Raw genomic sequence first — 110,698 nt, 5'->3', positions numbered from 1 at the left:
CGGCGGCAAGCTCGTCGGAATAGCCGTGCCGGCGCATCTCCGGCATGGCGATGTTCGACATCACCGAGGCCGCGGCGACGCTCGCACCCGACATCGCGCCGAAAACCCCGCAGGAGAACACGGTGGCGATAGCAAGCCCACCGCGGATGAGCGACAACCAGTTGCTCGCCGCCGTGTAAAGGTCGCGCGCCAGCCCGCTCGAAGCTGAGAAATAGGCCATCAGGATGAACATCGGGATCGTCGTGAGGGCATAGTCCGCCACCGTATCGAACGGCGCCAGGGCGACGATGCCCAGCATCTTGGCGAGATCGCCGGTCACCACATAAATGCCCAGCATGCCCGACGCGGCAAGCGCGACCGCGATCGGCACGCCGAGCAGCAGAAGCGCGACCAGGGCGACAAGGGGGAAGCGCGGTAAGCATCGGCTAACGTTGACGATGCGGCGGGCCGGTCAGGACGCGGCGGACTGGTCAGGATTGCCAGCACAAGAACAAGGAAGCCGAGCGGCGCCACCAAGTACGCCGGGCTGACCGGAACTGGAAGCGCACTCAGTGTCGTTGGGTCGGAGAGCGAGCGGTATGCCTGCTGCACGGTCGCCGCCGCGAATACCAGGCAGCACAGTATGGCAATGACGTATGCGAGGTGCTCAGCAATCGATCGCAGCGACAGCGAAAGCCGATCCACCAGAAAGGTCACCCGGACGAAGGCTCCGCCTCGAAATGCGGAGGGCAGGCCGAGAAAGATTGCCGCGGTCATCAAGTATTTCTCGGTGAGCTCGTAGGCGATCAGGATCGGGCTGTTCAAAAAATAGCGACAGGCGGCGTCGGCGCTGGTCAGCAGCATCATGATTGCGGTCGCGGTGACGGCGACGTAAGCGAGCACGAGCTCGCAACGCCGCTGCCACGTCTCGATTCGTCCAAAAACGGTCATGTCGTGGGAAGGTGGCATCGTGTCGGACATCGGCTTCTTGAAGGATGAATTTTCGTCGAGGCGTCGTCTCGCTCTGGGAACCGGCGACCGTCAGTCGTTCAACATCTCGACGGTGGCTTCGAGAATCTGTCGAGCCTCCCCGTGGCCCTTGGCTTCCATTTTTTTGACCCACGCGTCCCAGAGCGGCTGAGCGGCGATCTTGTTCCAACGCGCCACCTCCTCCGTCGGCATCGCGTAGCGGATCATCTCACGGTTTTCCGCCTCGGCCCTGTCGAGGGCTGCCTGTTCGGCCGCGTCGAAGAAGTTCCTGCCCCACAATTTCGAACCTTCGAGACCGCTGACGCTCATGATGGCGTCGCGGATATCAGTGGGCAGGCTCTCCCATTTCTGTTTGTTGGCGCACAGCGAGCCGTACACGGCAGAAAGCGGCGCGATCGTGTAGTATTTAGCGACCTCGTAAAGCCGGAAGGCATTCACCGCCTCCCAGGGGGCTCCCATGCCGTCGACCACGCCCTTGTCGAGGGCCTGGTAGACATCCGGCATCGGTACCAGTGTCGGCACGGCGCGCCCAGCGCCTTCATCTGCTCGGTCGGCGGTCCGCCGGTCACGCGTATCTTGAGACCCTCCAGGTCATCCAGCGTCTTCACCTGTTTGCTGGTGGTGAGGAGGAAATAAGGATGGCTCGTCCACAGCGCCAGCGACTGGATCTCGGCATATTCCTTCCGCATGGCGGGGAACTTTTCGTAGAGTTTCCACAACGCTTCGCTGCCTTTTTCGGCGGACGTGATCGGCAGGCCAGGCAGGGTGATCACGTCCGACAGCGGGGTGATGTCCGGCCAGTAGCCATGGAAGCACCAGCCGATGTCGACGATGCCGGCGCGCACCGCGTTCACATTTCCGTCCCTTTCACCAGGGTCTGCCCGGGATAGTGCTCGATCTTCACGCGGCCTTTGGTTGCTTCCTCGATCTTCCTGATCCAGGGCTGCATCGCGTGGACGGAGCCCCAGGAGGTCGGCGGATTCTGGTCGGCCACCGTCAGTGTCACCTCCTGCGCGGGTGCCGCCACGGTCAGGGCAAGTACAGTGGCCACGATCCCGATCACCGAGAGAATGTTTCTGACGACGTTACATGACTGGTGATAACTCATCCTTCGCGCTCCGCTGCTCTCATGTCGAGAACGGCATTGTCTCGGAGAATTTCGCTACAGAATGATTTCAGCGAAACGGAATTTGGTTACGTCTGTAACAACGGGGAGCGTCGTTGTTGATCGCCCGCGGCGCGTTATGGCACTTTGCTGTGGAAGGAGGTGGGCGGCTTGGCGCCGATGCTGGCCCAACGTGAGCGTCAATAGCAACCAGCGGCAATAGCAATTGGGAAAATCCCATGGCCAAGGCAGAGGAACTCCGGACCTACATCATCAAGGGTGGCGAGGAGGGGCGGTCGCGGCTCGCCCTCATTTCGCGCGTGCTGGCGCCGGCAACCCGGGCGCTTCTCGACCGCTTCGAACCGCTGAACGGAATCTTGGCGCTGGACGCCGGTTGCGGCGGCGGTGACGTCAGTTTCGAACTGGCGGCTCGGGTCGGTTCAAACGGCCGCGTCGTCGGATTCGATCTCGACGAAGAGAAGCTGGCGGCGGCCCGCGAAGAGGCGTGCAGTCGCGGCCTCGCCAATGTCGCGTTTCACCAGGCCAGCGTGCTCGATCCGTGGCCGGTCTCGGGCGCCGCATTGGTCTATATCCGGTTCGTACTCACGCATCTCTCGAGGCCGGAGGACGTGCTGGCGAGAGCGAGGGCGGCACTGGCGCCCGGCGGCGTCTTGATCGTCGAGGACATCGACTATGCCGGCCAGTTCTGCGATCCGCCTTGTCCGGCCGTCGACCGCTATCGCGAGCTCTTTGTCGCGACGCTCAAGGCGCGCGGCGGCGACCCGTTCATCGGGCGCAGGCTGGTCCGCCTTCTGGAGAGCGCGGGCTTTGCCAGTGTCGACTCCTGTCTCGTCCAACCCTTCGGGCGAAGCCGCGACGTCAAGCAGACCACGTCGCTCACCATGGCGGCGATTGCCGAGGCGATCGCGACATCGGGCATCGCCTCCGCCGAAGAGGTCGACCATGTGACGCGCGAGATCAAAGCCTTTGCCGACCGGCCGGACACGACCATATCCCTGCCGCGCATCTTTCAGGCGTGGGGCGAATGAGTAGCTGAGAGATGCATTGCCTTCCGGCAACGGCCTTGCCGTATGACGGCTTTGCGTCAAACCACGCAGTTAGTGCGCGGCATTCCGCGCCCAAACCACCCGCAGGTCCGCACAGTGTTTCAGCTTGCATAAACAGTCTTGGGAAGAACTGCAGGGAAACACAAAATTGCGCAATAAAAATAGTAGCTTATTGGATAAAGCTGGTGCGGTCGAGAAGACTCGAACTTCCACGGGTTGCCCCACAGCGACCTCAACGCTGCGCGTCTACCAATTCCGCCACGACCGCACGTGGTAGGAGCCGAAACGAACCGGCTCGCGGCGTGTAGCAAATCGTTTCCGGCGAAACAAGGGCGCGTCGCGCAATAATTGCCCGGCATTCAGCATAACCCTCCAAAGGGGTTGGAACGCGCCCGGAACTGGACGTTTCAACTGATTGCCGCCATATGTGGGGCGACACGAGACACACCATGACAGAACGCAGCCAGATCGCCACGTCGTTCCTGCCCCTGCCCGGTTCGGCGCCGGTCGAATGGCGGATCGAACCCGGCCTCACCGCCTATCCAGATGCGCTTGCCGTGATGGAGGCGCGTGCCGAAGCGATCCGAAGCGGCGCCGCCGGCGAGATGGTCTGGCTGGTCGAGCACCCGCCGCTCTACACCGCCGGCACCAGCGCCCGCATCGAGGATCTGATCGAGCCGGACCGTTTCCCGGTGTTCGCGGCCGGGCGCGGCGGCGAATACACCTATCATGGGCCAGGCCAGCGGGTCGCTTATGTGATGCTCGACCTGAAGCGGCGGCGCGAGGACGTCCGCGCCTTCGTCGCCGCACTTGAACAATGGATCATCGGCACGCTCGCCGCCTTCAACGTGCGTGGTGAACGGCGCGAGGATCGCGTCGGCGTCTGGGTAGTACGGCCGGATCGCCCGCCCCTGGCCGACGGATCGCTCGCCGAGGACAAGATCGCCGCCATCGGCATCAGGCTGAGGCGCTGGGTGAGCTTTCACGGTATCGCCATCAATGTCGAGCCGGATCTCGCCCACTTCAGCGGCATCGTGCCGTGCGGCGTACAGGATCACGGCATCACCAGTCTCGTCGATCTCGGTCTTCCCATAACGATGGCCGATCTCGACCTCGCGCTAAAATCCGCCTTCGAGGATGTCTTCGGACCCGCGGCACCTTTGCTTGTCGAGTTGGCCCGCAAGATCGGCTGACAAAGCGGCGCTGAACCACCGAGCTCCGACGCCGCCCTCACCCCGTGAAGAACGGGGCGCGCTGCCTCACATCGCTCCAATCCAGATCGCCATGGAAATGAGAAACGTGCTCATGCACACCAGTGACACGACATCCTGAACAAGACCGATCATAACTCTCTCCTGTTTTCAGTATGTTCGTATTTTGTTCTAATTTTGTTCGAATGTCAACGACCGCAATCAGAGCGTGTCGCGAAATTCGGGCGCTCAGTTCGGCAGGGTTAAGGAAAGGTTGAGAGGCGGATCTCCGCCGCTTCCGCGCTGGCTGCGTGCGGGAAAACGCGGCCGCTGGTGATCAGCCCGTTAGGTGTGTCGAGATTCAGGTCAGGCCGCGCCGAGCATGGTGGCTTCCGAGAACCGGAGCGGAGCGTACTTAAGTACGTGAGCACCGGAAGCGCAGGAAACCGACGTTCGCAGGCCGGCATCACCTGAACCTCGACACACCCTAAAGCGGAACAACCTTGCCGTCGGCCAGCGTGACTCGACGGTCCATGCGCGAGGCAAGCTCGTGATTGTGGGTGGCGATCAGCGCCGCCAGCCCCGATTGCCGGACCAGCGCTCCCAATGCCTCGAACACATAGGAGGCGGTGACCGGGTCGAGGTTGCCGGTCGGCTCGTCGGCAAGCAGCACCAGCGGCGCATTGGCGACGGCGCGCGCGATGGCGACGCGCTGCTGCTCGCCGCCGGACAGTTCGGACGGCCGGTGTTGCGCCCGCTTGCCGATCTGCATGTAGTCGAGCAGTTGCGCCGAACGCTCGGCAGCCTCCTTGCGCGTCAGCCCTTTTATCAGCTGCGGCATCATGATGTTTTCCAGCGCCGTGAACTCCGGCAGCAGGTGATGGAACTGATAGACGAAGCCGACATCGTTGCGGCGGATCGCCGTGCGCTCGTCGTCGGAAAGCCGCCCGCAGGCGCGGCCTGCCAGAATCACGTCGCCGGCGTCGGGCCGCTCCAGCAATCCGGCGGTGTGCAACAGCGTCGATTTGCCGGTACCCGAAGGCGCCACCAGCGCCACGATCTCGCCGCGCTTCAGCGAAAAATCGGCGCCGTTGAGGATGGTCAGCTTGCGCGGGCCCTGGACATAGTGCCGCTCGACGCTCTTCAGCTCGATAATGGCCTCGGCCATCATTCGTACCTCAGCGCTTCGACCGGATCGAGCCTGGCCGCGCGCCATGCCGGAAACAGCGTCGCCAGGAACGACAGCACCAGAGCCATCAGGATCACCGAGATCGTCTCGCTGGCATCCATGCGGGCAGGCAGTTGGCTCAGGAAATAGAGCTCGGGATTGAACAGCCTCTCGCCGGCCAGCCAGGAGAAGAACTGGCGGATTCGCTCGACGTTCAGGCAGATTACAACGCCCAGCAGCACCCCTGCGATGGTGCCCACCACGCCGATCGCCGCGCCCGTCATCAGGAAGATGCGCAGGATCGCACCGCGCGTGGCGCCCATGGTGCGCAGGATGGCGATGTCGTGGCCCTTGTCCTTCACCAGCATGATCAGGCCCGAGATGATGTTGAGCGCCGCCACCAGCACGATCAGCGTCAGGATCATGAACATGACATTGCGCTCCACTTGCAGCGCATCGAAGAAAGTCCTGTTGCGTTCTCGCCAGTCGACCATGGTGATCGGCCGCTGCGACGCCTCCTCGACCTTCGGCTTCAGCGCATCGACATTGTCGGGATTGTCGACATAAATCTCGATCGCCTGAGCCCGGCCATCCATGTTGAAATAGAGCTGCGCTTCCGAAAACGGCATGTAGACGATGGAGCTGTCATATTCTGACATGCCGACCTCGAAGATCGCCGTGACCGGATAGCCTTTCATGCGCGGTGTCGTGCCGAGCGGCGTCACATCGCCGTCGGGCGCGATAAGCGTGATGGTGTCGCCGAGCACAAGACCGAGATTGTCGGCCATGCGGCTGCCGATGGCGACGCCCTCGCCTGTGTCGAAGCCGGCGATCGAGCCCTGCTTGATATTGCTGGCGACGATTGAAATCTTGCCCAGATCTTCACCGCGTATGCCGCGCACCAGCGCCCCTGATCCGCCGCCGATATTGCCTTGCGCCAGGACCTGCCCGTCGATCAGCGGAATGGCGTATTGGACGCCGGGCACGCCGTTGATGCGGCCGGCAACCTGCGCATAGTCCTCCAGCGGCATGTCGAGCGGCTGCACGATCAGATGGCCGTTGACGCCGAGGATGCGCGTCAGGAGCTCGGCGCGAAACCCGTTCATGACAGCCATCACGACGATCAGCGTGGCGACGCCCAGCATGATGCCGAGGAAGGAGATCGATGCGATGACGGAGATCACCGTCTCCTTGCGGCGCGAGCGCAGATAGCGCCATGCAACCATGCGTTCAAAAACGGAAAAAGCTCCGGCGGCCGGGGGTTTTGCTGCGGCTTCGCTCATCCGGCAAAACCGAAGCGTTTCTTCATGTCCACGATCGGCAGCGTCTCACGCTCGCCGGTCCTGCGATTCTTGATCTCGACCTCGCCGGCCGCCACGCCGCGCGGCCCGACGATGACCTGCCACGGCAGACCGATCAGGTCGGCGGTGGCGAACTTGCCGCCTGGCCGCTGGTCGGTATCGTCGTAGAGCACGTCCTTGCCGACGGCGACAAACGCCGCATGGAGTTCGTCGCAGACGCGGTCGCAGTCGGCGTCGCCGGCCTTCATGTTGATCAGGCCGATGTCGAAAGGCGCCACCGCCTCCGGCCAGATGATGCCGTTGTCGTCATGGCTGGCCTCGATGATCGCCGCGACCAGCCGCGTCGGACCGATGCCGTAGGACCCCCCGGAGGCAAAATGATCCTTGCCGTCGGGCCCGGTCACCTTGGCACCCATCGGCTTCGAATATTTGTCGCCGAAATGGAAGATGTGGCCGACCTCGATGCCGCGCGCCGAGACCCGGTCGCTTGTCGCAACCTTCTCCCACGCCGCCTCGTCGTGCATCTCGTCGGTCGCGGCATAGGGCGTCGTCCATGTCTTGACGATATCGCCGATCGCGGCATCGTTGGAGAAGTCCGTGTCTGCCCCCGGCACATCAAGCGCGAGATAGTCGCGATGGCAATAGACCTGGCTCTCGCCGGTGTCGGCCAGGATGATGAATTCGTGGCTGAGGTCGCCGCCGATCGGCCCGGTGTCGGCACGCATAGGGATTGCCTGCAGCCCCATGCGCGTGAACGTCCTGAGATAGGACACGAACATCCTGTTATAGGCCGCCTTGGCGCCTTCGAAATCGAGATCGAAGGAATAGGCGTCCTTCATCAGGAACTCGCGCGAACGCATGACGCCGAAGCGCGGCCGCACCTCGTCGCGGAATTTCCACTGGATGTGATAGAGATTGAGCGGCAGATCCTTATAGGACTTCACATAGGCGCGGAAAATCTCGGTGACCATCTCCTCGTTGGTCGGTCCATAGAGCATGTCCCGGTCTTGCCGGTCCTTGATGCGCAGCATCTCCTTGCCGTAGTCGTCATAGCGGCCGCTTTCGCGCCACAGCTCGGCGGACTGGATGGTCGGCATCAGGATCTCGAGCGCGCCGGCGCGGTCCTGCTCCTCGCGAACGATGCGGCAGACCTTGTCCAGCACCCTTTTGCCGAGCGGCAGCCAGGAAAAACTGCCTTGCCCCTGCTGGCGGATCATGCCGGCGCGCAGCATCAGCCGGTGCGAGACGATTTCGGCCTCGCGCGGATTTTCTTTGAGGATAGGCAGGAAATAGCGCGACAAACGCATGGACTGGTCCGTGAGAGAGAGGATTGCCGCACCGGAATCGGCGCAGCGCAGGCTTGCTTGCCCCGGCTTCATAGCCATTTCATGACGGAATGGAAACCCGCCCCTCGGGACGCCGCAAAGGGTCCGCAGTGCCTCATCCGCCTTGCTGGTCGTTTCGCAAGCAACGCCTGCCATACTATTGTGCACTGCAGCACGAGATTGCTTATTTCCGGGCAAAATTCTGCGTGACATTTTCACCTGCCTTGGTCTAATGTGCCCCGATAACCGAGAGGGCGGAAAGAAATCTGCCCTCCTACGCGGTCAAAGTCTTGGGAGGATGCGATCTAGGCGCGGTTACTCGCTGCCGCCGGACACCGGAAACAGATCGGACGCGTTTAAATTGCAAGGCCTTGTGCCTTGCATTTTTTTTGTGCAATCATCTGGTTAGCACGACAAATTGCTAAACCACTTTACCTCGCGTCAGCACAGCGGGTTCGGAACCTGCATCGGCTTCCAGCCCGGATTGGTGCTCGCATGCAAGATGTGGCCAGCCGTGCCCGGCGGTCTAATTTTCGGGTCTCTGGCTGAAATCCGGCACGATGTGCGGGATGTCGTCGATGCCGAGGCCGAGCCCCCTCGTAATGCCATAGAAGATGCCAAGAAGAACCATCGTGACGATCGTCGTCCGCAGCACGGCGCGCAGCATATGGGGTCCGCGCGGCGCGCTGGGTACCGTGCCCAGCGTCACGTCCTCATCCTCGTCCTGCGTCCTCAGACTGAACGGCAGGATGGCGAACAGCACTACCCACCATGTGATGAAGAACAGGGCGAGGAACGAAACCCAGCTCATGCTTGCTCCAGTTCGACCAGCGTGCCGAAGAAATCCTTGGGATGCAGGAACAGCACCGGCTTGCCATGCGCGCCGATCTTCGGGTCGGCGTCGCCAAGGACGCGGGCGCCGCTGGCCTTGAGGTGATCACGCGCGGCAAGAATGTCGTCGACCTCGTAGCAGACATGATGCATGCCGCCCGAGGGGTTCTTCTCGAGGAATGCCGCGATCGGCGAATCCTCGCCGAGCGGCTCCAGCAATTCGATCTTGGTGTTGCCGACATCGACGAACACCACCGTCACGCCATGCTCCGGCAGCGCCTGCGGCGCGCTCACCCGAGCGCCGAGCGTATCGCGATAGGCCGCCGTCGCCGCGGCCAGATCCGGCACGGCAAGCGCGACATGGTTCAGGCGTCCGAGCATAGGTTTTCCTCAGGGCAGTAAGGCAATAGGGCAGTATGGGAGTAGGGAAAAACTACTTTCTCCCCCTACTGCCGTACTGCCGTACTGCCCTACTCCCCTATTCCCTTACCTTGTGACGAACACCGTCACCAGCGGCTTCTTGCCCCAGGCTTCATTGGCGGCGCCGCGGACGGCGCGGCGCACTGCCTCCTGCACGAGGTCGAGATCTCTTCGGCGCTGACGGGGGATGGAGTCCACGGCGCCGATTGCCGCATCGATCATCAGGTCTTCCAGGCTCTCGCCGCGGGCATCGGCCTCGGCGACGCCGATGGCGACCAGATCGGGATCGCCGGCGAGCTCATACCTGTCGTCGAGCACGACATTGACCGCGACATGGCCGGCAAAGGACAGCTTGCGCCGGTCGCGAATGCCCATCGCCTGGTCGGTGCCGATCAGCCTGCCGTCCTTGTAGATGCGGCCGAACGGCACCTGGTCGATGATCGTCGCCGTACCGGGATAGAGCCGCAGCATGTCGCCGTCGCGGACCTGCGCCACCTGGCCGATGCCGGACACCGACATCAGCGACCCCTGCGCCACCAGATGCGCCGCCTCGCCATGCACCGGCACGCCGATCTGCGGGCGCACCCATTGATACATCTTGCGCAATTCGCTGCGACGCGGATGTCCGGAGACATGCACCAGCGCATCGCCGTCCTCGATGATCTTGATGCCGAGATCGATCAGCCGGTTCTTGATCTCGAGAATCCCCTTCTCGTTGCCGGGGATGGTGCGCGAGGAAAACACCACCGTGTCCCCTGCCGTCAGCGACACCGATTTCATCTCGTCGCGCGACAGTTTTGCCAAGGCCGCAAGCGGCTCGCCCTGGCTGCCGGTGCAGATGATGACGAGGTTTTCGCGCGGGATGAAGCCAAAGTCCTCCTCGGCGATGAATTCGGGCAGCCCGTCCATATAGCCGAGCTCGCCGGCAACATCGATGACGCGCTTCAGCGAGCGGCCGAGCACCAGGCACTGGCGGCCGGCATCGCGTGCCGCCTTGGCAATGGAGACGATACGCCCGACATTGGAGGAAAAAGTGGTGACCGCGACCCGGCCCTTGGCGCTCTGGATGACGCCCTTGAGGCCCTCGCCCACCGCCACTTCCGATGGCGACTCCCCTTCCCGCAGCGCATTTGTGGAATCGCAGATCAGCGCCAGCACGCCGTTGTCGCCATAGGCGCGGAAGCGGGCCTCGTCGGTCATCGGCCCGATCGTCGGCGCCGGATCGATCTTCCAGTCGCCGGTATGGATGACGGTGCCGGCCGGCGAGGTGATCGCCAGCGACATCGGTTCGGGGATCGAATGCGCGACCGGGATGGCCTCGATCTCGAACGGGCCGATGCTGAATTTTTCGCCGGCGCGGTAGATCGTCACCGGGATTTTCGGTGCACCTTGCACGCCCTGCCGCTTGGCTTCCAGCAATCCAGCGCCGAACGGCGTCATCCAGACCGGCGCCTTGAGCTTCGGCCATGTGTCGAGCAGCGCGCCGTAATGGTCCTCATGCGCGTGCGTGATGACGATGCCGCGCAGATTGGCGATGTTCTCCTCGATGAAGCGCGTGTCTGGCAGCACTAGGTCGACGCCGGGCAGGCTGGCATCGGGAAAGGTGACACCGACATCGACGACGATCCATTCGCGCGCATTGGCCGGGCCGTAGCCATAGAGGGCGAAGTTCATGCCGATCTCGCCGACGCCGCCGAGCGGCACGAAGACGAGTTCGGCGTTTTCCGCTGTCGCCATGATCTTTCCTTTCCTGGCCGGTCAAGCCAAGCCCTTCCAAACGGGGCCGGTCAAACCTGACCCGTCAAAACTGGGCCGACGCGACTGCACCGAAATGCACATCGCCGGCGGCGATCGTCAGAACCGAACCCTCATCGTCGCGGATCACGAAACGGCAGTCCTCGTCAATGGTCTCGAACGTGCCGCGCACCACATTACCGTCAATTCTGACAGCAACCTGCCCGCCAAGCCCTGCCGCGCGCGCCAGCCAGCGCCGCCTGACGGCGGAAAGCCCGCGCCCATCATTCCACAGCCGCGCATTCTCGCTCCAGGCATCCGACAGCGCCAGAAACAACGTCTCGGCATCGCAAGCAGCGCCCAGCGCGCTGAGCGACGTCGCCGGATAAGGCAAATCTTTGGGATAAGCCACAACATTGACACCGATGCCCACAGCCACCGCGAAGCGATCGCCTTCGAGTATCGCCGATTCCAGAAGGATGCCGGCAAGCTTGGCGCCGGAGGCGAGCACATCGTTTGGCCATTTCAGCTCGAAACGGTTTCTTCCATCGCTGCCGCCGTCGAGGCCGATTGCGATCCGGCCCTTCGGCACGACGGCGTCGAGCGCATCGGCCAGCGCCAGGCCGGCGACGAAGCCGAGCGTCGCGGCCAAACGAAGTTCGGCATTGGTGACCACCAGCAGCGTCGCCGCCAGATTGCCCTCGGGCGTCGCCCAGACCCGGCCTCGCCGGCCACGCCCGCTTTCCTGTTTTTTTGAAACGACCCAGAGCTTGCCCGGATCCCCCGCCCGCGCATGGTCCAGCGCCAGCGCATTGGTGGAGCCGACCGTGTCATGTGCCTCGAGCCGGAATCCTTCCGAGGCCGCTGTTGGAGCCAGCCGAAATGCCATCCCGTCAGAAAAATGTCTTGGCAGCGGCTTCGGCATAGGTGCCGATCGGCCCGCCGATCAGCACGTAGAACAGCACGAAGGCGCCGCAGACGCCGAGCACGACGCGAAGCTCGGTCGCCATAGGCACGAAGCCGCCGACCGGTTCGTCGAACCACATGATCTTGATGATGCGCAGATAATAATAGGCGCCCACCACCGAGGCCAGCACGCCGATGATCGCCAGCGCGTAGAGGTTGGCGTTAATGGCGGCGAGGAACACGTACCACTTCCCCCAGAAGCCGGCCAGCGGCGGGATGCCGGCCAGCGAGAACATCAGGATGGTGAGGATCGTCGCCATGATCGGATTGGTCGACGACAGGCCGGCGAGATCGCTGATCTGCTCGACATTGCCTTCCTTGCGCCGCATGGCGAGGATGAAGGCGAAGGTGCCGAGCGTCATCACCAGATAGATCAGCATGTAGATAGCGACGCCGCGCACGCCGGCCTGGCTGTTGGCGGCGAGGCCGACCAGCGCGTAGCCCATATGGCCGATGGAGGAATAGGCCATCAGCCGCTTGATATTGGTCTGACCGATAGCCGCGAAGGCGCCGAGCACCATCGAGGCGATCGAGATGAAGACGATGATCTGCTGCCAGTCGGCGGCGATCGGCTTGAACGCGCCCATGGTGACGCGCACGATCAGCGCCATCGCCGCCATCTTCGGCGCCGCGGCGAGAAAGGCCGTCACCGGCGTCGGCGCGCCTTCATAGACGTCGGGCGTCCACATGTGGAACGGCACCGCCGATATCTTGAAGGCGAGACCGGCCAGCACGAAGACCAGGCCGAAGACGAGGCCAAGCTGCCGCTCGCCGCCGCCCAGCGCCGTGGCGATTTCCTGGAACCCGGTGTTGCCGGTGTAGCCGTAGACGAGACTGATGCCGTACAGCAGCATGCCCGACGACAACGCGCCGAGGACAAAATATTTCAAACCCGCCTCGGTCGAGCGCAGATTGTCCCGGTTGATCGCCGCCAGCACGTAGATCGCCAGCGACTGCAATTCGAGGCCGAGATAAAGCCCGATCATGCCGTTGGCCGAGATCATCAGCATCATGCCGAGCGTGCACAGCAGGATCAGCACCGGATATTCGAACTTGTCGAAATGCTCCGCCTTGGCGAAGCGCATCGACATGACCAGCGTCACCGCCGACCCGATCAGCGCCAGCACCTTCATGAAGCGGGCGAAGGGATCCTGGACGAAGGCTTCGCCGTAAGCGTTGCCCTGCCCGGTGGAAAAGATCGTCCAGACGCCGGCAACCACCAGGACGGCGACGGCAAGGCCGCTCACCGTGGTGGTGGTGTTGGCGCGCGAATAGGCGCCGAGCATCAGCAGCGCCAGGGCGCCAGTGGCGAGGATCAGCTCTGGTGTCGACAACGACAGGCTGGAGAGAAGGTCCGGCGTCATGGTTCGCAAAACCTCTCAGTCAGTTAGCCGCCGCGGTCTGCGCGGTGTCGATGGATGCGGTGACATTGGTGACGAGCGCCTTGACCGATTCGGCCGTCGCGTCGAAGACCGGCGCCGGGTAGACGCCGAAGAAGATGACCAGCGCGGCCAGCGGGTAGATGATCACCTTCTCGCGCGCCGACAGGTCGAGCAGGCCTTTCAGGCTGTCCTTGGTCAGCGCGCCGAAGATCACCCGGCGATAGAGCCAGAGCGCATAGGCGGCCGACAGGATGACGCCGGTGGCGGCGAAGAACGCCACCCAGGTGTTGACCCGGAACACGCCGAGCATGGTCAGGAACTCGCCGACGAAGCCGCTGGTGCCGGGCAGGCCGACATTGGCCATGGTGAAGATCATGAACACGGTAGCGTATTTCGGCATGTTGTTGACCAGCCCGCCATAGGCGTCGATGTCGCGCGTGTGCAAGCGGTCGTAGATGACGCCGACGCAGAGGAATAGCGCGCCGGAGACGAGGCCGTGCGACAGCATCTGGAAGATCGCCCCCTGGACGCCTTCCTGGTTCATCGCGAAGATGCCCATGGTGACGAAGCCCATATGGGCGACCGACGAATAGGCGATCAGCTTTTTCATGTCCTCCTGCATCAGCGCCACCAGCGAGGTGTAGATGATGGCGACCACGGACAGCGCGAAGACCAGCGGCGCGAACATCTCCGAGGCGATCGGAAACATCGGCAGCGAAAAGCGCAGGAAGCCGTATCCGCCCATCTTGAGCAGGATGGCGGCCAGGATCACCGACCCGGCGGTCGGCGCCTCGACATGCGCGTCCGGCAGCCAAGTGTGCACCGGCCACATCGGCATCTTCACGGCAAAGGAGGCAAAGAAGGCGAGCCATAGCCAGGTCTGCATGGTGGCCGGGAAGTTGTGCGTCAGAAGCGTCGGAATGTCGGTGGTGCCGGACTGGAAGAACATCGCCATGATGGCGAGCAGCATCAGCACCGAGCCGGCCAGCGTGTAGAGGAAGAACTTGAACGAGGCATAGACGCGCCGCTTGCCGCCCCACACGCCGATGATGATGAACATCGGGATCAGGCCGGCTTCGAAGAAGACATAGAACAAAACGATGTCGAGCGCGCAGAACACGCCGATCATCAGCGTCTCCAGCAGCAGGAAGGCGATCATGTAGGCCTTGACGCGTTGCTCGATCGATTCCCACGAAGCCAGGATGCACAGCGGCATCAGGAAGGTGGTCAGGATGACGAACAGCATGGAGATGCCGTCGACGCCCATATGGTAGGAGATGCCGGAATCCAGCCAGGCAAACTTCTCGACGAACTGGAAGCCAGGCTCCGAATTGTCGAAGCCGGTCCAGATGAACAGCGAGATGATGAAGGTGATGCTCGTCGTCCACAACGCGATGGCGCGGATGTTGCGGCGGGCATTTTCGCTGTCGTCACGCACGAACAGGATGAGCAGCACACCAACCAGCGGCAGGAAGGTGACCAGCGAGAGGATCTTCATCAGAGCATCATCCAGGTGACGAGTGCGGCAACGCCGATCAGCATGGCGAAGGCATAGTGATAGAGGTAGCCGGTCTGCAGCTTGACGACCCGGTTGGTGACGTCGACGACGCGCGCCGAAACGCCGTCCGGACCAAGTCCGTCGATGACGGTGCCGTCACCGGTCTTCCACAGGAAGTGGCCGAGGCGTTTTGCCGGCCGCACGAACAGGAGGTCGTAGAGTTCGTCGAAATACCACTTGTTGAGCAGGAAGGCGTAGAGCCCGCGATGCTGCGCCGCCAAATTCTTCGGCATTTCCGGCGCGCGGATGTAGAATTGCCAGGCAATCGCAAAGCCGATCAGCATGGCGATGAACGGCGCCAGCTTCACCCATAACGGCACTTCGTGGATGTCGTGCAGAATATGGTTTTCCGGCAGCGTGAACAGCGACGCCTTCCAGAACTCGGCATAGCCCTCGCCGATGAAGGCGCCATGGAAGATCAGGCCGGCGAACAGCGAGCCCGCCGCCAGGATGAACAGCGGCACCAGCATGACCGGCGGCGATTCATGGACATGGTGCATCACCTCGTGGCTCGCCCGCGGCTGGCCGTGGAAGGTCATGAAGATCAGCCGCCAGGAATAGAAGCTGGTGAAGCAGGCGGCGACGACCAGCAGCACGAAGGCAAGGCCGGCGACCGGATTGTGCGCGGCAAAGGCGCTTTCGATGATCGCGTCCTTGGAGAAGAAGCCGGCGGTGCCGATGACCGTCACCGGGATACCGACGCCGGTCAGCGCCAGCGTACCGATCACCATCATCCAGTAGGTCTTCGGAATGAGCGTTCTGAGGCCACCCATCCTGCGCATGTCCTGCTCGTCGGAGACGGCGTGGATCACCGAGCCCGAGCCGAGGAACAGCAGCGCCTTGAAGAAGGCATGGGTGAACAGATGGAAGATCGCCGCGCCATAGGCACCGACACCAAGCGCCACGAACATGTAGCCGAGCTGCGAGCAGGTCGAATAGGCGATGACGCGCTTGATGTCGTTCTGGACGAGGCCGACGGTCGCCGCGAAGAAGGCGGTGAAGGCGCCGATGAAGGTGACCACGATTAGCGCCGAATGCGACAGTTCGAACAGCGGCGACAGCCGCGCCAGCATGAACACGCCGGCGGTCACCATGGTGGCGGCATGGATGAGCGCCGAGACCGGCGTCGGGCCTTCCATAGCGTCCGGCAGCCAAGTGTGCAGCGGCACCTGTGCCGACTTGCCCATAGCGCCCATGAACAACAGCAGGCAGACGACGGTCATCGCAGCCTGCTTGTCGAGCGCATAGCCGAGGAAGGTCAGCACGGCTGCGCCCTCGGGGGCGCCTTCGGCCGGAATGAACGTCGCCGCATTGGCAAAGATGGTGCCGAGATTGACCGAGCCGAACAGCACGAACACGCCAAAGATGCCGAGCGCGAAGCCGAAATCGCCGACACGGTTGACGACGAAGGCCTTGATCGCGGCGGCATTGGCCGATGGCTTCTTGTACCAGAAGCCGATCAAGAGATAGGAGGCGAGGCCGACGCCTTCCCAGCCGAAGTACATCTGCACGAGGTTGTCGGCCGTCACCAGCATCAGCATGGCAAAGGTGAACAGCGACAGATAGGCGAAGAAGCGCGGCCGGTTCGGGTCGTGATGCATGTAGCCGATCGAGTAGATGTGAACCAGCGCCGACACCGTGTTGACGACGACCAGCATAACCACCGTCAGCGTGTCGATGCGCAGTGCCCAGGCGGCCTCTAGCCCGCCCGACTGGATCCAGCGCAGCACCGGCACGGTGAACACTTCGCCCTCGCCGAAGCCGACCGAGAATAAGGCGACCCACGACAGCACGGCTGATATCACCAGCAAGCCGGAGGTGAGGTATTCGGACGCCTTGGCGCCAAGCGACGTGCCGAACAGGCCGACGATCAGGAAGCCGAGCAGAGGAAGGAAGACGATGGCCTGATACATGGTGGTTTCCGTCAACCCTTCATCATGTTCACGTCTTCGACCGCGATCGAACCGCGGTTGCGGAAGAAGACGACGAGAATGGCGAGGCCGATCGCAGCTTCAGCCGCTGCGACCGTCAGCACGAACATCGCAAACACCTGTCCGACGAGATCACCGAGTGCTGCCGAGAAGGCGACGAAATTGATGTTGACCGCGAGCAGGATCAGCTCGATCGACATCAGGATGACGATGATGTTCCTGCGGTTGAGAAAAATGCCGAACACGCCGAGCGTGAATAGGATCGCCGATACGGTCAGAAAATGTGCGATGCCGACGACCATGGCCAAATCAAACCTTTCCCGGCGTTTGTTGAATGATTGAACGCGCAGATACGATGGCGTCCAACAGACTGTTTATTGCAGAAGCCTCGAAGGTGACTGTTGCATCATTCCGACCTGGTGCCTGCACGTAGGAAAAGTCCTGGCTCCTGATGTTAAGCGTCAATTTCCCATCGCGATTCCAGACAAATACCGACGCCTTTTTGGCGGAAGCAACTGACTTGGAGTAAATCTCCTCCCCCCAGTATTTTTTCTTCAAACGGTCGAACATTGTCAGATTCCTTCGCCCGTCTTGACCTTGCGGATTTCCATTCCCGTTGCCGGCGTGCGGCCGACCTGGGCTGATATCGACTGCCGCTTGACGCCCGGCTTGTGGCGCAGCGTCAGCACGATGGCTCCGATCATGGCGACCAGCAGCACAAGGCCTGCGATCTGGAAATAGTAGAGGTAGTCCGTATAGAGGATGTCGCCGAGCGCTGCCGTGTTCGAGCGCGCGGCAAGGTCCGGAATGGGTTTCGAAACCGTCGCGGCCAGTTGCGGCGCGAACGTATAGCCGCCGAGCACGACGATCAGCTCAGCCGCCAGGATCAGCCCGACCAGCGCGCCGATCGGCGCGTATTGCAAGGCGCCTTCCTTCATTTCGGCGAAATCGACGTCCAGCATCATGACGACGAACAGGAACAGCACCATAACCGCGCCGACATAGACGACGAGCAGGATCATCGCCAGGAACTCAGCGCCGGTCAGCATGAACAGGCCCGCGGCATTGAAGAAGGTCAGGATCAGGAACAGCACCGAATGCACGGGATTGCGCGCCGAAATGACCATGAACGCCGACGCCACCGCGACAAAGGCGAAGAGGTAGAAAAAGGCCGCCTCTAGTCCGTTCAGCATGGGTTCCCCCGGGGTTCCTGTCCGAACAGGACGTTCGTCCTGTTCGATTTTTGCCACCGCCTCCGGTCGGCAAGTTGCGTGTTCCTATCGCATGTTTCGATCGGGTTCAAAGACCCGATCGAAAAGAAACATGCGACACTTTCAATTCCGGAGGATGATCTTGTCCGAAAAGTCTGCAACTTTTCGGGATCATCCTCTGAACGAGGCCCTTCGCCTCGTCCATGCGTCAAATGTCAGCGGTACGGCGCATCCAGCGAGATGTTGCGCGCCAGTTCGCGCTCCCAGCGGTCGCCATTGGCCAGCAGCTTGTCCTTGTCGTAATACAGTTCCTCGCGCGTCTCGGTCGCGAATTCGAAATTCGGCCCCTCGACGATGGCGTCGACCGGGCAGGCCTCCTGGCAGAAGCCGCAATAGATGCACTTCACCATATCAATATCGTAGCGCACCGTGCGGCGGGTGCCGTCGTTGCGGCGCGGGCCGGCCTCGATTGTGATCGCCTGCGCCGGGCAGATCGCCTCGCACAGTTTGCAGGCGATGCAGCGTTCCTCGCCGTTCGGATAGCGGCGCAGTGCATGCTCGCCGCGAAAGCGCGGGCTGGTCGGCCCCTTCTCGTGCGGATAGTTGATCGTCTCCTTCGGCGCGAAGAACTGGCGCATCGACAGGAAGAAGGCGCTGGCGAAATCCTGCAGGAGCAGCGACTTTGCGGCTTGGGCTAGAGCAGACATCACGCAAACCCTGTGATCTTGAGGAACGCGGCGACAATCACCACCATCGCCAGCGAGATCGGCAGGAAGACCTTCCAGCCGAGCCGCATCAGCTGGTCGTAGCGGTAGCGCGGCACGAAGGCCTTCACCATCGAGATCATGAAGAACACCAGGCAGACCTTGAGGACGAACCAGATCAGGCCCGGCACCCAGGTGAAGGGAGCGAAGTCGAAGGGCGGCAGCCAGCCGCCGAGGAACAGGATGGTGGCCAGCGCGCACATCAGCACGATGGCGACATATTCGCCGAGGAAGAACAGCAGGAACGGCGTCGACGAATATTCGACCATATGGCCGGCGACGAGTTCCGATTCGGCTTCCACAAGGTCAAAAGGCGGGCGGTTCGTCTCGGCCAGCGCCGAGATGAAGAAGATGACGAACATCGGGAACAGCGACAGCCAATGCCAGTCGAGGAAGGTGTTGGGCAGGCCGATCCGTGTGCCCAGCCCGTCCTGCTGCGACAGCACGATATCGGACAGGTTGAGCGAGCCGACGCAAAGCAGCACGGTGACGATGACGAAACCGATCGAGACTTCGTAGGATACCATCTGCGCCGCCGAGCGCAGCGCGCCGAGGAACGGGTATTTCGAGTTGGACGCCCAGCCGCCCATGATCACGCCATAGACCTCGAGCGAGGAGATGGCGAAGACATAGAGGATGCCGACATTGACGTTGGCGATCGCCCAGCCCTCATCGACCGGGATCACCGCCCAGGCCGAGATCGCCAGAACCGCCGACACCAGCGGCGCCAGGAGAAAAACGCCCTTGTTGGCGCCGGATGGGATCACTGGTTCCTTGAACACAAACTTCAGAAGGTCGGCGAAAGCCTGCAGCGTGCCCCATGGGCCGACGACGTTCGGACCGCGGCGCAACTGCACCGCCGCCCAGATCTTGCGGTCCGCGTACAGGATGTAGGCGACGAAGATCAACAGCACGACGATCAGCACGACCGACTTCAGCAGGATGGCCAGCGCCGGCAGCACGTAGAAGGAGAAGAAGGTGTCCATGCTTATTCCGCCGCCTGCCTGAAGCCGTTTTTCGCCAGCGCCGAGCATTCCGCCATCACAGCGGAAGCCCGCGCGATCGGGTTGGTCAGGTAGAAATCCTTGACCGGCGAGGTGAAGTTGCCCTTGTTCAGCCGCCCGCCGAGCTTCGCCACCCTGGCGATATCGTCAGCGTTGCCGGCCGCGACCTGGTCGATGCGGGCGAGATGCGGGTATTCGCCATAGAGTTTTGCGCGAAGCTGCGGCAGTGAATCGAACGACAGCTTCTTGCCCAGCACATCCGACAGCGCCCGCAGGATCGCCCAGTCCTCGCGCGCATCGCCCGGCGCGAAGCCGGCACGGTTGGTCTGCTGCACGCGGCCCTCGGTGTTGACGTAGGTGCCCGACTTTTCGGTATAGGCGGCGCCCGGCAGGATGACGTCGGCGCGGTGCGCGCCGTGGTCGCCATGCGTGCCGATATAGACGACGAAGGCGCCGCCGGTCTTGGCCATGGCGATCTCGTCGGCGCCGAGCAGGAACAGCACGTCCATGTCGCCCAGCATGCCGGCGACGTTCTTGCCGCCCTCGCCCGGCACGAAGCCGACATCAAGACCGCCGACACGCCCCGCCGCAGTGTGCAGCACGGCAAAGCCGTTCCAGTCGGCTCTCGCGGCATTGACGGCCAGGCTAAGCTTCGCCGCCTGGCCGAGCACGGCCGCGCCGTCGGAGCGCGACAGCGCGCCCTGACCGACGATAACAAGCGGATGCGTCGCCTTCTTCAGCACCTGGAAGAATTTGCCATTGCCGTCGGCCAGATCCTTCAGCGATTCCGTTCCGGCGCCGAGTTGTTCATAGTCGTAGCGCGTATCGCCGACATCGCCGATGACGCCGACCGGCAGGTTGCCGACCCGCCAGCGCTTGCGGATGCGGGCGTTGAGCAAGGACGCCTCGAAGCGCGGATTGGCGCCGATGATCAGCACCGCGTCCGCCTGCTCGATGCCCTCGATGGTGGGGTTGAAGATATAGCTTGCCCGGCCGAGCGACGGATCGAGCGCGGCACCATCCTGGCGGCAGTCGGTGTTCTTCGAGCCGAGCGACGCCATCAGCAGCTTCAGCGCATAGATCTCCTCGACGGCGGTAAGATCGCCTGATATGGCGCCGATCTTGTCGGGTGCGGTACTCGACACCGCTTCCTTGATCGCGGAGAAAGCCTCGGCCCAGCTTGCCGGGGCCAGCTTGCCGTTCTTGCGTACGTATGGCCGGTCGAGGCGCTGGGTGCGCAAGCCGTCCCAGATGAAGCGGGTCTTGTCGGAAATCCACTCCTCGTTCACCGCCTCGTTGGTACGCGGCAGGATGCGCATTACCTCGCGGCCTCTGGAATCGACGCGGATCGCCGAGCCGACGGCGTCCATCACGTCGATGGATTCGGTCTTGGTCAGTTCCCACGGCCGCGCCTGGAAGGCGTATGGTTTGGAGGTCAGCGCACCGACCGGGCAAAGGTCGATGACGTTACCCTGCAGTTCCGAGGTCATCGCGCTTTCGAGATAGGTGGTGATCTCGGCGTCCTCGCCGCGGCCGATCAGGCCGAGCTCTGAAATGCCGGCGATTTCGGTGGTGAAGCGGACGCAGCGCGTGCAATGGATGCAGCGGTTCATGATCGTCTTGACCAGCGGCCCGATATATTTGTCTTCGACCGCCCGCTTGTTCTCGTGATAGCGCGAGGAATCGACGCCGAACGCCATCGCCTGGTCCTGCAGGTCGCACTCGCCGCCCTGGTCGCAGATCGGGCAATCCAGCGGATGGTTGATCAGCAGGAATTCCATCACGCCTTCCCTGGCCTTCTTGACCATCGGCGTGTTGGTGAAAATTTCCGGCGTTTCGCCATTCGGTCCCGGGCGCAGATCGCGCACGCCCATGGCACAGGATGCCTGCGGCTTGGGCGGCCCGCCCTTCACCTCGATCAGGCACATGCGGCAATTGCCGGCGATCGACAGCCGCTCATGGAAGCAGAAGCGCGGCACTTCCGCGCCGGCGTCCTCGGCTGCCTGCAGCAGCGTGTAGTGATCGGGTACAGTAATCTCTTTCCCGTCGACCTTGAGCTTTGCCATGTCGTCTCAAACCCCTGCGGACATTCCGCAATCTTTCTTTCCGGGCGCAACCGAAACCGCGCCCGGCATTGAATTCAATGTTTGGCCGCGGCCAGCACCGCCGCCTGGCCAAGCCAGTCGTCGCGGCCGACGCGGCCCTTGAACGACAGATAATCGTCGACCCAGGCGATCTCTTCCGGCGTCCATGCCGCGATCTGGCCGTATGTCCAGATGCCCAAGCCGTTCAGCACCTCTTCCAGCTTCGGGCCGATGCCCGATATCGCCTTGAGGTCGGCCGGATTTTCCGGACGATCCATAGCCTTGGGCCGCTTGAAATCCTCGGGCATCAACCGGGCCGGAGCGGCGGCCGCATCCACATCCGTTACGTTTCGTGCACCATCCATGCTGTTCGCCGCTATGTCATTCACGTTCTTGGCGAAGGACTGCGCCTCGGCGATCAGGGTTTTCGTCGCCGCCCGCGCCTTGGTCGAGGAGCTTGTCCCTGCCGCCGAAAAGCGTTCGACCCTGGCATCGAAATCGTCGACCACCGGCTGGAACATGCGCTGCGAGGCCTCGGCGGCGCCCGAGAGCACGCCCATCCATACCCCGAAGGCATGATTGGCAAGCCCGATGCCGAGCGCCGACATCGCTGCCGCACCCGCGACAGGGTGCGCCAGGAGATTGACGGCGCTGGCCATCTCCTTCGGCATCATCCTGGTCAGGTCCTGGTTCATTTTTTCGAACGGGTCCAAATCTGGCATCAAATGATTGAGTCTCGAATTCAGCGACATAGGTGGTCTCTCCTGGTCGTTTCTTCCGTATACCCCGGCCTATTCCATCAAATCGGGCATGCGCCCGCATTCCAATCGGGCATTCGCCCGTATTTCGAATTCGTCTCTATTCCGCCGCCACCATCACCGGCTCTGCGCGGTGCGCGTTGCGCGAAAACTCGTCGATACGTCGCTCGACCTCGCCACGGAAATGCCGCATCAGGCCCTGGATCGGCCACGCCGCCGCATCGCCCAGCGCGCAGATCGTGTGGCCTTCGACCTGTTTGGTGACGTCGAGCAGCATGTCGATCTCACGCTTCTGCGCCTCGCCGCGCACCAGCCGCTCCATCACCCGCCACATCCAGCCGGTGCCTTCGCGGCACGGCGTGCACTGGCCGCAGCTCTCGTGCTTGTAGAAGTAGGAAAGCCGGGCAATCGCCTTCACGATGTCGGTCGATTTGTCCATGACGATGACAGCCGCCGTGCCGAGGCCCGATTTCAGGTCGCGCAGCGCATCGAAATCCATCGGCGCGTCGATGATCTGCTCCGCCGGCACCAGCGGCACCGAGGCGCCGCCCGGAATGACCGCCAGCAGATTGTCCCAGCCGCCGCGAATGCCGCCGCAATGCGTCTCGATCAGCTCGCGGAAGGGGATCGACATCGCTTCTTCGACGGTGCACGGATTGTTGACGTGGCCGGAGATGCAGAACAGCTTGGTGCCGACATTGTTGGGCCGGCCGATGGACGAGAACCAGGCAGCGCCGCGGCGCAAAATGGTCGGCGCCACGGCGATCGACTCGACATTGTTGACCGTCGTCGGGCAGCCATACAGGCCGACATTGGCCGGAAATGGCGGCTTCAGCCGCGGCTGGCCCTTCTTGCCTTCGAGGCTTTCGAGCAGCGCCGTTTCCTCGCCGCAGATATAGGCGCCGGCGCCATGGTGCACGTAGATGTCGAAATCGTAGCCGGACGTGTTGTTCTTGCCGATCAGCTTGGCCTCATAGGCCTCGTCGATGGCGCGCTGCAGCGCCTCGCGCTCGCGGATGAACTCGCCGCGCACATAGATGTAGGCGGCGATCGCGCCCATGGCGAAGCCGGCAATCAGGCAGCCCTCGACCAGCGTATGCGGATCGTGGCGCAATATGTCGCGGTCTTTGCAGGTGCCGGGCTCGGATTCGTCGGCGTTGACGACGAGATAGCTCGGCCGGCCGTCGCTCTGCTTGGGCATGAACGACCATTTCAGCCCGGTCGGAAAGCCGGCGCCGCCGCGGCCGCGCAAGCCTGAGGCTTTCATCTCGTTGACGATCCAGTCGCGCCCCTTGGCGATGATGCCGGGCGTGTTGTCCCAGGCACCGCGCGCCATCGCACCGGCCAACGACTTGTCGAAGCGGCCGTAGATGTTGTTGAAGATGCGGTCTCTGTCCTGAAGCATTGTTCGTCCCTCAGACCGGTTTCTTGCCAAAGACGCGGATATATTCGGCGACCCCGCCCTTGGCCAGCGCCTTGGCCTGCTTGACCCAGTCATCGCGCTCGATGCGGCCGTGGAAGCTGAGGTAGCCATCGACCCACTCGCGCTCGGCCTTCTTCCAGGACGCGACTTGCGCATAAGTGAAAATGCCAAGCGAATGCAGGACGCCTTCGGTTCTCGGGCCGACCCCCGAGATCAGCTTGAGATCGTCGACCAGTGCCGGCCTTGCGATGCCGGCCGGACGGTTCTTGTCCTCGAGCGAAGGCTTGGCATTGGTCGTCTTCGCGGCGGCCGTCTTACCGGCAGCGCCGAGCTGCGTGCCCTTGGCTTCCGGCGCCTTGAAAGCAGCCGCTGGCTCAGCCTTGACTATCGGACCGCTGCGCTGTTTCAAAACCTTTTCGACTTCCGGCGCGGCCTTGTTGGCATTGGCGGCCGAATGCCGCGGTGCTCTGACGCTCGCCGCCTTTTCCGTCTCTGGTGCGACCTTTGCCGGAGAAGGCGTCTCCAGCGCCGGGCTGGTTTCGGGCGCATCGGTCTTCGGCTTGCTGGCTTTCGACGGCGCAACGGGGGCAGCCGGTGCCTGTACGGCCGGAGCGGCTGGCGTCGCGACAATTGCCGCTGGTGCTGCCTCCCTGGCGGCCTTGGCGGCTGCCTTGGCTTCCCTGTCGCGGGTCGTCTTCAGGATCGCCTTTTCGCTCTTCAGTGTCGTCAGGCCGGTGATCGGCTCGGAGGTGATGCGGCCGTTCTGCGGCCCCGGCTTCACCGAGGCGCCCTTGCCGGCGTCATAGAGATCGATGATCTCGGCAAGCCGCTCCGGGGTCAAATCCTCGAACGTGTCCTTGAAAATCATCACCATCGGCGCGTTGACGCAGGCGCCAAGGCATTCGACCTCCTCCCACGACAGCGTGCCCTTGTCGTTGGTGTGGAACTGGTCGTGATGGATCTTCGAGCGGCATACATCCATCAGCGCTTCCGAGCCGCGCAGCATGCAGGGCGTGGTGCCGCAGACCTGGATATGCGCGCGGGTGCCGACCGGATTGAGCTGGTACTGCGTGTAGAAGGTCGCGACTTCGAGTCCACGGATATAGGGCATGCCGAGCATGTCGGAGATCGTCTCGATCGCCGCCTTGGTCACCCAGCCTTCCTGCTCCTGCGCCAGCATCAGCAAGGGGATGATCGCCGACTGCTCGCGGCCCTTCGGATATTTCTTGATCCATTGCTTCGCCGCTGCCGCATTCGCCCGGTTGAAGGCGAAGGCGGCTGGCTGGAGGCTGGCTTCTGCGAGACGGCGGACTGACATCTAGCGATCGACCTCACCAAACACGTATAGGTTCGTCATCTTGCTGCAGCCTCCTTACAAAGTTTCGCCGTACCGTCGAAACAGTGGAAAGTCGGCGAATTTGTCATGACAGGCGGGCAAACGCCGGACTTGCCAGTCAATCGAGCGACTAGCCGCACGAGCCCTGCTTTGCCGGAAGCGGCTGCTGATACTTCCGCCTTAGAGAAACTCGCGCCATCCGGCGCTGCGACGCTACACTCGCACGTATCTCTCTTGAAATAGAAAGCATCGACATCGGCAGATTCAGCTGTCGCACTTTCTTGCATGCCAAGCGTGACGTAGCTCCGCTTGAAGTGCTGCTTCACGAGATCGGAAGCATCGATAGACGCCCCGCACTCGAATGCATATGCAGGGTGCCATGCGACAGCAGTGAAGATTAACATTGGGCTCAGAAGGCGAATCACCGATCGACCTCCCCGAACACGATGTCGAGGGAGCCGAGAACGGCGGTGACGTCGGCCAGCATGTGGCCGCGGCACAAAAAGTCCATGGCCTGCAGATGCGCGAAGCCCGGCGCCCGCAGCTTGCAGCGATAGGGTTTGTTGGTGCCGTCCGAGACCAGGTAGACGCCGAACTCGCCCTTCGGCGCTTCAACCGCCGCATAGACCTCGCCGGCCGGCACGCGGTAGCCCTCAGTGTAGAGCTTGAAGTGATGGATCAGCGCTTCCATCGAGCGCTTCATCGCCGCGCGCTTTGGCGGCACCACCTTGCCGTCGAGGTTTGACACCGGCCCCGTGCCTTCCTTGCCGAGCAGCAGGTCGACGCACTGGCGCATGATTTTCGCCGACTGGCGCATCTCTTCCATGCGCACGAGGTAACGGTCGAAGCAGTCGCCGTTCTTGCCGATTGGAATGTCGAAATCCATCTCGGCATAGCATTCGTAAGGCTGCGACTTGCGCAGATCCCAGGCGACGCCGGAGCCGCGCACCATGACGCCCGAAAAGCCCCAGGCCCAGGCGTCGGCCAGCGAGACGATGCCGATATCGACATTGCGCTGCTTGAAGATGCGGTTGCCGGTCAGCAGTGCGTCGAGGTCGTCGAGCGATTTCAGGAACGGATCGATCCAGTTGCCGATATCCTCGACCAGCTGCTGCGGCAGGTCCTGGTGGACGCCGCCGGGCCGAAAATAGGCTGCATGCATGCGCGAGCCACTGGCCCGCTCATAGAATACCATGAGTTTTTCGCGCTCGACGAAGCCCCACAGCGGCGGCGTCAGTGCGCCGACATCCATCGCCTGCGTCGTCACATTGAGGATGTGCGACATGATGCGGCCGATCTCGCAATAGAGCACGCGGATCAGCTGGCCGCGCTTCGGCACCTCGATACCGAGCAGCCGCTCTGCGGCCAGCGCAAAGGCATGCTCCTGGTTCATCGGCGCGCAATAGTCGAGCCGGTCGAGATAGGGCACGGCCTGCAGATAGGTTTTGGCTTCGATCAGCTTTTCAGTGCCGCGATGCAACAGTCCGATATGCGGATCGACGCGATCGACGACTTCGCCGTCCAACTCAAGAACCAGCCTCAAAACACCATGCGCTGCAGGGTGTTGAGGTCCAAAGTTGATGTTAAAATTACGGACGGAGGTTTCAGCCATTCTGGCGTCTCAATTCGTCTTGGCTTTCTCGTCGCCCGGCAGAACGTAGTCCGTCCCTTCCCATGGCGAGAGAAAATCGAAATTGCGGAATTCCTGCTTGAGCTCGACCGGCTCGTAGATGACCCGCTTGGCCTCGTCGTCGTAGCGCACCTCGACGAAACCGGTCAGCGGGAAATCCTTGCGCAGCGGATGACCCTCGAAGCCGTAATCGGTCAGAATCCGCCTGAGATCGGGATGACCCGAAAACAGCACGCCATAGAGATCGTAGGTTTCGCGTTCGAACCAGTCGGCGCCCGGAAACACACTGGTGATCGATGGCACCACAGTCTCTTCGTCCGCCTGCACCTTGAGCCGGATGCGAACATTCTGCTTCGGCGACAGCAGGTGATAGACAACGTCGAATCGCTTGGCCCGCGATGGATAATCGGCGCCGCAGACGTCGATGATCGAGATGAACTGGCATTTTGGATCGTCGCGCAGGAAGCTCACCACCTCGATCAGATCCTGCGGCTCAACCGAGATGGTGAGTTCGCCATATGCAAGCACCGCATCGCCGACCCGGCCGCTCAGCTTCTCGCCAAGATAGATCGAGAGTTCATTCAACGATAGGCTCATGACAACCTCGCAAACCAATCTAGGACCTTATGCGAGTCTTCCGCATCTTTCTCACCAAACCAACCGCTCTCCCTAGCGGCGTCAATGGTCAAAAAAACCTGACATTCATTGTCGTCACCCGGCTCGCCAAAGAACAGCTTTCCGACAAACTGCCGGGTTTCCAGATTTGCGGGGTCCCCGTTTAGGGCAACGCACTCCACAAACAACTTTTCGGTAGCTGCCCCCTGGCCTGACGAAGTAGAGGAAAGCCTGGCCGACATTTCTGCAATCAGGTTCTTAGTTGGATCGCCAAGCGAACGCAGTTTCACGTCGCCATGATAAAAGACTATTCGAGGCTCGTCTGTCGGCTCGGCTTCCCAATCATTCAATAGGATGTCGATGCCAACACCAGCAGCACCAAATTTCGTGTCTATTGAAAGCGCCGAAGAATAAAACCTCGAACCAGAGTCAGTCTCCCCAAATCGCTGGTCAAGCGCTTTGAACATCAAACCCAGCCAAGGCTCGGGGTTGCCATAAATAATCTGAGCTCCATCCATTGTGATTTACCGCTCGATCGTGCCGGTGCGGCGGATCTTCTTTTGCAGCAGAAGGATACCGTAGAGCAGCGCTTCCGCACTCGGCGGACAGCCGGGCACATAGATGTCGACCGGCACGACGCGATCGCAGCCGCGCACCACCGAATAGGAATAGTGGTAATAGCCGCCGCCATTGGCGCAGGAGCCCATCGAGATGACGTAGCGCGGCTCCGGCATCTGGTCGTAGACCTTGCGCAGCGCCGGCGCCATCTTGTTGGTCAGCGTGCCGGCGACGATCATGATGTCCGACTGGCGCGGCGACGCGCGCGGCGCAACGCCGAACCTCTCCGAGTCGTAGCGCGGCATCGAGGTGTGGATCATCTCGACCGCGCAGCAGGCAAGACCGAAGGTCATGAACATCAGCGAGCCGCTGCGCGCCCAGGTGATCAGCGCCTCGGTCGAGGTGACGAGAAAGCCCTTGTCGGCCAGCTCGTTGTTGATCTCGAGGAAGAAAGGATCATTCGCCCCCACTGGCTTTCCGGTGCTGGGGTCGAGAATGCCTTTTGGCTTCGGCGCGACGAGCGTGCCGGAATTGTCGCTCAATCCCATTCCAGCGCTCCTTTCTTCCATTCATAGGCAAAGCCGATGGTCAGCACCGCCAAAAACACCATCATCGACCAGAAACCGAGCATGCCGATCTGGCTGAAAGACACCGCCCACGGAAACAGGAAGGCCACTTCCAGATCGAAGATGATGAACAGGATCGACACCAGGTAGAAGCGGATGTCGAACTTCATGCGGGCGTCATCGAACGAGTTGAAGCCGCACTCATAGGCGGAAAGCTTTTCCGGATCTGGGTTGCGGTAGGCCACCAGGAAGGGTGCGGCAAGCAGCGCCAGGCCGACGACCAGCGCCACGCCGATGAACAGGACGATGGGCAGGTACGAACTCAACAATGCGTTCATGCTGCAGCTTTCCGTTGGCGGCCAATCCACTCTGATTACAGCACCGGACCCACTTGCGGAAGCGTGACAGTTTAACCACTGAACCGTTTTAGGGGGCTCTATGCTGCAACGCGGCGAGGGTTAGCGCAGGGCTTTCGGCGAAGCAAGTCAAACCTTGTTCAAAACACGGTGCTGGGCAGCATATCCGGATAAACTGGTCCGATCCGCTCCTGTTTGATTTCCTTCATTTTTTACTCCAGTTTTCTCTCCTGACATAGATGCCGCCAAAACCCTGCTAGCATGACGCGGAATCATTCGCCCCCAACCTTGGTCGAACGCCAACAGAGTGCCGTCTGCATGAAGGAAAAAATCTCGCTCGCCATGGCCCGGCGCATCGCGCTCGCCGCACAGGGGTTTGCCGATCCTCGCCCTAACAGCACGCCCGATCGCCGCCATCTGGCCCGTGTGCTTGGCCGGACCGGCCTGCTGCAGATCGATTCCGTCAGCGCGGTGGTGCGCGCCCACTATATGCCGCTCTATTCGCGGCTTGGCCCCTACCCGCTTGCGCTGCTCGACAACGCCGCCGTGACGCGCAAGCGCACGGTCTTCGAATATTGGGCGCACGAAGCCTCCTTTCTGCCGGTCGAAACCTATCCGCTGATGCGCTGGCGCATGGAGCGGGCCGAACGTGGCGAGGAAATGTATAACGGACTCGCCAAATGGGGCCGCGAACGCGCCGCCTACATTGAAGACATTTATCGCGAGGTCGTCGAACGAGGGCCGGTCGCCGCATCCGCCCTCGAAGGCCAGAAGGGAAACGGCGGCTGGTGGGGTTGGAGCGACGCCAAGCACGCTTTCGAATGGCTGTTCTGGGCCGGCCGTATCACCACGGCGTCGCGTCGTGGCTTCGAGCGGCTTTACGATCTGCCGGAGCGCGTGCTGCCGCCGGCAATACTCAGTCTGCCGGTGCCCCCTGCTGAGGCTGCGCATCGCGAATTGCTGCGCATTTCCGCGCTCGCCCACGGTGTCGCGACAGCGGGCGACCTGCGCGACTATTTCCGCCTCGCTCCCGCCGACATCAAGGGCCGCATCGAGGAACTGGTCGAGGCAGGTGATCTTTTGCCGGTCCGCGTCGAAGGCTGGGACAAGCCTGCCTATCTTCACAAGGACGCCCGTTTTCCGCGCAAGATCGAGGCGCGCGCGCTGCTCGCCCCGTTTGATCCGGTTGTCTTCGAGCGGGCGCGCACGGAAAGGCTGTTCGACTTCCGCTATCGCATCGAGATCTACACCCCGGCCGAAAAACGCCAATACGGCTATTATGTGCTGCCGTTCCTGCTCGGCGAAAAGATCGTGGCGCGCGTCGACCTCAAGGCCGACCGCCCTGCCGGCGTGCTGCGCGTCCATGCCGCCTATGCCGAGCCCGGCGCCCCGCCGCAAACCGCCGCCGAGCTTTTCGAGGAGTTGAAGCTGATGCAGGATTGGCTCGGCCTGGAACGCATCGAGGTGACGCAAGCGGGTGATTTGGGCCATGCGCTGGCGGATGTCGCGGTTTCGTAAGGGATTGCCGATGTCGGCGCTGCCCCTCATCCGCCTGCCGGCACCTTCTCCCCGTATAGTGACGGGGAGAAGGAAAGCTGCCGCAACCTAGGCGCCCAGCCTTACAACGCTGTAGATTGGCGAAATCCCAAACGAAGTCGTCCTTTCTCCCCGTCACCATACGGGGAGAAATGCCCGGCAGGGCAATGAGGGGCAGCGCCGACATCGAAAATTGCTCTGAAGCGTTTCCCTCGCCGCGTCGTAGACGTGCGTTGACACGACTGCCTGCACAAGCCTAAATCCGGTTCAGACGGTCTCCTCTCGGCAAAGGGAGGAGCCAAGAGGGAATGCGGTGCGAAATCTCGATTTCAAATCCGCGGCTGTCCCCGCAACTGTAAGCGACGAGCCAAGGCCGATAACCACTGGGAAAATCCCGGGAAGGCGGCACCAAGGCGATGACTCGCGAGCCAGGAGACCTGCCGTCTAGGACATAAGAATCCGATCGCCTGGCGGGTTTTCCGGGCAAGGAGCCTGATTTGGAACGCGACAGCAGTTTTTTGGCTGAGACAGCGGGCGTATTGTCCGGCGATAGGGATGCTCTGGCCGACGTCACCGTGATCGTCTGCGCCTCCTGCCGTGACGAGACCGGCTCCGACGGCCATCCTCGCGCCGGCGAATTGTTGGCCGAAGACACGCGCCGCGCTGTATCAGGCGAAAATATCTGTATCCGCACCGTCGAATGCCTTGGCAACTGCAAGCGCCGCCTCAGCGCCGCGATCCTGCGCGACGGCTGCTGGAGCTATGTCTTTGGCGACCTAACCGCGACAAGCGGCGCCGATCTCGTCGCAGGCGCAAAGCTCTTCGCCACCTCGACGGACGGCCTCATTCCCTGGCGCGGCCGCCCCGATTGCCTGAAACGCGGCCTCGTCGCCCGCATTCCTCCCCTCGACCTTGTGAAGGATCAGATATGACCACTTCCGTCTCCCGCGTGCCCTGCACCGTCGTCACCGGCTTCCTCGGCGCCGGCAAGACGACACTGATCCGCCACCTGCTCGAAAACGCCGGCGGCAAGCGGCTGGCCATCATCGTCAACGAGTTCGGCGATATCGGCATCGACGGCGAGATTCTGAAGGGATGCGGCATCGACACCTGCCCTGAGGAAAACATCGTCGAGTTGGCCAATGGCTGCATCTGCTGCACCGTCGCCGACGACTTCGTCCCGGCGCTCGACCAGATCCTGTCGCTATCGCCGAAAGTCGACCATATCCTGATCGAAACCTCCGGGCTGGCTCTGCCCAAGCCGCTGGTCCAGGCCTTCCAGTGGCCGACAGTGAAGAGCCGGGTGACGGTCGACGGCGTCATTGCCGTGGTCGACGGTCCGGCGCTGGCAGATGGCCGCGTTGCCAACGACATGGCCGCCCTGCAGGCGCAGCGCGCGCAGGACGAGACGCTCGACCACGACGATCCGGTCGAGGAGGTGTTCGAGGACCAGCTCGCCTGCGCCGACCTGATCATATTATCGAAGAGCGACCTGATGGACGCCGCCGGCTCGGCCCGTGCCAATGCGATCATCGGCGAGCACACCGCGCGCGCCGTGAAGATCGTGCCGACCTCGCAGGGTAAGGTCGATCCGTCTGTGCTGCTCGGCCTCGGCCTTGCCGTCGAGGACGACATCGAGAACCGCAAGACCCACCACGACGGCGAACTCGACCACGAGCATGACGATTTTGACTCGTTCGTCATCGACATTCCATCGATCGCCAATCCCGATGAGCTGGCTTTGCGCGTCGCCACGGCGGCGGAGGAAGAAGACGTGCTGCGCGTCAAGGGTTTCGTCGAGGTCGGCGGCAAGCCGATGCGGCTGTTGCTGCAGGCTGTCGGTCCGCGCGTCAATCACTATTACGACCGCGCCTGGACCACTGAGGACGATCGCCGCTCGCGCCTCGTCGTCATCGGCCTGAAAGGGCTGAACCGCCCGGCCATCGAGCGTATTCTCGCCGGCTGACCTCAGGCACGAGCCGCGATGCACATCCTCACCACAACATCCGCCTCGCTCGACGATCTCGCCGAGCCTGTTGATCTCAGGCAGACGCCTGCGGATGTCGTGGCGCTGTCTTTCACCGACAGCGATCTGGCCGGGCTGGCGGCGGCGTGGAAAGCAGACGCGGATCGCCTGCCCTCGATGCGGCTGGCGGCTTTGCGCGATCTGCGCCATCCGATGTCCGTCGATCTCTGGATCGACAGCGTCGCCCGGCACGCCAGGGTTATTTTGGTTCGCGTCCTCGGTGGTTACGACTGGTGGCGCTACGGCTGCGACCAACTCGCCTCGACCGCTCGCGCACGCGGCATAAAACTGGCGCTGCTGCCCGGCGAATGCCGCGACGAGGATCTCCGGCTGATCGAATGCTCGACGCTGCCGCGCGAAGAGCTCGACGGCCTGCTCGATTATTTTCGCGAGGGCGGCCCGGAGAATATGACGGCGCTGGTGAATCAGCTGGCGCTGCTGGCGGGACAGGACGCGGCGGTCGTGGAGCCGGTTGTCGTGCCGAAGGCGGGCTATTATGAGCCGGGACGGGGGGGCGAGCGCGACGTCCCCCTCCCCCTCGAGGGGAGGGTCCGGCCGCAGGCCGGGGGTGGGGTCGCCTGTGAAGTGCGCCAACAGAAAAAAACGTCGAGCACTGCCGCAACGACCCCACCCGGCCCTACGGGCCACCCTCCACTCGAGGGGGACGTCGTGCCCATCCTCTTCTACCGTTCGATGCTGCTCGCCGCCGATGTCGCGCCGATCGACGCATTGTTCGAAGCACTCGGGCAGCGCGGCATCATCCCCGTCCCCATCTTCGTCTCCAGCCTCAAGGACCCGGCATCGCTCGCCTTTGTCGAGACCGCGCTTGCCACGCTGAAACCTGCCGCCATCATCACCGCCACGGCCTTCGCCTCCGGTGCTGAGCCCGGCGTCGAAACCCTGTTCGACCGCGCCGGCGTGCCGGTATTCCAGGTCATCGTCGCGACGACACGCCGCGATATCTGGCAAAGCAATCAGCGCGGCCTGGCGCCTGCCGACCTCGCCATGCATGTCGTCCTGCCCGAACTCGACGGCCGCATTCTCGCCGGTGCCATTTCCTTCAAGGGAGAAAGCGGGGTCGATCCCGCATTGGCCTTCCGCGCGTTCGCCAACCGGCCGGAGCCGGACCGCGTCGCGCAGGTGGCGAACCGTGTCGAAGCTTTCATCCGCCTGCAGCGCACGCCGCGCGAAAAACGCAAGCTGGTCATCCTGATCCCCGACTATCCGAGCGCCCCCGGCCGCACCGGCTACGCCGTCGGCCTCGACGTGCCGTCCAGCGTGCTGGCGATGCTGCACGACCTGAGCGAACAGGGCTACACCGTTGAAGGGATTCCGCAAACGCCGCGCGCGTTGCTGGGTGAGCTAGAGTCGGCCGACCAAGGGTTAGCCTTGAAGGAGTATCTGACGTTCTCGAAGGAATTGCCGCCGGCGGCCATCGCTGCGGTAGAGGCCGCATGGGGTAATGCGGCATATGAGACAGTTTTGTGCGAGTCGCCCCCCTCTGTCCTGCCGGACATCTCCCCCTCAAGGGGGGAGATTGCGCTGTCGTCGCTGCTTTCGCCAATTACCAAGGATGTTAAGGAAGAGCCGTCGGCGGAACTGCCGATCTCCCCCCTTGAGGGGGAGATGTCAGGCAGGACAGAGGGGGGTGTTCAAGCGCCTACCGCGGCAAATTTCCCCTTCCGCGCCGCGACCTTCGGCAACATCACCGTAGCACTCGCCCCCGATCGCGGGCGCTCGGCCGACCGTCGCGCCGACTATCACGACCCGACGCTGCCGCCTCGACATGCGCTGATCGCCTTCGGCCTTTGGCTGCGCAAGACGGTCGGCGTCCATGCCCTCATCCATGTCGGCGCCCATGGCACGCTGGAATGGCTGCCCGGCAAGACCGTGGCACTCGGCGAAAACTGCTTCCCCGAGATCGTCACCGGTTCCCTTCCCGTCGTCTACCCCTTCATCGTCTCCAACCCGGGAGAGGCAGCGCAAGCCAAGCGGCGCATTGCCGCCGTCACCCTCGGCCATCTGCCGCCGCCGCTGACCGGCGCCGGTCTGGACGAAAACCAGCAGCAGCTTGAGCGGCTGGTCGACGAATATGCCCAGGCTGACGGGCTCGACCGCCGCCGCCGCGATCGCCTGGCGAGGCTGATCGTCGAAACCGCTGAAAAGACCGGCCTCGCGTCAGAGGCGGGCGTCGCCGGAACCGACGCGCCTGATGAGGCGCTGCGCCGCATCGACGCCTGGCTTTGTGATCTGAAGGATTTCGCCATCAAGGACGGGCTGCACATCTATGGCCGCTCGCCCGAGGGCGAAACCGATCCTTTGCGCCGGCAAAGTGCGGAGGCCGAGAAGTCTGCGCTGATCGCGGCCCTCGACGGCGGCCATGTCGCTGCCGGTCCTGCCGGCGCGCCGGCGCGTGGCCGGCGCGATGTCCTGCCCACCGGCCGCAACCTGTTCACATCGGATCCACGCACCATGCCGACGCCGACATCCTTCGATCTCGGCAGGGCGGCCTCCGACGAGGTCTTGCGCAGCTACATGCAATCGCATGGCGACTGGCCGCGCTCGCTGGTCATCGACCTCTGGGGCTCGGCCTCGCTGCGCACCGGCGGCGAAGAGATCGCGCAAGGGCTGGCGCTGATGGGCTGTCGGCCGCAATGGGATTCCGCCACCGGCCGCGTCACCGGCATAGAGGTGCTGCCGCCGGCCACCCTTGGCCGCCCACGCGTCGATGTCACCTGGCGCATTTCAGGCCTGTTCCGCGACATGTTCCCGACCCAGATCGCCCTGATCGATGCGGCCGCCAACGCCGTTGCCGCCCGCGACGAGGATGCATCGGAAAACCCGCTCGCGGCAAAAACCCGCGCGGATGGCAAGGTCAGTCCACGCATTTTCGGCACCTCGCCCGGCACCTACGGCGCCGGCGTCGAGGATTTATTGTCGAGCGGCGACTGGGCCGCGCGCGAAGAGATCGGTCGCGCCTATCTCGACGCCACTTCGCATACCTATGGCGGCGCCGACGGGGAAGGGATTTCGTCGCCAGGCGCTTTTGAGGACCGTATCGCCGAGGCCGACCTTCTCGTCCATACGGGAGACGATCCCGGCCGCGATATTTTGGAAGGCTCCGCCGATGTCGCCTTCATCGGCGGTTTTTCAGCGGCGCTTGCGGCACTCGGCAAGAACGCCGACGTCATCGTGCTCGACACCACGGACCCGCAAAAGCCGAAGCCGCGCTCGGTTGGAGAAGCCGTATCTCGGGTCGTTCGCGCCCGCGCGGTCAACCCGCGCTTCATATCAGGCCAGATGCGGCACGGGCCGCGCGGTGCCTCGGAATTCGCCGAGACGGTCGACCGTCTCGTCGGTTTCGCCGAAACCACTCATGCCATATCGGGCACGCTGATCGAAGCCGTGCACGACGCCTATCTTGGCGATCCCGTGGTTCGTGACTTCATCCTACGCGAGAACCCTTCGGCCGCGAAGGCGATTGCCGAGCGGTTTCTGTCGGCGCGGCGGCGCGGTCTCTGGCATCCGCTGCGCAATTCCATCGATGACGATCTCGCCGCACTGATCGCCGAGGCGCAGGCGCTGGGGGTGGCCGCATGAACGCCTTCTCCCGACGCGGCGCCTGCCCCGCTTTGTGTGCGCCGATGCAGACCGGCGACGGGCTTCTGGTGCGGCTCAGCCCGGTCGCTGGAGGACTCTCGCCGAAATCCTTGATCGGACTCGGTGAATCGGCCTTGTGGCATGGCAACGGCATCATGGAAGTGACCGCACGTGGCAGCCTGCAGATACGCGGCCTGACGCCGGCAAGCGCAAGGCTACTTGCGGCGGAGGTCGACGCGCTCGGCATCGCCGTGCGCACCGGCGTGCGGGTGGAGCACGGACCGCTGGCGGGGCTCGACCCGCAAGAAGTTGCTGACCCGCGCCCATTAGCCGAGCGCATTCGCGCAGCAATTGCTGAAGTTGGGCTGGCACAGCGCCTTGGCCCTAAGGTTTCGGTGATCGTCGACGGAGGTGGACGGCTGACCATGGATGCGGTGACGGCCGATGTCAGGCTGGCTGCGGTGCGGACGGACGCGGCAATTCAGTGGAAGATGTCCGTTGCTGGAGACGGTCAGAGTGCGAAATTCCTCATCACGGTCGAGGAGGATTCGGCCCGTGATATCGCCGTCGCTATTCTAAGGATGGTTGCCGAAAAAGGCCGCGAAGCCCACGCAAGGGATTTGACCGAGAGGCAGCTAAGATCGCTCGCAAGTTGGCATTCCTTCGCGCCCCCCTCTGTCCTGCCGGACATCTCCCCCACGAGGGGGGAGATTGCGCCCTCGTCGCCGCTTTCGCCAATCACCCGAGGTGCTAAGGGGGAGCCGCCGGCGAAGCTGCCGATCTCCCCCCAAGTGGGGGAGATGTCCGGCAGGACAGAGGGGGGCGCGAAGGAACGCCGGCCCATCGGAGTTTTCGATCTGGCCGCCACCGGCACCGCCCTCGGCATCGGCCTGCCCTTCGGCAGCATGCCAGCGCAAAAACTCATCGCTCTCACGCAACAAGCCCTCGCCCTTGGCGCAACCGAAATCCGCCTGGCGCCGGGCCGCGCGCTGCTTTTCCTCGGCCTGCCACCGGCCGCCTGCCCCCAGTTGCGGGACATCGCCACCACCCTCGGCTTCGTCACCGACGCAGCCGACCCGCGCACGAAAATCGCCGCTTGCCCCGGTACGCCGGCCTGCGCCTCCGGCCGGATCGCCACCCGCGACATCGCCGAGACCATCGCGGCAGAAAACCACGACCTCCTCGATGCCTCCGTCACCCTGCACATTTCCGGCTGCGCCAAGGGCTGTGCCCATCCCGGCCCGGCAGCGCTGACACTGGTCGGCGGCGAAAACGGGGCCGGACTTGTCGTGGACGGGACGGCAAAAATCCTTCCCGCCGGATACAGGCCTGGTTATGGCGCCGCGCGCGGCATTGGCCGCATTGCGGCAGCCATCCGCGGCACACGATTTCGAGGCGAGACCACCGCCGCCTGCCTGACAAGGCTTGGCGCGGCCGGTGTCACCGAACTCTACCGACAGGACTGAACATGCCCGCCCACACCGCCTACGACTACATCCATGAGGGCACGGCGATCTATGAGCGCTCCTTCGCCATCATTCGCGCCGAGGCCGACCTGTCGCGGTTTTCCGATGCCGAAGCCGATGTTGCCATCCGGATGATCCATGCCTGCGGCCAGGTCGAGGCTGCTAGGCATTTCTTTTTTTCGGAGGATTTTGTTGCCGCCGCGCGCACGGCGCTGGCAGCCGGCGCGCCGATCTTCTGCGACGCTCAGATGGTCTCGCACGGCGTCACGCGCGCCCGTCTGCCGGCCAGCAACGAGGTAATTTGCACGCTGCGCGATCCGCAAACTTCCGAGATCGCGAAAAAGATCGGCAACACCCGCTCGGCCGCAGCCATCGACCTGTGGGGCGAGCGCATGGCCGGTTCGGTCGTCGCCATCGGCAATGCGCCGACCGCACTTTTCTATCTGCTGGAAAGGCTACGCGACGGCGCGCCCAAACCGGCTGTTATCATCGGCATGCCGGTCGGGTTCGTCGGCGCTGCCGAATCGAAGGACGCGCTGGCCGAGAATTCCTATGGCGTGCCCTACGCGATCGTGCGCGGCAGGCTGGGCGGCAGCGCCATGACCGCTGCAGCACTCAACGCATTGGCGAGGCCGGGCCTGTGAACGCGATTGTAAAAGGCCGGCTTGTCGGCGTCGGCACCGGTCCTGGCGACCCCGAACTGCTGACGCTCAAGGCCGTGCGTGCGCTGGCCGAGGCCGACGTGGTGGCGCATTTCGCCAAGCGCGGCAACAACAGCAACGCGCGCGCCATCGTCGGCGCGCATTTTCGTCCTGATTTGATCGAGTTGCCGCTGCTCTATCCCGTGACCACCGAAATCGACAAGGATCACAGCGATTACCGGTCGCAGATAACGGATTTCTACGAAGAGTCCGCCGAAAAGATCGCCGAGCATCTCAGCGCAGGCAGAATGGTCGCAGTGCTTTCGGAAGGCGACCCGCTGTTCTACGGCTCCTATATGCATCTGCATGTCCGGCTGGCGCACCGCTTTCCTACGGAGGTCGTTCCCGGCGTCACCGCCATGTCCGGCTGCTGGTCGGCGACCGGAACGCCGATCGTCCAGGGCGACGATGTATTGACAGTGCTGCCGGGCACAATGAACGAATTCGAGCTGACCCGCCGCCTTGCCGACACCGACGCCGCCGTCATTATGAAGGTTGGCCGCAACCTGCCCAAGATCAGGCGCGCACTGGAAGCGACCGACAAGCTGGCGCGTGCCGTCTATGTCGAGCGCGGCACCATGTCGGGCGGCGTTTCGATGCGGCTGGCCGACAAGCAGGACGACAAGGCGCCCTACTTCGCCATCGTCCTGGTCGCCGGCTGGTCTGGCCGCCCCGAAGCATTGGTGGAGGCCGGGGCATGAGCGGCCGCCTGACCGTCATCGGCCTTGGCCCCGGCAGTGCCGACCAGGTGACGCCGGAGGCCAGCCGCGCCGTCGCTGAGGCAAAATTCTTCTATGGCTACAAGCCCTATCTCGACCGGCTCGACCTGCGCCCCGACCAGACCCGCGTCGCCTCGGACAATCGCGAGGAGCTTTCCCGCGCCAAGGACGCGCTGGTAAAGGCTGCGCAGGGCCATGATGTCGCCGTCGTCTCGGGCGGCGACCCCGGCGTCTTTGCCATGGCGGCAGCCGTCTGCGAGGCGATCGAGGCCGGCCCGGCCGAATGGCGTGCCGTTGACGTGGCGATGCTGCCGGGCATCACCGCAATGCTCGCGGTCGCTGCCCGCATCGGCGCACCGCTCGGCCATGATTTCTGCGCCATCTCGTTGTCCGACAATCTAAAACCCTGGGACCTGATCGAGCTGCGCCTGCTGGCGGCGGCGGGCGCCGGCTTCGTCATCGCGCTCTACAATCCGATCAGCAAGGCTCGCCCCTGGCAGCTTGGCCGCGCCTTCGAATGCCTCACAGCGATCCTGCCCGGCACCACGCCGGTCGTCTTCGGCCGTGCCGCCGGCCGCCCCGACGAGCGCATCGAGGTCGTTCTGCTGGCGGAAGCCGATGCGGAAAAGGCCGACATGGCGACCTGCATCATCATCGGCTCGCCGGAAACCAGGATCATCAAGCGCGGTGAAAAACCGGCGCTGGTCTACACGCCGCGTTCGGCGGCGGGCCCAAGAAAATGACTGACCAGAAAATGATCGACCATTGCGGCAAGCGCTTCGACGGTTTCCGCCGACGGGACATCCGGCAGCGCCGGCCTGCGGATCATGACCACCTCGATGCCGAGTGCCCGCGCTGCGGCGATCTTGCCGTAGGTCGCCTCGCCGCCGCTGTTCTTGGAAGCGACGACGTCGATGCGGTGTTCCAGAAGCAGTGCACGTTCGTCGGCTTCCCGGAACGGCCCGCGCGCCAAGAGATAGGTCGCATCGGGCACAGCGAGCCTTGGCTCGACCGGATCGACGCTGCGGATGAGATAGTGATGTTGGGGTGCGGCCTCAAAGGCGGCGACCTCCTGCCGTCCGAGCGCCAGGAAGACGCGGCGTGGAGCCGATCCCAGCACCTTCACCGCGTCGGTTACTCCATCGACGAGCGTCCAGCGGTCGCGTTCGGCTGGCTCCCAACCTGGGCGCCTGAGCGCAACGATCGGCACACCGGCCCCATGCGCCGCTTCCGCGGCATTGGCGGAGATTTGCGACCCATAGGGATGCGTGGCGTCGACCAGCAGCTCGACGCGAGTGTCGCGGAGGTAGGCAGCCAGCCCGTCGGCGCCGCCGAAACCACCCACCCGCGTCGGCACGCCCTGCGCCGCCGGGCTTTCAGTGCGGCCGGCCAGCGACAGCGTGAGCGAGACATCGGCGCGCGCGGCCAGCTTTCCCGCCAGTTGCCGCGCTTCGGTGGTTCCGCCGAGGATCAGAATGCGGTTGGTCATCATGCCTGCTGAAACTCAATCGCGCGCCGCCTGGCTCACGCAAAAATGGCTTACAATCGTCGGCATCGGCGAGGACGGTGTAGCGGGTCTCGGCGAAGAGGCCAAGCGGCTGATCGCCGAGGCCGAATTCGTCTTCGGCGGCAAGCGCCACCTTGCCCTTGTCGCGTCACTCGCCAAAGGCGAGGCACGCGCCTGGCCGACCCCTTTCGATCCCGAGATGCACGACGTGCAGGCACTTGCGGGTAAAAAGGTCTGCGTGCTGGCGTCGGGCGATCCGTTCTTCCACGGTGTCGGCGTCACCCTTGCTCGCAAGATTCCTTCCCAGGAGATGCAGGTGATCCCCGCCCATTCGGCCATGTCGCTGGCCGCCGCCCGCCTCGGTTGGGCGCTGCAGGGTATCGAGACCATTTCGCTGCACGGCCGCTCGATCGACCTGATCCGGCCGCTGCTGCATCCGGGCACCCGCATCCTTGCGCTGACCTCGGGCGGCGATGCACCAGCGGCGATTGCGCGCCTGCTGACCGAACTCGACTTCGGCGCCTCACGGCTGACGATTCTGGAGGCACTGGGTGGCCCGAACGAAAGGCTGCGTTCGGCGCGCGCGGACGCCTTCGACCTCGAAAAGATCAATCCGCTCAACGTTCTGGCAATCGAAGTTGACTCAACTTCGGAAGCACGCATCCTGCCGCTGACATCGGGCCTTGGCGATCATTTGTTCGAGCATGACGGCCAGATCACCAAGCGCGAGGTGCGCGCCATCACCCTGTCCGCCCTCGCTCCCAGGCGCGGCGAATTGCTGTGGGACATCGGCGCCGGCTCGGGCTCAATTGGCATCGAATGGATGCTGGCCCATCCCTCCATGCGCGCCATTGCCATCGAGGCCGATCCAACCCGCGCCGCCCGCATCCACCGCAATGCTTCACATTGCGGCGTGCCCGGCCTTGTCGTGGTCGAAGGCTCGGCACCAAAGGCGCTTGCCAAGCTAGGCACGCCCGATGCGATCTTCATCGGCGGCGGCGGCAGCGATACCCGCGTGCTGGGCGCGGCGATCAGGGCCCTGCGCGTTGGCGGCCGGCTGGTCGCCAACGCGGTGACGCTGGAGATGGAGGCGCTGCTGCTCGCCCGTCACGCGTCGCTCGGCGGCGATCTCACCCGCATCGCTGTATCCCGCGCTTCGCCGGTTGGTTCGATGCAGGCATGGCGGCCGGCTATGCCGGTCACCCAATGGAGCTGGGTCAAGCCATGATGATCGCGGGCATCGGCAGCCGCAAAGGCGTGAGTGTGCAAGACATTCTTGCGGCGATAGAAACCGCGCTGGAAGCGCATGGGCTGGCGATGACAGCGCTGTCTGCCTTGGCGACGACCGAATTCAAACGCAGCGAAGAGGCCATTTTTGCTGCCGGACGTAAACTCGATCTCCCGGTCATAGTGGTGGATGTTGCTGGCTCTGAACCGTCGCTCCCCCTCACCCGGCCTCCGCTTCGCTCGGCCGACCTCTCCCCGAGGGGAGAGGAGATCACGCACGCTGGCGCCAGTCTCTTCTCCCCAGCGGGGAGAAGGTGGCCCGAAGGGCCGGATGAGGGGGCCGCATTGCTCAGCCGTTCCGACCTGTCGCAGGCGCGTGCCGGCACGCCCTCGGTTTCCGAAGCCTCCGCGCTTGCCGCCGCAGGGAAAGGCGCGAAACTGCTTGGGCCGCGAACCGTGCTTGGCCCGGTCACCTGTGCCATTGCCATCAGCGGAGACGCGGCATGACCGTCCATTTCATCGGCGCCGGACCGGGCGCGGCCGACCTCATCACCTTGCGCGGCAGCAGACTGCTGGCAAGCTGCCCGGTCTGCCTCTATGCCGGCTCGATCGTCGCGCCGGAACTGTTACAGCACTGCGCGCCCGGCACGAAATTGATCGACACCGCGCCGATGTCGCTCGACGAGATCGAAGCGGAATATGTGGCGGCCCACCAGGCCGGCCACGATGTCTCCCGCCTGCATTCCGGCGACCTGTCAGTGTGGAGCGCCGTCGCAGAGCAGATCCGCCGGCTGGAGAAGCACGGCATCGCCTATACGCTGACGCCGGGCGTGCCCTCTTTCGCAGCCGCCGCGGCAGCGCTTCGCCGCGAGCTGACCATTCCCGAAGTCGCGCAAAGCCTGGTGCTGACCCGCATCTCCGGCCGTGCTTCGAAAATGCCGCCTGGCGAGACGCTGGCCGGTTTCGGCCGCACCGGCGCCACGCTCGCCATACACCTTGCCATCCACGCGATCGACCGTGTCGTCGCCGAGCTGACGCCATGCTATGGCGCCGAGTGCCCGGTAGCGGTTGTCTTCCGTGCCTCCTGGCCGGACGAGCGCGTGCTGACCGGCACGCTGGCGACAATCGAGGCGCAATTGGCCGCCGATCCGATGGAGCGCACGGCAATCATCTTCGTCGGCCGTTCGCTAGCAGCGGAAGGCTTTGGCGAGAGTTCACTTTACGACGCCCAGTACCAGCGGCGTTTTCGCGGGCGGGACGGACTGTGAACGACGGAACCGGAAACAACAGCGGAAACGCCACGATCGAACAGGCTTTGGCCCGGCTGAACTTCAATCCGCGCCAGCTGGAGCCGGGCCATGTCTGGCTGGCCGGCGCCGGCCCCGGCGATCCCGGCTGCCTGACGCTGGAAGTGCTGGCGGCACTTGGGCAGTGCGATGCCCTCGTCTACGACGCGCTGGTCTCTCCCGATGTTGTCGCTGTCGCCGAGGCCGCGGAGCTTTTCTACGTCGGCAAGCGAGGCGGCCAGCCGTCGATGAAGCAGGCCGACATCACCGCTCTGCTGGTTCGGCTGGCGCGAGAAGGCCGCCGCGTCGTCAGGCTGAAAGGCGGCGACCCATATATTTTCGGCCGCGGCGGCGAAGAGGCGCTGGCGCTGGCGCGCGAAAACATTCCGTTCCGCGTCTTGTCCGGCCTGACTTCGGGCCTCAGCGCACTTGCCGGAGCCGGCATCCCGGCCACCATGCGCGGCATCAACAAGGCGGTGATCCTGGCGACCGGCCACGCCGCCGGCACCGACGACGACCTCGACTGGGCGGCAATCGCCCGCACCGGCCAGCCGGTCGTCGTCTATATGGGCATGGCCAATCTGCCGCTGATATCGGCCTCGCTGTTGGAGGGCGGCCTGCCGCCTTCGACGCCTGCTGCGGTGATCGTCGCCGCGACGACACCGCAGCAGCGCATCGTCGTCGCCTCGCTCGCCACCATTGCCGAGGAGGCGGCCGCCGCCGGATTGACCGCGCCGGCGCTGATCGTCGTCGGCGGCATCGTCGCGATGCGCACGGCATTGGCTGGCGAGCCATGACCCGTGCGATCATCATCGGCGCGCCGCGCTCAGGCTCGGGCAAGACCAGCGTCACCATCGGTATTTTGCGTGCGCTCGCCCGGCGCGGCCTGAAGGTGCGCGGCGCCAAATCCGGTCCCGACTATATCGACCCGGGCTTCCACACCGCCGCGACAGGCCTTTCCGGCGTCAATCTCGACAGCTGGGCGATGCCGCCTGCTTTGCTCAACGCGCTGGCCGGTGACGCAACTGAAGATGCCGATTTCATCTTCCTCGAAAGCGCCATGGGCCTGTTCGACGGGATTCCGGCTGCTCCGGGCCGCACCGGCTCGGCGGCAGATCTCGCCCGGCTCTACGGCCTGCCGGTGCTGCTGGTGCTCGACGTTTCCGGGCAGTCGACCACGGCGGCGGCCGTCGCCAAGGGTTTTGCCAGCTACGATCCTGATGTGCGCATGGCCGGCGTCGTGTTGAACCGGCTGGGCAGCGAACGTCACCGCCGCCTCTGCAGCGACGCCATCGAGGCGATCGGCCTGCCGGTGGTCGGCGCGATCTTGCGCGATCCCTCGCTCAACCTGCCGGAGCGCCATCTCGGCCTCGTCCAGGCCGGCGAATATGAGAATTTGATGGCGCATCTCGACCGGCTGGCCGACATGGTCGAACGCTCGCTCGACCTCGACGCCATCATGGCGCTGGCAGCGCCATTCGCACCCGCGTCCGGCAGTTTCGACGACGCGCTGCCGCCGCCCGGACAGCGCATCGCATTGGCGCAGGACGCCGCCTTCACCTTCCTCTATCCGCATGTCGCCGCGCATTGGCGCAAGGCCGGCGCGGAAATCGTCGCCTTCTCGCCGCTTGCCGACGAGGCGCCCAGCGACAATTGCGATGTCTGCTGGCTGCCCGGCGGCTATCCCGAGCTTCACGCCGGCCGCCTTGCGGCGGCCGCGAAGTTCAGGGCCGGCATCGAAGCGTTTTCGGCAACACGGCCGGTGCATGGCGAGTGCGGCGGCTTCATGGTGCTGGGCGAGGCGCTGGAGGACGCATCGGGCGAGACGCACGCGATGCTCGGCCTGCTCGGCCACGCGACCAGTTTTGCCAGGCGAAAGATGAACCTCGGTTATCGCGAGGCGCGGTTGCGCGCCGATTGTCCGCTGGGAGCCCAAGGCGCGCTGATCCGCGGCCACGAATTCCACTACGCGCAGATGACTGCCACCGGCAGTGACCAACCCTTGGCCGACCTCGCTGACGGCCAAGGCAATCCGCTCGGCGCCTCCGGTTACCGCCGCGGCCATGTCAGCGGCACGTTCTTCCACGCGATTGCGAGAGGCGAATGACCCTCTCGACTCGGCAAACCCTCGATGACATCGCGCTCTGCCTCGTCTTTTTCACCCGGCTGCCGCTGCCGGGCGTCGATTTTCGGGACCGCAGCCTTGCTGCCGCGATCTGGGCGGCGCCCGTCGCCGGCCTTGCCGTCGCTCTAATCGGCGGCTTGGTTTACTCAGGTGGCACCTGGCTCGGTCTTGCCGCCGGCCCGGCAGCGGCACTTGCCCTTGCCGCGACCTTGCTCGCCACCGGCTGCATGCATGAAGACGGGCTTTCGGATGTCGCCGACGGCTTTGGCGGCGGCAGGACACGCGAGAAAAAACTGGAGATCATGCGCGACAGCCGCATCGGCGCCTATGGCGCCTGCGCGCTCGCTCTGTCGCTGCTGATCCGCTGGAGCGTGCTTTCGGAATTCGCCAGCCCGGCCCAAATGTTCTGGGCTCTCATTGCCGCGCATGCCGCTTCGCGCGGCTTGTTCGGCGCTTTCATGCATCTGTTGCCGGCGGCGCGCAGCGACGGCCTCTCGGCCGATGCAGGCCCCGTGTCGGCCGAAACCGCTATTGCCGGTGCCGTGCTCGGTGCCGTGGCGCTGCTTGCGCTAGGGTTCGGTGGCGCGGTCGCCGCCTTCATCCTGCTCGGCCTGTTGTTGGCCGCCTTCCGCGTGCTGTGCCTCAGCCAGATCGGCGGCCAGACCGGCGATACGGTCGGCGCGCTGCAGCAGTTTGGCGAGATCGCAATCCTGCTCGTCGCTTCCGTTTGCCTTTCCTGACTCTGTTTCGGAGACTTTGCCCCCATGTCTTTCAAATCGCTTGATGAATTCCACGCGGCCTGCCTCGACCTGCCTGCCGGCAGCGACGCCGCGGCAAATGCTGTCGCCCACCGCCAGGACACGCTGACCAAGCCGCAAGGCAGCCTCGGCCGGCTGGAAACCATAGTGGCATGGCTTGCTCGCTGGCAGGGCCGCGACATGCCGCAGCTCGATCGCGTCAAAGTCTTCGTCTTTGCCGGCAACCACGGCGTCACCGCACAGGGCGTGTCGGCCTTCCCGTCAGAGGTCACCGTGCAGATGGTGGCGAATTTCGCCGGCGGCGGCGCCGCGATCAACCAGCTCGCCCGCATCGCCGGCGCCGAACTCGACGTCATTCCGTTAGACCTCGACCGTCCGACCGGCGACTTCACGCAAGAGCCGGCGATGGACGACGAGGCGTTCCTCGCCGCCGTCTCGGCCGGCTACGGCGCCGTGACGAAAGACCTCGACCTCGTCTGTTTCGGCGAGATGGGCATCGGCAACACCACGCCGGCGGCAGCCATTTCAGCCGCCCTTTTCGGCGGCGGCGCGGAAAAATGGACCGGGCGCGGCACCGGCGTCGACGATGCCGGTCTGGTGCGCAAGATCACCGCCATCGAGGCCGGTCTCAAGCGCCACGCCGAGGTCCTTGCCGATCCGCTGAAGATCGCAGCAGCACTCGGCGGACGCGAACTCGCCGCCATTTTCGGTGCCACGCTGGCCGCACGGCATCACGGCGTACCGGTGTTGCTCGACGGCTTCGTCAGCACCGCCGCCGCCGCACCGCTGGCAAAATTGCACCCCGCCGGCCTCGCCCACACGCTTGCCGCCCATGTCTCGGCCGAATCCGGCCATCGCCGCCTGCTCGAAGTGCTTGGGCTGCCACCCTTGCTCGACCTCGGCATGCGGCTCGGCGAAGGCTCAGGCGCCTGCCTTGCCGTCAACATCGTCCGCTCGGCGCTCGAATGCCATGCCCACATGGCAAGCTTCGCCGAGGCCGGTGTGTCGGAGAAGTAAACGCTCGCAAAGTTTGGGCTGCGTCGATGAACCAACCTTCACAAATTTTCGGAGACCCCAAACAGGGACTTCGCGATATTCTTGCTCGGATTATCGGAGATTTCGACAGCAAGAGCGGAGCTTTTGCAGGGCTGAAATACAATTCACCGTGGATACTGGCAACGCAGGATTGGGCAGAGCGATCAGGCCACACGGTCGAAGAGCTGTGCGAGATGATTTCTCAATGGCGGATTTCAATCTTTTCCGGCGAGCCGACAGACCCGAGAATCGTTCAAATTTTCGAAGATCTTCGCAGCGCTGCGGAAGAGTGGCGAACCGAGACAGATTACATCGATCCGCCCCTTCCCTATGATCCTGAAGAGGCAAAATTCCCCAATCGCAAAGAACTGAAAGCGCATACCCTCAGGGCTTGGGATTCTTTGGGACTATCGACGCAGTGGCATAGCTACGATGCCCGTGACCTTAGTTTTAGCGGAATTATCGAAGACAGATTTGGTCACGAAATTAGATTCTCGATGACCTTCAAGCTGGCATATGGTGGTCCCATAAGGTTGTTCTTCCAATTTCCTTACTATTCGGAAGGAGATCCGAGACATCTAGACCTCTTTATGCTTTCAGGCTGGTTTGTCTGTCAGGACCTCCGTTTGCCCGAAGCACCCGACCTTAAATGGACCGTCGGTAAAAGCAGGACAAACTTCGATGCCGTCGACGGCATCTTGGCCATAGTGCGGGCGATCCTCAGCTATCTCCGGCCAACTATCCAATAAAGGCCGAATGAATGCAGCCACCGGGTGGCAGCTAAACATCCCGCTTTCAGGGTCTTTTTCACCAAGTCTTTGAAATCTTTGGTGGGTGCGACAGGGATCGAACCTGTGACCCGCTGATTAAGAGTCAGCTGCTCTACCAACTGAGCTACGCACCCACTCGCCGGTAAAACCAGCGTCGGCGGGCATATAGCCGCCGCCATCCGCCATGTCCAGCCCTGCCGGATTCATTTCCCGACAAATCGCCTCGACCCGATCGCGATCAGACAAACAACCGGCCTTCCGCCGTCTTGACGGCATGCCCCCCGATACGGGCGGCGGCGAGTTTGCCGCCTTCGACATTCAGTTCGAGGCGGATGCGCGAAGGCCGGCCCATCTCCAGCCCTTGCTCGATCCACAGTCGCGAGACCCCGTCTCGCGGGCCGTCGAAATGCATGATCGCGCCGGCGAAGGCGGCCGCCGCCGAACCGGTCGCCGGATCTTCATAGGAAGGATTGCCCGGCACGATCATGCGGACATGGAAGGCGCTGTGGTGGTTCACCGTCTCGCGGCAGTAGACATACGGGCTGGCGAACGCCCATTCGCTCTTGCGGGGTGCCAATTCCGACCACGCCTGGTTGTCCAGCCTTATCCGGGCCGCCGCCTCAAGGTCGGCGACGGGGATGGTCACATAAGGCACGCCGGCCGACCAGAACGAGACGCGGTGATTCTCGAAACCGACTTCGTGTGGCCCCAGCCCAAGTGCTGCGCCGATCGCCTCCGGGTCAGCGACAAGTTCCAGTGGCTCCGGCAGTTTGGCCAGGTCGAACTCGGCAAAGGTGGCGCCATCGTGCTTGCTGACGGCGCAGCGCACCGGGCCGATATTCTCCTCCAGGACGAAGATGCCGGCGGTGTCGCCATCGCCAGCCATTTCGGCAAGCGCAATCGCAGCACCCACTGTCGGATGGCCAGCGAACGGCATCTCATAATCGGGCGTGAAGATGCGGATGCGGGCGCGGTGCTTGGGATTACCAGGCGGCAGCACGAAAACGGTTTCCGACAGGTTGAACTCGCGTGCGGTGGCCTGCATCGCGGCCGTGTCCAGCCCCTTGCTGTCAAGCACGACGGCCAGCGGATTGCCGGCCAGCCGCTCGGTGGTGAACACGTCGTAGAGTAAGTAATTCCGGGTCAGCATTGTAGAAAGCCTTCTGCCTCAATCCCAACATGGGCGAAATTTAATTTGATATTTGAACCATTAGGCCTGATCTGTGCACTGATGGGATCATCACTGTTTATAGGGGTCCGGCGTGGACCAGATTGTCAATCTGCCAAAGACGGAATCCACTTCCGACATAGAGACGGCACTCGGACTTGACCACCTGGGCCTGAAGAAGAAGCGCCGGCGCGGCTGGCTTTATGGCCTGCTTGTGCTGGTCGTCATCGCCGCAAGCCTCGCCGGCTACCAGTGGTATGCCGGGTCTCCAACCAAGATCGACTATACCACGGTGCCGGCCGCTGTCGCCGACCTCACCGTCGAGGTATCGGCCACCGGCACGCTGCAGCCCCTCACCCAGGTCGACATTTCGAGCGAACTCTCCGGCGTCGTTCGCTCGGTCGCGGTCAACGAGAACCAGCAGGTGAAGAAGGGCGACGTGCTGGCGGCGCTCGACACCGCCAAGCTGGAGGTGCAGATCGAGCGCGCCGAGGCTTCCGCCAAGGCGGCGGCCGCCAATGTCGAGACCGCCACCGTAACCCTCACCGAAAACGAAAAGGCGCTTGTGCGCGCGGCGGCGCTCACCAAGCGCGGCATGGCGACGGACCAGTCGCTTGAAGCGGCGACAGCGACGCGCGACCGCTCCAAGGCAACGCTCGACAGCGCCAAAGCCAATCTTGCCATCGCCAATGCCGATCTCAAGGCGCAGCAGACGGACTTCGCCAAGAGCACCATCTATGCGCCCATCGACGGCATCGTGCTGACGCGCTCGGTCGATCCCGGCCAGACGGTTGCCTCCTCGCTGCAGGCGCCGGTGCTGTTCGTCATCGCCGCCGACCTCAGGAACATGGAGTTGAAGGCAGCGGTCGACGAGGCCGACATCGGCGCGGTCAAGCCCGGCCAGCATGCGCGCTTCACCGTCGACGCCTTTCCGGAACGGCCGTTCGATGCCGAGATCCGCGACATTTCCTACGCTTCGGTCACCACCGACGGCGTCGTCACCTATGACGCGCGGTTCGAGGTCGACAATAACGAGCTACTGTTGCGGCCCGGCATGACTGCCACCGTTTCGGTCGTCACCAAGCAGGCAAAAGGCGTGCTCACCGTACCGTCGACGGCTTTCCGTTACCGGCCGGCGGCATCTACCGCCCGTGCGTGGAGCTTGAGCGACCTGTTCACGGGCCGTATGGGCCGTCCAGGCGGCAACCGCCAGCGCCCGGCGACGGCGCAGCCCACCGACGGCTCGCGCACGCTCTACGTGCTGGAGAATGGCCGGCCCCGGCCGGTCAACGTCAAGATCGGCTCCACCGATGGCGAACTGACCGAGATCACCTCCGGTCTCGCAGAAGGTGCGCAAGTCATCACCGCAGCGCAGCAGCGGAGCTGAAATCATGTCAGGCTCGCCGCTCATCACCTTCGACAAGGTCTGGAAAAGCTATGGCCAGGGCGAAGCCACGGTCCATGCGCTGGCTGGCGTCGGCCTTGCTATCCGCCGCGGCGAATTCGTCGCCATCATGGGCCCGTCCGGTTCGGGCAAGTCGACGGCGATGAACATCATCGGTTGCCTCGACACGCCGACGTCCGGAACCTACAGCTTCATGGGCATCGATGCTGGCCGTCTCGACCGCAACCGCCGCGCCATGCTGCGCAATCTCTATGTCGGCTTCGTCTTCCAGGGCTACAATCTCCTGCCGCGCACCACTGCGGTGGAGAATGTCGAGCTGCCGCTGATCTATCGCGGCGTTGCTGCCCGCGAGCGTCATGACCTCGCCATGAAAGCCCTGGCCGAGGTCGGCCTTGTTGGCCGCGAGCACCACACGCCGGCCGAGCTTTCCGGCGGCCAGCAGCAGCGCGTGGCGATCGCACGCGCCATCGTCACCAGGCCAACCCTGCTCGTCGCCGACGAGCCGACCGGCAATCTCGATACCGCCCGCACGCACGAGATCATGGAACTCCTGACGCGGCTGAACACCGAGCTTGGCCTCACCATCGCCATGGTCACGCACGAGGCCGACGTCGCTGCCTATGCCGAGCGCACAATTCGCTTCCTCGACGGCCACGTCGCCTCCGACACCATGAATCTCGAGGTGGCCTAGCCATGATCCCGAACCGAAGGACCGCGTCAGCGAAAAGTGGAATCCGGTTTTCGGAAGAGATCATGGATCGGGATGGATCAGGCTGTAGGCCATGATCTGGGAAACCGTCCGCCTCTCGCTGCTTTCGGTCCGCCGTAACGTGCTGCGCTCGTTTTTGACGCTGCTCGGCATCGTCATCGGCGTCGCCGCCGTCATCGCCATGCTCACCATCGGCTCGGGCACCACCGAAAAGGTAAAGGCCGACATTTCCAAGCTCGGCAGCAATTTGCTCGTTGTGCGTCCCGGCCGCCCAGCCGGACCCGGCGGACCGGGAGGGCTCGACCAGGCTACCCGTCCGCTCGGCAGCAAGGAACTTGCCGCGCTCGTCGCACACCTGAGCGGCGCCCGCGCCATCTCGCCCGCATCGCAAAAGCAGGTCCGCGTCATCTTCGGCACCGAAAGCCTGACGTCGGGTGTCACCGGCACCGACAGCGCCTATCTCGATGCGCGCGACTGGAAGCTGGTTTCGGGCCGCCCGTTCAGCGATTCGGAAATCCGCTCGGGTACCGGCGTCTGCCTGATCGGCGAAACCGTACGCCAGCAGTTCTTCGGCGCCGGCGACCCCGAAGGCGAGATCATCCGCGTCAACCGCACCTCGTGCAAGATCATCGGCCTGCTCGAGCCGAAGGGCTATACCGGCTTCGGGCAGGACCAGGACAATGTCGTGCTGATGCCGCTCGCCGCCTACCAGCGCCGCATCGCCGGCAACCGCGACATCGACTCGATCTACGTCGCCGCCGACGACCGGACGCCGACCACCGAGCTGCTGCCGCGCGTCGAGGACATTTTGCGCGACACGCGCCGCATCACGCCGGATCGCGAGGACGATTTCTCGATCCGCGACATGACCCAGATCGCCGACGCCATGGCGAGCGCCACCACGACGATGACCGGCATGCTGGGAGCGGTCGCCGGCGTCAGCCTGTTGGTCGGCGGCATCGGCATCATGAACATCATGCTGGTGTCGGTCACCGAACGCACCCGCGAGATCGGCATCCGGCTGGCCATCGGCGCGCATGAAAAGCATATCCTCATCCAGTTCCTGGTCGAGGCGACCGTGCTGTCGCTGCTCGGCGGTATTATCGGCATCCTGATCGGCCTGGCGCTGGCCGGCCTCGCCTCGCTGACGCTGGCCATCCCGTTCGCGCCAAGCCCGGCGGTAATCCTGCTCGCCGTCGGCTTCTCGGCGCTGATCGGCATGGTGTTCGGTTTCTTCCCGGCCCTGCGTGGCGCACGGCTCGATCCAATCGACGCACTGAGGCATGAATAGAGGGCGTCACGCGACGTTTCGGCTGTTTAAACTTTTTTGGTGGTCTTTCGCCTCTTCCTGTCGCCGCTCAATCTGCGGTGCTAGTATAATCGCCAGGGCTAATATGACCCTCAGGGGGGGTGGGAAGTATGAGCAAGAAAGAGCGCCTGATTCTGGCGGTGGTGATCGTTGAGGCCGCCTTGGCAGGCCTCTGGTGGTATCTGGCCAGTTACGGCATGGACAATCCTGATCGCGTCACCGCTGATTTCCAGCAAGTCATCGGGCAGACGATGGGAATGGCGATGGCGGCCTTGCTGGGTCTCGGCTTCGTACTGTTCCTCGTAGCCGCCCGTAGCGATCGCAAGGCGGTACAGAATAAGCGCTGACAGCCACCGACCCCTGCCACTACGCCATCAATCGGCTACAGCAAGCAGTGTCAGCAGGCGCTACCGAACGTCACACATCCCCTCTTGTTGACTCAAGATAGAAATTGCCAAATCCGTATATATACTTGTTATCCTCAAACAGTGTTACTGTATTACCAAGTATGCTCTCCCAATGATTCGGAGAATTTGCCACCAAAATATTCTCTATAGTAAATTCAGCTTGCTTGGTTTGAAGTATCTTATACCAATCCGGCATTTGAGAAAAATCTGGGAAGCGGTAACAATAGGCAAAACCTCTGTTGGCCACCCCATCCAGGTCCACATTCATGATGTTAACCTTAGACAAGCTGGAAACGTAGGCCGGCCACTGTCCCGGATCATGCGGCCAACCTGCTTCTGAAACATCACTTGCGACGGGATAGAACGCTGGCGCCTTCGGTGTGCCCCCAGGCCTTCCCAGAGGCAGCATGCTGCCGCCATCACGGCGAAGGGCACCATAGGACGGCTGTTCCGCGCCAGCCCATGACCCAGTTGACTTAATGCTTCGACCGTCATCGCGCAGGAAGCTGGCTCCCTGAAACGTTTCGCGCAGTTCAGCCAGCGATTTGTAGTCTGGGATCATCCAGTATTTCGGTCGGTCGGCAGGCCAGTACTTTCGTACATTGGCACGAACCTCGTCGGGAATAAGCGACCGGCTATAGCTCCAGCATGTCTTACCGAATGCCGGATAGACTTTCTTCAAGCCCATCTTTTCGACGACATCCTTCGGCTGCGCGGAATGATATTGCTCGCGCGTTACCAGGTTTGGCTGGCCGTTTTTTCGGAAATCGTCGAATTCGGCGCGCGTAGCCTTCTCGACCGACGCCTTTTCGAACTTCATCAGCGAGCGCGGGCTGTCATAGGCCTCATCGACCATATAGGCGATGCCGAAGCCCAGCGTGTCGGCATCGTCATAGACGATCATCACCGGGATGAAATCCGCTGGCACAGCGCCATTTTCCGTCGTCGCGCCGTCACAGGCATCCGGCGCCCGGACGACAAGACCTTTGCCGTCATTCATCCGGCGGCCATACACCGTCGGCACCAGGCCAACCTCGCGCGTGCTCGATCCGTCCTTGTACTCGATACCGACCACGTTGCAGCCGACGACGATATCAAAATGCTGCGGCTCGCCGCGATAGGCCACGTCGACCTTGAGCCGAAAAAATAGGTGCCGCGGTCGACATAGGAGTCTTTGGTGAAGGACCTGCGGCCCGTCAGGATCTGCCCACTTGGCGTTAGCGTCGCCCACAGGCCTGCGAGCACAACCAACCCGCCCACTATCAGGACAACCTTCCGCACAAGCGCCCCCTGGGATCGAAAATCGCGGACATCTTCGCTTGGCCGCGTTAACTCCAGGTCACGGAATTCAGGAAGAATGGTTGGAAAAATGCCACTCGATCAGTGGCTTCATATGCGGCATCAGCCCGCCCGGCAGCTCGTCGGCATTGCGGATGATGACAGGCCCGTCGATTTCCGGCTCTGCCTCGGCGGCGACAAAGGCACTGATGCGCTGCGCGACCTCGTCAGCGGATGCGGTCTCGCGATAGCGGCGAAAGATCACCGTGCCGGTTGCCGTCGACAGGGCATAGTAGCGCCTGCCGCGTGTCGCGCCGGCAAGGTCGAGGCCGGTTTCTTCCCGCACCTCGCGGATCATGTTGAAGTCGACATCGACAAGGCCGTCGCGGAAATCGGTCGGCTCGAACGAGCCGGCGGCGAAGTAGACGCGGCCGGCATTGACCGTGTGCGACGCCATGCGGATCGCCACCAGCGCATTGTCGCCGGCGACCAGCATGGCATGGGCATAGGCGTGCTCGGCCCCAGCCACCTGCCGATTGCCGCGCCAAAGCATGAAGGTCGAGTAGCGCACTGCATGGCAGCGGCCGACCAGGCTGTTGTCACGATAGCTGAGCGCCGAAAGCAGCACCACGGTGCCGTCGAACAGCGCCGGGTTGGCCACGGTCTCACGCCGCCAATTCTCGGCGATCGCTTGCGCATTATCGCGTTCGAACGGATGCGGGCCGGGGTCGAGCCTGACGTCGACGGCGTCGACCGGCAGGATGATGTTGCGTGGCAGGTCGAAGCTCAACGAAAACGATCCTCAGGCTATTTCCAGGGTGATCGCCACCGGACAATGATCCGACGCCTTCGGCCGGTCCCAGCCGGCACGCGGAAAGCGGTCCACCTCCTGGCCCGCCGGAAAGATCGTGCGCCAGGGCTGGCCGTTGCGGATGATGTCGGGAACGGCGGTCGCATTCTTGGCTGCCAGTGCCTTCGACAACAGGATGTAGTCGAGCTGGCACAGATGCCGCTCTTGCGGTCCGCGCGTATGGTATAAGGTCCAACGGTCCATCTCCGGGCGCCGCTCGACCGCATTCTCGCAAAAGCCGCCGGCGGTGAGCACGTTGAGGCAGGATTGGCTCTCATCGATCACCTCGAAGCGGTAGCCGTCAAAGGCGTCGCCGGAGATCTTCACGCGCTGCCGATAGTCATTCATGTCGCCGCAGATCGCCCAGCTTTTGTCGGCGGCATGATCCCCACCGAAACGCTCCTCGATGATCCGGCGCACCGCTTGCGCCTCGGCGATGCGCAGCGGCATTGTCGCCTGGCGCCCGTCGAGACCGTTGCGGGGCGAGCCCATCGACTTGAAGTGCACCAGATAGAGCGTCAGCGGCACGCCACCGACTGTCAGGTCGATTTCCAGGCAGTCGCGCCGGAAGATGCGCTGGTTGGCCTGGTGCCCAAGCGCTGCCAGTTCCGGCGTGTGCAGGCCGAATTGTTCGAACGTGACATAGGCGTGGCTTGTCATGCGCACGAATTCGATCGGCTGGCCCTGCGCGGTCTCGTTGCGCATCATCACGGAGACGTCGATGCCGCGCGAATCATTGCCGGCGGTGGTGTATTTCTGGCGGTAGCCATGCCCGACCATCTTGAACAGATAGCCGTATTCGAAAGCCTTCAGCGCCTCGATATTGTCGACCTCCTGCATGCAGATGATGTCGGCGCGGGTGGCTGCGATGGCCAGTGCCGTCAGCTGGCGCGTGTCGTCGGATAGCGCGATCGCCCGCGCCTGTTCCAGCATTTTGTATTCGGCCTCGCTCTGGATATCGAAGAGCGCCAGCGTGCGATCTTCATGGAGCTGGTTGCGGTATCCGGAAAAATCGAACCTGTTCATCAGGTTTTCGACATTGAAGGTGGCGAGGCGCAGGGACATGGCGGTGACCTTTGCCCACAAGCGCAGCCGAAAACAAGGGGGCTGGGCGATGCCCATTCATGGTTAATGGAACCTTTCCGTTCATCTTCCGTTCAGACGCAAAGGTCCATGATTAGGGTTACTCTGAGCGTGGGGCCTGGAATCTTCGGAGAGTGAAATGAAACCGCTCTTTTTGACTACCATTCGATCGGGCATGTTGGCCTTGGGTCTTGTTTCCGGCCTCTCGGCGCCTTCCATGGCCGGGCCCATTCAGCCTGACGTCCCGCTCCCAACTGCTGCCGCGGCACGCGAAATCGTGCCGGTGCGCGATGGCTGGGCTGGCGGCAATAATGACATCTGGATGCGTGGCCGTAATTTCTCAGGAGCTCGGAACTGGAACCGTGGCAACTGGAACGGTGGGCGGCACTGGCGCCGCAACTGGAACGGTGGGCGGCACTGGCGCCATAATCGTGGCCGGTACTACGGTGGCGGCCATTACGGCCGGTACTACGGTGGCGGCTATTACGGCCGTTACTACGACGACGACGACGACGACGCCGCCGCCGCGCTTCTCGGTTTGGGCCTTGGGTTCGGCCTTGGCAGCCTGTACCAGGGCTACTACAACCAGGGCTACTACAACCGCGGCTACTACAACAACGGTTACTATGCGCCGCGCCGTTACTATGGCGCGCTTTCGAGCGCCCATGTCCGCTGGTGCTACAATCGTTACCGGTCGTATCGCACCTGGGATAACACGTTCCAACCCTATAACGGCCCGCGCCGGCAATGCTGGTCGCCCTATAGCTGATCGACTGATGCATTCCAGACGGCGCCGCCCCTCGCGGCGCCGTTTCCGTCTGGCTCAGCCTTCTTCTGAACTGTTCTTTGTCCGGCCAGGGCACCGCGAAATCGTTTCGCCGCCGACGATAACGCTATGTTTATCCGGCAGGCCTAGTTATCTTGCCGATCGCACCACCTGAAATGCGACGATCGCCGGGGATTGGCGCGCGATGGCTGAAGACGAACACCGGGACAAACGCAGGCAGCGCGTCTTCAAGGGCGCGACGATCCTGACCGGCATGACCAGGTCCGAGGTCACGTGCACGGTGCGCAACATGCATGACGGCGGCGCCGAACTGAAGGTCTCGATCGATGCTCGCGTACCCGACGAATTCCTGCTCTATGTGCCGACCGACGGCATCGCCTACAAGGCAGTGGTCCGCTGGCGCCGCGAGGACCGCATCGGCATCATGTTCACCGGCACCGAGCCAAAGCCCCACTGGCACTACGGCTAAATCCCCCGAACTGCGTCCTCTGAGCAGTCGACGAAGTTAGGAGAGAGAATCTCCTAGAATACCCCGACGAGCAGTGCGGCCCCGACAAGGAAGGCAGAGGCGGAGGCCCACAGCACCCAAAGTCCCCGCACCCTGCAGTCGAGAACGGCCGCAGCGGGATTGGCGGGATCGTAGTGGACCTCGACCTTGTCGCCCTGGAGGTAGCGCTGCGATTGACCGCTGACGAGGCCTGGCAGCGAGGCCGTCAGGTTCGAGCCGAAAGCAACGCGGTCGGCGGCATAGCGCTGGCCGGCGACGCTATAGCTGTAGACGACGCGGGATTTGAAGACGGTTCGCCAAGGCCGGTATCCACCGCCGCCCTCGAAGCTGTCGCGGATCTGGAATTTCTGCAGGCCCGAAGCGTCGATGTGTCCCGTGGCGACAGGCCATCTGGCCGCCTGTTCCGCGAGCGACTTCTGGGCAAAGCCCATGCGCAGGGTAAACAGTCCCATGACAAGCAGCAGGGCCCCCGCGCCGAGGTTCTGCGGCTTGGGCAAATGCGGCCCGATCGCCTCCAGGACGCCGCCGACGGAGAACACCAACACCATGGCGCCAATCACCAGCCCCGCCGAAAGCTGGATCATGAACTTGAGGGCGCCGTCGGGCATGGTGCGCTCGATCACGGCCTTGGCCGGATCGGACGGGTCGTAGAAAACGGTTACGTCGGCTCCCTTGGGAAACCGCGCAAGGGTTTCGGAAACGGCAAAATTTCCGACATTCTCCTGCACGCTATATCGCGAACTGCGGAACATTTTCCCGCCGGCCTTGTACTCGAAGGTGATCGCCGGGAAACTTCGCGTCTCGGTTGAACCTCTGCGTTGCGAGCCGGATCCCGGACTGGTCACCTCGCGAGCCTCCACTCGTGACGAGACGATCTTTCCGGGGGTCGGAAGCCAGCGGCTGACCGCCCTCACCTCTCGCCATTTCAACAGCGTAGCAACGGTCAGCATGCCGGCGACCACGCAGGCGAACCCGACCAACAGAAGTTTGAGTTCCAAATCTGCCCCCTCGGCAACGCATGCCTACGCATGCATACCACGACGGCGAGCATACCGCGTCTGTTCAAACACCGGCGAGATCACACGGCCTTTGATTTAAAAAAACCGGCGGAGCGCTCCGCCGGTTTTTCTCGCGCATTGATAAAATCGTGAATTAATTCTTGGCCTTATCGACCAGCCTGTTCTTCGAAATCTCCCGCGCGCCCACAGGGCGAAGCCCGAGGACGCGCAAGCAAACGAACGTGGATTTCGATCAGTTCTTGGCCTTGTCTACCAGCTTGTTCTTAGAAATCCACGGCATCATCGCGCGCAGCTTGGCGCCGACTTCCTCGATCTGGTGGCTGTCGTTGTTGCGGCGGATGCCCTTGAAGCGCGACATGCCGGCACGGTATTCCTGCATCCATTCCGAGGTGAACTTGCCGGTCTGGATGTCCTTCAGCACGCGCTTCATCTCGGCCTTGGTGTCGGCGGTGATGATACGCGGGCCCGAAACGTATTCGCCCCATTCGGCGGTGTTCGAGATCGAGTAGTTCATGTTGGCGATGCCGCCCTCATAGATCAGGTCGACGATCAGCTTGACCTCGTGCAGGCACTCGAAATAGGCCATTTCCGGCGCATAGCCGGCTTCCACCAGCGTCTCGAAACCGGCGCGGATCAGCTCGACCAGGCCGCCGCACAGGACAACCTGCTCGCCGAACAGGTCGGTTTCGCATTCCTCGCGGAAATTGGTCTCGATGATGCCCGAACGGCCGCCGCCGACGCCGCAGGCATAGGACAGAGCGAGATCGAGCGCATTGCCCGAAGCATCCTGGTTGACCGCGACCAGGCACGGCACGCCGCCGCCCTTCTGGTATTCGCCGCGCACCGTGTGGCCCGGCCCCTTCGGCGCAATCATGACGACGTCGACCGAGGCCTTCGGCTCGATCAGGCCAAAGTGCACGTTGAGGCCGTGGGCGAAGGCGATCGCCGCGCCGTCGCGGATGTTCGGCGCGATCTCGGATTTGTAGATGTCGGCCTGCAACTCGTCTGGCGTCGCCATCATCATCAGGTCGGCCCATTTGGCAGCCTCCGCCACGCTCATCACCTTGAGCCCGTCGGCCTCGACTTTTTGGGCGGTCGCCGATCCGGCCTTGAGGCCGATGGCGATATCCTTAACGCCGGAATCCTTGAGATTGAGCGCATGCGCCCTGCCTTGGCTGCCATAGCCGATGATGGCGACCTTCTTGCCCTTGATCAGATTGAGATCGGCGTCGCGATCGTAATAGACACGCATTTTTCTTCCTTCCCGTTTTTGAATTCAGAGCATGATGCCGAAAAGTGTGAAGCGGTTTTCGGACGACATCATGCTCTATCTCTTTGATTTAGAGCCGGATTCAGATTTCAGGTCGACTTGACCTGAAATCATCCGGCTCTAGGGGGCCTTGCGGCCCGGTTTTTGCTCCATAAAGAGCGAGAAACTGCTGCGTCGCCCGGACGGCATCGCCGCCGATCGCCGCATCAGTCATTTCCAGCCGGTCGCCGAGCAGAAGGCGAATCTGCACGTCACGGGCGACCAGCCCGAAAAAGGTGCGGAATGCCGCTTCGGCATCGGAGAACTCGAGAAGCCCGGCCTGCCGGCCGGCCTCCAGCACCGGCTTCAGGCGCCTGGCCAGCGCGAAGCGGCCGTTCTCCAGCACGATGGCGCCAAGATCGTCGTTCCCCGAGCCAGCACGGCCAATGGCGACGCGGTTCAGCGCGATCGAGGTGTCGCTCGAAATCACCTTGAGCCAGTCCGAAGCGAAGCGTGCGAGGCTCACCGTCAGCGAAGCAAGGGTAAGCCCCTTGCCGTCGACCGGCGGCACGCGCACCTTCGAGGCCTGCCATTGCACCGTTGCCGTCAACAGCCCGTCGCGATCGCCGAACCATTTGTAGAGCGTTTCCTTGGAACAGCTCGCCCGCCGCGCCACGGCGGTCATGGTCAACTGATCGCCCTCCTCGACCAGCAGGCGAAGTGCGGCATCGAGCACGGCTTTCTGCCGCTCCGTCAGCGCTTCGCCGTTGTCGATGTCGACGGTTGCCTGCAACAAGCTGTTTTCCTGCTCGATAACGGCGGCAGCCAGGGCCGTACCGTACGTTACGGTTCGGCATGTCTATGATGTATTGTCGGACCCGGTGCAAGCCCTATCTCCGCTTTTTGACGTCGATAGCCGTCATCGCATGTGTTCTTGGTGTCGTTGCCTGGTGGCAGACCGGTAGTCTCGCCTATCTCATCGGGGCGGTGTTGATCATCCTGCCCGGGCCATGGACGCTGATCGCAATGATGCCGACAAACCGATTGCTGGAGGCGATGGACGCGGCCGGCACCAATCCGCAGGCCCGGGCGTTGATCGTCAAATGGGGCAATCTGCACCTGGTTCGCGTCATGCTTGGCGTGCTGGCGGCACTGGCGTTCCTCCGGGGAAGTGCCTGACGTCGCCGCAACCGATCTTCAGCGCCAATGGGCCACATCACTCCAGCATGGCCGGATGACGCAGCCGCCCAAGCAGAGCCGACAAGGTTTCCAGGTCTTCATTGGAAAGCTTGGCACCGACCAGTTCCGCGATCGATTGTCCGTAGACGGCCCACATGTGGCGGCGCGTCTCACGCCCTTTCTCAGTAATGCGGATGGTCTGTCCTCGCCCGTCATCGGCAACCCTGAGCTTCTCGACCAGCCCGTCCGCTTCGAGCCGCGCCAGCAGCCGGGAGATGTTGTATTGCGCAAACAGGGTGCGCTCGATCAGCTGGAATGGCCGCAAGCCGCCCTCGCCGGCTTCGGCAAGCTCATGCAGCACATCGTACCAGGCAAGCGGCGGTAAGCTGCTGTCCTTCAGCGCGTCTTCGGCTCTTTCCACCAGCTGGCGCGAAACGCGCATCAGGCGGGCCCAGGCCTTGATGGCCGCCGGCGAAGGGTTGGTTTGCTCCGTCATGGTTGCAGCATAGGCGATAGATGCAATTGCATCAAGCTTGACGATCAATGCAAATGCATCTATATAGATGCAACTGCATTCATATCGGAAGGCACTGCTATGAAACATGAAATCTGCAAGATCGCCGACATCCCGGAGACGGGCAGCCTGATCGCTCCATTCTTCGGCCGCGAAGTCCATGTCTACCGCAGCGGCGAGCGTATCCGCGCCGCCGCCAATGTCTGCCTGCATTTCGGTGGGCCGCTCGACTGCAAGGACGGCAAGCTGGTCTGCCAGTGGCATGGCGCCTCGTTCGACATGGCGAGCGGGGATCGGGTCGAAGGCCCGGCGTCCAAAGGCTCCCGTCTCATGTTCCTCTCCACCCGCGTCGAGGACGGCGCGTTGAACTATGTCTGGGGAGAATGAAATGACCGACAAGCTCGCTCTCGTCAGCCATCCCCTATGTCCCTATGTGCAGCGCGCGGCGATTTCGCTCGCCGAAAAGGACGTGCCGTTCGAACGCCTCACCATCGATCTCGCCAACAAGCCGGCCTGGTTCAAGGCGATATCGCCGCTCGGCAAGGTACCGCTGCTGCGCGTGCAGCAGAATGGCGAGGAAACCGCGATCTTCGAATCGGCGGTCATCCTCGAATTCCTTGAGGAAACGCTGGCCAACCCACTCCACCCTGCCGACCCGCTGGCCCGCGCACGGCATCGCGCCTGGATCGAGTTCGGCTCGGCCATCCTCAACGCAATCGGTCGACTCTATTCCGCACCGACCGAGGTCGCCTTCCTTGCCGAAAGCGAAGGTCTGTCGGCAATGTTCGATCGTCTCGAAATAGAACTGACGGCTGGCCGAGCTGGGCCATGGTTTGCCGGCGAGCGCTTTTCACTGGTCGATGCTGTCTATGGACCAATCTTCCGCTATTTCGACGCCTTCGATCGGATCGGCGAGTTCGGCATCCTGAGCGGAAAGCCGCGTGTCGAGGCCTGGCGGAAGGGATTGCACGAACGCAAGTCGGTGAAGAACGCTGTCGCCCCGGATTACCCACAGCGCCTTCATGCATTCCTGCAAGCGAAGGGTTCACATCTTTCGAACCTCACCCGCTGCTACGAGGCGGCCACCGCCCTTCCTTGATACCGATCCGCCTGAACGGATCGACCGCGGTTCCAGCCACCATCGATCCTTCAGCGGTATCGCCAAATCAAGCCGTCGCGCTTGGCGTTTGCCACTCCGGCATTGATAGTTAGGTCTCGGTAGCGTCGAATGCGTTCCGCGCGTCGCGCACAGCGCCATGATTGAGCTCGGCCCACTGGAGCAGCTGGTGCAGGGGTCCGAACATCGAGCGTCCGAGATCGGTCAGACTGTATTCGACGCTCGGCGGCTTGGTCGGGAACACCTCGCGATGGACGTAACCGTCGCGCTGTAAATCGTGCAGCGTCTGGGTGAGCATGCGCTGTGAAATATCGGGTACCAGCCGCCGCAATTCGCCGAACCGGTACGGCTTTTCTGCCAGCGCCATCATCAGCAGCGAACTCCATTTGTTGCTGATGCCTTGGATCACATCGCGGACCGGACAGTCCGCAATGTTGGCCCCGCCGCTGCCCGCTTTATAAATCTCGAGTTTCGATCTCAGACTAACGATTTTGCTGTCCATCGCTGGTTCCCTGCGCCTGCCTACCTCCCGCAAAACTGCCTTCTTTACGAGGATAGATCAATTCCTATTTTAGTGCTGGTCTCTTTTTGAGACTTATATAAGCACCCGCCGCCCCGGCGCAACGACAGGACTTCCCATGACCGAAACCCTTCTCGTCACCGGCGCCTCCGGCCAGCTCGGCCGCGGCGTCATCCATCATCTGCTGGACACGCTCAAGGTTCCGCCCGCACGCATCATCGCCGCCACCCGTAATCCGGAAAACCTCGCCGACCTGGCGACGCGCGGCGTTGCCATCAGGCAAGCCGATTTCGATGACACGGTGTCGCTCGTCGAGGCATTCAAGGGCGCCGGCAGGGTCCTGATCATCTCGACCGGCGAGATCGACCTTGGGGGCAAGCGCCTCAAGCAGCACGAGAATGCAGTCGCAGCTGCCAAAAAGGCCGGCGTTTCACATCTGCTCTACACCTCGATGCCCAATCCGGAGCCGGGATCGCCGGTGCTGTTTGCGGGCGATCACTACGGTACCGAGCAGGCTATCAAGGCGAGCGCCATCCCCTACACGATTTTCCGCAACGGCTGGTATCAGGAGAACCTGTTCATGTCGCTGCCGCACGCCATTGCCTCGGGGCAGTGGTACACATCGGCGGCCGACGGCCGCATCGCCCATGGCGCTCGTGACGACATGGCCGCGGCGATCGCCGCCGGCCTTGCCTCGGGCGCTACTGAAAGCACCACATACACGCTGACGGGTCCGCAGGCCTACACTGTCGCCGAGATCGCGACCCTGGTGACCGACGTCACCGGCAAGCCCATCGAGGTCGTTCAGCTTTCGGATGAGGCGTTGACCGAGGGCCTGAAGGCTGCCGGCGTTCCCGAAGGTTTTGCCCCCGTCGTCACTTCCTTCGACACCAACACGCGCTCCGGGCGGATCGCCATGGTGACCGACGCGATCGAGACACTTTCAGGCAAAAAGCCGAAATCGTTGAGGCATTTCCTCGAGGCGAACAAGTCAGCTCTGGCCGGCTGAACGCCGCGAAGGTTCCGACAACGGCCGTGCCCTTCGACAGGGCACGGCCTTTTTCTAGATTGCTACCTGCGTCCCGATCTCGACCACACGTCCGGTCGGAATCTGGAAATACTCGGTCGCATCCGCTGCCGTGCGCGCCAACCCGATGAACAGCTTGTCCTGCCACACCGGCATGCCGGAATTGGGTGACGCCTTGAGCGAGCGCCGCGACAGGAAGAAAGAGGTCGTCATGATGTCGAACTTCCAGCCCTGCTTGCGGCAGATCGCCAGCGCACGCGGAATGTTGGGCTGTTCCATGTAGCCGAAGGTCAGCGTCACCCGCATGAACAGATCGTTGATCGTTTCCATCTTGACCCGGTCACTGTCGGGCACGACGGGCTGCTGCGCCGTCACCACCGAGAGGATGACGTTCTGTTCGTGCAGCACCTTGTAGTGCTTCAGGCTGTGCATCAGCGCGGTCGGCGCACTGGCGGGATCGCTGGTCAGGAACACGGCCGTACCGGACACCAGCTGCGGCTTCTTCTTCAACAAATTGCCGGCAAGGAAATCGAGCGGGATCTCATTCCTGCGGGTCTTGTCGAACAGATACCTGGTGCCTCTTATCCAAGTCCACATGGTCATCACGATCACTGCGGCAATGGCAAGCGAGGCCCAGCCGCCCTCGAATACCTTGACGATGTTGGCTGCAAAGAAGCCGGTATCGATGAAGACGAACACCGCCATCAAGGCGATCGCGACGGCGAGCGGCCATTTCCAGATGCGCGTCATGACGACAAAAAGCAGTATGTTCGTCACCAGCATGTTGCCGGTCACCGAAATACCGTAAGCCGAGGCCAGTCTACTGGATTCCCCGAAGCCGACCACCAGCAGCATCACCACCAGCGCCAGCAGCAGGTTGACGCGCGGCAGGTAGATTTGGCCCGACTGTTTTTCCGACGTATGCAGGATCACGAAACGCGGCAGCATGTTGAGCTGTACTGCTTGCCTGGTCAGCGAGAAGGCGCCGGAGATCACCGCCTGGCTGGCGATCACGGTCGCCGCCGTCGCCAGCACCACCATCGGGATAAGCATCCAGCCTTCGTTCATCTCGAAGAAGGGATGACCGACGACACCGCCATTCGCCAGCACGAAGGCGCCTTGCCCGACATAGTTGAGCAACAGGCAAGGAAACACTACCGCCAGCCAGGCAAGCACGATCGGGTTGCGCCCGAAATGGCCGAGATCGGCATAGAGCGCCTCGGCGCCGGTGACGGCGAGAAAGACCGCACCAACCGTGACGAAGGCAACTTCGGGCGAGTTGACCAGGAATGACACGATATAATGCGGGCTGATTGCCAGCAGGATTTCCGGGTCATCCATGATGTGGTTGAGGCCGGAAAGACCGATGGCCAGGAACCACAGCGCGGTAACGGGCCCGAACACCAATCCCACGCCGCCGGTTCCGAACCGCTGGACCGCAAACAGGATCGCCAGAATGACCAGTGTCAGCGGCACGACATAGGGCTGGAAGGTAGGGGTGACGACGTTCATGCCCTCGACCGCCGATAGCACTGAAATTGCCGGGGTGATGACTGCGTCGCCGAAAAATAGAGCCGCGCCGACGATGCCGATGCCGAGGATCGCCGCTGAGTGTGCCGGAAAGCTGCCGCGTGCCAACGCCATCAGAGACAGCGTGCCGCCCTCGCCCCGGTTGTCGGCGCGCAGCACGAACATGATGTATTTGACGGTGACGGTTATCATCAGCGACCAGATGATCAGCGAAAGCACGCCAAGGATATGGCCGCGGTCGGCAACGTTGCCGCCAGCCGAAGCGCGCAACGCCTCGCGAAACGCATAGATCGGGCTGGTGCCGATATCGCCATAGACCACGCCGAGCGCGCCCAGCATCAGAACCTTGGTGCTGTGCTTTTCGACCTCAGGATGGCTCGATTGTTCGACTGGTTCTGCCTCACTACCACTGTTGGTAAGGGCCATGGACAACACTCCGATAAGCGGGCGGTGCTCTACGCTTGCTGCGATGCAATATCAAGTGCCCCAACGTGATGGCTGCCATGTCCGCAAAGCGAGGCTTCCATCCCTACCACCCACAGGCCTTCAGAAATCTTTTGACCGTCCCGGCCATGCCATACTCCAACGCATCGGCTGTCAACCCATGTCCAATCGACACTTCGGCCAATGCCGGGATGCGTTTTGCCAATGCCGGCAGGTTGTTCACCACCAGATCATGCCCGGCATTGACCCGAAGTCCGGCGGCAAGCGCTGCATCCGCGGTTTTTCCCAATCTTTCCAGCTCCTTTGCCGCTTTTGCCGAATCGGAATGAAAGCTGCCATACGGCCCCGTGTAGAGCTCGATCCGGTCGGCGCCGGTATCGCGCGCGGCCTTCATGCCTGCCGGATCCGGGTCGGAAAACAACGATACGCGAAAGCCTCCCTTTTTCAGGCGCTTGACGATCGGTGTTAGAAACGCCGCCTCGGCGGCGAAGTTCCAGCCATGGTCGGAGGTGGCCTGGGCAGGGTCGTCGGGCACCAGCGTCACCTGCTCCGGCTGGTGCTTTTCAACAAGCGCCAGGAAATCCTCGCTTGGATAGCCCTCGATGTTGAACTCCGCCTGGGGGAATTCGTCGTCGATCAATGCCCTGATCTCCGGCAGGTCGGAATGCCTGGTGTGCCGCTCGTCGGGCCGCGGATGCACGGTCAGCCCATGCGCGCCCGCGGCAAGTGCGATGCGTCCGAGCCCGGTGACGCTTGGCCACGGCAGGTCGCGCCGGTTGCGCAGCATGGCGATGGCATTGAGATTGACGGAGAGTTTTGCAGGCATGGGTTCTCGGGTCCGGATGTATTTGCGGCCATCTATACCGCCTTTGGCGGGAACAGACAGGGGGTTTCCGGTGTTCCAGAGGGACGTATAATATCCAGCAAGAGGAAGACCCGTGAATTATCTTGAAGCCGTGCCGGCGGTTCGCCGCATCGACACCGACCGCGACGACCTGTTCGCCATCGATGTCGTCGGCCATGTCACGGCGGCCGACGCGGAAAACCTGTTCGGTTTGCTGGAGGCGGCTTACGCGCTGCACCCGAAAATCGACGTGCTGGTGCGCCTGATCGACCATGATGGCGTCGATTGGGTCGATGTATCGGACGAAACGCTTGAACAGGGCACGGCCCATGCCGTGGAGCATGTCGGCCGCTGTGCTGCGGTCGGCGAGCCGAACTGGGTACCCAGCGCACAGAGCTTGCTGCCTGCTTCCTCGCCCGTCGAGATCAGGCATTTCGAGGCAAAAGACGAAGCATCCGCCTGGGAATGGCTCGGCGCCAGACCGCTGGCCCCACGCTGACGCAGTACCAGTCCCATGGCTGCTGGCCCGATCAGCCTATCTGACAATCGTCAGCCGTTCGGCCGCGCGCGTGATCGCGGTATAGAGCCAGCGCTGGCGGGTTTCCTTGAACGCCCAGCTTTCGTCGAAAAGCACGATCTCGTTCCACTGCGAGCCTTGCGCTTTGTGCACGGTCAGCGCGTAGCCATAGTCGAAATCGTCGAAGCGCTTTTTCTGCTGCCAGGGAATATCGGCGTCCGGGTCCTCGAACGCCGCTTTGAGCAGCTTGATCTTGGCGACGCCGCGGTCCGGATCGTCCTCCTCCGGTGAGACCAGTAAATTGATGCCGGGTTTCACCGTCTCGCGCGACGAGGTCATCACCTTCCACAGCGAGCCGTTGAGCAATCCCTTGGCCGGGTCGTTACGCAGGCAGACGAGCTTGTCGCCGGCCTGAGGGTAGTCGGCATTGAACCCTTTCAGCTCGCGCAGCCGCTGATTATAGCGACGCCGCGTCCTGTTGGTGCCGACCAGCACCTGGTCCGCCTTCAGCACCAGTTCCTGGGTGACGTCTTCCTTGCCGATCACCTGCGCCGTGCCATAATCGCCGCGCATGAATTCGCGACCCTCGCGGACGTCGAGCGCCAGCCGGATGATCGGGTTGTCGCGCGCCTGCCGGTGGATCTCGGTGAGCAGAATATCCGGCTCATGGTCGGTGAAGAAGCCGCCGCCCGAGATCGGCGGCAACTGGCCGGGATCGCCGAGAACGAGGATCGGCGTGCCGAAACTCATCAGGTCGCGGCCGAGCTGCTCGTCGACCATCGAACATTCATCGATGACCACGAGCTTCGCCCGCGAGATCGGGCTCTGCCGGTTGAGCGAAAAGGTCGGCGATATCAAGGTCTTGCCGGTCACCTCGTCCGCCACCGATTCCTCGCCCTTCGGCCGGTAGATCAGCGAATGGATGGTGCGGGCATTGACCGCGCCCTTGGAACGCAGCACCTGCGCCGCCTTGCCGGTGAAGGCAGCGAACTGCACCTGGCCGTCGACATGCTCGGCGAAATAGCGCGCCAGCGTCGTCTTGCCGGTGCCGGCATAGCCGAACAGCCGGAAGAGCTGCGGCTTTCCGGCCTTGAGCCAGGTGGCGACGGCTTTCAGCGCGTCGTCCTGTTGAGGAGAGAATTCCATCAGCGCGAGAGACCGGATTCGCGAGGGAAAGACAAGGCCGACGGCCATTAACCAAGTTCGTCGGCAGCGGGCCGCACCGCCAATGACGCAAGTTATCAGGCAGAGGGCGGAACGTAAAGAGAACGAAGTCGAGCCGCCACGACCTAGCCGGTCGGGCTGGGATCGTTCTCGAGCAGGATCGGCTTGCCATGTGGCGTCGCATGCGCGGCGCGTTCCCAGGCGGCAGCGAGCGCATCGACGTCGCCCTTGCCGGCAACGCCTTTGGCCGACAGCAAATTCTCCAGCGCCGCGAGCCAGTGCTCGTAATAATCGTGGCCATCGCTTGCGACACCCGGTTTCCTGACCTCGACGGACAAGGCGTCTGCCCATTCGCTCCAGGAGAACAGGCCCTTGTCGTGCAGCGCAACGGTCATGGCGAAAGCTTCCGCTTGCCATGGCTCTGCGAACACCGGCGCATCGACGCCAGCAGGCAGCGTGGCGGTGACTGACTTCGCCTCACGCCGGCTCAAGATAGCTCTCCCAGGCGTCAATCGACACTGTCAGCGTCGGGTCGGCGCCGGCGCCCCAGATCTCCGCGCCGTCAAAAACCACCGTATAGACCCATTGCGGGTTTTCGCCCTGGCCGTGCGCATTGGCGTCGGGGAAGACAAAACCATCGCGCACCGCCTCGACGGCGCCCTGCTTGCCGCGTGCGTAGCGCGGCAGCCTTGTGTGGCCGGTCGGATGGAAATTCTTCGTCCGCACGAGGTCGCCAGCCTTGAACCGCGCCGGCGTGGCAACCGGCCGGTCGCAGGGGCCGCCCTTAGCCAACACATCAGACACGTTTTCGGCCCTCAGCACCCGCTTTGGCGTCGCGGCAGGATCGACCGCCTTGCCCGCGGCCAGATCACGGTCGCTGACAAAACCATGCCGCTTCAGCAAGGTTTCGAGCGCCTTGATCCAGATCTCGTAGTAGCTGGAGCCATAATAGTCGAAGGGATGCAGCGATTCCCGCGCATGCCGGCTCTCGTCGATGGTCCAGGCGCCCATGGCGCCGGCGCACAAGGTCACGCCAAGCGCCCGCCTTTCCCAGGCGGCATGGAAATAGGGTTCGTCCTTTTCGGCTGCGACCGGCCCGAACCCCATCTGCCCGCCAAGATCCTGCGGCCCGTTCATGCCGGCTCCCGCGCCAGTCCGGTGCCGATCATCGCGTCGCGCGTCACCAGATCCGCCAGCAGCTCCTCGCTCCAGCCATCGGTGCCCTTCGGCCGCATCGGCACGACCAGGTAACGCAGCTCGGCGGTAGAATCCCACACCCGGATCTTTGTCGTTGCCGGCAAGATCAGCCCGAATTCCTCGAGCACGCCGCGCGGATCGATGACCGCGCGCGAACGATAGGGCGGCGCCTTGTACCAGACAGGCGGCAGGCCGAGCACCGACCACGGGTAGCAGGAGCACAGCGTGCAAACGACGAGGTTGTGCGTGTCCGCCGTGTTGAACACGGCCTGCATGTGCTCGCCCTGCCGGCCGGTGTAGCCGAGCGAGCCAATCGCCGCCGTCGCGTCGCGTTTCAGCAAAACGGCAAAGTCAGGGTCGACCCATGCCTTCGCCACCACCTTGGCGCCATTGCGCGGGCCGATTTTTGTCTCATAGGTGTCGACGATCACGTCGATCGCGGCCGGATCGATCAGTCCTTTTTGGGTGAGGATCGTCTCCAGCGCGCGCACCCGGGCGGCAAAAGGATCAAGTTCGTTGTCGTGGTTATGGGACATGGCCGTAAATTACGGCTGCAAGCATTCCACCGCAAGCGCCACGGCTTGGGCCAGCAGACATCGGGCGCACCGACGACCTTGCGGCTTCTATTCCGCTACCGCCCTCTGCGGCTCGCCTTGCAACGTCAAGAAGCCTTCGACACGCCGTGGTTCGGTGGTCATATCTGGTGTAACTCGCAGCCTCGTGCCGCGGTTTCACCAAATAGAATAGAAGGCGCCGAAGGCAGTGCACAACAAAGCGACAACTACCGCAGCATCGGCCACAGTGTCGCTGCCAGCAGCACGCCCATGGCGATGTTGAACCATTTAAGCCGCACCGGGTCCGACAGAAAACCGCGCAGCGCCATGCCGAAGCCTGCCCACACCGAAACACTCGGCAAATTGACGACGGTGAAGGCTATCGAGATCAACGCCACCGAGAGAAACGGATGCTCCGGAATGGCATAGACGGCCATGCCGGTGATCGCCATCACCCACGCCTTGGGATTGACCCACTGGAACGCTGCCGCATCGATGAACCGCATCGGTCGCGACTTGGCCTCGCCCTTGCTGCTGAGCGAACGCGACACGGCGATCTTCGAGGCGAGATAGAGCAGGTAGACGCCGCCCGCGATCTTCAATCCGGTGTGCAGCACCGGAAACGCAGTCAGCACCGCGCCCAGCCCGAAGCCGACGGCAAGCAACAGCACGAGGAAGCCGATGCTGATGCCCAGCATGTGCGGAATGGTTTTGGCGAAACCGAAATTCACGCCGGAAGCCAGAAGCATGAAGTTGTTCGGACCAGGCGTGATCGAGGTCACGAAGGCATAGACCAGCAAGGCAAGGAACGCATCGAGGGTCATTGGCTTCTCCCAAGCAGGTCAGCAATATTGTCCTTTTACCTCAGACGCACAAAGGCCACCTCACGGCGGCAGCCGGGCCAGAAGGTCAGGATCAAGCCGACAGAATAAATACGGGCGGTGCCAGAGCACTGGACCCAAAGCGCCGGATGATCACATCCCTTGCGGGCCGCGGTTCAACGCCGCCACGCCGGTGCGGCAGATTTCGACCAGGCCGAGCGGTTTCATGATGGCGATGAACTGGTCGATCTTGGAGCCTTTGCCGGTGATCTCGAAGATGAAATGCTCAGTGTTGGCGTCGATGACGCTGGCGCGGAAGGCATCGGCCAGCCTCAGCGCCTCGACGCGGCCTTCGCCGGTGCCGGCCACTTTCACCAGCGCGAGTTCTCGCTCCAGCGGCCGTTCCTGGCCGAGCTCGTGCGAGCGCACGGTGAGATCGACGACACGGTGCACCGGCACGATGCGCTCGAGCTGGTGCTTGATCTGCTCCAGCACATGCGGCGTGCCGCGCGTCACGATGGTGATGCGCGACAGATGCTTCTCATGTTCGGTTTCGGAGACCGTCAGGCTCTCGATATTGTAGCCGCGCCCGGAAAACAGGCCGATGACCCGGGCAAGCACGCCCGGCTCATTATCGACCAGCACGGACAGCGTGTGAGTCTCCGGCTTTTCAGTTTCCTTGGCGATGAAGTAGGCCGAGCCGGTCGGTTGAAGCTGTGCGTTCATGACATGAATCTCGATTTCAAACTTTTGAACTGTTTTTCTGTTTCCACACTGCTTCTTCCGACAGCCCTGCCTCGGCTTGAGCGTTAGGCGTTACACCAGTTCCCTGCCCTTGGCGTCGATGGCGTTGGCCACCGCCTCGTCCGTCGCCTCGTCAGGCAGAAGCATCTCGTTATGCGCCTTGCCCGACGGGATCATCGGGAAGCAGTTGGCAAGTGTCGCCACCCGGCAGTCGAAAATCACCGGCTTCTTCACCGAAATCATTTCCTTGATTGCGTCGTCCAGTTCGTCCGGCTTCTCGCAGCGAATGCCGTGGGCGCCATAGGCTTCGGCAAGCTTGACGAAATCCGGCATCGCTTCGGTGTAGGAATGCGACAGCCGGTTGCCGTGCAGAAGCTGCTGCCACTGCCGCACCATGCCCATATACTGGTTGTTGAGGATGAAGATCTTGATTGGCGCTTCGTGCTGCACCGCGGCACTCATCTCCTGCATCGTCATCTGCACAGAGGCGTCGCCGGCAATGTCTATGACCAGCGCATCCGGGTGCGCGATCTGCACACCGAGCGCCGCGGGCAGGCCGTAGCCCATCGTGCCGAGCCCGCCGGAGGTCATCCAGCGATTCGGCTTCTCGAAATGATAGTGCTGCGCCGCCCACATCTGGTGCTGGCCGACCTCGGTGGTGATGTAGGTGTCCATGTCCTTGGTCAGCGCGTAGAGCCGCTGGACGGCATATTGCGGCATGATCACATCGTGGTTCATCTTGTAGGCAAGCGAATCCCGAGCCCGCCATTTCGCGATCTGCTCCCACCACGGGTGCAGCGCCTTCTTGTCGGCCTTGGCGGTCGCACGCCACAGCCGCACCAGATCCTCCAGCACCCGGCCGACATCGCCGATAATAGGCACATCGGTATGGACGTTCTTGTTGATCGACGACGGATCGATATCGATATGGATCTTCTTCGAGTTCGGCGAGAACGCGGTGAGCCGGCCGGTGATGCGGTCGTCGAAGCGCGCGCCGATGCCGATCATGACGTCGCAATCATGCATCGCCATGTTGGCTTCATAGGTGCCGTGCATGCCGAGCATGCCCATCCAGTTCTTGCCCGAAGCCGGATAGGCGCCAAGGCCCATCAGCGTCGAGGTGATCGGGAAGCCGGTTAGGTCGACCAGCTCGCGCAGCAAATGGCTGGCTTCCGGGCCGGAATTGATGACACCGCCGCCGGTATAGAGGATCGGCCTTTTGGCGTTGGCCATCAGCTCGACCGCCGCCTTGATCTTTTCCAGATCGCCCTGGACCTTAGGCTGATAGCTCGTGCGCGGCGCCGTCTGTGGCGGCACATAGATGCCCTTGGCGAACTGCACGTCCTTCGGGATATCGACGACGACCGGACCGGGGCGTCCTGTCGTCGCGACGTGGAAGGCCTCGTGGATGATTGCCGCGAGCTCGTTGACATCCTTCACCAGCCAATTGTGTTTGGTGCAGGGGCGCGTGATGCCGATCGTGTCGCACTCCTGGAACGCGTCCGAGCCTATCAGCGAGGTCGGCACCTGACCGGTCAGGCAGACCAGCGGGATCGAATCCATCAGCGCATCCTGCAACGGCGTCACCGCGTTGGTGGCTCCCGGCCCCGATGTCACCAGCATGACGCCGGCCTGGCCGGTCGAGCGCGCATAGCCCTCCGCCGCATGACCCGCGCCTTGCTCGTGACGGACGAGGATGTGCTCGACCTCGTCCTGTTGGAAGATTTCATCATAGATCGGGAGAACCGCGCCGCCCGGATAGCCGAAAACATGCTTGACGCCATTGTCCTTCAGCGCCTGCACCACCATTTCGGCGCCAGTCATTTCGGTTCTTGGCATTTCGCGCCGTTCGTTCCGTCCACTGCTCATCGGTCTGGTCCCGTACTGTCCGCCATCGGGCGATTGCTGGTCGTTTAGTCGTGTTTCGGGCAATAAAAAAGGCCCCCGAGGGAGCCTGTGTCTGCGCATGGGAGGTTTTCGCCCGGCGGTTACACCGCCTTGCCCACGCGCTTTCCTACTACGAGAATGAGTACCGTTTTCATGGTGGCGGACAATAGAATTGGTTTTGCGCCGCTGTCAACGGCGAATGTGCACGACGCCAAAAGGCTTTGAACCCGGCCGTATCAGACGCGCCGGTTGTCCATCATCGCATCGAGCCAGCTATTTTTGCCACAAGACACCGCTCCGGTACGATCGCCGGCAGTACAAAGCTCCGCGATCGGCCCGATAAGCCATTGAAACCACGCCAAACTATTTGACGACGTGACGCGGCGCACAGTTTGCCGCGATACTCCGGTCAACCGGGCTGGGAGGGTCCGGCAAGCCGCGATAACGACCAGGACTTCACGGGAGGAAATTTGATGCTCGACAAGGCCCCAGCCGAGAAACTGTCCGACCTGCTCGACCAATTCGGCGCAGCGCTTGCCGCCGGCAACGTCGACAAGGCGGTCGGGTGCTTTCAGGAAGACTGCTATTGGCGCGACCTGGTGACCTTCACCTGGAACATCAAGACCATGGAAGGTCGCGACCAGGTGCACGACATGCTGACGAGCCAGCTGGCGAAGACAAGACCTTCGAACTGGGCGATCGCCAAGGGCGAAGACGCCACCGAGAGCGACGGGCTGCTCGAAGGTTGGATCAGTTTCGAAACGAAAGTTGCGCGCGGCTTCGGCCATATCAGGCTGAAGAACGGCAAGATATGGACACTGCTCACCACCATGGTCGAGCTGAAGGGTCATGAGGAACCCGCCGGCTTCGCCCGGCCGTTGGGCGCCAAGCATGGTCACGGAAAAAACCGGCCGACCTGGAAAGAGGAGCGTGAGAAAGAAGCCGCCGAACTTGGCTTTGTCAGTCAGCCCTACACGCTTGTCATCGGCGGCGGCCAGGGCGGCATCGCACTCGGTGCCCGGCTGAGGCAACTCGGCGTGCCGACCATCATCGTCGAGAAGAACGAGCGTGCCGGCGATTCATGGCGCAGGCGCTACAAGTCGCTCTGCCTGCACGACCCGGTCTGGTACGATCATCTGCCGTATATCGACTTCCCGAGGAACTGGCCGGTCTTCTCGCCCAAGGACAAGATCGGCGACTGGCTGGAAATGTACACCAAGGTCATGGAGCTGAACTACTGGTCCTCCACCGAGGCCAAGAGCGCCGCCTATGACGACGAGAAAAAGGAATGGACGGTCGTCGTCCATCGCGATGGCAAGGACATAACGCTGAAGCCGAAGCAGCTGGTGCTGGCCACCGGCATGTCTGGCCGGCCCAACATCCCGAGGTTCAAGGGCATGGAGAATTTCAAAGGTGATCAGCACCATTCTGCCAAACATCCCGGTCCGGACGGCTACGTTGGCAAGAAGGTCGTCGTCGTCGGTTCGAACAATTCCGCGCACGATATCTGCGCCGCACTCTGGGAAGCCGGCATCGAGGTCACCATGGTGCAGCGCTCGACCACGCATATCGTCAAATCCGACACGCTGATGGATATCGGGCTCGGCGCGCTCTATTCGGAGCAGGCCGTGCAAAACGGCATGACCACGGCCAAGGCCGATCTCATCTTCGCCTCCCTGCCCTACAAGATCCTGCACGAATTCCAGATTCCGCTCTACGAAAAGATGAAGGAGCGCGATGCTGCCTTCTACGAGGGCCTGGAAAGGGCTGGCTTCATGCTCGACTGGGGCGAAGACGGCTCCGGCCTGTTCATGAAATATCTCAGGCGTGGTTCCGGCTACTATATCGATATCGGCGCCTCACAGCTCATCATCGACGGCGCCATCAAGCTGAAGAGCGGCGTCGGCGTGACCGAGATCAGGGAACATTCGGTCCTGCTCAGCGACGGCACCGAACTGCCGGCCGATGTCGTCGTCTATGCCACCGGCTACGGTTCGATGAACGGCTGGGCGGCGGAGCTGATCTCGAAAGAGGTCGCCGACAAGGTCGGGAAGTGCTGGGGTCTCGGCTCGAACACCACCAAGGATCCCGGTCCTTGGGAGGGCGAACAGCGCAACATGTGGAAGCCGACGCAACAGGAAGCACTCTGGTTCCATGGCGGCAATCTGCACCAGTCACGCCACTATTCGCAGTTCCTGTCGCTGCAGTTGAAAGCACGGCACGAGGGCATCGCGACGCCGGTCTACGGGCTGCAGGAGGTCCACCACACGGGATAGAAATTCGGGCTGTCACCGGCATTGGCCGATGCGCTTCCAGTAGATAAGGGTACCGGTAAGTCCACCATGCGGCTTCAATGCATAGTCCGGTATCTCACCGGCAAGCGTGAAGCCCAACCTGTCATAGAGACCGGAAGCGCCCTCCTCTGTCGCTGTATCCAGGACCAGCAGTGTGCGGCCCTTCTCGACGGCGAGGCTTTCGGCCGCCCGCATCAGGCGGGTGGCCACGCCTTTGCCGCGATGGTCGACGCGGGTCATCAGCTTGGCGATCTCGGCCCGGTGCGGCTGGTTGGGGGGACAGTCGAGCAGCAAGGTAACGGTGCCGACCAGAGCCTCGCCGTCCCAGGCGCCGAGCACAGCTCTTTCGCCCCTTGCAGCCGCAATAAGCGACTTCCTCCAGAAGGCACCTGCCGCGCCCGGCGCCAGCGGATGCATGAAACTGACCGATCCACCGGCCGCAACCGTCTCGATCAGCATATCGACCAGCATTGCGTGCGTTTCCGCAGTTTGTGTCAGAGCCTTGATTTCGATGGAACTCATGCGTGCGCTGATCCTTGAACAAGATGAAACGTCTGTGAAGTCGCGATCGTCGCTGCCGTCAGTCGGAAAGGTTGACACGCCTTCGCCTCCTGGCCCGACGAATTTCTGCGATGCGCTCCGCATCTTCTTCCTGCAGATGCCGCCCGCGCTCCGTCAGTTCGAGCGTGTATTCCTCATAGGTCAGGCCCAGCCGCTCGGCCTTGTCCAGCCGCATCAACATGACGTCACGGCCGGGCGCTTTCCAGGCTTTGGCGTGGGCTGCCTGCCAGGCAAGGAAGATGTAGGCGTCGCCCTTGCCCCATGGCGGCCCCTCATAGTCGTCAAGAGGCGGCCCGCCATTGTCGATGCGTTTCGGGCGACGCGTCATTGCCTCAGCCTCTGGCCAGCGCGACCAGATAGTCGGCGGCGGCCGGTCCCGGAGCATGGAAGGTGCAATCCGATGGCGCGCCAAGGGCCAGGCAGTCACCCGGTTCGAGGCCGTGGACGATGTCGCCCTCGGTGAATTCCAGCCGTCCGGAAATCAGCCATATCTGCTGCCTGATGAAGGCATAGGACGCTGCCGGAAAGCTCACCTTGGCCCCCGCCGGCAATTGGACCCGGATCAGTTCGAGCGGCATGTCCGAAACCGGCGAAAGATGCCGCCGGACATAGCCGGTTGCGGGATCGCGCCAAAGCGGCTGATCGTTTTCGCGAAGCAGCCCGCCGCCTTGCAGCTCGGCCCGCGCGATGAGGGTGGAAAGCGTCATGCCGAAGGCCGCGGCGATGCGCACGAGAAGTGCCGCGGTCGGGCTCGTCTTGCCGCGCTCTATCGTGCTGAGCATGGCTTTCGAAACGTCGGACCGGTCCGCGAGCTCCGCCAGCGACCAGTCCCTCAAGGCTCTTTCGGAGCGTATTCTCTTGCCGATGGTCGAGGAGATATCGTTCGCTATATCAGCCATTCATCCGGTATATCGAAATTTTGGAGTCGAGCAAGGTGCCGATCGGTCCAATTTTTGCGAATGGTTTAATGTCCCCTACACCATCCGACCTCATCCCCCCTTAACCCCGTCGGTGTAAGGTCGATTGCCTGGGGAAATGGGAAACAGCCTGTCCATGTTCGTCGACCGCGAAGCCTCCGTCGGAGAGCCGACTTTGCAGGAGCGCCGCAAGGCGGAGCAGAACGACAAGCGCGTTCTGGGCAATGTCGTCCAGTGCGACGGCGCGCGCGCCACCATCAGCGCCCATGCCGCCGATGTCGAAGGCACGGTCACCGGCCATTGGAGCGTCGGCAAGATGATCTCCATCAACCTTGGCGCCACGCGAACCGTCGGGCTGGTCTACGAGGTCGGCAAATCGGATCGCGCCTGGCACAATGCGGGCCAGAACCCGATCGAGGTCAGTATCGAGCTCATCGGCGAGGTGCGCGACGGCGCGGAGCCCGGCGCCAAACCGATTTTCGACCGCGGTATCACCACCTATCCGCATATCGGCGCCATCGCCCACCGCATCCGCAGCCGCGACTTGCAGGCGGTCTATGACCTCGCCGGGCGTCATTCGATCACCATCGGCACGCTGTCACAGGATGAGGCGATCGACGCCAACATCGCCATCGACGACACGCTGGCGCGCCATTTCGCCATTGTCGGCACCACAGGCGTCGGCAAATCCACTGCTGTCTCGCTGCTTTTGCGCAAATCGATCGCCGCTCGACCCGACCTGCGCGTCCTCATCCTCGATCCGCACAACGAGTTCGCCGCGTCCCTGCCCGAGCACTGCGTCAGGGTCGATTCGACGACGCTGGACCTGCCCTTCTGGATGTTCAAACTCGAGGAATTTGCCGAAGTGCTGTTTCGCGGGCGCGAGACCGTGCCGGAAGAGGTCGATGCCTTGCGCGATCTCATTCCCGCGGCCAAGAACCTGTATCGCAACCCGAATTCGGGCACGTATCTAAAGCGCGGCACTGATGCACTGACCGCGGACACCCCGGTGCCTTATCGCGTTGTCGATCTTATCAAGCAGATCGACGAGCGCATGGGACTGCTGGAAAGCAAGAACGACCGCCCCACCCTCAAGTCGCTGAAGACGCGCATCGAATCGGCAGCCTCGGATCCGCGCTACCGCTTCATGTTCAATTCGCGGCTGATCGAAGATACGATCCACGAGACGATCGGCAATATTTTCCGCGTGCCGCACCACGGGCGCCCGGTGACCTGCTTCGAGATGGCCGGCATGCCGTCGGAAGTGGTCAATTCCGTCTGTTCGGTGCTGGCGCGCCTGGCCTTCGACCTTGCACTGTGGAGCGAAGGCCGGCTGCGGCTGCTTTTGCTGTGCGAGGAGGCACACCGCTACATGCCGGCCGATCCGCGCCTTGGTTTTGCGCCGACCCGACACGCCCTGTCGCGCATCGCCAAGGAAGGCCGCAAATATGGCTGTTATCTCGGTATCGTCACGCAGCGCCCGGGCGAGCTCGATCCCACCATCCTGTCGCAGTGCTCGACCTTTTTCGCCATGCGGCTTGCCAATGAGCAGGACCAGGCGATCATCCGCTCGGCGATCGCCGATTCCTCGGCCTCGACGCTGGCATTCCTGTCTTCGATGGGCCAGCGCGAAGCCATCGCCTTCGGTGAGGGCGTGGCGACGACCATGCGGCTGAAGTTCGAAAAAATGTCCGATGAGCTGATTCCCGGCACGGCCAAGCGCGAGGAAGCGTTGCCGTCCGAAATCGGCAATGATGTCGACCTGGTGGCGATCGTCGAAAGGCTGCGCAACGTGCCGAAACCGCAGCAGGCGATGGCCTTCGCCGAAGTCGTGGATTCCGCGCGTCAGGCCGGCGATCCCGACTACCGCAAGCCGCCCGTCCCGCGCGTCCAACCCGACGACGATTTCGACATGCGTTATGGCCTGAAACCCGCAACCTTCGGCCTACGCCCGCAAAACGATTGAGCCCAGCGGCCGATGAATTCTGAAGACTTTGTCAGTCTCTAGACGAGGCAAATCCCGGAAGGGAATTCATCAGGCCGGATCGAATGACGTGGCTTTCGAGAACCCGGAGCGGAGTGGACATTTGAGTCCATGAGCACCGGAAGTCGAGAAAGCTGCGTCAGTCGGCCGGCCTCATGAATTCTCTCCGGGATTTCAGGCACAGACGCGGTTGCGGCCTTGCCTCTTGGCCTCGTACAGCTGGCGGTCGGCGCGGCGATAAAACTCTTCGGCGGTTTCCTTACGGTCCCAGACGGCAAGGCCGACGCTCGTGGTGATCTTCAGCCGGACATTGCCTGACAGTATCGACATGTTGGCGATCGCCTTGCGGATGCGCTCGGCGAATTTGGACAGAAGTTCGGCGTCCATGTTGGGCGTGACCACTGCGAACTCCTCGCCACCCAGGCGCGCCACCACGTCGTGATAGCGTGTCATGTCCTTGAGACAGCTGGCGACCGCGCGTAACACCTGGTCGCCGACATCATGTCCGTGGGTGTCGTTGACCTGCTTGAAATGGTCGAGATCAAGGATCATCAGCCCGACCGGCTTCTCGATGCGGCGGAATTCCTCGAGATATTCCTTCAGTGCATCGTCGAAATAGCGCCGGTTCTGCATGCCGGTCAGGCCGTCGGTCAGCGCCGCGTGCTCCAGCGTTTCCGAACGGGCGCTGAGCGAAACCGTCATGGCGCGCAGCTTGCCTTCTTCTGTCGCCTGCTTGCGGATCAGCGGGTAGATGAAGAAAATCCCGAAGAACAAGGCAGTCGCCAAAAGGACGCCGGTCCCAAACAACAGCTTGTTGAGATAAATGATCTCGTCGACCCTGGCGGGTGTATGAACCTCTTCGGCGAAGGCTTGCAGAAGCCCATAGGCGTGAAGCGTCACCAGGCCGGCGGCCAGGATCACGAAGATGAAGACGAAAAAGGCTGATTCCGCCTTGTGAAAACGCATCTGCTCCCCGTTGGAAAATTTCCAAAGACGTTATGGCATGGACGGGCTTACGGAGGGTTAATTAGGACAACTTCAACGGGAAGCCTCCCCTCAAAGTCAACTTTTCAGGTTGCACTGGAAAGGATATCCGAGATCGTGGATCCCGCACGATCATCGGGGCGCAATCGCAGCCATTCCGGACCCAACTGATGCCTGAACCAGGTCGCCTGGCGCTTGGCGTATTGTCGCGTCGCGATCTTCGCGCGTTCGATCGCTTCGGCAAAACTCAACTCGCCGGCCATTGCGGCCTGCAGTTCGCGAACGCCGATCGCTTTCATCGCCGGCAAGTCGGGATCGAGGCCAAGATCGGTCAGCCGCCTGACCTCGTCGAGAGCACCCTTCTCCAGCATGCGGTCGAACCGCGCCTCGATCCGCTCCACCAGTGCCGCTCGGTCCGGTTCGATCACAAAGAAGCGCGTGCTCGCCCTGTCGATCAGTGGGCGGCCGCGCGCCGCCTGCCATTCCAGGATAGAACGGCCCGACGCGTCGAGCACCTCCAGCGCTCGCACGATGCGCTGGCCGTCGGTCGGCTTCAGCATCATACCGGCTGCCGAATCCTCGCGCAGCAGGATGCGGTGCAGCTTGGCCGCGCCCTGCTCCTGGAGTTCGTAGCGCCAGCGATCACGGATCGACTGCGGAATGTCGGGCATTTCCGAAATGCCTTCCGCAAGCGCCCGGAAATAAAGTCCGGTACCACCGACGAAAATCACCGGCCTTTCGAAGAACGTGCCCTCGTCGATGAGCTTCATCACATCGCGCAGCCAGGCGCCGGTGGAATAGGCGGTGGAGGGATGGACATGACCGTAGAGAAAATGCGGGACGCGGGCGAGTTCGGCAACAGTCGGCCGCGCCGTCAGCACGTCGAGCACCGAATAGCCTTGCATGGAATCGGCGTTGACGATGACACAGCCGTTGTGTCCGGCGAGGTCGACCGCAAGGGCGGACTTGCCGCTGGCGGTCGGCCCGGCTATCAGGATCGCGTTCTTAACGCGGCCCTCGCCCGCCTGCCCGCCGGAATTTTCGATGCCGCTGATCGCCACGCTTGTGTCCCATCCCGCCAGCCGCGCATTGTCGCCGGCGCTTGCGAATATGATGTCACTGTCGGTCGGCGCAAGCACCGTTCGCTGGCTGGCCGACGGCATCGCCTGCGAGTTCGCTTTGCCCGAGGCGGCCGAAGCGGCTGAAACGACCGCCAGCCTGCGCGCCGTGCTTGCACCCGAACCGGTCGACGTGATTGTCCAGCAGGCCGAGGGAAGGCGGAAGAAAATCCTCATCGCCGATATGGATTCGACTGTTATCGACCAGGAGTGCATCGACGAGCTTGCCGACGAGATCGGCGTCAAGGACTACGTCGCCGCCATCACGGCGCGATCGATGAATGGCGAGATCGCTTTCGAGCCGGCCTTGCGCGAACGGGTGGCGCTGCTGAAAGGCCTCGACACTGCCGTGGTCGACCGCGTCATCACCAACCGCCTGACGCTGGCTTCCGGTGGCCGCGCGCTTGTCCAGACCATGCGGGCCGACGGCGCATGGACCGCACTCGTGTCGGGTGGCTTCGACGTCTTCACCTCACGCATCGCCGCCATGCTCGGCTTTCAGGAGAACCGCGCCAACCGCCTGATCGAGCAGGACGGTCGCTTCACCGGGCTGGTGGCCGAGCCGATCCTGGGGCGTGCCGCCAAGGCCGACGCGCTGCTCGAGATTTCGGCGCGTCTCGGGCTGACGACCGCCGAGGCCCTTGCTGTCGGCGACGGCGCAAACGACCTCGACATGATCCGCCTTGCCGGCGCCGGTGTGGCACTTCATGCCAAGCAGGTCGTGGCGGCGGAGGCAAAATTCCGCATCGACCATGGCGACCTGACCGCGCTTCTCTATCTGCAGGGCTACCGGCGGGAGGAATTTGTAGAGTGACGCCGATCCGCACCGAGCGCCTGATCCTGCGCAACTGGGAGGATCGCGACCGTGAGCTCTTCTACCGCATCAACTCCGACGAGCGCGTCATGGAATTCTTTCCGTTTCGCCGCGACCGCGCGCAGGCCGACGCCAAGATGGATGAATTGCGCGCCGTCATCGACCGCGACGGTTTCGGCTTCACAGCCGCCGAGATCGCAGTCACCGGCCATTGCATGGGCTTCGTCGGCATAACCCGAACCGATCATTTGCCCTTCTTGCCGGCTGGCACCGTCGAGATAGGCTGGCGCCTGGCGCCCGAATTCTGGGGCCATGGCTATGTCACCGAGGCAGCCGAAGCCTGGCTCGCCTATGGTTTCGAAACGCTTGGCCTCAAGGAAATGGTTTCCTTCGCCGTCAAGGATAACAGCCGGTCCACCGCCGTCATGGAACGCCTGGGCATGACCGCCGACCCGGCCAGCGATTTCGACCACCCCGGCATTCCGGACAGCCACGCCATGCTCAAGCGGCATGTGTTCTACAGGCTGACAGGCAAGGATTGGCAAGCAAGAAAAAAGGCGGCTCGCTAGCCGCCCTTTTCCCTCAAAATCAAAGTGTTGCGCCTTTACCGGACTCAGTCCATCCGGATCGTCACAAACCGCAATTCGCCGGTCTTCGACGCCAGCATCAGCAGCGCGTTCTTGCGTCCCTGCTCCTTCAACGCAGCAATCCGGTCCATGACATCCTTGGGCGTGGCGACCGATTCCTGCGCGATCTCGGTGATCACCTCGCCGGCCTGGATGCCGCGTTCGGCAGCGGCCGAATCCTTAGCGACGTCAGTGATGACAACGCCGGAGACTTCGGCGGCAATGCCGAATTTCGTCCGCGTCTCGTCGTTGAGCTCACCAACGGTCATGCCGAGCACGGAAACCGTCGAAACGGCAGGCGCCTCGTCGCCATTGTCCTTTTCGGCGGTGCCGTTCTCGCCGCTGGCAAGCTTTTCGCCATCTTCGAGCCGGCCGAGCGTCACCTTCACGGTTTGCTCAACGCCCTTGCGCACGATGACCACGTCGACAGCCTTGCCGACCGTGCTCTCTGCAACAACGCGCGGCAGGTCGCGCATTTCATTGACGTCCCTGCCGTCGAATTTGATGATGACGTCGCCCGCCAGGATGGTGCCGTTGTCGACAGGCCCGCCCTTGATGACGCCGGCAACCAGCGCGCCTTTGGCAGTCGCCATGCCGAGGCTTTCGGCAATGTCGTCCGTCACCGGCTGGATGCGCACGCCGAGCCAGCCGCGCCGCGTCTCGCCGAACTGGCGGAGTTGGTCGACGACGCCCAACGCAAGCTGCGAGGGAATGGAAAAGCCGATGCCGATCGAGCCGCCGGACGGCGAGATGATCGCCGTGTTGATGCCGATCACCTCGCCGTCGCTGTTGAACAGCGGCCCGCCGGAATTGCCGCGGTTGATCGCGGCATCGGTCTGGATGAAGTCGTCATAGGGACCGGAATTGATGTCGCGGTTGCGGGCCGAGACGATGCCGACCGTCACGGTGCCGCCGAGGCCGAACGGATTGCCGATCGCCATCACCCAGTCACCGACGCGCATCTTGCTGGAATCGCCGAATTTCACCGCCGTCAGTTTGTGCCCTTTTGGATCAACCTTGAGCACCGCCACGTCGGTCTTGGTGTCGGTGCCGACCAGCGTCGCCTTCAGCGTCACGCCGTCAGAGAAATTCACCTCGATGTCGTCGGCATCGGCGATCACGTGATTATTCGTCACCACGATGCCCTGCTCGGCGTCGACCACGAAGCCGGAGCCCAGCGACTGCACCTTTTGCGAGGGGTTGCCCTGTTCGCCGGGACGGTTCTTGAAGAAATCGTCGAAGAAATCCTGGAAGGGCGAGCCCTCCGGAAGCTGCGGCATCGGTACCGCGCCCGGGCCTTCCGTGCCCTTCACCCTCTGCGAGGTCGATATGTTGACCACGGCGCCGAGCAGGCCCTGCGCGAGATCAGCGACCGAAGCCGGGCCGTCTGCGGCGGCCGCAGGCGTCACCAGCGACGGGACGGGAGCGGCGCCGATAAGAAGTGCTGCAGCACCCGCGGTGAACGTCCGCCTCGCCGCGCGCAAAAACCTGTTGGATGTCATCGAGAAGTCTCCCGGTGTCTCTGAGAAGAAAAGCGCTCGCCGAAAACGCTGCGTCGAACCATGTTGGCAAGAAATACGGCACGTTTGCGGCTATGGCTATCGGCGGAGGATAAAACCTCCGTTATCCCGAAATCATAAACCGTCATCCACGCACCAGCCAGACGAGGCCGACGCCAACGGCGATGGCAATCAGCCCGGCGACCCGCAGCGCATTCTCCGGCATCGACAGAACTTCGCCGGCAAGTTTCTTTGCGAGGCCGGGAAAGCCGCCATAGACCAAGCCCTCTACCACGAGAACCAAGCCTATTGCCGCCAGAAAATCCTGCACCGGCCGTTACTGGCCGGTGCCTGGCTGCGCTGCCGGTGCAGCAGGTGCTGCGGGCGGCGCTGCCGGCGCAGCCGCGCCGGCGGGATTGCGGAAGAAACGGAAGAATTCCGAATTCGGCGACAGCACCATCGTCGTCCCGGTATTGTCCAGCGCCGTGCCGTAGGCATTCATTGACCGGTAAAAGTCGAAGAAGGCTGGATCGCGCTGGTAGGCATTCGCGAAGGTGGCGCTGCGTTGAGCTTCGCCTTCACCGCGCAGGATTTCAGACTCTCTCCGTGCCTCGGCGACGATCTCCACCACTTCGCGGTCGGCGCGCGCCCTGATGCGTTGCGCCGCCTCGTTGCCGCGCGCCCTCAGCCGCTCGGCTTCGGCCAGACGCTCAGCCTTCATGCGATCATATGTCTGTTGCGAGACTTCCGCCGTCAAATCGGTTCGGCGAATGCGGACATCCTCGATCTGCAGGCCGAGCGACGTGGCGTCGGGCCTTAGCTGGTCGCGCACTTCACGCATCATCACGGCTCGCTCTTCCGAGAGCGCCGCCTCGAAGTCGCGCAAACCGTAAACCCGACGCAAGGCGGCGTCGAGACGCGTCCTCAACCGTGCCTCGGCCAGTTCGATCTGGCCGGATACCGCGGAGCGGAACACGCGCGGATCGGAGATCCGATAAGCGATGAAGGCGTCGACCTCATAGAACTTGCCGCCTGAAACCTGGACGCGGATGTTGTCGAGGTCGAAGCGCAGCACCCTGTTTTCGATCAACTGCACGCTGTCGGCGTCGAAGAAGGCGAACGGCGCCTTGAAATAGATGCCCGGCTGGCTCTTGACGTCTACGATTTCGCCGAACCTGAGCACCAGCGCCTGCTGGCGCGCATTGACAACGAAGACCGATGAATAGAGCAGGAACAGGATAACCGCAGCGATGACGGCGATGATGGGAAGACGGTTGGCCATCACTGGGTTCCTCCGAGGACCGGCGCCGGCGCCTTCTGCTGCAGTGCAGGCAGCGGCAGATAGGGAACGACCCCTGGTCCGCTGCCTTGCTCGATAATGACCTTGCTGGAATCCTTCAGAACCCTCTCCATCGTTTCCAGATAAAGCCGCTGGCGCGTCACATCCGGCGCCTTGGCGTATTCGTCATAGACCGAGATGAAGCGCTGCGCCTCGCCTTCGGCCTCCTGCACGACCCGGTTCTTGTAGCCGGCCGCCTCCTCGCGGATCTGTGCGGCCTCGCCGCGCGCCTGGCCGAGCTTCTGGTTGGAGTACTGGTTGGCCTGCTCGACGAACTTGTCCTCGTCCTGTTCGGCGCGCTGCACCTCGTCGAACGCGTCGGCCACTTCGCGCGGCGGTGCGGCATCCTCGATCGAAATCGCGTTGACGTTCAGGCCGGCCTGATAGCCGTCCAGCGTCGTCTGGATGATTTCGCGCACGGACGCCGCAATGCCCTCGCGATCATCGCGGAAGATGTCCTGCGCCGGCCGCCGACCGACCGCTTCGCGCATGGCGCTTTCGGCGACCTGCCGCAGCATGCCGTCGGGATCGGACACGTCGAACAGATAGGCCCTTGGATCGGAGACCTGATAGGCCACGGAGAACTGGACGTTGACGATGTTCTGGTCGCCCGAAAGCATCAGCCCTGAACCGTTGCCGGAGGCCGTGCCGCCGCCGATGTTGACGAGTTGTTCGGCAATGTTGGCCGTCTCGACCGTCTCGATGGGCCACCAATGGAAATGCAGGCCTGGCTGCGAGAACTCCGCCTTTGGCACGCCGAACCTGAGTTCGACCGCAACCTCGTCGGGCTGCACGGTATAGACCGCCTTGAACGCCCACAGCACGACAAGCGCCGCCGCGATCAGCCCGAACACGGCTGGGCTGGCGCCACCGCCACCTGGCAACGCGCGCCGCAACCTGTCCTGGCCGCGCCGGATGATATCTTCGAGATCGGGAGGCGAGCCCTGCGGACCGCCAGGCCCCTTCGGTCCCTGCCCCCAGGGTCCTGGATTGTTGCCGCCGCCCCATGGACCGCCACCGCCGCTTTTGTCATTCCAGGGCATGAATGTCCTTTCGCTTGGAATTCCCTCAAGCGCCGTTTCAACAGCGCAAAATCCAATGTGTCTTCTATAGGGATGCGAGGGCACGCTTTCAACGTAATCGGTCGTCGTCACCGCCCGTTTTGGACCGCCGCGATCCTTTATCGCCTCTCAATGCACGTCGCGGCGTCGCTCGTAAACTGAATAGCGTGTCGCATGACTATCCTTTTCACCGGCCGGAACGTCCTGCGTGCGGACAATGTGCCACAAATCCGGGTCGATCGGCGGGAAATGCGCGTCGCCGTCGACCGCGGCAAGGATATGGGTGACATGCAAGCGGTCGGCCAGCGGCAGCGCCTGGGCATAGATCTCACCGCCGCCGATGATGCAGATTTCGTCGGCGCCGGCCATGCAGCGCCCGCGCACCTTCGCCAGACTGATCGCCTCGTCGAGCGAATGCACGATTTCGACGCCCTCGGCGCGCCAGGCCTTTTTGCGGGTCACCACGATGTTGAGCCTGCCCGGCAGCGGCCGGCCGATGCCTTCATAGGTCTTGCGACCCATGATGATAGGTTTGCCCATCGTGTCGGCCTTGAACCGCTTGAGATCGCTGGAAAGCCGCCACGGCAAGCCGCCATCGCGCCCGATCACGCCGTTTTCGGCGATGGCGACATAGATCGCGACGTCCATCAGCCGCCGCTCCCGCCATCGCCCGAAGGCGCCAGCAGCAATATGTCGATGTCGTGCTCAGGGTAGAAATTTTCTGCCGTCATCTCGAAACGCGTCGGCCCGACTTTCCTGACGTTTTCGCCACAGAACGAGACCAGGTTTTTCGGATGGCCCTTGTCGACGGTCAGCTTGAACTTGCCGATGGAGCCCGTCGCCCAGTTGCCGCCAGTGGTCAGGATATAGGCGATGCGGTTTTCGAAGTATCTCGGGGTGCCGTCGGGATTGCCCTTCGCCGCCTTGCGGATCGCATTCTCGAACGTGCCGTCCATGCAGTAACGGGTCTTGTAGGCGGCGTATTGGCCCTGGAACTGGCCGTCATAGAAGAAGCTGACCGAGGACGTGCCGCCGACGCTCGGCTTGTAGCTGTGGGCGACGTGGACTGCGCTGTTGGCTGGAAACGTCGCGCGCCACCAGTAGGTCGAGCGCAATTGCCAAAACGGCACATAGACGGTCTTCATGCCTGAACCGTCGTCGGCGGTGTCCTCGATGATGAGGCCGCGATCGATCCAGTCGTCGGCAACCGCTTGCGGCAGCTTTGCCAATGCCGCCCTGGCCGCGTCGCCGAACGGGTAGAACGGCACGTTTTGCGCCTTCAAATCGGCGCTGATGTCGATGCCGAGCGCAAACGCCTTCTGCTCGAGCTGCGGTTTTGCCGCCACGCCGTCGATCGTCACCTCGAAGCCGAGGAAATTGTCGCTCTGGCCGTCGGGGATCGCCGGCATCTCGTTCGGATCGCCTTCGATGTCGGGCATCGGAAAGGCGACGATCGCGTCGACATCCTTGTCGGTGTTGTTTCGGAAAACGTAGTCGACCATCACCTTTTCCGGCGAGATGTAGAGGTCCTCACTCTCCATGGCGACCGCGTCGCTGCGCGACAGGATCAGACCGCCCGTTCCCAATTCGGCGATCGAATCATTGGCGAATACGGGCGTGGCCGAGAGCGCCAGCACGGCGGTCAAAACATAACGGAACATGGAAGCTCCTTTGGCGAGATGCCGGTATGACTCTATCGCACCAGCCCGACAATCGGAATCGATTTTCGAAAAGCACGATGCTGGGATTAAAGGTGTTAGAGCGTACTTTGTGCGTCCGATTGGCCGCACGTCGCTCTAGCCGTTTCAACGTGGCATTTCAAAGCCCTTCCGTGCACTCGTCGGCGCTTGCGCACAAGCCATGACCACCGTGCCATCACCGTGCCAGGCTTGTCTGGACAGCGACGTTCCGATCGGGCAGGAGTTCGCCCATGCGCAAGCTTCTCGTCATCGGCATCGGCGCCGGCAATCCCGACCACATGACCGTGCAGGCCATCGGCGGCTTGAACCGCGCCGACGTGCTGTTCATTCCCGACAAGGGCGCGAAAAAGAACGATCTTGCAGAACTGCGCCGCCAGATCTGCGACCGCTTCGTCACCAATCCAGGCTCGCGCCTTGTCGAATTCGACGTGCCGGTGCGGGCCGAGCCGGCGCCCTCCTACCGCTCGACCGTCGATGACTGGCACGAGGCGATCGCCGCGATCTATGAAAGCCTGATCCGCGACGAGCTTTCGCAAGATGGCTGCGGCGCCTTCCTGATCTGGGGCGATCCCTCGCTCTACGACAGCGCGCTGCGCATCCTGGAGCTTGTGCGCATGAGAGGCAATGTCGAGTTCGAGCTCGAGGTGATCCCCGGCATCACTGCCGTCCAGGCGCTCGCCGCCGGCCATAAGATGGCGCTGAACCGCATCGGCGACGCAATTCAGATCACCACCGGCCGCCGGCTTACCGAGGAAGGTTTGCCCGACAATGCCGGCAGCACCGTCGTCATGCTGGACGGTAAATGCGCATTCAACAGGCTGGACGACAAGGACCTCGTCATCCACTGGGGCGCCTATCTCGGCACGCCCGACGAGATTCTCATTTCCGGTCGCCTCGGCGATGTCGGCGACGAGATCGTAAAGACCCGCGACGAAGCCCGGCGGAAAAAGGGCTGGATCATGGACACTTATCTGCTGCGCAAGCCCGGCGAGCCAGAGGAGTAATGCATGTCGCGCTAAAGTGCGCAGCGGTTTTGCGATAACGACATGCATAAAAAAGAACCTAAAGCGCGTCGCATGAATCCGTTCAAATGCGACGCGCTTTAGGCTCGGCCGGTACGGATTCCACCGACCTCACCCAGCATCGATCTCCGCCTGCAATGCTTCCATGTGCGTCGCAGCCGCGGAAGCCGCGGCCCGTTCGATGGCGCGAAAGCGGCTGACCACTGCAAGCCCCACCGGAGTCAACTGGGCGCCGCCGCCCTTTTTCCCTCCGGTCTGCGCCGCGACCAGCGGCTTGCCGAACACCCGGTTCATGTCCTCGACGAGATCCCAGGCGTGTTTGTAGGACATTTCCATGCCGCGCGCCGCAGCCGAGATCGAACCGAAGGCGGCGATCTGCTCCAGAAGCTCGATCTTGCCCGGCCCGATGCGCCCTTCTGGATCGAGGTTTATCCGCAAGCTCAGCGACGGCATTTGCTCCTCCGCAGTCACGCCACATCCATCCTAGAAGCTCTCCGGCGATACCGCTATTCTAAAATAATATAGCGACAATCATCCGCCGGTCATCCATCCGCCTCGACAGGCAGGCCGGCGCTCGTGTTCGCCCGGTCGAAGCTTACCGTCTTGACCACCGCGTAGACGTTTCGGCCGGGCCGGAGTTTCAGCGTCTGTCGCGATTGCTTGGTGACCCGGGCAAGCACGGTTGCGCCATTGCAGTCTATGCCGATCTCGACCGTAGGCCCTTCACCCGGCTCTATCGCCACGATCGTGCCCGGCAGGATGTTGAGCGCGCTGAGACCCGTCGGCTTGTCGGTGGCGATCATCACATCGCGGGCACGGATGCGGATGCGCACCGGCGCACCGACCGGCATTGCCAGAAGCGGCACGCGGATCTCGCCCGCCGCCGAGCCAAGCACGGTCATGCCAAAGACTGCGTCGTGGCGCAGCACCGCGGTGTCCAGCACCGCGCCACCCTCCCCGCGCTCTTCCGCCGGCAACAGGTCGAGCCGCTGCATGATCGCCCCGGTCGGGCCGCAAGCGGCGACTTTGCCTTGCGCCAGCACAACGACGTCGCTTGCCAGCCGCGCCACTTCCGAGATCGAATGACTGACATAGACGATCGGGATTTTCGTCTCGTCGCGCAGCCGCTCGATGTAAGGCAGGATTTCTGCCTTGCGGGCGTCGTCGAGCGAAGCCAGCGGCTCGTCCATCAGCAACAATCTTGGACTGGCGAGCAGCGCCCGGCCGATCGCCACGCGCTGTTTCTCGCCGCCGGAAAGCTTTGCCGGCCGCCGGTCGAGCAAAGGACCGATGCCGAGCAGGTCGACCACGGCATTGATGTCGGCGTAGCGTTCCGCCGTCGGCGTGAACCAGCGGCCGTAGCGCAGATTGCTGGCCACGCTCATATGCGGAAACAGCCGCGCGTCCTGAAATACCATGCCGATGCGGCGCTTGTGCTTCGGCACGAACAGGCCCGCATCTGTATCGACCAGCACGCGGCCGTCGGCCTCGATCCGCCCCTTCTCGGGCCGGATCAATCCGGCAATCATGTTGATCAGCGTCGTCTTGCCGGAGCCCGAGGGCCCGAACAGCGCGGTCAGCCGCCCAGCGCTCCCGAAGCGGACGTCGAGCCCCAAATCTCCAAGCCGATGGCTGATATCGATTACGACCGTCATTCGATGTCCATCCGCTTGCCGACGCGCCGCGCCAGCACCTCCGACGCGACAAGTGCTGCCATCGAGATGACGATCGAGATCAGCGTCAGCCTGAGCGCTTCGGCATCGCCGCCCGGCACCTGCGTGAACGTGTAGACCGCCGACGGCAGCGTCTGCGTCTCGTTTGGGATGTTGGAAACGAAGGTGATCGTTGCGCCGAATTCGCCCATCGCCTTGGCGAAAGACAAGATCGCGCCGGTAATCAGGCCGGGCAGGATCAGCGGCAGCGTGATTGTCCCGAACACCCACAGCGGATTGGCGCCAAGCGTCCCGGCCGCCGCCTCGAATCTGCGATCGACCGCCTCGATCGACAGCCGGATCGCCCGCACCATCAAGGGAAAGCCCATGACAGCGCAGGCCAATGCGGCACCCGTCCAGCGAAAGGAGAAGACAATGCCGAAATGCTCGGCCAGAAAGGCTCCGGCCGGGCCGCGCCTGCCGAAGGAGAGCAGCAGCAGATAGCCGACAACCACCGGCGGCAGGATCAACGGCAGATGCACCAGCCCGTTGAGCAGCGTTTTGCCCCAGAATTGGCCACGGGCCAGCACAAGCGCGATCAATATGCCGGGCGGCAGGCTGGCGATCATCGCCACGGTCGCCACCTTGACGGACAGCCGGACCGCATTCCATTCGTCGGGAGTGAGGTCCAGCAACCAATTCATCTTTTGGTGTGCCTCAGTTGCTCGGCGTAAGGACCGTAAAACCTTGCGCCTTGAAGACCTCGTCTGCCTTGGCGGATTGCAGGCATTCCAGGAATGCCGGCGCATCCTTGTCCTTGGAATCCGCCATCTCGGCAACCGGGTAGACGATCGACGGGTGCGAATCCTCCGGGAAGGTGCCGATCACTTTGACGCCGGGCTCGGCGTGCGCGTCGGTGGCGTAGACGATGCCGAGCGCTGCTTCGCCTGATGAAACCAGCTTGAGCGCTGCGCGCACGTTCTCGGCCTGTGCCACCTTGCCTTCGATCGAGGACCACACGCCGAGCGATTCAAGTGCGGCCTTGCCATATTTGCCGGCCGGCACCGCTTTGAAATCGCCCATGGCAAGCCTGCCATCGCCGATCAGCCCAGCAAGATCAAAACCCTTTTCGATCCTGGTTTCGACCGACGAATCCTTCGGCGCCACCAGCACGATCTGGTTGCCGAGCAACTTCGCTTCGGTATCCGGCTTGGTCAGCTTCTTGTCGGACAGATATTTCATCCAGTCGAGGTCGGCTGAGATGAAGACATCGGCTGGCGCGCCGCCCTCGAGCTGCTTGGCCAATGCAGAGCTTGCCGCATAGGAAATGATCGCCGCCTCGCCGACATCGGCCTCGCAGGCGGTGTTCACGGCATCCAGTGCGTTCTTCATGCTTGCCGCGGCGAAGACGATCAACCTGTCATCCGCGTGGGCAGCCGGCACAGCAGCGATCAACATCGTCGCGAGACCGCCAATGGCGGCCGCTTTCAATCCGAAACGCTTGCGCACCAGCATGACGCTCTCCAGGGGCTTGAAAATCCGATCGGCGCGACCCTGCTAGTCGATATATCCGCCTGAATATAACAAAGGAAGGCTTTTTGCCAGACTCAGCCCGGACAATGGCCCAGCCAATGGTCCGCTAATGGCATGCGTGTTGCCGCCACCGCTCACGATAAATAGCAGTGCACACAGCGCAACGTTGCAAGCCGAAATGGATCTAAGCATCGGATACGGTACTCGCGGCGGACGACCCAGCACCGCCACCGAGCGATTTCGAGAAAGGGTAAAGTAGAAGCGCGATGTTTGCGGCTCACACCGCGATGGGCGCCTTGATCGTCGCATCGGCGAGGTAGTTTTCCAGCCGGAAATCTTCGAACCGGAAGGCAAAGAGGTCCTTCACCTCCGGATTGATCCATAGCGTCGGCAGCGCCTTGGGCGTGCGCCGCAACTGTTCGCGCGCCTGCTCGAAATGGTTCGCGTAAAGATGCGCATCGCCCAGCGTATGGACGAAATCGCCGGGCTTCAACCCCGTCACCTGCGCCACCATCAAGGTGAGCAGCGCATAGGAAGCGATGTTGAACGGCACGCCGAGAAAGATATCGGCGGAACGCTGGTAAAGCTGGCAGGAAAGCCTGCCCTCCGAGACATAGAACTGGAACAGGCAATGACAGGGTGGCAGCGCCATGGCTTCCACTTCGGCCGGGTTCCACGCCGAAACGATCAGCCGTCGGGAATTAGGATTCTTGCGTATCTCCTTCAAGAGATTGGCAATCTGGTCGATGGCGCCGCCATGGCCGTCCGGCCAAGAGCGCCATTGCTTGCCATAGACCGGGCCGAGGTCGCCATTCTCGTCGGCCCATTCGTCCCAGATCGAGACGCCGTGATCGTTGAGATATTTGATATTAGTGTCGCCGGCCAGGAACCACAGAAGTTCATGCACGATCGACTTCAGGTGAAGCTTCTTGGTGGTGGTGACCGGAAAGCCGCGCGCCAGGTCGAAGCGCATCTGGTAGCCGAACACCGAGCGCGTTCCGGTGCCGGTGCGGTCGCCGCGATCGGCGCCGTTTTCCAGCACGTGCTTTAAGAGGTCGAGATACTGGCGCATCGGCTTCTGCTCGATTCGGGGGCTCGATTCGGGTTACCGGCCATCATAACCGACTGGCTGCCGGCCGAACATGTCAAAGTGCAGAATGTTCCCACAGGCGACTACATTGTGGGCCGGCGCGGAAATCGTGCCAGCGTTCCGCTGATGCAGGATGCCTGATGCAGGACGATTGTCAGAGGCTGGCGAGCTTACCCAGATCCTTGGCGACCAGGTAATAGAACGTCACGCGGCTCTTGGTGTTGTCGGCTTCCATCGCCTTACAAGTCTTTTCGATGGCCGCGTCCGCCTTGCTGCCGTCGTCGATGCCGAGCTTTTTGGCAACCCAGTTGGTTTTGACGCGATCGAGTTCCTTGGGGTCCGTGCAGGACACCAGCGAGGAATCTCGATTCCTGAGCGCAATGCCCAAATGTTTCACGATCTTGGCGACCGCGTCGGCATCTGCCGCGGCGTCGTATTTCTTCACGTCTGCGAGATAGTCGGCCATCAAAATTCCCCTCGTCGGCGCCACGGGATCGGGTCGATGAGGGTCGTGGCGCGCTGCCGCAAAATGTACGCTAAGTCGGTAACTCCTCACCGCCGCAAGCTTCGGTTGAGACCGTTGACAAGTCAAGCCTTCCCGAGGCTGTTTGACACAACGACAAGGCATCAATTGAGGCCTTTCATTTTCCACGATCGGTCCCTATATCTGTTTCGTCGGCTCGACCGACTATGGTGATAAACAGGCGATGAAATAAGCCGTTCGGACCCGGGGGCGGTACCCGGCGCCTCCACCAAAAACCGCTTTATCGAAGAGCGGCTTTTGCTGGGGGCGAAATAGGATCGACGAAGGTGTAAAGATCGTACTTTTGCCCGGCATTGTACCACCGTTATCGGGCTAAACTTATAGTTGCCAACGACAACTATGCGGAAGCACGTCTCGCCGCGTAAGCGGTGCGATAGCTTCAATTCAAGCCCTAGTGGTTCGCACTTCTAGGCGGGGTTCGGAGGTACCTGGCAACAGAAACCTCCACTTCTTCACTTCGATTCCTACTTCCCCTCCGATCCCCATCTCCCCTCGATATTGTGACGGCAGCAGGCTTGCTGGTCGCGCTTCTTGGGCTGCGCTCTGTCGCGACGCTGTCTTGCTGGCAGATGCGGGCGGCCGGATTCGTCCAAAGGACTGAAAAATGCAAAACGATTCCGATCGATTTTTCGTGCTGACCGGCGGTCCGGGTTCCGGCAAGACCACATTGATCGAAGCCTTGCGGTCGGCCGGCCTTGCCACCTCGCCCGAAGCCGGACGCGGCATCATCCGCGATCAGTTTGGCGATAGGAGGACCGGCCCTGCCCTGGCACGATCCGGCGCAGTTCGCCGAACTGATGATGTCCTGGGAGTTGCGCTCCTATCGAGCCGCCCTCGAACAGAACGGCCCCGTCTTCTTCGATCGCGGCGTGCCGGACACTCTTGGTTATCTGCGCCTCACTGGCCTGCCGGTGCCCGACCACGTCAGCAATGCCGCCGAACGCTTCCGCTACGCCAGTCAAGTCTTCATCGCACCGCCTTGGCCGGAGATTTTTCGGCAGGACAGCGAACGAAAGCAGACCCTTGACGAGGCCGAACGCACCTATCATGCGCTGACCAGCATCTACACGGAATTGGGCTATGAACTGGTCCCGTTACCCTTGGCGCCGGTCGAGGCGCGATTGCGATTTATCTTCACCGAGGCAGGCTTGCGGCTTGAGCCCAGACGTTAAAAAGGCCGGGACTGACCCGGCCTTTTCATGCTCTCGCTGGAAAGCATCTACTCTGCAGGCGCTTCGACAACCTCCCGCCGACGGCCGAGCGTCACCTTGGCCAGCGTGAAGGAGATCACCGCGCAAAGCATGATGCCGGCCACCATAGGCAGCGGCGTGCCGTCGAAGAACACCCCGGCGATGCCCATGGCGACCGCGCCGATGGCGAAGTGCAGCGTGCCCATCAGCGCCGAGGCCGTGCCGGCGATCGCGCCATGCGCCTCCATGGCCAGCACCGAAGTCGTCGGGATCACCAGGCCGAGGAACCCGTAGCCGACGAACAGCAGCGCCGCCATGACATCGAGCCGGTCGACGCCGGACGCCATCACCGCGAACAGCACCACCATCGTCGTCGCATAGCCGACCACCGCGACCCGCACCACCGGCCTCAGCCCAAACCGTTCGGACAGCATCCCCGTCAGTTGCGACATGCCGATGAAGGCGACCGCGTTGATCGAGAAGAACATGCTGTAGACCGACGGCGACAGCCCGTAGTGATCTATCAGGATGAAGGAGGAACTCGACAGGTAGACGAAGAAGCTCGCCAGCCCGAAGCCGCCGATGGCCGCCAGGCCAAGGAAGTTGCGGTCGCCCATCAGGAAGCGGTAGGCCGAGAGCGCGGTGCCGAACGAACTGCCTGCACGCGTCTCGACCGGCCGCGTCTCCTTGAGCGAGGTCGCCAGCAGGATGGTGGCGAGCACCGCCCCACCCGTCACCGTCCAGAACACCGCACGCCAGCCGAAATTCTCGATGATGACGCTACCGGTCAGCGGCGCCAGGATCGGCGACACCGAAAACACCAGCATCAAGAGCGACATCAGCTTGGCAGCCTCGGTGCCGGTGTGCAGGTCACGCACGATGGCGCGCGGCACCGCCATGCCTGCGCTGGCGCCGAGCCCTTGCAGGAAACGGAAGGCGATCAGCCATTCGACCGAGGGTGCCAGCGCCGAGCCGATGCCGCCGACCATGAACAGTGCGAGGCCGCCATAGAGCGGCAGCTTGCGCCCGACCATGTCGGAGATCGGTCCGACGACGATCTGGCCAAAACCCATGGACAGAAAGAAGATCAGCAAACTCATCTGCACGGCAGCGGTGCTGGCCTGCAGATCCGCGCCGATCGAAGGCAGCGCCGGAAGATACATGTCGATGGCGAACGGGCCGATGGCGGACAACAGGCCGAGCACGACCGCGATGCGGAGGAATTGGGGACTCATGATAGCGGGTTTCTTTCAAATTTGGTTTGCCGACCGGGCGTGTGTAATCCTAGGACGTACCGTCCCGTGAAATTCCGACTTCCTGCGGAGGAAATTCCTTTAAGATAAGTCCATAAATTTAGACACTCTTGTCTAATTCGTCAATCACCTCTATATAGTTTTCATGAAGCACGACGTTTCTCCTGACACCATCCCGCCACGCGGCCATGAGGCCAAGCGCGCCTCCATCATGGACGCTGCCGGCGAGGTGTTCTGCCGCGAAAGCTTCGCCGGCGCCAATATCGACATGATTGCCGCCGAGGCCGGCGTTTCGCGCCAGACGATCTACAACCACCATGGCGATAAGGAGAAACTCTTCGTCGCCATCGTCCGCGACCTTACCGAGCGCTGCAATGCCGGCATCTTCGCCACCATTTCCACCTTTCCGGACCAGCCGAAGGACCTTGAAGCCGATCTGATCGCCTTCGCTGTGCGCATGAACCGCAACTGTATCTGCAACCGCGATGGAAAATTCCTGCGCAAGCTGATCCAGACCGAGGGCGAGCGCTATCCCGAGCTGTTTGCCGAATGGCGCGAACAGGGACCGGGCAGGACATGGCCGGCTATCGCCGCCCGTTTCGCCCGCCTCGCCCATGCCGGTTTCCTCGACATCGAGGACCCCGACGTCGCGGCCCGCCAGTTCCTGGCCCTTGCCAATGCCGAATTGCAGACGACCTTCATGCTTGGCGGCACGCCGACCGATGATGAGGTGCTGCAATCGGCGACACATGGCGTGCGCACATTCCTGCGCGCCTTCGGCAAGCGGCAGCCGGCGGCCGACGCGCAAAAGCACAGCGCGCTCGCTGGCGCCTGAGCGATCAAATCTGAGGCATGCCCTCTCGCATCTGCGCTGCCGGCGTCTATATCCGGTTTACGCCGCGCTCAAGCTTGATTACAGCTATGCGGACGATTCAACGGAACCCGACAGCCACATGGCCGACGACCACATTCGCTACGACATTCTGGCCCAGGAGGCATTGCGCGGCGTCATGCGCAAAGTCCTGGCCGAGGTCGCGCGCACCGGCCTTCCCGGCAACCATCATTTCTTCATCACTTTCCTGACCGGCGCCCCGGGCGTGCGCGTATCTTCCCGCTTGCGCGAGCGCTATCCCGAACAGATGACCATCGTCATCCAGTTCCAGTATTGGGACCTGAAGGTGACCGACACCGGCTTCGAGGTCGGGCTGTCTTTCTCCGACGTGCCGGAAAAGCTGGAAATCCCGTTCTCGGCCGTGCGCGGCTTTTACGACCCGTCCGTCAATTTCGAGCTCGAATTCGATGTGAAGACGGAGACCTCGGCAGAAGAGGAGTTGGCCGGCCAGCCCGCTTCCGAACCGCTGGCCGCCGTCGCCGAGAAAAAGCCGGAAAAGAAGAAGACCGCTGAGGCCGAAAAGAAGCCTGCCGCGGCCGACGCCGTCGCCAAGGGCGCCGAAGTGGTGTCGCTCGACGCCTTCCGCAAGAAGTGATCCGACGGGCCGCGCGACATGGCCGACATCGTCAATCTCCGCCAGGCCCGCAAGCAAAAGGCACGAGCTGAGAAGGGGCGCCTGGCAGAACAGAACCGGACGCTGCACGGCCGTTCCAGGGCCGACCGGGAGCGTGACCGTCTGATCGCCGAGAAAGCAGAAACGTTTGTCGCCGGCCATCGCCGCGAAGCCTCGGGCGATCCGGATTCCCCGAGCATCGGACCGAAAAGTGCGCCGCGGTTTTCGGATAAATCCGATGCTTGAAGTGAAATGAGTCACGTCCGGTGAGCCCGGTCGAGAAACGCTCGGTGACCATTCGCGGCCATCGCACCAGCTATTCGCTCGAAAAGCCGTTTTTCGACGATCTCGTCGCCATCGCGGCCGCGCGCAAACTGACGCTCGCCGCCCTCGTCGCCGAAATCGACGAGGCCCGGCCGCGCGATGCCAACCTGTCCTCGGCGCTCAGGCTCTACGTCCTGGATTGGGCAAAGCGAGGGATGAAACCGGTCTAGGTGGAGCTATCCGCCGCCCAGCGACTTCAGCAGATTGTCGATCGACGAAGGTTCAAGCGTGGGTTTTGGCGCGGATCCTGATGGCGGCGGGTTGTCATTGGCCGGCGGCTGAGGCGCGCGCTCGATTTTCTGCGCCTGCTCAGCCGCCGCCCTGCGCTGGGCGTCGAGCTTTGCCTTTTGTTCCGCAGCGATCCGCCTCGCCTCTTCCGTCCGCCTCGCCTCTTCCGCTTTCCGGCGTTGCTGTTCCTCGGCTTTCGCCGCCTCGTCCGCCGCTTTTTGCGCCGCTCTGGCTCTCGCTTCGGCATCCGCCCTGGCCCTTGCCTCCGCCTCGACCTTGGCTTTGGCCTCGGCTTCAGCCTTCGCCTGTGCATCCGCCTTGGCTTTGGCCACGGCTTCAGACCTCGCCTGCGCATCCGCTTTGGCCTTCGCCTCCGCTTCGGCTCGAGCCTTTGCCTCGGCTTCAGCCTTCGCCCTCGCATCTGCCTCGGCTTGCAGCCGCGCCGCCTCCTGCTGCTTGCGCAATTCCTCGGCTGCCCTCTCACGCTCGGCTTGCAGGGCCGCGTAGTAACGCACCTCGCGCCGCAGCCGCTGTTTTTCAAGCAGTGCCGCCTGCATGGCCTCGACCCGCTGCTGTTCCTTTTCAAGCGCGCGCTGGGTCAGGAACTGCGCCAGCGGCTCACTGTCGAATTGCCGCTTCGCGGCGCCGAACGGCCCGTCGACGCTGAAATTCACAGTCGGATCGGAGCCGACCAGCGCTTCGTCGCCGGGCCGATAAGTGATCGAACCACCGGTCGCGACCGTGCTGGCGTTCAGGTCCGCCGTAATGTCGGCGGACAGCTTCGCCGCCGGATTTTCAAGATTGACCGGCGGTGCCCTCAGCGTGCCGCCGGCAATTGTGAAGGCGATGTCCGTATCCCCGGCCGGAAAACTGCCGTCTGCGGCGATCTGCGGCGCGAAGCCGGCGGTCTTGGCCGCATCGATATCGCGCCCGATCGCATCGGCCCTGGCGATGAAGGCGCCAAAGGCGTCGGGATTGACGCCGGCAATGGTCAAGCCCTTCAGCGCCGCCGTGCCGGAACCGGACAGCGCCGCTACCATCGCATCGACCGATTTGCCGCTGGTCGAAAGCGCTGCCGAGAAATCGCCGCTTCCGCTGATGCCGGCCTGTGGCATCACGGTTGCCAGATCGGCGCCGGCAAGTTTCATCTGGCCGGAGAAAAGCCCGGTGCCGTCATTGTTCTTCAGCTCGAACAGCCCGGAAAGCGCGCCGCCTGAGAACTTTGCCTTGAGGTCCGAAACGCGGATGCCTTCCTGGTCGAGCTTCAGCGAAAGCGCCGCGTCATAGGCCGTGGCAAGCGGGCCGGCGACCAGCGATGCCGTGGTCAGGTCGAGTTCGGCTGTGAAAGGCAGGCTGGGCTTCTGGCTGAACGGGGCGGTCGGCCAAGCCCCGCCGGCGCCCAGGAAGGCCTGATCACCAAACAGCGCCACCGCCATCGGGTCGAGATCCAGTTCATCGAGTACCAGCGCGCCGGCAAGATGCGGCACCCCGTCCTTGACGTCAACATTGACGTCACCGGAAACCGCCGCCTCGTTGATGGCGCCGCTGAGGCCGGACAGCACCAGAAGGCCGTTGCCGAAATCGGCGTCGGCCGCAAACCACGTCGACATGCCTGTCCCCATGCCCGGCAAGCCGACGCCTGTCGTCATCAGCCACGGCTCGATGTCGGCAGCTTCCAGGCTGACCTTGCCCTTGGCGGTGGCGCCTTGTGGCGTGCCGGCGAATGTCCCGTCGAAACCAGCCTTGAAATCGTTGCCGGTGAGGTTGAAGCTCGTCGCCATGCCGCCGCCAAGCGTGCCTTTCGCCGAGACATCGGTGGTCGCCTCGCCAAGCATGCCGAGCGGCAGCGCCGGCAGCCCGTAAAGCGCCAGAAGTGCGGTGGCGTCGGCATTCCTGGCGTTGAAGGTCAGTGACACCGGCGCATCGAGAAGCCGCTCGGCCATCCCTTTGCCGGACAGCGATGCTGAAAACGCCGAGCGACCTGCCCTGCCTTGCGCGCTGACCGCCAGTCCCGTCGTGCCGTCGCCATTGGCGGCGGCACTCGTCACCAGATCGATGCGCGCGTCCTGGAACAGCTCGGGATAGGCCGCCACGCGTCCCGCCAGTCCCTTCAGCACGGCATTGTCTGGATAGTGCTTCGCCGCCACATCGACCAATGGCTTGAGGTCGACGGCGACCACGGAGGCATCAAGCTTGCCGGTCGGGCTCACCGGGAAATCCTTGATCCGTCCGGTGGCGCTGATCGACGCGCCGGCAAGCCCATTGAGCGAAAGCCGGTCGATTTCGAGCAGCCCATCGCGTAGCCTGAGCGCCGTATCGACCGTATCGGCGGTCAGCCCGCCGGCACTGACCGGCCCGGCCTTGATCTGGAAATCGAGGTCGCGGTCGGAAAAACGGTTGGCGCCCTTGTCGCTGATGAAGATCGAGGCGAAGGCGGCGAGGCCGTCGACATCGAGCTCGCCACCTTCGAGCCGCATCAGCACCGACGGCCTGGCGTCGTCGGGCTGGCTGGAATCGATGCGACCGGAAAATTTCGCCTTGCCGAGAATGAGTTCGAGGTCGCTGAAGGCCTGCCGCTTCCCGGTCAGGTCGACCTTGGTCTTGAAGCCGGCGGCCGGCAGCCGGCGGATCGCCTCGTCGACATCTTTCGACAGCCAGGCGGCAAAGCCGGAAGGCTGCCCCACCGCCAGAAGCAGCGAACCGGTGAAGCCGAAATGATCCTCGACGCTGAGCATACCATTTGCCTCCAGCCTGGCACGGCCGGGCAGTGTCGCAGCGAGCGACTTCACCGACCAGCCGGCATCGGCCGGCTCGGCGGAAAGGCGCACGTCGCGAACTGTCGTGTCGCCGGCCACCACCGCCGGCAGCTTCACCTCGACGGTGCCCGGTATGGTCGGCTTGGGCAGGTCGAGCAGCGCCTGCTCCAGCGCCGCGACACGCGCCGACAGCGTCAGTCCGGCGTCGGCCGCGGCGCCGACGGCTTCATCGAACTGCACCTGTGCGCCATCGGCCTCGATCGAAAAGCTTGGGTTCGGCCCAAGCTCGACGGCAGCCTTGCCGTCGGCGGTGTAGGGATTGTCGAGCGGCCCGGTCTCGAAGCGGAATTCGTCGACACCAAGCTTCCGGTGGTCGAGCGAAAATTTGCCGTTCAGCCTGAACCCCGGCTCCGGCTTGCCGGCGCTGGCCTTCATCGTCCCACCGTCCGTGCCGTCAAGCTGCGTCGAACTCTTGTCGACACCATTCGTGTCAGAACTTGCGACCTTGAACTGACCCGTATAGATCGCGGCGCCATTGACGATGCCGGCATTGCCATCCGCTTCGATGACCAGCGGATAGGCGTCTGGATCGAGCTTGAGCCGAACTCGCATCTGCCCGTCACTGCCGGCCTTGCCGGTGGAGGCGATGATCGTGCTGCGCAAGCCGTCGAGCCAGAGCGAACCACCCATCCGCCAAGGTCCGGCCAGCGATTTGGCAGAGATCGTCGAGTTGATCTCGGAAAGCAGATGGCTGCGCCCGCCGGCAGCATGGCGCAGCGCGATCTCTCCCTCCGTCACCGTCAGCTTCTCGATCGAGATCTGGCCGGGATCGAAGGGTGACGACGGGCGTATCGCCCAGTCGACCGTACCATCGGCGGCAATGTCGATCGTCGCCTTCGGCCGCACCAGCCGCATGTCGAAGATCAGCACTTCGCCGCTCAGGAAGGGCGCCAGTTCCGCATCCATCGAAAAAGTCTCGACGGTCATTGCCGGCTGGCCGCCGGGGCCACCGGCAACGGTGACGTTCGAAAAGGTCACGGAGGGAAACGGCAGCAGTCTCGCCGTCGCATCGCCCTGAACGGTTACCTTACGGCCCAGAATGGCGCTTGCCTCACGCTCGAAATCGGCACGGTAGCTTGTCCAGTCGATAAAATACGGCACCACCAGCGCCGCACACAGCACCAGCACGAAAAGGCCACCGAAGATCACGAACAGGCGTGCGAGCATCAACTCCCAAGCAGTTGATTGAAAATCAGCCGCACTCTACCCGCATCAGCGTGTTGATAAAGAGGCAAATCGATCGCTCCAAGAGCAAAAAGCTCTAGTCGGCCGGCAGTATCTTCCCAGGGTTCATGATGTTCAGCGGGTCGAGCGCCTGCTTGATCGTGCGCATGATGTCGACGCTGTGGCCAAGTTCATGGCGCAGGAAGCCGACCTTGCCTTGTCCGATGCCGTGCTCGCCGGTGCAGGTTCCATCCATGCCGATCGCCCGCATGTTCAGCCGCGCGACAAACTCTTCCGTCTGCTCGATTTCCTTCGGATCGTCCGCGTCCATCAGCACCAGTACATGGAAATTGCCGTCGCCGGCATGGCCGACGATCGGCGCGATCAACCCCATCTCGGCGATGTCGGCCTCGGTTTGCGTGACGCATTCGGCAAAGCGCGAGATCGGCACGCAGACGTCGGTCGACAACCCCTTGGCGCCCGGCCGCAGCGTCAGCGACGACCAATAGGCGTCGTGCCTGGCCTTCCACAGCTTCGTCCGCTCCTCGGCGACGCTGGTCCACAGGAACGGGCCGCCGCCATATTCCTCGGCGATCATGCCGAAGGTCTCGGCCTGCTCGGCAACGCCGGCGTCGCTGCCATGGAACTCGACGAACAGGCATGGGCTTTCGGGATAATCGAGTTTCGAATAACTCTTCATCGCCCGCATCTGCAGCGCATTCACCAGTTCGATGCGTGCCACCGGAATGCCCATCTGGATTGTCGCGATCACCGCGTTGCAGGCCGCCTCGACGCTTGGAAACGGGCAGACGCCGCCGGAAATCGCCTGCGGAATGCCCTGCAGCTTCAGGGTCAGCTGGGTGATGATGCCGAGCGTGCCTTCAGAGCCAATCAGGAGCCGCGTCAGATCGTAGCCGGCCGAGCTCTTTTTTGCGCGCTTGCCGGTCGTCACGGTCTCGCCGTCGGCCATCACCGCCGTCAGCGACAACACATTCTCGCGCATCGTGCCGTAGCGCACCGCATTGGTGCCCGACGCCCGCGTCGCCGCCATGCCGCCGAGCGATGCATTCGCGCCCGGATCGATCGGAAAGAACAGGCCGGTGTCGCGCAGATGCCGGTTGAGATCCTCGCGCGTCACACCGGGCTCGACCGTGCAGTCGAGATCCTGCGGGTTGACCGCGAGGATGCGGTTCATCCGCGACATATCCAGCGAGATGCCGCCGCCTGGCGCGTTGGTATGGCCCTCCAGCGAAGAGCCGACGCCGAAGGCGATCACCGGCACGCGGTGCGCGGCGCAGGCCGACACGATCTCCTGCACCTCTGCCGTCGTCTCCGGAAATGCCACACCGTCAGGCGCCTGGGTCGGAATGTAGGTGGTGGTATGCGCGTGCTGGGCGCGGATCGCCTCGCCGGTCTGGAACCGCTCGCCGAGCCGCTGCTTGAGGATGCCGAGCACCGCGGCGATGCCTTCTTCGTTGCGCTCGACCGGATTGAGGTCGCTCAGAGCCATATGTTTCCATCCCGGTTTTCTAGGATGTCTAAGCCACTTGCCGCGCGGATGTCCATTGGGTTAGTCAAGTTGCAGCAGCGACCTTCAGGTCAGAAATGATACATGCGGCGATAGGCTACTTCTTTCTCTTCTTGGCTCTTTTGCCTGGATGGGCAGTGCATAGCGCGTCCACTCAGAGCCGGGTTGTCTGGTTTGGCGCGGTTATCTTCTCTGCCTTTCTGGCGCTGTTCGCGGTTGTGAGCACACGCAGAGAGCCTGCCTTTACTCGCAAGCCCGGTCCTTTTGCGCAGCGGTACGGAAAGTACGTGTATATCTGCGTCGTTACCAGCTTGTCGCTCGGCGAGACGCTCGCAATAGCTCTTACCTACGCGGAACCTCAAAAAGGCCCGATTGGCCAAGTGGGCTCACTATTGTCAGCGATTGGATCAAGCGTTTTCCCTGTCATTGCGAAATACGCAACTGATATTCAGCCGCCGCTTTCCGAACAACTGGCCTTTCGAGCTCAATCAATAATGAGTTGTTTCATGGCTATTGGCTTCGCAATATTCATTCCTGCACTGATATATTATTCGAAAATGCCAAAAAACGAGATAGTAATGCGCTTCGGTGCCGGTCTACGCAAGAGGCCAACTACATTTAGCACATTCGCCTGTACTTTATTTGGTATTTTAGCAGGCTTAAGCGCATACTTCGGCTTCGGTGAATTCGACACCAGCACTGAGCACTGCTGGCTGAATGCCGTGTGCTACACAACGGGCGATGATTTGGCACTCTTCTGGGCAGGGGCAGGGAAAATCGTGATGCTGTTTGGCCTTCCAATAGGCGCCCTTGCCCTGGTGGCGGCCTACCGCGTGATGCCAGAAACTTAAGCGCTGTCTCGCGCGCTCAGGATGCCGAGCACAGCGGCGATGCCTTCTTCGTTGCGCTCGACCGGATTGAGGTCGCTCAGAGCCATCTATTCCTCCGCGAATGGACCAGTGTCCACCCTTGTTATGGGCTTATGGATGGGTAGTCTCACCAGCCACGTCCTGTCCAGCGAGAAGGAAGTTTTCGATGTCCACCCCTGCCCCCTTCGTCTCTCGTGCCATGGACATCGAAAACGACTGGATCGACTACAACGGCCATCTCAACATGGCCTATTACAACGTGCTGTTCGACCGCTGTTCCGACGAAGCGTTCGAAATGATGGGGATGGGGCCGGATTATGCGAAGCAGCGCCGGCTGACCATCTACACGGCGGAAGTCCATGTCTGCTATATCAGGGAGCTGCATCTCGACCACCAGGTCAATGTCTCCTTCCAACTCCTCGACCATGACGACAAGCGGCTCAGAGCCTACCAGGAAATTCGTCATGTCGACGGTTGGCTCGCTGCCACTTCCGAATCACTGTCGCTGCACGTCGACATGTCCGGACCGAAGGTGGCGCCCTTCCCGGCCGATGTCCTGGCCAAGGTCGAAGCGATGCGCGCCGCCCATGCGGCGCTGCCGATGCCCGAGCGCGCCGGCCGTTCGATCGGTATTCGTCGCAAGACGCTTGAACCGCAGTCCCGTTAACCTTACCAAGGTTTTAACGTGAACAAGCCGAATTGAGGCGTTGAACGACTCAGCGCGGCGTTCGAAAACCGTCCGCACGGGCGGCGGGGCTGAAGCGGTTCGGGGAACGTGCATGAAAACCGACATCAAGGTCGAGGCGGACAGGCTGGCGGCCGACCCACGCATCACCGACTATGATTTCTGGCGCTCGCTGAAGAACCTCAACAACGAGATCTTCCACATCGCCAACAACAACGAGCCGATCCCCTTCGCCATGATCCGCTGGCGCGCCATACTGAAGCAAGCGCGGATGAAGCGCGGGCATGCCTGACGGCAGCGCTTAATTCCTTAACCGTCAGGGCTGGTGCTTCACTGCCGCCAGCGGCGAACGCGCCACCACCGGCGACGACTGGATGATCGCGGTGTTAGTCATCGCAAACGGAATGATGCGGTCGATCACCCGTTCGAGTTCGGCCACCGAGCCGACATGCGCCAGCGCGATGAAGCAGTCCTCGCCGGTCACCCGGTCGCATTGGGCGATCTCCGGCAAGTCGCGGATGATCTCGGCCACCACAGCCAGTTGTCCCGGCACAGGCCTGATGCGCAGCCATGCCGACAGCTTCATGCCGAGCGCGGCCGGATTGATCCGCAGCGTGTAAGCCTCGATCACGCCGCTCTCCTGCAGCCGCCGAATGCGCTCGGCCACGCTCGGCGCCGACAGGCCGACCGAGCGCGCCAGTTCAGCGGTGCTGGTGCGCGCATCCTTTTCCAGCAGGCGAAGGATTTTCAGATCAGCCGCATCCAGGTCGGAATTTTCGTTTCGAAGGCGTTTCAGGGAAAACTCCTCGGTTTTAGAAAATCAATGAGCTCTTTGGCTAGTCATTATCCATATAAACCGGAAAGATCGCCTGCGATAATGATCCTATGGATGATCAAGCGCAAGCCCCAGCTGCAAGCCCTGCCCTCGCCGGCCCCGTCTTTGGCAAGCTGGCGGCCTCGCTGCCGCCGCATGTCTGGTTCGGCGTCAGCGCCGTGTTCCATTATCTCGGGCCGGCTTTCGCCGTGCTGCTTTTCCCGCATGTCGGCGTGCTCGGCATGGCCTGGCTGCGCATCGTCACGGCCACCCTTGTCTTCGCGCCGCTGACCCGGCCCTGGACGGTCTTCGCCCGCGCCGACCGGCCGACCCGACTGCTGCTTCTCGCTTTTGGCGCTTGCCTCGGCGTGATGAATTGCTCCTTCTACCTGGCGCTCGATCGTTTGCCGATCTCGCTGGTCGCGGCGATCGAATTCGTCGGCACCATCGGCGTCGCGCTGGTAGGCGTCAGAAGCCCGCGCAATCTCGCAGCCCTTGCCGTTGCCGTCATCGGCACCTTGCTGCTGATCGATGTCAAATGGTCAAGCGATCCGATCGGCCTGTTCTGGGCCTTCCTAAACGGCGCGCTGTTCGTCGGCTACATCGTGCTTGGCCATCGCGTTGCCCGCGCCGGCGCTGGCGACGGCATCGCCGGCCTGGGTGCCGCCATGGCGGTCGCCTGCCTCATCGTGCTGCCGATCGGCTTCACCGATGCGCTGCCGGCCTTCTCGGCGCCGCCACTGCTCATCGCCGCCATCGGCGTCGGCATATGCTCCTCGGTCATCCCTTATATCTGCGACCAGCTTGCCATGTCGCGGCTGCCGCGATCGAGCTTCGCGCTGATGCTGTCGTTGCTGCCGGTCACCGCCACGCTGATCGGCGTCATTGTGCTCCGCCAGATACCCAGCCCCACCGATTGCCTCGGCATCGCGCTGGTGGTGGCCGGTGTCGCTTTCCACAAACCGGCGCGTGACTAGAGCATCGGACCCAAAAGTGGCAGCCGGTTTTGGGAAAATCCGATGCTCAAACCAAAACATGGAGCGGCGGCACGGTTCGACCTGAGAGTCCGCCGCTCTATGCCAGCTTCTCCCTGAGGAAGGCGCTTGTCCGGCCCCAGGCGAGGTCCGCCGCGTTCTTGTCGTAGCGGGCGGCGGACGTGTCATTGTTGAAGGCATGATTGGCACCTTCATAGACATAGATCGTGTACTCGACCTCGGCTGCATCGAGCTCCTTCCTGAAAGCGTCGATGCCGGCATTGATGCGGGTGTCAAGCCCGGCATAATGCAGCAGCAACGCCGCCTTGATCTTCGGCACATCCTCGGCCTTCGTCTGCATGCCGTAATAGGCGACAGCGGCAGCCAGATCCGGCGCGTTGGCAGCCAGTGTGTTCACCGTGCCGCCGCCCCAGCAGAAGCCGACCGCGCCGACCTTGCCGTTGCCATCCGCGTATCCCTTGAGGAAAGCGACCGTTGCGACCGCATTGGCGATGGTCTGCGCCGGATCGAGTTTGGAAAACTGCTCACGCGCCTTGTCTTCGTCGGCCGGCGTGCCGCCGAGCGGTGACAGGAAGTCCGGGGCAAGCGCCACAAATCCTTCCAGCGCCACGCGCCGCGCCACATCGCGTATATGCGGGTTGAGCCCCCTGTTCTCATGCACGACGATGACGGTGCCGAGCTTGCCGGACTGGCCGGCCGGCTTGACCAGATAGCCCTTCATCTCGCCACCGCTGCCGGGATAGCTGATGTCCTCGCCCATCACGCGTGAATCGTCCTCGGCAATGATCCCTGCCCGGGCCGAATTCGCAGCCAGCAGCGGCGCGATTGCGGCCGCCGCCGCACCTGATCCGGCAAGCCTGGTCAACTGTTCCATGAAGCGCCGCCGGTCGAGCGTCAGATGCGTGTATTCGTCATAGGCGTCGATCATCGCCTGGGTAATGGCGGGTGTCGTGACGGCTGGGCCGGCAGGGCTAGGTTTCGTCATGGCGCTCTCCTCGGCTTCGGGAAACACTCCCGCCGCGCAACATAGGGTCGAAGCCCGCATGGTCCAGTCACGGATCAGTGAGGCCCTAGCATGCACTCCACAACGCCGGTCGGCCTGCATTGGCTATGGACCGTCGGAGCGATTTCCTCAGCTAGGACAATTCAAGGCGACAGCCGTGGGCCTTCTTCGGCGTCGTCGCCAAGGCCTGTCTGCTGGTCTCAGCCCGAAAGGCCATGACGCGAATGTGCCGCATCTTCATCAAATTTTGGTCATCGCCGACAATCTTGGCGGTGCTGCCGCAGTATAAACGAAAGCCGCCGGTGGTGATCCTGCCTACCCCGTGGCTGGCTCTGACAAGAAGGAACAACGCCCATGATCTTCCCGACCCCGATCCTTGTAAGCGCATTCGTGCTTGCCGGCGCCGCGCTGCTGGCGCTGCGGTCAGCCGCCTTGGCGGCCAGGCGATCGACGGTCAAGGTCCGCAGCAACCGGCGCCGGCCTGCCGGCAGCCGCTCGAAAACCAACGACTGAACGCCCTATTTCGGCAGCGTATAGGCCATCACGTAATCCCCCGGCTTGGTACCGACCGAGCCATGGCCGCCGGCGACGATGACCACGAACTGACGACCGTCGGCGACCGTGTAGGTCATCGGCGTCGACTGCCCGCCGGCCGGCAGCCGGGTCTGCCAGAGCTGCCTGCCGGTCGTCAGATCATAAGCGCGGAAAAAGTCGTCGACCGCAGCACCAAGGAAGGCGACGCCGCCGGCGGTGATCATCGGCCCGCCAATGCCCGGCACGCCGACCTTGAACGGCAGTGGCAGCGGCGTCATGTCGTAGACGGTGCCGTTGCGGTGTTTGTAGACGATCTTGCCGGTCCTGAGATCGACGCCCGCGACATAGCCCCAGGGCGGCGCTTGGCAGGGAATGCCGAGCGGCGACAGAAACGGCTTCAATATCACTGCGTAAGGCGCACCGTCATTGCGATTTAGGCCCTGTTCGCTGCCCTTGGTATCGCCCGGCGGCGGCACGTCCGCGCGCGGGACCAGCCTGGAGATGAATGCCAGGTATGTCGGCATGCCGAACATCACCTGCCGGACCGGATCGACGGCGACGCCGCCCCAGTTGAATGTGCCGAAATTGCCGGGATAGATCAGCGAGCCTTGCAGCGACGGCGGCGTATAGCGGCCCTCGTAGCGCAGTTTCAGGAATTCGATCCGGCAGGCCAGCTGGTCAAACATGGTGATGCCCCACATGTCGGCCCCGGTCAGCGGCTCCGGATTGAAACTCAGATCCGAAGCCGGCTGCGTCGGCGAGGTGTGGTCGCCCTCGATCGCGCCGCCCGGCGCCGGTACTTCGTTGACCGGGACGATCGGCTCGCCGCTGCGCCGGTCGAGTACATAGAGGTCGCCCTGCTTGGTCGGCCCGACCAGCCCCGGCACCACGCCGCCAGCCGTGGTGATGTCGACCAGCGTCGGCTGCGCAGGCACGTCCATGTCCCACAGATCGTGATGCACGGTCTGCCGCACCCAGCGCAATTGGCCGGTGTTGAGATCGAGCGCGGTGATCGAGGAGGAGAATTTCTCGACATTGGCGCTGCGCCCCATACCGAGCTGGTCCGGCGTCTGATTGCCGAGCGGCACATAGAGCAAGCCGAGCTTCTCGTCGGCGCTCGCTGTCGACCACATGTTGGGAGAGTTGTGGGTATAGGTCTGACCCGGCGCCAGTGACGTCGTCTGGTCCGGATTGCCGGAATCCCAGTTCCAAA

General features: G+C 62.8%; 114 protein-coding genes, 2 tRNA genes, 1 other RNA gene, 1 pseudogene and 1 riboswitch (2 of these 119 running past the window's edge). Of the genes and pseudogenes, 45 read left to right on the top strand and 73 right to left on the bottom strand.

The features are described from left to right. The 5 genes in view from AC0NIE_RS18440 to AC0NIE_RS18420 are tightly spaced (at most 60 nt apart) and all read right to left on the bottom strand, a layout consistent with a single transcriptional unit that may run on beyond the window. Positions 1 to 370, bottom strand: the start of a protein-coding gene (locus AC0NIE_RS18440) for a TRAP transporter large permease (protein ID WP_473485364.1). Its footprint begins 881 nt before the window's first position; only the first 370 of its 1,251 coding nucleotides appear in the window; the start codon lies at positions 368 to 370; its stop codon lies beyond the left edge, outside the window. Beyond that, positions 316 to 960, bottom strand: a complete 645-nt coding sequence (locus tag AC0NIE_RS18435; protein WP_473485363.1) for a TRAP transporter small permease — start codon at positions 958 to 960, stop codon at positions 316 to 318. The genes AC0NIE_RS18440 and AC0NIE_RS18435 overlap by 55 nt, the downstream gene beginning before the upstream one ends. 60 nt (positions 961 to 1,020) lie before the next feature. Continuing rightward, positions 1,021 to 1,440, bottom strand: coding sequence for a type 2 periplasmic-binding domain-containing protein (locus AC0NIE_RS18430; protein WP_473485362.1), 420 nt, complete (start codon positions 1,438 to 1,440; stop codon positions 1,021 to 1,023). Next, entirely contained in the window at positions 1,404 to 1,823 is a 420-nt protein-coding gene (locus AC0NIE_RS18425) for a type 2 periplasmic-binding domain-containing protein (protein ID WP_473485361.1), read from the bottom strand. The genes AC0NIE_RS18430 and AC0NIE_RS18425 overlap by 37 nt, the downstream gene beginning before the upstream one ends. Continuing rightward, positions 1,820 to 2,077: a hypothetical protein gene (locus AC0NIE_RS18420; protein ID WP_473485360.1), complete on the bottom strand. Its 258-nt coding sequence runs from the start codon at positions 2,075 to 2,077 to the stop codon at positions 1,820 to 1,822. Before AC0NIE_RS18420 ends, AC0NIE_RS18425 begins: the two co-directional genes overlap by 4 nt. A 236-nt stretch (positions 2,078 to 2,313) precedes the next feature. Here AC0NIE_RS18420 and AC0NIE_RS18415 point away from each other — a divergent pair, with 236 nt between their 5' ends. Beyond that, on the top strand, positions 2,314 to 3,123 hold the full coding sequence (locus AC0NIE_RS18415) for a methyltransferase domain-containing protein (protein ID WP_473485359.1): 810 nt from the start codon (positions 2,314 to 2,316) through the stop codon (positions 3,121 to 3,123). 201 nt (positions 3,124 to 3,324) lie between these two features. On the opposite strand, the gene AC0NIE_RS18410 is transcribed toward AC0NIE_RS18415, so the two are convergent. Then, a tRNA-Leu gene (locus tag AC0NIE_RS18410) sits at positions 3,325 to 3,409 on the bottom strand. A 181-nt stretch (positions 3,410 to 3,590) separates the two neighbouring features. Here AC0NIE_RS18410 and lipB point away from each other — a divergent pair. Next, on the top strand, positions 3,591 to 4,334 hold the full coding sequence (gene lipB, locus AC0NIE_RS18405; RefSeq protein ID WP_473485358.1) for a lipoyl(octanoyl) transferase LipB: 744 nt from the start codon (positions 3,591 to 3,593) through the stop codon (positions 4,332 to 4,334). Positions 4,335 to 4,818: 484 nt separating this feature from the next. On the opposite strand, the gene AC0NIE_RS18400 is transcribed toward lipB, so the two are convergent. The 24 genes from AC0NIE_RS18400 to AC0NIE_RS18285 all read right to left on the bottom strand — a co-directional run bounded on the left by AC0NIE_RS18400 (position 4,819) and on the right by AC0NIE_RS18285 (position 29,234). Continuing rightward, entirely contained in the window at positions 4,819 to 5,502 is a 684-nt protein-coding gene (locus tag AC0NIE_RS18400) for an ABC transporter ATP-binding protein (protein WP_174654574.1), read from the bottom strand. Further along, entirely contained in the window at positions 5,499 to 6,782 is a 1,284-nt protein-coding gene (locus AC0NIE_RS18395; RefSeq protein ID WP_123151859.1) for a lipoprotein-releasing ABC transporter permease subunit, read from the bottom strand. Before AC0NIE_RS18395 ends, AC0NIE_RS18400 begins: the two co-directional genes overlap by 4 nt. Continuing rightward, positions 6,779 to 8,107 carry a proline--tRNA ligase gene (proS, locus tag AC0NIE_RS18390; RefSeq protein ID WP_123152087.1) on the bottom strand — a complete coding sequence of 443 codons (1,329 nt, stop codon included), beginning with the start codon at positions 8,105 to 8,107 and terminating at the stop codon, positions 6,779 to 6,781. The genes AC0NIE_RS18395 and proS overlap by 4 nt, the downstream gene beginning before the upstream one ends. A gap of 544 nt (positions 8,108 to 8,651) precedes the next feature. Beyond that, positions 8,652 to 8,936, bottom strand: a complete 285-nt coding sequence (locus AC0NIE_RS18385; protein WP_123151860.1) for a DUF1467 family protein — start codon at positions 8,934 to 8,936, stop codon at positions 8,652 to 8,654. Next, complete coding sequence (gene mce / locus AC0NIE_RS18380; protein ID WP_095494636.1) at positions 8,933 to 9,337, bottom strand: methylmalonyl-CoA epimerase; 405 nt, start codon at positions 9,335 to 9,337, stop codon at positions 8,933 to 8,935. The genes AC0NIE_RS18385 and mce overlap by 4 nt, the downstream gene beginning before the upstream one ends. Before the next feature lie 105 nt (positions 9,338 to 9,442). Further along, positions 9,443 to 11,113, bottom strand: a complete 1,671-nt coding sequence (locus AC0NIE_RS18375) for a ribonuclease J (protein ID WP_473485357.1) — start codon at positions 11,111 to 11,113, stop codon at positions 9,443 to 9,445. Between the two features lie 64 nt (positions 11,114 to 11,177). After that, the gene (locus tag AC0NIE_RS18370; RefSeq protein WP_292184694.1) at positions 11,178 to 11,999 is read right to left on the bottom strand and encodes a biotin--[acetyl-CoA-carboxylase] ligase; all 822 of its coding nucleotides are present in this window, start codon (positions 11,997 to 11,999) and stop codon (positions 11,178 to 11,180) included. 4 nt (positions 12,000 to 12,003) lie between these two features. Next, positions 12,004 to 13,440 carry an NADH-quinone oxidoreductase subunit NuoN gene (gene nuoN, locus AC0NIE_RS18365; RefSeq protein ID WP_473485356.1) on the bottom strand — a complete coding sequence of 479 codons (1,437 nt, stop codon included), beginning with the start codon at positions 13,438 to 13,440 and terminating at the stop codon, positions 12,004 to 12,006. A 19-nt stretch (positions 13,441 to 13,459) separates the two neighbouring features. Continuing rightward, complete coding sequence (locus AC0NIE_RS18360) at positions 13,460 to 14,956, bottom strand: NADH-quinone oxidoreductase subunit M (RefSeq protein ID WP_473485355.1); 1,497 nt, start codon at positions 14,954 to 14,956, stop codon at positions 13,460 to 13,462. After that, entirely contained in the window at positions 14,956 to 16,929 is a 1,974-nt protein-coding gene (nuoL, locus tag AC0NIE_RS18355) for an NADH-quinone oxidoreductase subunit L (protein ID WP_473485354.1), read from the bottom strand. The genes AC0NIE_RS18360 and nuoL overlap by 1 nt, the downstream gene beginning before the upstream one ends. A gap of 11 nt (positions 16,930 to 16,940) precedes the next feature. Further along, positions 16,941 to 17,249: an NADH-quinone oxidoreductase subunit NuoK gene (gene nuoK / locus AC0NIE_RS18350; protein ID WP_473485396.1), complete on the bottom strand. Its 309-nt coding sequence runs from the start codon at positions 17,247 to 17,249 to the stop codon at positions 16,941 to 16,943. 7 nt (positions 17,250 to 17,256) lie between these two features. Further along, complete coding sequence (locus tag AC0NIE_RS18345) at positions 17,257 to 17,517, bottom strand: hypothetical protein (protein WP_123151865.1); 261 nt, start codon at positions 17,515 to 17,517, stop codon at positions 17,257 to 17,259. A gap of 2 nt (positions 17,518 to 17,519) precedes the next feature. Continuing rightward, positions 17,520 to 18,140, bottom strand: coding sequence for an NADH-quinone oxidoreductase subunit J (locus AC0NIE_RS18340; RefSeq protein WP_473485353.1), 621 nt, complete (start codon positions 18,138 to 18,140; stop codon positions 17,520 to 17,522). Positions 18,141 to 18,373: 233 nt separating this feature from the next. Continuing rightward, a complete protein-coding gene (gene nuoI, locus AC0NIE_RS18335) occupies positions 18,374 to 18,865 on the bottom strand; it encodes an NADH-quinone oxidoreductase subunit NuoI (protein WP_473485352.1) in 492 nt (163 codons plus the stop codon). Then, on the bottom strand, positions 18,865 to 19,908 hold the full coding sequence (gene nuoH / locus AC0NIE_RS18330; protein ID WP_473485351.1) for an NADH-quinone oxidoreductase subunit NuoH: 1,044 nt from the start codon (positions 19,906 to 19,908) through the stop codon (positions 18,865 to 18,867). The genes nuoI and nuoH overlap by 1 nt, the downstream gene beginning before the upstream one ends. A gap of 2 nt (positions 19,909 to 19,910) precedes the next feature. Then, complete coding sequence (nuoG, locus tag AC0NIE_RS18325) at positions 19,911 to 21,992, bottom strand: NADH-quinone oxidoreductase subunit NuoG (RefSeq protein ID WP_473485350.1); 2,082 nt, start codon at positions 21,990 to 21,992, stop codon at positions 19,911 to 19,913. 74 nt (positions 21,993 to 22,066) lie between these two features. Beyond that, positions 22,067 to 22,762 carry an NADH-ubiquinone dehydrogenase gene (locus AC0NIE_RS18320; protein ID WP_473485349.1) on the bottom strand — a complete coding sequence of 232 codons (696 nt, stop codon included), beginning with the start codon at positions 22,760 to 22,762 and terminating at the stop codon, positions 22,067 to 22,069. Positions 22,763 to 22,868: 106 nt separating this feature from the next. Continuing rightward, positions 22,869 to 24,173 (bottom strand): NADH-quinone oxidoreductase subunit NuoF, encoded by a 1,305-nt coding sequence (nuoF, locus tag AC0NIE_RS18315; protein ID WP_473485348.1) that lies wholly within the window; start codon positions 24,171 to 24,173, stop codon positions 22,869 to 22,871. 10 nt (positions 24,174 to 24,183) lie between these two features. Beyond that, the gene (locus AC0NIE_RS18310; protein WP_473485347.1) at positions 24,184 to 25,509 is read right to left on the bottom strand and encodes an NADH-quinone oxidoreductase subunit E; all 1,326 of its coding nucleotides are present in this window, start codon (positions 25,507 to 25,509) and stop codon (positions 24,184 to 24,186) included. A 439-nt stretch (positions 25,510 to 25,948) separates the two neighbouring features. Next, positions 25,949 to 27,139, bottom strand: a complete 1,191-nt coding sequence (locus tag AC0NIE_RS18305) for an NADH-quinone oxidoreductase subunit D (protein WP_473485346.1) — start codon at positions 27,137 to 27,139, stop codon at positions 25,949 to 25,951. 9 nt (positions 27,140 to 27,148) lie between these two features. After that, on the bottom strand, positions 27,149 to 27,754 hold the full coding sequence (locus AC0NIE_RS18300; protein WP_473485345.1) for an NADH-quinone oxidoreductase subunit C: 606 nt from the start codon (positions 27,752 to 27,754) through the stop codon (positions 27,149 to 27,151). Next, a complete protein-coding gene (locus AC0NIE_RS18295) occupies positions 27,751 to 28,290 on the bottom strand; it encodes a hypothetical protein (RefSeq protein ID WP_473485344.1) in 540 nt (179 codons plus the stop codon). Before AC0NIE_RS18295 ends, AC0NIE_RS18300 begins: the two co-directional genes overlap by 4 nt. Before the next feature lie 6 nt (positions 28,291 to 28,296). Next, a complete protein-coding gene (locus AC0NIE_RS18290; protein WP_027156092.1) occupies positions 28,297 to 28,878 on the bottom strand; it encodes a NuoB/complex I 20 kDa subunit family protein in 582 nt (193 codons plus the stop codon). Continuing rightward, on the bottom strand, positions 28,869 to 29,234 hold the full coding sequence (locus AC0NIE_RS18285) for an NADH-quinone oxidoreductase subunit A (RefSeq protein ID WP_023798850.1): 366 nt from the start codon (positions 29,232 to 29,234) through the stop codon (positions 28,869 to 28,871). The genes AC0NIE_RS18290 and AC0NIE_RS18285 overlap by 10 nt, the downstream gene beginning before the upstream one ends. 336 nt (positions 29,235 to 29,570) lie before the next feature. On the opposite strand from AC0NIE_RS18285, the gene AC0NIE_RS18280 reads away from it, so the two are divergent. From AC0NIE_RS18280 to AC0NIE_RS18245, 8 genes are all read left to right on the top strand, one after another. Continuing rightward, the gene (locus tag AC0NIE_RS18280; RefSeq protein ID WP_473485343.1) at positions 29,571 to 30,770 is read left to right on the top strand and encodes a winged helix-turn-helix domain-containing protein; all 1,200 of its coding nucleotides are present in this window, start codon (positions 29,571 to 29,573) and stop codon (positions 30,768 to 30,770) included. A 273-nt stretch (positions 30,771 to 31,043) separates the two neighbouring features. Then, positions 31,044 to 31,247: riboswitch (cobalamin riboswitch) on the top strand. A gap of 38 nt (positions 31,248 to 31,285) precedes the next feature. Beyond that, a complete protein-coding gene (locus AC0NIE_RS18275; RefSeq protein WP_473485342.1) occupies positions 31,286 to 31,720 on the top strand; it encodes a DUF1636 family protein in 435 nt (144 codons plus the stop codon). Next, positions 31,717 to 32,754 carry a cobalamin biosynthesis protein CobW gene (cobW, locus tag AC0NIE_RS18270; RefSeq protein ID WP_473485341.1) on the top strand — a complete coding sequence of 346 codons (1,038 nt, stop codon included), beginning with the start codon at positions 31,717 to 31,719 and terminating at the stop codon, positions 32,752 to 32,754. The genes AC0NIE_RS18275 and cobW overlap by 4 nt, the downstream gene beginning before the upstream one ends. 18 nt (positions 32,755 to 32,772) lie before the next feature. Further along, entirely contained in the window at positions 32,773 to 36,414 is a 3,642-nt protein-coding gene (locus AC0NIE_RS18265; RefSeq protein ID WP_473485340.1) for a cobaltochelatase subunit CobN, read from the top strand. Next, positions 36,411 to 37,880, top strand: coding sequence for a precorrin-3B synthase (cobG, locus tag AC0NIE_RS18260; protein WP_473485339.1), 1,470 nt, complete (start codon positions 36,411 to 36,413; stop codon positions 37,878 to 37,880). Before AC0NIE_RS18265 ends, cobG begins: the two co-directional genes overlap by 4 nt. A gap of 2 nt (positions 37,881 to 37,882) precedes the next feature. After that, positions 37,883 to 38,524 carry a precorrin-8X methylmutase gene (locus AC0NIE_RS18255; protein ID WP_473485338.1) on the top strand — a complete coding sequence of 214 codons (642 nt, stop codon included), beginning with the start codon at positions 37,883 to 37,885 and terminating at the stop codon, positions 38,522 to 38,524. Further along, entirely contained in the window at positions 38,521 to 39,282 is a 762-nt protein-coding gene (locus tag AC0NIE_RS18250) for a precorrin-2 C(20)-methyltransferase (protein WP_473485337.1), read from the top strand. The genes AC0NIE_RS18255 and AC0NIE_RS18250 overlap by 4 nt, the downstream gene beginning before the upstream one ends. After that, the gene (locus tag AC0NIE_RS18245; RefSeq protein WP_473485336.1) at positions 39,279 to 40,043 is read left to right on the top strand and encodes a precorrin-3B C(17)-methyltransferase; all 765 of its coding nucleotides are present in this window, start codon (positions 39,279 to 39,281) and stop codon (positions 40,041 to 40,043) included. Before AC0NIE_RS18250 ends, AC0NIE_RS18245 begins: the two co-directional genes overlap by 4 nt. Here the strand turns inward: AC0NIE_RS18245 and AC0NIE_RS18240 are convergent. Further along, positions 40,007 to 40,789: a cobalt-precorrin-6A reductase gene (locus AC0NIE_RS18240; RefSeq protein ID WP_473485395.1), complete on the bottom strand. Its 783-nt coding sequence runs from the start codon at positions 40,787 to 40,789 to the stop codon at positions 40,007 to 40,009. The genes AC0NIE_RS18245 and AC0NIE_RS18240 overlap by 37 nt on opposite strands. A gap of 1 nt (position 40,790) precedes the next feature. Here AC0NIE_RS18240 and cbiE point away from each other — a divergent pair, with 1 nt between their 5' ends. From cbiE to AC0NIE_RS18200, 8 genes are read left to right on the top strand one after another with little or no spacing between them, the layout of a single operon-like run. Next, positions 40,791 to 42,035 (top strand): precorrin-6y C5,15-methyltransferase (decarboxylating) subunit CbiE, encoded by a 1,245-nt coding sequence (cbiE, locus tag AC0NIE_RS18235; protein WP_473485335.1) that lies wholly within the window; start codon positions 40,791 to 40,793, stop codon positions 42,033 to 42,035. After that, entirely contained in the window at positions 42,032 to 42,541 is a 510-nt protein-coding gene (locus AC0NIE_RS18230) for a cobalamin biosynthesis protein (RefSeq protein ID WP_473485334.1), read from the top strand. The genes cbiE and AC0NIE_RS18230 overlap by 4 nt, the downstream gene beginning before the upstream one ends. Continuing rightward, positions 42,538 to 43,302 (top strand): precorrin-4 C(11)-methyltransferase, encoded by a 765-nt coding sequence (gene cobM / locus AC0NIE_RS18225; RefSeq protein ID WP_473485333.1) that lies wholly within the window; start codon positions 42,538 to 42,540, stop codon positions 43,300 to 43,302. Before AC0NIE_RS18230 ends, cobM begins: the two co-directional genes overlap by 4 nt. Then, positions 43,299 to 44,117 carry a uroporphyrinogen-III C-methyltransferase gene (gene cobA, locus AC0NIE_RS18220; RefSeq protein WP_473485332.1) on the top strand — a complete coding sequence of 273 codons (819 nt, stop codon included), beginning with the start codon at positions 43,299 to 43,301 and terminating at the stop codon, positions 44,115 to 44,117. The genes cobM and cobA overlap by 4 nt, the downstream gene beginning before the upstream one ends. Next, positions 44,114 to 45,427 (top strand): cobyrinate a,c-diamide synthase, encoded by a 1,314-nt coding sequence (locus AC0NIE_RS18215; RefSeq protein ID WP_473485331.1) that lies wholly within the window; start codon positions 44,114 to 44,116, stop codon positions 45,425 to 45,427. The genes cobA and AC0NIE_RS18215 overlap by 4 nt, the downstream gene beginning before the upstream one ends. Next, positions 45,424 to 46,185, top strand: a complete 762-nt coding sequence (gene cobS, locus AC0NIE_RS18210) for an adenosylcobinamide-GDP ribazoletransferase (protein WP_473485330.1) — start codon at positions 45,424 to 45,426, stop codon at positions 46,183 to 46,185. The genes AC0NIE_RS18215 and cobS overlap by 4 nt, the downstream gene beginning before the upstream one ends. Before the next feature lie 24 nt (positions 46,186 to 46,209). After that, the gene (gene cobT / locus AC0NIE_RS18205) at positions 46,210 to 47,220 is read left to right on the top strand and encodes a nicotinate-nucleotide--dimethylbenzimidazole phosphoribosyltransferase (RefSeq protein ID WP_473485329.1); all 1,011 of its coding nucleotides are present in this window, start codon (positions 46,210 to 46,212) and stop codon (positions 47,218 to 47,220) included. A gap of 26 nt (positions 47,221 to 47,246) precedes the next feature. After that, positions 47,247 to 47,987, top strand: a complete 741-nt coding sequence (locus AC0NIE_RS18200; RefSeq protein WP_473485328.1) for a hypothetical protein — start codon at positions 47,247 to 47,249, stop codon at positions 47,985 to 47,987. A 79-nt stretch (positions 47,988 to 48,066) separates the two neighbouring features. On the opposite strand, the gene AC0NIE_RS18195 is transcribed toward AC0NIE_RS18200, so the two are convergent. Together AC0NIE_RS18195 and AC0NIE_RS18190 are read right to left on the bottom strand one after the other, a co-directional pair. Then, a tRNA-Lys gene (locus AC0NIE_RS18195) sits at positions 48,067 to 48,142 on the bottom strand. A gap of 104 nt (positions 48,143 to 48,246) precedes the next feature. Next, complete coding sequence (locus tag AC0NIE_RS18190; protein ID WP_473485327.1) at positions 48,247 to 49,158, bottom strand: PhzF family phenazine biosynthesis protein; 912 nt, start codon at positions 49,156 to 49,158, stop codon at positions 48,247 to 48,249. 112 nt (positions 49,159 to 49,270) lie between these two features. Between AC0NIE_RS18190 and AC0NIE_RS18185 the strand changes: the two genes are divergently transcribed. The 4 genes from AC0NIE_RS18185 to AC0NIE_RS18170 all read left to right on the top strand — a co-directional run bounded on the left by AC0NIE_RS18185 (position 49,271) and on the right by AC0NIE_RS18170 (position 52,946). Continuing rightward, a complete protein-coding gene (locus AC0NIE_RS18185; RefSeq protein WP_473485326.1) occupies positions 49,271 to 50,563 on the top strand; it encodes an efflux RND transporter periplasmic adaptor subunit in 1,293 nt (430 codons plus the stop codon). Positions 50,564 to 50,567: 4 nt separating this feature from the next. Then, positions 50,568 to 51,272, top strand: a complete 705-nt coding sequence (locus AC0NIE_RS18180) for an ABC transporter ATP-binding protein (protein ID WP_473485325.1) — start codon at positions 50,568 to 50,570, stop codon at positions 51,270 to 51,272. A gap of 91 nt (positions 51,273 to 51,363) precedes the next feature. After that, on the top strand, positions 51,364 to 52,581 hold the full coding sequence (locus tag AC0NIE_RS18175) for an ABC transporter permease (RefSeq protein WP_473485324.1): 1,218 nt from the start codon (positions 51,364 to 51,366) through the stop codon (positions 52,579 to 52,581). Between the two features lie 128 nt (positions 52,582 to 52,709). Further along, positions 52,710 to 52,946 (top strand): hypothetical protein, encoded by a 237-nt coding sequence (locus AC0NIE_RS18170; RefSeq protein ID WP_473485323.1) that lies wholly within the window; start codon positions 52,710 to 52,712, stop codon positions 52,944 to 52,946. Between the two features lie 70 nt (positions 52,947 to 53,016). Here AC0NIE_RS18170 and AC0NIE_RS18165 read toward each other — a convergent pair whose 3' ends face one another. The 3 genes from AC0NIE_RS18165 to AC0NIE_RS18155 all read right to left on the bottom strand — a co-directional run bounded on the left by AC0NIE_RS18165 (position 53,017) and on the right by AC0NIE_RS18155 (position 56,199). Continuing rightward, on the bottom strand, positions 53,017 to 54,132 hold the full coding sequence (locus AC0NIE_RS18165) for a hypothetical protein (RefSeq protein ID WP_473485322.1): 1,116 nt from the start codon (positions 54,130 to 54,132) through the stop codon (positions 53,017 to 53,019). A gap of 222 nt (positions 54,133 to 54,354) precedes the next feature. Next, positions 54,355 to 55,074: a hypothetical protein gene (locus AC0NIE_RS18160; RefSeq protein WP_473485321.1), complete on the bottom strand. Its 720-nt coding sequence runs from the start codon at positions 55,072 to 55,074 to the stop codon at positions 54,355 to 54,357. Between the two features lie 12 nt (positions 55,075 to 55,086). Next, a complete protein-coding gene (locus AC0NIE_RS18155; protein ID WP_473485320.1) occupies positions 55,087 to 56,199 on the bottom strand; it encodes an endonuclease/exonuclease/phosphatase family protein in 1,113 nt (370 codons plus the stop codon). Positions 56,200 to 56,356: 157 nt separating this feature from the next. Between AC0NIE_RS18155 and AC0NIE_RS18150 the strand changes: the two genes are divergently transcribed. Together AC0NIE_RS18150 and AC0NIE_RS18145 are read left to right on the top strand one after the other, a co-directional pair. After that, entirely contained in the window at positions 56,357 to 56,986 is a 630-nt protein-coding gene (locus AC0NIE_RS18150) for a BA14K family protein (protein WP_473485319.1), read from the top strand. Positions 56,987 to 57,188: 202 nt separating this feature from the next. Beyond that, on the top strand, positions 57,189 to 57,473 hold the full coding sequence (locus AC0NIE_RS18145) for a PilZ domain-containing protein (protein WP_123151893.1): 285 nt from the start codon (positions 57,189 to 57,191) through the stop codon (positions 57,471 to 57,473). A 53-nt stretch (positions 57,474 to 57,526) separates the two neighbouring features. On the opposite strand, the gene AC0NIE_RS18140 is transcribed toward AC0NIE_RS18145, so the two are convergent. The 3 genes from AC0NIE_RS18140 to AC0NIE_RS18130 form a co-directional block, all read right to left on the bottom strand. Continuing rightward, on the bottom strand, positions 57,527 to 58,510 hold the full coding sequence (locus AC0NIE_RS18140; protein ID WP_473485318.1) for a DUF3592 domain-containing protein: 984 nt from the start codon (positions 58,508 to 58,510) through the stop codon (positions 57,527 to 57,529). Positions 58,511 to 58,763: 253 nt separating this feature from the next. Further along, entirely contained in the window at positions 58,764 to 59,783 is a 1,020-nt protein-coding gene (ilvC, locus tag AC0NIE_RS18135) for a ketol-acid reductoisomerase (RefSeq protein WP_258123577.1), read from the bottom strand. A gap of 100 nt (positions 59,784 to 59,883) precedes the next feature. Then, on the bottom strand, positions 59,884 to 60,576 hold the full coding sequence (locus AC0NIE_RS18130; protein ID WP_473485317.1) for a TetR/AcrR family transcriptional regulator: 693 nt from the start codon (positions 60,574 to 60,576) through the stop codon (positions 59,884 to 59,886). A 107-nt stretch (positions 60,577 to 60,683) separates the two neighbouring features. Here AC0NIE_RS18130 and AC0NIE_RS18125 point away from each other — a divergent pair, with 107 nt between their 5' ends. Next, positions 60,684 to 60,959 carry an anthrone oxygenase family protein gene (locus tag AC0NIE_RS18125; RefSeq protein WP_473485316.1) on the top strand — a complete coding sequence of 92 codons (276 nt, stop codon included), beginning with the start codon at positions 60,684 to 60,686 and terminating at the stop codon, positions 60,957 to 60,959. 37 nt (positions 60,960 to 60,996) lie between these two features. On the opposite strand, the gene AC0NIE_RS18120 is transcribed toward AC0NIE_RS18125, so the two are convergent. Continuing rightward, entirely contained in the window at positions 60,997 to 61,455 is a 459-nt protein-coding gene (locus AC0NIE_RS18120; RefSeq protein ID WP_473485315.1) for a MarR family winged helix-turn-helix transcriptional regulator, read from the bottom strand. A gap of 99 nt (positions 61,456 to 61,554) precedes the next feature. Here AC0NIE_RS18120 and AC0NIE_RS18115 point away from each other — a divergent pair, with 99 nt between their 5' ends. Then, positions 61,555 to 61,860, top strand: coding sequence for a Rieske (2Fe-2S) protein (locus AC0NIE_RS18115; protein ID WP_473485314.1), 306 nt, complete (start codon positions 61,555 to 61,557; stop codon positions 61,858 to 61,860). A 1-nt stretch (position 61,861) separates the two neighbouring features. Beyond that, positions 61,862 to 62,572 (top strand): glutathione S-transferase family protein, encoded by a 711-nt coding sequence (locus tag AC0NIE_RS18110; protein WP_473485313.1) that lies wholly within the window; start codon positions 61,862 to 61,864, stop codon positions 62,570 to 62,572. Between the two features lie 109 nt (positions 62,573 to 62,681). On the opposite strand, the gene AC0NIE_RS18105 is transcribed toward AC0NIE_RS18110, so the two are convergent. After that, the gene (locus AC0NIE_RS18105) at positions 62,682 to 63,092 is read right to left on the bottom strand and encodes a winged helix-turn-helix transcriptional regulator (RefSeq protein WP_473485312.1); all 411 of its coding nucleotides are present in this window, start codon (positions 63,090 to 63,092) and stop codon (positions 62,682 to 62,684) included. A 136-nt stretch (positions 63,093 to 63,228) separates the two neighbouring features. Between AC0NIE_RS18105 and AC0NIE_RS18100 the strand changes: the two genes are divergently transcribed. Next, entirely contained in the window at positions 63,229 to 64,119 is an 891-nt protein-coding gene (locus AC0NIE_RS18100) for an SDR family oxidoreductase (RefSeq protein ID WP_473485311.1), read from the top strand. Positions 64,120 to 64,173: 54 nt separating this feature from the next. On the opposite strand, the gene AC0NIE_RS18095 is transcribed toward AC0NIE_RS18100, so the two are convergent. Both AC0NIE_RS18095 and AC0NIE_RS18090 read right to left on the bottom strand, forming a co-directional pair. Then, entirely contained in the window at positions 64,174 to 66,093 is a 1,920-nt protein-coding gene (locus AC0NIE_RS18095) for a potassium transporter Kup (protein WP_473485310.1), read from the bottom strand. 103 nt (positions 66,094 to 66,196) lie between these two features. Beyond that, positions 66,197 to 66,937, bottom strand: coding sequence for a pyridoxine 5'-phosphate synthase (locus tag AC0NIE_RS18090; RefSeq protein WP_473485309.1), 741 nt, complete (start codon positions 66,935 to 66,937; stop codon positions 66,197 to 66,199). Between the two features lie 112 nt (positions 66,938 to 67,049). Here AC0NIE_RS18090 and AC0NIE_RS18085 point away from each other — a divergent pair, with 112 nt between their 5' ends. Continuing rightward, on the top strand, positions 67,050 to 67,454 hold the full coding sequence (locus AC0NIE_RS18085) for a SpoIIAA family protein (RefSeq protein WP_473485308.1): 405 nt from the start codon (positions 67,050 to 67,052) through the stop codon (positions 67,452 to 67,454). 36 nt (positions 67,455 to 67,490) lie between these two features. Here the strand turns inward: AC0NIE_RS18085 and AC0NIE_RS18080 are convergent, their stop codons facing one another. From AC0NIE_RS18080 to AC0NIE_RS18050, 7 genes are all read right to left on the bottom strand, one after another. Beyond that, a complete protein-coding gene (locus AC0NIE_RS18080) occupies positions 67,491 to 68,618 on the bottom strand; it encodes an ATP-dependent DNA helicase (RefSeq protein WP_473485394.1) in 1,128 nt (375 codons plus the stop codon). 143 nt (positions 68,619 to 68,761) lie between these two features. After that, on the bottom strand, positions 68,762 to 69,127 hold the full coding sequence (locus AC0NIE_RS18075; RefSeq protein ID WP_473485307.1) for a nitrile hydratase accessory protein: 366 nt from the start codon (positions 69,125 to 69,127) through the stop codon (positions 68,762 to 68,764). Next, positions 69,114 to 69,773 (bottom strand): nitrile hydratase subunit beta, encoded by a 660-nt coding sequence (nthB, locus tag AC0NIE_RS18070; RefSeq protein WP_473485306.1) that lies wholly within the window; start codon positions 69,771 to 69,773, stop codon positions 69,114 to 69,116. Before nthB ends, AC0NIE_RS18075 begins: the two co-directional genes overlap by 14 nt. Continuing rightward, positions 69,770 to 70,369, bottom strand: a complete 600-nt coding sequence (nthA, locus tag AC0NIE_RS18065; RefSeq protein WP_473485305.1) for a nitrile hydratase subunit alpha — start codon at positions 70,367 to 70,369, stop codon at positions 69,770 to 69,772. The genes nthB and nthA overlap by 4 nt, the downstream gene beginning before the upstream one ends. A 245-nt stretch (positions 70,370 to 70,614) precedes the next feature. Further along, positions 70,615 to 71,211 carry a LysE family translocator gene (locus tag AC0NIE_RS18060; RefSeq protein ID WP_473485304.1) on the bottom strand — a complete coding sequence of 199 codons (597 nt, stop codon included), beginning with the start codon at positions 71,209 to 71,211 and terminating at the stop codon, positions 70,615 to 70,617. Between the two features lie 150 nt (positions 71,212 to 71,361). Further along, the gene (gene ilvN / locus AC0NIE_RS18055) at positions 71,362 to 71,934 is read right to left on the bottom strand and encodes an acetolactate synthase small subunit (protein WP_123151908.1); all 573 of its coding nucleotides are present in this window, start codon (positions 71,932 to 71,934) and stop codon (positions 71,362 to 71,364) included. Between the two features lie 90 nt (positions 71,935 to 72,024). Further along, the gene (locus AC0NIE_RS18050) at positions 72,025 to 73,821 is read right to left on the bottom strand and encodes an acetolactate synthase 3 large subunit (protein ID WP_473485303.1); all 1,797 of its coding nucleotides are present in this window, start codon (positions 73,819 to 73,821) and stop codon (positions 72,025 to 72,027) included. A gap of 491 nt (positions 73,822 to 74,312) precedes the next feature. Between AC0NIE_RS18050 and AC0NIE_RS18045 the strand changes: the two genes are divergently transcribed. Beyond that, entirely contained in the window at positions 74,313 to 76,115 is a 1,803-nt protein-coding gene (locus tag AC0NIE_RS18045; protein WP_473485302.1) for an NAD(P)-binding domain-containing protein, read from the top strand. Between the two features lie 12 nt (positions 76,116 to 76,127). On the opposite strand, the gene AC0NIE_RS18040 is transcribed toward AC0NIE_RS18045, so the two are convergent. From AC0NIE_RS18040 to AC0NIE_RS18030, 3 genes are read right to left on the bottom strand one after another with little or no spacing between them, the layout of a single operon-like run. After that, a complete protein-coding gene (locus AC0NIE_RS18040) occupies positions 76,128 to 76,655 on the bottom strand; it encodes a GNAT family N-acetyltransferase (RefSeq protein WP_123151911.1) in 528 nt (175 codons plus the stop codon). A gap of 58 nt (positions 76,656 to 76,713) precedes the next feature. Then, positions 76,714 to 77,022 carry a hypothetical protein gene (locus AC0NIE_RS18035; RefSeq protein WP_473485301.1) on the bottom strand — a complete coding sequence of 103 codons (309 nt, stop codon included), beginning with the start codon at positions 77,020 to 77,022 and terminating at the stop codon, positions 76,714 to 76,716. A 4-nt stretch (positions 77,023 to 77,026) separates the two neighbouring features. Then, complete coding sequence (locus AC0NIE_RS18030) at positions 77,027 to 77,593, bottom strand: helix-turn-helix domain-containing protein (RefSeq protein ID WP_123151913.1); 567 nt, start codon at positions 77,591 to 77,593, stop codon at positions 77,027 to 77,029. Between the two features lie 154 nt (positions 77,594 to 77,747). Between AC0NIE_RS18030 and AC0NIE_RS18025 the strand changes: the two genes are divergently transcribed. After that, positions 77,748 to 79,577 (top strand): ATP-binding protein, encoded by a 1,830-nt coding sequence (locus AC0NIE_RS18025; RefSeq protein ID WP_473485300.1) that lies wholly within the window; start codon positions 77,748 to 77,750, stop codon positions 79,575 to 79,577. 192 nt (positions 79,578 to 79,769) lie between these two features. On the opposite strand, the gene AC0NIE_RS18020 is transcribed toward AC0NIE_RS18025, so the two are convergent. Together AC0NIE_RS18020 and miaA are read right to left on the bottom strand one after the other, a co-directional pair. Next, positions 79,770 to 80,561 (bottom strand): GGDEF domain-containing protein, encoded by a 792-nt coding sequence (locus AC0NIE_RS18020; protein ID WP_095494699.1) that lies wholly within the window; start codon positions 80,559 to 80,561, stop codon positions 79,770 to 79,772. Between the two features lie 104 nt (positions 80,562 to 80,665). Then, positions 80,666 to 81,634 (bottom strand): tRNA (adenosine(37)-N6)-dimethylallyltransferase MiaA, encoded by a 969-nt coding sequence (gene miaA, locus AC0NIE_RS18015; RefSeq protein ID WP_473485393.1) that lies wholly within the window; start codon positions 81,632 to 81,634, stop codon positions 80,666 to 80,668. Here miaA and serB point away from each other — a divergent pair. Both serB and AC0NIE_RS18005 read left to right on the top strand, forming a co-directional pair. Next, complete coding sequence (serB, locus tag AC0NIE_RS18010) at positions 81,624 to 82,511, top strand: phosphoserine phosphatase SerB (RefSeq protein WP_473485299.1); 888 nt, start codon at positions 81,624 to 81,626, stop codon at positions 82,509 to 82,511. The genes miaA and serB overlap by 11 nt on opposite strands. Continuing rightward, entirely contained in the window at positions 82,508 to 83,080 is a 573-nt protein-coding gene (locus AC0NIE_RS18005; protein WP_473485298.1) for a GNAT family N-acetyltransferase, read from the top strand. Before serB ends, AC0NIE_RS18005 begins: the two co-directional genes overlap by 4 nt. 44 nt (positions 83,081 to 83,124) lie before the next feature. On the opposite strand, the gene AC0NIE_RS18000 is transcribed toward AC0NIE_RS18005, so the two are convergent. From AC0NIE_RS18000 to AC0NIE_RS17975, 6 genes are all read right to left on the bottom strand, one after another. Next, on the bottom strand, positions 83,125 to 84,639 hold the full coding sequence (locus AC0NIE_RS18000; RefSeq protein WP_473485297.1) for a DegQ family serine endoprotease: 1,515 nt from the start codon (positions 84,637 to 84,639) through the stop codon (positions 83,125 to 83,127). 142 nt (positions 84,640 to 84,781) lie between these two features. Beyond that, positions 84,782 to 84,967, bottom strand: coding sequence for a DUF2065 domain-containing protein (locus AC0NIE_RS17995; protein WP_473485296.1), 186 nt, complete (start codon positions 84,965 to 84,967; stop codon positions 84,782 to 84,784). Between the two features lie 6 nt (positions 84,968 to 84,973). Next, on the bottom strand, positions 84,974 to 85,918 hold the full coding sequence (hflC, locus tag AC0NIE_RS17990) for a protease modulator HflC (RefSeq protein WP_473485295.1): 945 nt from the start codon (positions 85,916 to 85,918) through the stop codon (positions 84,974 to 84,976). After that, positions 85,918 to 87,018 (bottom strand): FtsH protease activity modulator HflK, encoded by a 1,101-nt coding sequence (hflK, locus tag AC0NIE_RS17985; protein WP_123151917.1) that lies wholly within the window; start codon positions 87,016 to 87,018, stop codon positions 85,918 to 85,920. The genes hflC and hflK overlap by 1 nt, the downstream gene beginning before the upstream one ends. A gap of 147 nt (positions 87,019 to 87,165) precedes the next feature. Then, the gene (locus AC0NIE_RS17980; RefSeq protein WP_473485293.1) at positions 87,166 to 87,684 is read right to left on the bottom strand and encodes a dihydrofolate reductase; all 519 of its coding nucleotides are present in this window, start codon (positions 87,682 to 87,684) and stop codon (positions 87,166 to 87,168) included. Continuing rightward, positions 87,684 to 88,697 (bottom strand): DUF4424 domain-containing protein, encoded by a 1,014-nt coding sequence (locus AC0NIE_RS17975; protein WP_473485292.1) that lies wholly within the window; start codon positions 88,695 to 88,697, stop codon positions 87,684 to 87,686. Before AC0NIE_RS17975 ends, AC0NIE_RS17980 begins: the two co-directional genes overlap by 1 nt. A gap of 269 nt (positions 88,698 to 88,966) precedes the next feature. On the opposite strand from AC0NIE_RS17975, the gene cobF reads away from it, so the two are divergent. Continuing rightward, complete coding sequence (cobF, locus tag AC0NIE_RS17970) at positions 88,967 to 89,740, top strand: precorrin-6A synthase (deacetylating) (RefSeq protein WP_473485291.1); 774 nt, start codon at positions 88,967 to 88,969, stop codon at positions 89,738 to 89,740. A 129-nt stretch (positions 89,741 to 89,869) separates the two neighbouring features. On the opposite strand, the gene AC0NIE_RS17965 is transcribed toward cobF, so the two are convergent. The 6 genes from AC0NIE_RS17965 to AC0NIE_RS17940 all read right to left on the bottom strand — a co-directional run bounded on the left by AC0NIE_RS17965 (position 89,870) and on the right by AC0NIE_RS17940 (position 94,499). After that, entirely contained in the window at positions 89,870 to 90,211 is a 342-nt protein-coding gene (locus AC0NIE_RS17965; RefSeq protein WP_095494709.1) for a winged helix-turn-helix domain-containing protein, read from the bottom strand. Between the two features lie 89 nt (positions 90,212 to 90,300). Beyond that, entirely contained in the window at positions 90,301 to 91,413 is a 1,113-nt protein-coding gene (gene modC / locus AC0NIE_RS17960) for a molybdenum ABC transporter ATP-binding protein (RefSeq protein ID WP_473485290.1), read from the bottom strand. Then, positions 91,410 to 92,114 carry a molybdate ABC transporter permease subunit gene (gene modB / locus AC0NIE_RS17955; RefSeq protein ID WP_123151922.1) on the bottom strand — a complete coding sequence of 235 codons (705 nt, stop codon included), beginning with the start codon at positions 92,112 to 92,114 and terminating at the stop codon, positions 91,410 to 91,412. The genes modC and modB overlap by 4 nt, the downstream gene beginning before the upstream one ends. A 13-nt stretch (positions 92,115 to 92,127) precedes the next feature. Next, positions 92,128 to 92,925, bottom strand: a complete 798-nt coding sequence (modA, locus tag AC0NIE_RS17950; RefSeq protein WP_473485289.1) for a molybdate ABC transporter substrate-binding protein — start codon at positions 92,923 to 92,925, stop codon at positions 92,128 to 92,130. 295 nt (positions 92,926 to 93,220) lie between these two features. Beyond that, entirely contained in the window at positions 93,221 to 94,015 is a 795-nt protein-coding gene (locus AC0NIE_RS17945; RefSeq protein WP_128246442.1) for a thymidylate synthase, read from the bottom strand. 172 nt (positions 94,016 to 94,187) lie between these two features. Continuing rightward, a complete protein-coding gene (locus AC0NIE_RS17940) occupies positions 94,188 to 94,499 on the bottom strand; it encodes a DUF2853 family protein (protein ID WP_473485288.1) in 312 nt (103 codons plus the stop codon). A 169-nt stretch (positions 94,500 to 94,668) separates the two neighbouring features. Here AC0NIE_RS17940 and ssrA point away from each other — a divergent pair. Next, positions 94,669 to 95,026: a transfer-messenger RNA gene (gene ssrA, locus AC0NIE_RS17935) on the top strand. A gap of 155 nt (positions 95,027 to 95,181) precedes the next feature. Further along, positions 95,182 to 95,749: pseudogene (locus AC0NIE_RS17930) on the top strand (AAA family ATPase). Positions 95,750 to 95,796: 47 nt separating this feature from the next. Here the strand turns inward: AC0NIE_RS17930 and AC0NIE_RS17925 are convergent. Further along, entirely contained in the window at positions 95,797 to 97,002 is a 1,206-nt protein-coding gene (locus AC0NIE_RS17925) for a multidrug effflux MFS transporter (RefSeq protein WP_473485287.1), read from the bottom strand. A 163-nt stretch (positions 97,003 to 97,165) separates the two neighbouring features. Between AC0NIE_RS17925 and AC0NIE_RS17920 the strand changes: the two genes are divergently transcribed. The 4 genes from AC0NIE_RS17920 (at position 97,166) to AC0NIE_RS17905 (ending at position 99,019) form a co-directional block, all read left to right on the top strand. Beyond that, positions 97,166 to 97,855 (top strand): TetR/AcrR family transcriptional regulator, encoded by a 690-nt coding sequence (locus AC0NIE_RS17920; RefSeq protein WP_123151926.1) that lies wholly within the window; start codon positions 97,166 to 97,168, stop codon positions 97,853 to 97,855. A gap of 118 nt (positions 97,856 to 97,973) precedes the next feature. Then, entirely contained in the window at positions 97,974 to 98,507 is a 534-nt protein-coding gene (locus AC0NIE_RS17915) for an SspB family protein (protein WP_473485286.1), read from the top strand. A gap of 18 nt (positions 98,508 to 98,525) precedes the next feature. Continuing rightward, the gene (locus AC0NIE_RS17910) at positions 98,526 to 98,771 is read left to right on the top strand and encodes a DUF4169 family protein (RefSeq protein WP_473485285.1); all 246 of its coding nucleotides are present in this window, start codon (positions 98,526 to 98,528) and stop codon (positions 98,769 to 98,771) included. Positions 98,772 to 98,791: 20 nt separating this feature from the next. Further along, positions 98,792 to 99,019: a ribbon-helix-helix domain-containing protein gene (locus AC0NIE_RS17905; RefSeq protein ID WP_023798778.1), complete on the top strand. Its 228-nt coding sequence runs from the start codon at positions 98,792 to 98,794 to the stop codon at positions 99,017 to 99,019. Between the two features lie 6 nt (positions 99,020 to 99,025). Here the strand turns inward: AC0NIE_RS17905 and AC0NIE_RS17900 are convergent, their stop codons facing one another. Together AC0NIE_RS17900 and AC0NIE_RS17895 are read right to left on the bottom strand one after the other, a co-directional pair. Beyond that, complete coding sequence (locus tag AC0NIE_RS17900) at positions 99,026 to 103,060, bottom strand: AsmA family protein (RefSeq protein ID WP_473485284.1); 4,035 nt, start codon at positions 103,058 to 103,060, stop codon at positions 99,026 to 99,028. A 94-nt stretch (positions 103,061 to 103,154) separates the two neighbouring features. Continuing rightward, entirely contained in the window at positions 103,155 to 104,567 is a 1,413-nt protein-coding gene (locus tag AC0NIE_RS17895) for an FAD-binding oxidoreductase (RefSeq protein ID WP_473485283.1), read from the bottom strand. Between the two features lie 95 nt (positions 104,568 to 104,662). Between AC0NIE_RS17895 and AC0NIE_RS17890 the strand changes: the two genes are divergently transcribed. The 3 genes from AC0NIE_RS17890 (at position 104,663) to AC0NIE_RS17880 (ending at position 106,431) form a co-directional block, all read left to right on the top strand. Beyond that, positions 104,663 to 105,436: a hypothetical protein gene (locus AC0NIE_RS17890; RefSeq protein WP_473485282.1), complete on the top strand. Its 774-nt coding sequence runs from the start codon at positions 104,663 to 104,665 to the stop codon at positions 105,434 to 105,436. Between the two features lie 184 nt (positions 105,437 to 105,620). Beyond that, the gene (locus AC0NIE_RS17885) at positions 105,621 to 106,121 is read left to right on the top strand and encodes a thioesterase family protein (RefSeq protein ID WP_473485281.1); all 501 of its coding nucleotides are present in this window, start codon (positions 105,621 to 105,623) and stop codon (positions 106,119 to 106,121) included. 112 nt (positions 106,122 to 106,233) lie between these two features. Further along, positions 106,234 to 106,431 (top strand): hypothetical protein, encoded by a 198-nt coding sequence (locus tag AC0NIE_RS17880; RefSeq protein WP_023676715.1) that lies wholly within the window; start codon positions 106,234 to 106,236, stop codon positions 106,429 to 106,431. A gap of 24 nt (positions 106,432 to 106,455) precedes the next feature. On the opposite strand, the gene AC0NIE_RS17875 is transcribed toward AC0NIE_RS17880, so the two are convergent. Next, positions 106,456 to 106,935 (bottom strand): Lrp/AsnC family transcriptional regulator, encoded by a 480-nt coding sequence (locus tag AC0NIE_RS17875; protein WP_473485392.1) that lies wholly within the window; start codon positions 106,933 to 106,935, stop codon positions 106,456 to 106,458. An 89-nt stretch (positions 106,936 to 107,024) separates the two neighbouring features. On the opposite strand from AC0NIE_RS17875, the gene AC0NIE_RS17870 reads away from it, so the two are divergent. Continuing rightward, on the top strand, positions 107,025 to 107,930 hold the full coding sequence (locus AC0NIE_RS17870; protein ID WP_473485280.1) for an EamA family transporter: 906 nt from the start codon (positions 107,025 to 107,027) through the stop codon (positions 107,928 to 107,930). A 97-nt stretch (positions 107,931 to 108,027) separates the two neighbouring features. Here the strand turns inward: AC0NIE_RS17870 and AC0NIE_RS17865 are convergent, their stop codons facing one another. Next, entirely contained in the window at positions 108,028 to 108,933 is a 906-nt protein-coding gene (locus AC0NIE_RS17865; RefSeq protein WP_473485279.1) for a dienelactone hydrolase family protein, read from the bottom strand. Positions 108,934 to 109,305: 372 nt separating this feature from the next. On the opposite strand from AC0NIE_RS17865, the gene AC0NIE_RS17860 reads away from it, so the two are divergent. Beyond that, a complete protein-coding gene (locus tag AC0NIE_RS17860; protein WP_473485278.1) occupies positions 109,306 to 109,464 on the top strand; it encodes a hypothetical protein in 159 nt (52 codons plus the stop codon). 5 nt (positions 109,465 to 109,469) lie between these two features. On the opposite strand, the gene AC0NIE_RS17855 is transcribed toward AC0NIE_RS17860, so the two are convergent. After that, on the bottom strand, positions 109,470 to 110,698 hold the 3' portion of the coding sequence (locus tag AC0NIE_RS17855) for a glucose/quinate/shikimate family membrane-bound PQQ-dependent dehydrogenase (protein ID WP_473485277.1). The gene runs 1,084 nt beyond the window's last position; only the last 1,229 of its 2,313 coding nucleotides appear in the window; its start codon lies off the right edge, out of view — the gene reads right to left on this strand; the stop codon is at positions 109,470 to 109,472.

This window comes from Mesorhizobium sp. WSM4842, from assembly GCF_055901575.1.
This window is presented reverse-complemented; position numbering and strand designations above follow the sequence as displayed.

Excerpts from the sequence above, each read along its gene's own strand:
- AC0NIE_RS18435 (WP_473485363.1), bottom strand. The coding sequence starts at position 960 with ATGTCCGACACGATGCCACCTTCCCACGACATGACCGTTTTTGGACGA.
- AC0NIE_RS18420 (WP_473485360.1), bottom strand. The coding sequence starts at position 2,077 with ATGAGTTATCACCAGTCATGTAACGTCGTCAGAAACATTCTCTCGGTG.
- AC0NIE_RS18415 (WP_473485359.1), top strand. The coding sequence starts at position 2,314 with ATGGCCAAGGCAGAGGAACTCCGGACCTACATCATCAAGGGTGGCGAG.
- lipB (WP_473485358.1), top strand. The coding sequence starts at position 3,591 with ATGACAGAACGCAGCCAGATCGCCACGTCGTTCCTGCCCCTGCCCGGT.
- AC0NIE_RS18400 (WP_174654574.1), bottom strand. The coding sequence starts at position 5,502 with ATGATGGCCGAGGCCATTATCGAGCTGAAGAGCGTCGAGCGGCACTAT.
- AC0NIE_RS18395 (WP_123151859.1), bottom strand. The coding sequence starts at position 6,782 with ATGAGCGAAGCCGCAGCAAAACCCCCGGCCGCCGGAGCTTTTTCCGTT.
- proS (WP_123152087.1), bottom strand. The coding sequence starts at position 8,107 with ATGCGTTTGTCGCGCTATTTCCTGCCTATCCTCAAAGAAAATCCGCGC.
- AC0NIE_RS18385 (WP_123151860.1), bottom strand. The coding sequence starts at position 8,936 with ATGAGCTGGGTTTCGTTCCTCGCCCTGTTCTTCATCACATGGTGGGTA.
- mce (WP_095494636.1), bottom strand. The coding sequence starts at position 9,337 with ATGCTCGGACGCCTGAACCATGTCGCGCTTGCCGTGCCGGATCTGGCC.
- AC0NIE_RS18375 (WP_473485357.1), bottom strand. The coding sequence starts at position 11,113 with ATGGCGACAGCGGAAAACGCCGAACTCGTCTTCGTGCCGCTCGGCGGC.
- AC0NIE_RS18370 (WP_292184694.1), bottom strand. The coding sequence starts at position 11,999 with ATGGCATTTCGGCTGGCTCCAACAGCGGCCTCGGAAGGATTCCGGCTC.
- nuoN (WP_473485356.1), bottom strand. The coding sequence starts at position 13,440 with ATGACGCCGGACCTTCTCTCCAGCCTGTCGTTGTCGACACCAGAGCTG.
- AC0NIE_RS18360 (WP_473485355.1), bottom strand. The coding sequence starts at position 14,956 with ATGAAGATCCTCTCGCTGGTCACCTTCCTGCCGCTGGTTGGTGTGCTG.
- nuoL (WP_473485354.1), bottom strand. The coding sequence starts at position 16,929 with ATGTATCAGGCCATCGTCTTCCTTCCTCTGCTCGGCTTCCTGATCGTC.
- nuoK (WP_473485396.1), bottom strand. The coding sequence starts at position 17,249 with ATGGTCGTCGGCATCGCACATTTTCTGACCGTATCGGCGATCCTATTC.
- AC0NIE_RS18345 (WP_123151865.1), bottom strand. The coding sequence starts at position 17,517 with ATGTTCGACCGTTTGAAGAAAAAATACTGGGGGGAGGAGATTTACTCC.
- AC0NIE_RS18340 (WP_473485353.1), bottom strand. The coding sequence starts at position 18,140 with ATGCTGAACGGACTAGAGGCGGCCTTTTTCTACCTCTTCGCCTTTGTC.
- nuoI (WP_473485352.1), bottom strand. The coding sequence starts at position 18,865 with ATGTCTGCTCTAGCCCAAGCCGCAAAGTCGCTGCTCCTGCAGGATTTC.
- nuoH (WP_473485351.1), bottom strand. The coding sequence starts at position 19,908 with ATGGACACCTTCTTCTCCTTCTACGTGCTGCCGGCGCTGGCCATCCTG.
- nuoG (WP_473485350.1), bottom strand. The coding sequence starts at position 21,992 with ATGGCAAAGCTCAAGGTCGACGGGAAAGAGATTACTGTACCCGATCAC.
- AC0NIE_RS18320 (WP_473485349.1), bottom strand. The coding sequence starts at position 22,762 with ATGTCGCTGAATTCGAGACTCAATCATTTGATGCCAGATTTGGACCCG.
- nuoF (WP_473485348.1), bottom strand. The coding sequence starts at position 24,173 with ATGCTTCAGGACAGAGACCGCATCTTCAACAACATCTACGGCCGCTTC.
- AC0NIE_RS18310 (WP_473485347.1), bottom strand. The coding sequence starts at position 25,509 with ATGTCAGTCCGCCGTCTCGCAGAAGCCAGCCTCCAGCCAGCCGCCTTC.
- AC0NIE_RS18305 (WP_473485346.1), bottom strand. The coding sequence starts at position 27,139 with ATGGCTGAAACCTCCGTCCGTAATTTTAACATCAACTTTGGACCTCAA.
- AC0NIE_RS18300 (WP_473485345.1), bottom strand. The coding sequence starts at position 27,754 with ATGAGCCTATCGTTGAATGAACTCTCGATCTATCTTGGCGAGAAGCTG.
- AC0NIE_RS18295 (WP_473485344.1), bottom strand. The coding sequence starts at position 28,290 with ATGGATGGAGCTCAGATTATTTATGGCAACCCCGAGCCTTGGCTGGGT.
- AC0NIE_RS18290 (WP_027156092.1), bottom strand. The coding sequence starts at position 28,878 with ATGGGATTGAGCGACAATTCCGGCACGCTCGTCGCGCCGAAGCCAAAA.
- AC0NIE_RS18285 (WP_023798850.1), bottom strand. The coding sequence starts at position 29,234 with ATGAACGCATTGTTGAGTTCGTACCTGCCCATCGTCCTGTTCATCGGC.
- AC0NIE_RS18280 (WP_473485343.1), top strand. The coding sequence starts at position 29,571 with ATGAAGGAAAAAATCTCGCTCGCCATGGCCCGGCGCATCGCGCTCGCC.
- cobW (WP_473485341.1), top strand. The coding sequence starts at position 31,717 with ATGACCACTTCCGTCTCCCGCGTGCCCTGCACCGTCGTCACCGGCTTC.
- AC0NIE_RS18265 (WP_473485340.1), top strand. The coding sequence starts at position 32,773 with ATGCACATCCTCACCACAACATCCGCCTCGCTCGACGATCTCGCCGAG.
- cobG (WP_473485339.1), top strand. The coding sequence starts at position 36,411 with ATGAACGCCTTCTCCCGACGCGGCGCCTGCCCCGCTTTGTGTGCGCCG.
- AC0NIE_RS18255 (WP_473485338.1), top strand. The coding sequence starts at position 37,883 with ATGCCCGCCCACACCGCCTACGACTACATCCATGAGGGCACGGCGATC.
- AC0NIE_RS18245 (WP_473485336.1), top strand. The coding sequence starts at position 39,279 with ATGAGCGGCCGCCTGACCGTCATCGGCCTTGGCCCCGGCAGTGCCGAC.
- AC0NIE_RS18240 (WP_473485395.1), bottom strand. The coding sequence starts at position 40,789 with ATGACCAACCGCATTCTGATCCTCGGCGGAACCACCGAAGCGCGGCAA.
- cbiE (WP_473485335.1), top strand. The coding sequence starts at position 40,791 with ATGCCTGCTGAAACTCAATCGCGCGCCGCCTGGCTCACGCAAAAATGG.
- AC0NIE_RS18230 (WP_473485334.1), top strand. The coding sequence starts at position 42,032 with ATGATGATCGCGGGCATCGGCAGCCGCAAAGGCGTGAGTGTGCAAGAC.
- cobM (WP_473485333.1), top strand. The coding sequence starts at position 42,538 with ATGACCGTCCATTTCATCGGCGCCGGACCGGGCGCGGCCGACCTCATC.
- AC0NIE_RS18215 (WP_473485331.1), top strand. The coding sequence starts at position 44,114 with ATGACCCGTGCGATCATCATCGGCGCGCCGCGCTCAGGCTCGGGCAAG.
- cobS (WP_473485330.1), top strand. The coding sequence starts at position 45,424 with ATGACCCTCTCGACTCGGCAAACCCTCGATGACATCGCGCTCTGCCTC.
- cobT (WP_473485329.1), top strand. The coding sequence starts at position 46,210 with ATGTCTTTCAAATCGCTTGATGAATTCCACGCGGCCTGCCTCGACCTG.
- AC0NIE_RS18200 (WP_473485328.1), top strand. The coding sequence starts at position 47,247 with ATGAACCAACCTTCACAAATTTTCGGAGACCCCAAACAGGGACTTCGC.
- AC0NIE_RS18190 (WP_473485327.1), bottom strand. The coding sequence starts at position 49,158 with ATGCTGACCCGGAATTACTTACTCTACGACGTGTTCACCACCGAGCGG.
- AC0NIE_RS18180 (WP_473485325.1), top strand. The coding sequence starts at position 50,568 with ATGTCAGGCTCGCCGCTCATCACCTTCGACAAGGTCTGGAAAAGCTAT.
- AC0NIE_RS18175 (WP_473485324.1), top strand. The coding sequence starts at position 51,364 with ATGATCTGGGAAACCGTCCGCCTCTCGCTGCTTTCGGTCCGCCGTAAC.
- AC0NIE_RS18170 (WP_473485323.1), top strand. The coding sequence starts at position 52,710 with ATGAGCAAGAAAGAGCGCCTGATTCTGGCGGTGGTGATCGTTGAGGCC.
- AC0NIE_RS18155 (WP_473485320.1), bottom strand. The coding sequence starts at position 56,199 with ATGTCCCTGCGCCTCGCCACCTTCAATGTCGAAAACCTGATGAACAGG.
- AC0NIE_RS18150 (WP_473485319.1), top strand. The coding sequence starts at position 56,357 with ATGAAACCGCTCTTTTTGACTACCATTCGATCGGGCATGTTGGCCTTG.
- AC0NIE_RS18145 (WP_123151893.1), top strand. The coding sequence starts at position 57,189 with ATGGCTGAAGACGAACACCGGGACAAACGCAGGCAGCGCGTCTTCAAG.
- ilvC (WP_258123577.1), bottom strand. The coding sequence starts at position 59,783 with ATGCGTGTCTATTACGATCGCGACGCCGATCTCAATCTGATCAAGGGC.
- AC0NIE_RS18120 (WP_473485315.1), bottom strand. The coding sequence starts at position 61,455 with ATGACGGAGCAAACCAACCCTTCGCCGGCGGCCATCAAGGCCTGGGCC.
- AC0NIE_RS18115 (WP_473485314.1), top strand. The coding sequence starts at position 61,555 with ATGAAACATGAAATCTGCAAGATCGCCGACATCCCGGAGACGGGCAGC.
- AC0NIE_RS18110 (WP_473485313.1), top strand. The coding sequence starts at position 61,862 with ATGACCGACAAGCTCGCTCTCGTCAGCCATCCCCTATGTCCCTATGTG.
- AC0NIE_RS18105 (WP_473485312.1), bottom strand. The coding sequence starts at position 63,092 with ATGGACAGCAAAATCGTTAGTCTGAGATCGAAACTCGAGATTTATAAA.
- AC0NIE_RS18100 (WP_473485311.1), top strand. The coding sequence starts at position 63,229 with ATGACCGAAACCCTTCTCGTCACCGGCGCCTCCGGCCAGCTCGGCCGC.
- AC0NIE_RS18095 (WP_473485310.1), bottom strand. The coding sequence starts at position 66,093 with ATGGCCCTTACCAACAGTGGTAGTGAGGCAGAACCAGTCGAACAATCG.
- AC0NIE_RS18090 (WP_473485309.1), bottom strand. The coding sequence starts at position 66,937 with ATGCCTGCAAAACTCTCCGTCAATCTCAATGCCATCGCCATGCTGCGC.
- AC0NIE_RS18080 (WP_473485394.1), bottom strand. The coding sequence starts at position 68,618 with ATGGAATTCTCTCCTCAACAGGACGACGCGCTGAAAGCCGTCGCCACC.
- nthB (WP_473485306.1), bottom strand. The coding sequence starts at position 69,773 with ATGAACGGGCCGCAGGATCTTGGCGGGCAGATGGGGTTCGGGCCGGTC.
- nthA (WP_473485305.1), bottom strand. The coding sequence starts at position 70,369 with ATGTCCCATAACCACGACAACGAACTTGATCCTTTTGCCGCCCGGGTG.
- AC0NIE_RS18060 (WP_473485304.1), bottom strand. The coding sequence starts at position 71,211 with ATGACCCTCGATGCGTTCCTTGCCTTGCTGGTCTATGCCTTCGTGACC.
- ilvN (WP_123151908.1), bottom strand. The coding sequence starts at position 71,934 with ATGAACGCACAGCTTCAACCGACCGGCTCGGCCTACTTCATCGCCAAG.
- AC0NIE_RS18050 (WP_473485303.1), bottom strand. The coding sequence starts at position 73,821 with ATGAGCAGTGGACGGAACGAACGGCGCGAAATGCCAAGAACCGAAATG.
- AC0NIE_RS18045 (WP_473485302.1), top strand. The coding sequence starts at position 74,313 with ATGCTCGACAAGGCCCCAGCCGAGAAACTGTCCGACCTGCTCGACCAA.
- AC0NIE_RS18040 (WP_123151911.1), bottom strand. The coding sequence starts at position 76,655 with ATGAGTTCCATCGAAATCAAGGCTCTGACACAAACTGCGGAAACGCAC.
- AC0NIE_RS18035 (WP_473485301.1), bottom strand. The coding sequence starts at position 77,022 with ATGACGCGTCGCCCGAAACGCATCGACAATGGCGGGCCGCCTCTTGAC.
- AC0NIE_RS18030 (WP_123151913.1), bottom strand. The coding sequence starts at position 77,593 with ATGGCTGATATAGCGAACGATATCTCCTCGACCATCGGCAAGAGAATA.
- AC0NIE_RS18025 (WP_473485300.1), top strand. The coding sequence starts at position 77,748 with ATGTTCGTCGACCGCGAAGCCTCCGTCGGAGAGCCGACTTTGCAGGAG.
- AC0NIE_RS18020 (WP_095494699.1), bottom strand. The coding sequence starts at position 80,561 with ATGCGTTTTCACAAGGCGGAATCAGCCTTTTTCGTCTTCATCTTCGTG.
- serB (WP_473485299.1), top strand. The coding sequence starts at position 81,624 with ATGCCGCTGATCGCCACGCTTGTGTCCCATCCCGCCAGCCGCGCATTG.
- AC0NIE_RS18000 (WP_473485297.1), bottom strand. The coding sequence starts at position 84,639 with ATGACATCCAACAGGTTTTTGCGCGCGGCGAGGCGGACGTTCACCGCG.
- hflC (WP_473485295.1), bottom strand. The coding sequence starts at position 85,918 with ATGGCCAACCGTCTTCCCATCATCGCCGTCATCGCTGCGGTTATCCTG.
- hflK (WP_123151917.1), bottom strand. The coding sequence starts at position 87,018 with ATGCCCTGGAATGACAAAAGCGGCGGTGGCGGTCCATGGGGCGGCGGC.
- AC0NIE_RS17980 (WP_473485293.1), bottom strand. The coding sequence starts at position 87,684 with ATGGACGTCGCGATCTATGTCGCCATCGCCGAAAACGGCGTGATCGGG.
- AC0NIE_RS17975 (WP_473485292.1), bottom strand. The coding sequence starts at position 88,697 with ATGTTCCGTTATGTTTTGACCGCCGTGCTGGCGCTCTCGGCCACGCCC.
- cobF (WP_473485291.1), top strand. The coding sequence starts at position 88,967 with ATGCGCAAGCTTCTCGTCATCGGCATCGGCGCCGGCAATCCCGACCAC.
- AC0NIE_RS17965 (WP_095494709.1), bottom strand. The coding sequence starts at position 90,211 with ATGCCGTCGCTGAGCTTGCGGATAAACCTCGATCCAGAAGGGCGCATC.
- modC (WP_473485290.1), bottom strand. The coding sequence starts at position 91,413 with ATGACGGTCGTAATCGATATCAGCCATCGGCTTGGAGATTTGGGGCTC.
- modB (WP_123151922.1), bottom strand. The coding sequence starts at position 92,114 with ATGAATTGGTTGCTGGACCTCACTCCCGACGAATGGAATGCGGTCCGG.
- modA (WP_473485289.1), bottom strand. The coding sequence starts at position 92,925 with ATGCTGGTGCGCAAGCGTTTCGGATTGAAAGCGGCCGCCATTGGCGGT.
- AC0NIE_RS17945 (WP_128246442.1), bottom strand. The coding sequence starts at position 94,015 with ATGCGCCAGTATCTCGACCTCTTAAAGCACGTGCTGGAAAACGGCGCC.
- AC0NIE_RS17940 (WP_473485288.1), bottom strand. The coding sequence starts at position 94,499 with ATGGCCGACTATCTCGCAGACGTGAAGAAATACGACGCCGCGGCAGAT.
- AC0NIE_RS17925 (WP_473485287.1), bottom strand. The coding sequence starts at position 97,002 with ATGAGTCCCCAATTCCTCCGCATCGCGGTCGTGCTCGGCCTGTTGTCC.
- AC0NIE_RS17920 (WP_123151926.1), top strand. The coding sequence starts at position 97,166 with ATGAAGCACGACGTTTCTCCTGACACCATCCCGCCACGCGGCCATGAG.
- AC0NIE_RS17915 (WP_473485286.1), top strand. The coding sequence starts at position 97,974 with ATGGCCGACGACCACATTCGCTACGACATTCTGGCCCAGGAGGCATTG.
- AC0NIE_RS17910 (WP_473485285.1), top strand. The coding sequence starts at position 98,526 with ATGGCCGACATCGTCAATCTCCGCCAGGCCCGCAAGCAAAAGGCACGA.
- AC0NIE_RS17900 (WP_473485284.1), bottom strand. The coding sequence starts at position 103,060 with ATGCTCGCACGCCTGTTCGTGATCTTCGGTGGCCTTTTCGTGCTGGTG.
- AC0NIE_RS17895 (WP_473485283.1), bottom strand. The coding sequence starts at position 104,567 with ATGGCTCTGAGCGACCTCAATCCGGTCGAGCGCAACGAAGAAGGCATC.
- AC0NIE_RS17890 (WP_473485282.1), top strand. The coding sequence starts at position 104,663 with ATGATACATGCGGCGATAGGCTACTTCTTTCTCTTCTTGGCTCTTTTG.
- AC0NIE_RS17885 (WP_473485281.1), top strand. The coding sequence starts at position 105,621 with ATGTCCACCCCTGCCCCCTTCGTCTCTCGTGCCATGGACATCGAAAAC.
- AC0NIE_RS17880 (WP_023676715.1), top strand. The coding sequence starts at position 106,234 with ATGAAAACCGACATCAAGGTCGAGGCGGACAGGCTGGCGGCCGACCCA.
- AC0NIE_RS17870 (WP_473485280.1), top strand. The coding sequence starts at position 107,025 with ATGGATGATCAAGCGCAAGCCCCAGCTGCAAGCCCTGCCCTCGCCGGC.
- AC0NIE_RS17865 (WP_473485279.1), bottom strand. The coding sequence starts at position 108,933 with ATGACGAAACCTAGCCCTGCCGGCCCAGCCGTCACGACACCCGCCATT.
- AC0NIE_RS17860 (WP_473485278.1), top strand. The coding sequence starts at position 109,306 with ATGATCTTCCCGACCCCGATCCTTGTAAGCGCATTCGTGCTTGCCGGC.